Below are 113241 nucleotides of genomic sequence, written 5' to 3' on the forward strand. Positions count from 1 at the left end.
CCAGAAGCGAACCATCGAGGAAACTTGGCGTCACATCGGCCACCTCGTCGAAACCATCGAGGCAGCCGAATGCAAGAACTACTTCGAAAACGCCGGATACGCTTCCGTCAAAACATGAAACGCTCTAGGCGGTTGGCGATTCGCTGATATTGGCTTTGTCTGTCGGCGGAGGAACTCACGTTCCCGCCGGCGGCTCGCTCAGCCGTTTGCGACGGGAGCCACCTTGGTGCGCTTTTTTCGCCGCCAGTTGCTGATCTCCCACCTTTTGTGGAACCACATCCACTGGCCGGGGTCCTCGCGGACCCAGCGCTCGACGACGTCGTTCAGCATCTGGGTGGTGGCGTGGACGTCGACGCTGCCGTCGGCGGTGCGCGGCAAGACCAGCTTGTCCTCGATCTCGAGCCGGAAGCGGTTGCCCGGCAACCTGACGCAGCGCGCCGGGTAGACATCGCAGTCATAGTGACGGGCAAGGGTGCCGAGCACGCGGTTGCTCTGGCAGGGACGGCCGAAGAAGGTCGTGTCCAGGCCGTTGGAGAATTTCTGGTCGACGAGAACGCCGATATTGCCGCCATTCTCCAACACCCCGGCCAGCGCGAACGAGGCTCCGGCCATCGACGGCAGCAAGCCGCCCATGGTCGAGCGCCTTGTCGAAAGGATGTAGTCGGCGAGGTAGGGGTTGTTGGGCGGGCGAAACAGCGCCGTGATGTTCATGCCGAAGGTCGCGGCCGCCACCGGCAGCAGCTCGAAATTGCCGAGATGGCCGGTGAAGACGATGTGCGGCTGCTTCTCGGCCGCGATCTCGACGAAATGCTCCGTTCCCTTGACCTCGACGCGGCCGGGCTTGCCGGCGGCGGGATCATAGTCGAACAGGGCGTCGAGGAAGATGTATTCGGCGGCAAGGCGGGCCATGTTGCCCCACATGTCGGAGGCGATGGCCTGGATTTCGCCATCACTCTTTTCCGGATAGGCCTTGCGCAGATTGTCGAGGGCGACCTGGTGGCGTCCGACCCTCGGACCGATGAGGCGAGCGACGCGGTCGGCAAAATTCAGCGCGCTGTCCACCGGCAGCAGGCGCAGCAGCGACATCATGATCATCGCGGCCCGCGCGACAAGCCAGTAATTCACCTGGCGCAGTTGCCTGCCATAGCGAAATTTCAGATCCCGGCGAAGCTTCTTGAGCACGGAAATCGAGGCTCTAGGCGACGCGCAGGATGATCTTGCCGAAGACGTCGCGGCCTTCCATGCGCTTCAGCGCGGCATCGATATCGTCGAAGCCGACCTCGGTGTCGATGACCGGCGCGACCTGTCCCGCCGCCATCTTCTGCATGGCGTTGGCCATGTTCTCCATGCGGCAACCGAAGGATCCGAGCAGTTTCAACTGCTGCTGGAAAAGCTGCATCAGGTTGATCTGCGTCGACACGCCCGAGGTCGAGCCGCAGGTCACCAGGCGGCCGCCGCGTTTCAGGCACAGCATCGAGCCGGCAAAGGTGTCGGCGCCGACATGTTCGAACACGACATCGACGCCTTTCTTCCTGGTCAGCTTGCGCACGACGCCCTCGAAGCGGTCGTCGCGGTAGTTGATGACATGGTCGGCGCCGAGCGCCTTGGCCCTGTCGATCTTGTCATTCGAACCGACCGTGGTGATGATCGTGCAGCCCATCCGCTTGGCCAACTGGATCGCCGCCGAGCCGATGCCGGATCCGCCGGCATGGACAAGGATCGTCTCGCCGGGCTGCAGCCTGGCGTTGTCGAACAGCATGTGCTCGACCGTACCAAAGGTGACGGGCGCTACCGCCGCGCCAATGTCGGTCACGCCGGGCGGGGCGGGGACCAGCAGGCGCGCCGGCAGGTTGATCTTCTCCTGCGCGAAGCCGTCGAGATGGAAGCCGTGAACGCCCGAAACATGCTCGCAAAGATTGTCGCGGCCTTCGCGGCAGGCCCGGCACAGGCCGCAGGTGCGTGCGCCGTAGATCGATACCAATTGCCCGGGCAGCAGGCTGGAAACGCCGGGGCCGACCGCCTCGACCTCGCCGGAAGCCTCGGCGCCGACGACCAGCGGCAGCTTGCGCTTGGCGAAGGCCATGCCGCGCCAGCCCCAGACGTCGATGTGGTTCAGCGCCACTGCCCTGATGCGCAGCGTCACTTCGCCGAGCGCGGGTGGCGGTGGTGGCGGCAGGTCCACCGTTTCAAGGCGGCGGTCCTCGATAAGTTGCAGTGCGCGCATGGAGCCTGTCGGTTCTGTTAAGCGGAAAGGGCTCGCTTAGACCGGTTCCCGCGCCATGACAAGGCAAGTGTTCTGGCCGCCGAAGCCGAAGGAGTTCGACAGAACGGTGCGAACCTGCGCATCGCGCTTCTTGTTCGGCACGACGTCGAGCGCGATCGCAGGGTCGGGATTGTCATAGTTGATGGTCGGCGGGATGACGCTTTCGCGCATCGTCATCAGCGAAAACGCCGCTTCGACCGCGCCCGCAGCCGACAGCGTGTGACCGATCATCGACTTGTTCGACGAGACCGGCATCGAGCCAATCCGCTCTCCGAACACGGTCGACAGCGCCAGATGCTCCATCTTGTCGTTCTCGGGGGTCGACGTGCCGTGAGCGTTGACATAGTCGATCTCGTCTTCACTCAGGCCCGCATCGGCGAGGGCGGCGCGAACCGCGGCAATGGCCGGCGAAGCGTCCGGCTTCGAGCGGGTGCGGTGAAAGTCGTCGGCCTTCTCGCCGCAACCGCCCAGGACTCCGAGAATAGTCGCGCCGCGAGCCAATGCCGCTTCAAGCGATTCCAACACCAGCGCCCCGGATCCCTCGGCCAACACGAAGCCGTCGCGATCCCTGGAGAAGGGCTTCGATGCCTTTTCGGGAATGTCGTTGTGCGTGGAGAGCGCCGAGAGCAATGAGAAACGGATCAAAGCCTCGGCGGTGGCAGAACCGTCAGCGCCGATCGATAGCGCACGGTCGCATTCGCCGCGCCGGATCGCCTCGACACCGAGCTGGATCGCGGTCGCTCCCGAAGCGCAAGCCGTCGACAGGGTGATCGGCAGACCGCGTGTGCCAAGGCGGTCGGCAAGGCGGTCGGCGATCGAGCCGAACTGGGTGGTCTCGAAAATATCCAGCTCTTTCAAGCTACGCGCCACCCGAAGCAGTCTTTCGGCGGCGGTGTCGTCCTTGTCCTTGTCGGAATTGTAGAGCGAGAAGCGCTCGGCCCAGTCGAGTTCGACCGGCGGCGATGCGAGGAAGAGCGGTCCGCCGAAATCGCTGGAATTAAGACCGGCTTCAGTCACCGCTTCGAGGCCGGCAAGCTCGGCTAGCTCATAGGTGAGCGGGCTGGCACCTTTCGAACTCGACGGCAGGAAATCGACCATGCCGGAGATGCGGGTGTTCAGTTGATCGATGGGAAAGCGGGTGATCGGGTGAATACCCGACTTGCCTGATGTCAACGCCGCCCAATTGTCTGATTTGCCGACACCAAGCGAGGTGACCACGCCGATGCCGGTGACGGCGACAATTGGCCTGCCCATGTGATCGTTCAGATTGGCCATCTGGAGCCCTCGAGCGTTTATCGTTGCAGCATGGATCGCGCAGCGCCGCGTTACGCGGCGTTGACCAGCGCCATGCCCTCGAATTGGTGATAGCCGATCGCCGTTGCAAGGACGGTCGCGGGAACGCCTTCGAACGGCTTCTCGGCTGCGGCATCGAAAACAGGGTAGGCGGCCTTGCGGTCGACGGCGAGTGCCGCCAGCGCCACGGCGAACGGAAACTGCGCTTCCTTCATATGCCCGGTCAGCGTCGAGAAGCCGCGCGTGGCAATCGCAGGATTGGCATCGAGCGCCGTTTTCTCGGCGGTGGTTGCGGCATGCGCGCCCGAGGCACCCGACAGGGCAAGCAGCTTGCCGTCCGGCAGCGCAGCCTGGCTGAGTAGTGCTGCGATCTCGGCGCCGAGCTCACCGCGTGAGCGCCTGGCGCGGCCGGAAACCACCGGTCCGAGCTCCGCATAGATCTTGCGCCCGCGGCTCACGGCGTGTTCGCGCTGCTCCAGCACCAGGAAGGCACCGCCGGATCCAGTGACGATGCCGCCGCCCTCGGCACCCTGTCTTTGCCACACAGGTTTCCAGGGGCCGCGATGCAAATAGCCGGCAAGCTCGTAACCTAGCAGCATGTCGGAATGTTCGGTCTGGAAGGCGCCGCCGACCAGGATGTGCGTCGACTGGCCGGAGCGGATTCGCGCGGCGGCCGTTTCGACGGCGGCGACGCCGGCGCCTTCCTCGCCCATGAAGGTGCGCGACGAGCCGGTCACCTTGTGGACAATGGAGATGTTGCCGGCGAGCAGGTTGGAGAGCTGGGCCAGAAACAAGGTCGGCCGCAACTCGGTGGTCAGCTTCTCGTTGAGAAGCACGTCGCGGTCGTTGCGGCTTTCCGAAGCGGCGAGGATGGCGGCATCGACCGCCTCGTCGCGCTCGCCGCCGCCGGCAGCCACAACCATGTCCATGGTCGTGCAGAGCTCGTCATTGCCCTTGATGCCGGCATCGTCCAACGCCAGGCCTGCGGCATAGGTGCCGAGCCGCTGCCATGTTTCCATCTGCCGCTGATCGCCGCGCTTGGCGATCTGCAGGTTCCAGTCGATCTCCGGCAGCGGATGGACGGTATAGGGCGCGAACCGCGCGGCTTCGAGCACCGGCTGCAAGCCCGGCTGCGCGAGCTTCTGCCAGTGTGCGTCAGGGCCTTCTCCCAAGGAGGAGACAATGCCGATACCAGTGATGACGACGTCGTAGGGGCTGCTCATGAGCGGCTTTGTGGGTCAGGCGGCGCGGCCCGTCAAGGCCACGCGCCGGCCGATGTCAGGCAGTCTTGGCGGCAACCAGCGCGTCGATCTTGGCGCACAGGTTCTTCATGACGAAGTAGTCATCGGTCGAGGCCTTGCCGTCATTGACTTCCTGGGTCCACTTTTCCAGCGGCACCTTGATGCCGAATTCCTTGTCGATGGCGAAGACGATATCGAGGAAGTCGAGGCTGTCGATGCCGAGATCGTCGATCGTGTGGCTCTCGGGCGTGATGGTGTCGATATCGATCTCGCTGGTGTCGGCAATGATCTTGGCGACTTTGTCGAACGTGGTGGAGTTCGTGGTGGACAAGGGCTTTTCCTTCTTTGCGGGCGGAATCTGTCCGCAGCTTGTTTGGGCGCTGTCTAATCGGTTTTTCCCGGCAGGAAAAGGCCTGATAAGCCGGGCGCAGATGGGGAGGGCGCGTTGAAAAGGCAAGACGGGCCGCCGGTCAACCCGGCGGCCCTTCCCATTGACGTAAGGTCAATGCTTGGTTCGATGCATGTCGTCATCCCAAAACCGGAACCACTTGGGGACATGCATCAGCTCTCGCGAAGCTTGACCAGGTCGTTCAACAGCCCGCCCGTCCCGTTGTGGACGGTCAGCCGCTCGACCTTGCCGGCGATGGCTTCCAGGGCCTCGAGCTCCTTCAGCCGCAGCATCACTGGGTTCTCTGCCATCACCTTGGCCGTGTTGAGCAGGGAACGCGTGGCGTTCGTCTCCTCACGGCGGCGGATGACGTTGGCCTCGGCCTGCTTTTCGGCCGAAACCACCTGGTTGAGGATTTCGCGCATCTCGCCCGGCAGGATGACATCCTTGAGCGCGATATCGCTGACCTCGACCCCGATCTCGGCCATGTCGGCCCGGACCTTGGCCGCGGCTTCCTCATCGACCGTCACCTTCTTTTCAAGGATCTGGTCAAGCGTCAGTGCGCCCAGCGTCTTGCGGAAGGCGTACTGCAGGGCTCGGTAGAGGGCCTCGGAGAAGTCCTTCACCGCGCTCACCGCCTTGACCGGATCGACGACCCGGTATTCGGCCGCGATGTTGACGCGGATCGTCACGCGATCCCTGGTCAGCACTTCCTGCCCGGCGACGTCGAGCGACTGGCGCTTGAGGTCGACGACCTTGATCTGCACCATCCGTCCGACGTTCCAGAAGCCGTGCACGCCGGCGGCAAGCGTCCGAATGAGGACACCGTCGACGAACAGCAGCCCGGCCTGACCATCCAGAACCGGATGGACGGACATCAATTCCGCCTTCCGAGCCTGGGCGAGCCGGTGCATGACCGCCGAATCGATGGCAAGATCGGCCGAGGTGTCGACCATCGTCACCTTCCACGGTCCGGCATCGGTCCACAGCACCAGCTTGCGGTCCGGCGCCAGCACGCTGTGCAAATTGCCGTCGCGCTCGATGACGGCGACCTCCGTGCGCCCGGTGCGGACGACGGTGAAATGACGCGCGGCCACGTCCGGGAGCTTGTCGAACAACGCCTTCTCGTACGCCGAAACGAATTCCGGGTTCCTCAGATCGTGCAGCGAGACTTCAAGGCTGCCGCGCCGGTTGGCGAGCCAGTGCTCACCCGGCAGCAGGACGGCCTTGATCTCTCCCTTGTAGAGAGTGAGGGCACGCTCATTTTCCTTTACGAGGACGCGCTCGCGCCCAAGAACCTGATCGAGAATAGTCATTGTCTTACTCCTGTCGGGCATGGCCCCATGCGAGGCGTCACGTCATGCGTCGATCTTCCCTTCGTTTCTCGTTTCACTTCCAATTCCGGCACGAATGATCCGGGGACCGGTGGCATCAATCCGTGGCGGGCCCTCGGGAGCGGATCGCGAGGCAGCGAAGCGGGCGCCGGAGGCCTTGGCCTCCTTTGCCGGCGACGCTGCGCCTTGACCATCACCGCGAGCCTGGCCGCGAGCCGATGGCATCGGACCTTTCGATCCGGCCTTGGCCCGAAGGCTTCGGCCGTCCGTCAAGTCTTCAGCATTCCAGTCCCCGGACCGTTTTTCAGATAACACCGTGGCAGGGTGCTGGCTTATCAGGCCAATGGAGAAGGATTCGAACCTTCGACAATCAGAACCTAAATCTGATGCTCTACCAAACTGAGCTATCCGTGGTGCAGACAGCAGGATTCGAACCTGCGACCTCCGGACCCAAATCCGGTGCTCTACCTCTGAGCTACATCCGCGATCCCAATCCCCAAAGCGGCGCCGTATACAGGGCGGCAAAGCCGCCTGCACGGGCGGAGACGAAAGCTCCAACCGCTGTGCTCACTTCGGTTCTCGTGACCGGGAACGCGCCTATAGCCCCTGCGACGGGTTGTCGCAAGCGACATTGTGGCGGCGGATTTGCGGCTTATTCCGGCAGTGACATTTCAGCAACTTCAGCCTGTCGGCAGTTGCTTGTACCAATGTACCGTGGTACAACATAGATTATGGATATAGAACGCGTGCAGACCGGGGTTCGTCTGGAAAAACGATTGGTGAAGGTGCTCAAGGCATTGGCCGAGCATCGCGACATGAGCCTTGGCGATCTCATTGAAGGCATCGTCCTGCACGCTTTCGAAGGGCAGACGCCGTTTTCGCCCGAGACGCTCGACACAATCAGCCAGCTGAAGCGCATCTACGGGCTGGAACTTGGCGCGGCGGACAGCCACGGTCTGGCTGAAGCGCCATCCTCTGATTGAATGGAAAGGGAAAGCGAATGACGAGCCATCTTGTACGCAGTCATAGCATCGTGCTCTCCGGTCCGGTCGACCGCGTCTTCCCGCTGTTCTCGCCGATCGGCGAGAGCTTGTGGGTAGCGGGCTGGGATCCGGAGTTTCTGCACCCGCAAAGCGGAGAAACGCGGCAAGGCATGGTCTTCCGGACTACTCACGGCGACGAGACAACGCTTTGGGCCTGTACGCATTGGGATCCACGGATCCATCAGGTTCGCTATGTGAGGGTTACGCCGGATTCGCGGTTCGGATTTGTTGACGTGGCCTGCCGCCAGGTAACCAGCGGAGACACCGAGGCATTGATTTCCTATACTTTGACGGCGTTAAGCGAGGCCGGCAGGTCGTATCTGTCCGAACTGAGGATGCGTTCACAGGCATGATCGAGACGTGGAAAGTTCGCATCGATGCATCGCTGCTCTCGGATGTATCAGCCGGGTCGGGCCACGATTAGAAAGTGACGCGGCCGAGCACGCGCAGGCCGTCGCCCTGCGGTTCGACCACCACGGCTTCGCCTTCGCGCGGCGAGATGCCGGTCAGCGCCACGATGTCTTCCAGATGGGTGACCATGATCAGATTGTCGGAGCCGGAATAAGCGCGGATTTCCTTCATGATGGCGGCGATCTGCGCTGCTTTCTGTGCATCGTCGCCCTTCAGGAGGTCGAGCGGTGCGAACAGTTCCGGCTCGGCCTCGAAGGCGGTGCGCGCCGTGTCGAGGCAGCGACAGTAGCGGCTGGACAGAATGCGCTCGATGGGAGCCGCGCGGGCGGCAAACAGGGCGCCGATCTTGCTTGCCTGCTGCTTGCCGCGCGCCGACAGATTGACCTGGGTGGCGCAATTGCCGATGTCGAAATTGGCCGGGTCGGTGGTGCCGGTGACCATGGCGTGGCGCAGCAGCACGACATGGCCGCCATCGCTCAGCAGCGCCCAGCCGGCGTCGGTCGCGTGCGCGGCGGCGGGGACGACAAGCAGGAACAACGCCAAGGCTAACCGGATCATCGCCACCCTTCCATGAGTCCGTATCGGGCTCCAACCATTCGCATATAGGGATTGGAAAGCGGGCACAAAGACAAGCCGGGCGCCGGTCGCGTCTCAAGCCTCACTTTTTGGCGAGCTGCTGCTTCACCAGATCGATCTTCTGGTCGGTCAGCGGGATCGGGATCGTGTAGCCGGCTTCGGTAAAGCCCTGTTTGGCGTTCTCGAAGAACGCGATCGCCTTGAGATATTCCGGCTTGCCGCCGCCATAGCTGGCGCGGTTCCAATGGATGTCGCCAAGGTTGTTCTGTTCGAAGGCCCACTGCATGGGCTGACTTTCCCTGGTGAACACTTTCAGCGTCGCCGTGAAGGCCGCCTCGGCCTCGTCGAGATATTTGCCGGTCCGTTCGATGTTGCCGAGATTGAGCAGGCTCATGCCTATGCCGTTCTGCGCGTTCGCCCAGTCGACCGGCGCGGTCTCGATGGTCAGCACTTCGAGCGCCGCACGGCGCGCGGCGATCGAATCCCGCAAGGTTGCGGGGCCGGCATTGCTCATGCTCAACCAGTGCAGCGTCGAGCCGAGGCCGGCCTGGGTCAGCGCCCATTGCCGTGGGTTGGTCTCGCGCTTGTATTCGCGCAAGGCGTTGCGGTAGGCGTCGACCGCCTCGCCATAGTGTTCGGGCTTGTCCGTCACGCCGCCGAGAAGCTGCAGCGTGTTGCCGAGATTGTAGTAGCTCATCGCCCAATCAAGCGGGAATTTCCGCCTGACATAGACCTGGCGGGCCGCCTGGAATGCCGCAACCGACTGCTCCAGCCTGGCTGCGTCGCGGGTGCGTTGGCCAATCGTCTGGTAGATCGAGCCGAGATTGTTCTGCGCCGACGCCCAGTCCATCGGGAAGCGCTGTCGGGTAAACACCGTCAGCGCATCGTCATAGGCTGCCGCCGCCTCTTCGAGCGTGCCGGTGCCCATGTCGAAACGGGCGACACCACTCAGCGCATTGCCGAGGTTGAGCCGGCTGGTGGCCCAGGAGACCGGGAATGTGTCGCGGGTTCGCACTTCGAGCGCGGCGCGAAAGGCGTCGGCGGCCCCGTTGATCCTGGCCTTGTCGTTGAGCTGGATGCCGAGGGTCACAAGCGTGTTGCCGAGATTGTTCTGGACCATCGCCCATTCGACCGGCGTTTTCTGGCGCGTATATTCCTCGAGCGCCAGCCGGTAGGCCGCTTCCGCCTGGGCCAGATGCTCGCCGCCGGGTTCGCGTTCCGAGAGCGCATAGAGCGCGAGGCCAAGATTGTTCTGCGAGGACGCCCAGTCGAGCGGAACCTTGTCGCGCGGGCGCTTGTCCAGCGTGGCGCGCATCGCCGCCACCGCCTCGTTCAAGCGTTTCGGGTCGCTTTCGCGTTCGCCGATCTTCAGCAGCACATTGCCGAGATTGTTCTGGGCGGCGGCCCAGTTGAGATCGTCCTTCACATGTTCGAACACGGCAAGCGAATCGCGAAAGATCTGCGCGGCCTCTTCGAGATGCGCGGTCTCGGTCTCGCGCTCGCCGATGTTCTGCAGCACCACCGCCATGTTGTTGCGGGTGATGGCCCAGTCGCGATTCTGTTCGCCATTGGGAATGAAGTTCAAGATGGCGCGATAAGCTTCGATCGCGTGCCGCAGCGCATCCAGGTCGCCGGTGGCGTAGCCATAGGAATTAAGTGCCTCCGCCTCCTGGTTCTTGTAGTTCCAGCGCAGCTTGTCGTCCCATTTCTCGGCCAGCGAGAACGCCTTGGCATAGTCGTTGGCGGCCGACTTGTAGTCGAAGACCAGCGCCGAGGCGTCGGCCCGTTTGGCGTAGATCGCGGCATCGGCGATGCGCTTCTGCTTGATCAATTCCTCAGCCTTGTCGACCGTGTCGTTGGTCGCTTCGACCCGCCCCACGGCATCATCGAGGAATTTTCGCGCCGTGGCGATCGCGCCCTGGCCGATGGCCTTGTCGGCGGAAGCGACCAGGCGTTTGATCTCCGGATCGTCGGTGCGCAACGCTGCGCGCTCGGACATCATCTTCCTCAGACGCTCAGCCTGGGCGTCGAGCACTTTCCGCAGGTCGGCCGGATCTTCCGGGATTTTCTCCGTGCCGAGCGCCCTCAGCACGCCGTAAAGCGCGTCGAGCGGGACGCCTTCCTGTAGCGACGCCAGCTCCACCTGTGCCCGCTTGGGGTCGGGCAGGTCGGAAATGGTCAGCAGCAACTGCCGCCGCTCGCCGGTGATCAGCCCGTCGTCGCCGGTCGGCTCCGGCGGTGCAACACCGAAATAGAGCAGCCGGCGCAGGCTTTCGTTGACCCAGGGGCGCTGCTTCGCCTTGGTGTCGAGATAGACCTCTTCCGTTACCATGCGCATGACCGAGCCGAACTCGGTGCCTTTCATCGCCGCGAGGTGGCGCAGCAGGGCCGCCGCATAAGGGCTGTTTTCGCCAGCGGCGCCATCGAGCGCCGGACGGCCGGGTTCCGCGGCGAAGCCGATCACCGTGCCGAGGCTCGCGTCGGCCGCCGGCGCGTTGCCGAGGGCCTTTGCGCCGCGCACCGGCTCCAGTCCCCCGGCGCCGATAGGCTCGGCGGAGGCGGTGGGTGCGCGCCGCACCACGGCGTCCGATGGAAACGGATTGGTGCGGCAGGCGTCGAGCAGCATGATCGTCACCGGCACGGTCTTCTTCAGTTCGTCCATGACGGCGGAAATCGGCACCAGTTCCTGATCGGCATCCTTGAGTGACGAGACGTCGGCGTCGACCGGAACCAGATAATTCTCGCCACCGGCCTCGATGCCGTGACCGGAATAATAGATGAGGGCGACGTCGGCACCCTCGGCATCTTCCGTGAAACGCTCGAGGTCGCGCTTGAGCTTGGCGGCATCGCGATCGCTGACGTTGCGGGCGTCGAAGCCGAGGTCGGTCAGCATCTTGGCCATGTCGCGGGCGTCGTTGGCTGGATTGGGGAGGGCGGCGATGTGCTCGTATTGCGACTGGCCGATGATCAGCGCCACGCCCTTGAGGTCTTTTGCCTCGGCAGCCTGAAGCATCGACGCGGCAACGGAGACAAGCATGACGACAAACAACGTCACCCGCGCACGCCGGAAAAGACGCAGTTTCGAGGTGTCGACAAATGTCATTTGTCGTTCCGCCCTGATGATCCAAACCCTCTATAACCCTGCCAGCCAACGATGATCAAATTCGGGCGCGATTGCGCCGCGGCCGTGGCTCGCCTATCCCTGAAAAATGTCTCCACTCACCGAAACCGTCCTGTTCGTCTTCAGTCTTGTCGCGCTCGGCTATCTCGCTGGGTTCACAGGCTATTTGAGACCGGCGAGCGGCGAGGGGATATCCGACTTCGCGGTCTCGGTGGCCATGCCGCTGCTCCTGTTCCAGACCATGGTCAACGCTGATTTCCATGGCGTCGCGCCATGGCCGCTATGGGGCGCCTATTTCACCGCCGCGGCGATCACCTGGGCGGCGGGCCATCTCGTCACCACGCGGATATTCGGACGCGACGCGCGCGCCGGGGTCGTCGGCGGCGTATCGTCCGCCTACTCCAATGTCGTGCTGCTCGGTGCTCCCTTCATCCTTGGCATATTCGGTCCGAGCGGCTTCGAAGTTCTGTCGCTGCTGGTCTCGGTGCATCTGCCGATCATGATGATGGCCTCGATCGTGCTGTTCGAGATGTTCGGCCGAGGCAGCGGCGAACATGTGCATCCGCTACGGGTCCTGCGCAGCTTCCTGAGACGGCTGTTCATCAATCCGCTGATCATCGGCATTCTGCTGGGGCTGGCATGGCGCATCAGCGGCGTGCCGCTGCCGGCCCTCGTCATGCGACTGGTCGATGCGCTGGCCAACACGGCCGGGCCGGTGGCGCTGTTTGCCATGGGGCTCAGCCTGCGCCGCTTCGGCATATCAGGCAATGTCCGGCCAGCGCTGGTACTTTCGGTGCTGAAGCTGTTCCTGATGCCGGCGCTGGTTCTTGCCTTCGTCTGGCTGCTCGGCCTGCCGCCGTTGACGGCCAAGGTGGCGGTCGTGGTGGCGGCGCTGCCGTCGGGCATCAATTCCTATCTCATCGCCGTCCAGTTCAACACCGGCCAGGCGCTAGCATCGAACCAGATGACCATCGCCACTGCTTGCGCGGTCATCACTACTGCTTTCTGGCTGACGGTTGTCCTGCATGTTTTCGGGTGAGGTTGGCGACAGCTGCGCCAACCCGCTCTCGTCTTGCGCTGGTCCAACCCCTATATGCCATCTTGCGATTGCTTGCGGGGCTTTCCCTAGGTTAAGAGCAATGGCTCCAGCGTGCGGCCCTGCCTGCGCTTTACCGAAGACATCCAGATAGCGGCCCGTGAGCGCCGAACGGAGGCTAGACCATGCTTCAGAAAACCAGCCATTTCATGCGCCAGGCCAATCTCATCAACGGCGAATGGGTCCAGGCCGACAGCGGCCAGACGGTCGATGTGAACAATCCAGCTACCGGCCTCAAGATCGGCACCGTGCCGAAGTCGGGCAAGGCCGAGACACGCCGTGCCATCGAGGCTGCCGACGCCGCCTTCAAGTCATGGCGCAAGACCACCGCGCTCGAGCGCTCCAAGCTGCTGCGCAAGCTGCATGACGCGATGATGGACAATCAGGAAGTGCTGGCCGAACTGCTCACCATTGAGCAGGGCAAGTCGCTGTTCGAATCCAAGGGCGAGATCGGTTCGGCCGCCGCCTATATCCTGTGGTTCGCCGAAGAAGGCCGGCGCACCTATGGCGACGTCGTACCCTCGCCATGGGCGGACCGCCGCATCCTGGTGACCAAGGAACCGGTCGGCGTCATTGCCGCCATCACGCCGTGGAATTTCCCGTCCTCGATGCTGGCCCGCAAACTTGGTCCCGCACTTGCCGCCGGCTGCACCGCCGTCGTCAAGCCGGCCTCGCAGACGCCGTATTCCGGCCTTGCCTGGGGTGCGCTGGCCGAGGAAGTCGGCTTCCCCAAGGGCGTCGTCAACATCCTGACCGGTTCGGCGAGCGAGATCGGCGACGAGATCTGCGCCAATCCGCTGGTGTCGAAAATCACCTTCACCGGCTCGACGGAGGTCGGCAAGCTTCTCATCCAGAAGTCGTCGGTTACGGTCAAGAAGGTGTCGATGGAACTCGGCGGCAACGCGCCGTTCATCGTCTTCGACGACGCCGATATCGAGCGTGCCGTTGCCGGCGCGATCACCGCCAAATATCGCAATTCAGGCCAGACCTGCGTCTGCACCAACCGCTTCCTCGTCCAGGCTGGTGTGTACGACAAGTTCGTCGAAAAGCTCGCCGCGGCCAGCAACGGACTGAAGGTCGGTTCCGGCCTCGAAGAGGGCGTCCAGCAGGGGCCGCTGATCGACGAGAAGGCGGTCGAGAAGGTCGAGGAACTGATCGCCGATGCCACCTCAAAGGGCGGCAAGGTCGTCGCCGGCGGTCATCGCCATGCACTGGGCGGTTCGTTCTTCCAGCCGACGGTCATCGCCAATGCGACGCCGAAAATGCGCTTCATGAAGGAAGAGATCTTTGGCCCGGTCGCACCGGTGTTCAAGTTCGAAACCGAGGAAGAAGCCATCGCGCTCGCCAACGACACCGAATTCGGCCTTGCCTGCTATTTCTACACCGGCGATCTCGGCCGCACCTTCCGGGTCATGGAAGGCCTGAAATACGGCATGGTCGGCGTCAATGAAGGGCTGATCACCACACCTGAAGCACCGTTTGGCGGCGTCAAGGAATCGGGCCTCGGCAAAGAAGGCGGACATCAGGGCATCGAGGATTACCTCGATACCAAATATGTGTGCATCGGCGGCCTCGGGCTCTGATAGGCTAGTGCGTGGGGCAGGCTGGTAAACCTGCCCCAGGCTGAACAACCAGCCGAAGTCCTTTGGATCCACTGGCATTTGCGGGCATGACGATGAAGGACGGCGAGGTTTTCGGCACGACACAGGCAGGCGAACCGATCCGCCGCTTTACGATCAGGGGCGGCGGCCTCACCGCCAACATCATCGGGCTTGGCGCCATCGTCCAGGACCTGCGCCTGACTGGGCACGACGCGCCGCTGGTCCTCGGCTACAACAATCTGGAGGCCTATGAGACCGACACTGGCTTCTTCGGGGCCGTGGTCGGGCGCTACGCCAACCGCATCGGCGAAGGCCGCTTCACAATTGGCGGCAACCGCTACCAGACCGAGCGCAACTTCCTCGACAAGCATACGCTGCATGGCGGCTCGCAAGGCTACTCCCACCGACCATGGACGGTTTCGCTGCACGGCAGGGATTTCGTCACTCTGACGCTGCATGATCCCGACGGTGCGATGGGCTTTCCCGGCGCGCTCGACGTTACTTGCACCTACCGGCTGAAAATTCCCGGCACGCTGAGCGTCGAACTGACGGCGACCTGCGAGGAGCCGACGCCGTGCAATCTCACCCAGCATTCCTATTTCAACCTCGATGATGGCGGCACTGGCGACATTCTCGACCACAGGATGATGCTGAACGCCGGTGCCTATCTGCCTGTCGACGGCGACATGATCCCGACCGGCGTGGTGAAGCCGGTCGACGGCACGCCTTTCGATTTTCGCCAGGCGCGGCCATTGCGCATGGAGACCGAGGGCGAACAACTGCCCTACGACCAGAATTTCTGCCTGGCCGCGGCGCGCGGGCCGCTCAAGCAGGCCGCGTGGGTGCAAGGGGCGAATTCCGGCGTCGAGATGGAAGTCTGGACAACGGAGCCCGGTGTCCAGCTCTACACCGGGCAATATGTGACGCCACGCACCGGCCTGGAAGGGCGGAATTACAAGGCCTTCAGCGGCTTCTGCCTGGAGCCGCAAATATGGCCTGACGCGCCGAACCGGCCCTATTTCCCGCAGGCGACGCTATGGCCTGGCGCGATCTATCACCACGTGACCGAATACCGGTTCCGGCAAGGTTAGCTTTTTCAGGGCTTGCCGAACGCCGCCCTCAGCGTCTCGAACGGTGCCAGCGCGCCGCGCACCTGCACGACGGCAGCGGCAACGCGATGGGCTCTGCGGGCGGCCTCCTGCGGGTTGTGGCCGGCAAGACGGGCGGCGAGATAGCCGCCATTGAAGGAATCGCCGGCGCCGGTGGTGTCGGCGGGGGCCGCGACATGGATTGCAGGCACGTCCTGCAATGATCCGTTTTCGGCAATCAGTGCCGGCTGCTCGCCATTCTTGACGACAACTTCGCCAACCCATTGCCTGAGCCGCTCGGCGGTCGCCCGCGGGGTGTCATCGCCGAACAGCATCTGCTCGTCAGGGAAGGTCGGCAGCGCGATGTCGGTGACGGCAAGCGCTTCGACGATCGCTGCCTGCGCTTGGTCGCGGCCGCGCCACAGTCGTGGCCGGTAGTTGGGATCGAAGGCGATCGTCGAGCCCGCCGCGCGCGCCTTGCCCACGGCCGCCAGCAGCGTCTTGCGCGAGGCATCGTCGAGAATTGCCAAAGTGATTCCGGAAAAGTACACAAGCGATTGATTTTGCATGCTTTTCGATAGTGCCGCCGGATCCGAAGCTAGCTGCCGCGCGGCGGCGTCGCCACGCCAGTAGGTGAAGGAGCGCTCGGCACCGGTCAGCGTGATCGCATAGAGGCCGGGGCGCGCGCCCGGTATGACCGGACTGGAGCCGATGCCGATGCCGTTTTCAGCGAAGAAAGCGATCTGGCCTTGGGAGAAGGGGTCGTCGCCGAAGGCCGAGACATAGGTTGCCGGCAGGTCAGCGCTCAGCGCATGCAACGCCCACAGCGTGTTGAACGTGTCGCCGGCAAAACCCATGCGCCAGTTCGGGCCCGTCTGGCCCGACAGTTCCAGCATGCATTCGCCAATCGAGGCGACGCCGTTTCCCACCATCTGCGATCCTCCAGTGATTTGCGTGCTGTAGCTTTTTGCCGGACGCAGCGCCATGCTTGGCAAGCAGGCTTTTTTCCGCCACAGCGTTTTCCCACAGGCTGGCGGGATGCGATCCGTCCGGCAGAACGTTATCCGCAGAAGAGGAACCGGTTTGGCATCGTTATGGCGTTATCTCCTGGCAGGTCTTGGTCTGGCTGCTTTGCTGGTCGGCGTTCTCGCGGTCGTCTATCTGACCGCGCCGCATTCGGCACAGCCTGTCGGTCCGGATGTCTCGAGGACGAAGAAAACCGACAACGGATTGTACGTAGCGAGTTTCGTGCCGGAACGCGGCGTGGTGCGGCAGGGCGAGCTGGAATCCTGGGTGCTGACGCTGAAGACAAAGACAGGGGCTTCGGTGGAGCGAGCCGCGATCGCCATCTCCGGCGGGATGCCGCAGCACAATCACGGTCTGCCGACCAGTCCGCAGGCGACCGACTATCTCGGCGAGGGCCGCTACCGCATCGAGGGGCTCAAATTCACCATGAGCGGCTGGTGGCAGCTGCGTTTCGCCATATCGTCCGGCGCGGGCTCCGACACTGTGCTGTTCAACGTGGTGCTGTGAGCGGTCGATGAGGCGCCTTTTCTGCTTTTTGGCGCTGACGGTGGCCGTGCTCCTTGGCGGTTGCGGCAAGCCGGATTTTTCCGATGCCGAGAAGAAGACGATCGCTTCGCTCGCGCTGAATACGCTGCCGGCGCTGAAGCCTGACACCACCAACCGCTTCGCCGATGTGCCGGCCGCCGCGGCGCTCGGCTCGACGCTGTTCTTCGATGTTGGGATGAGCCGTGACGGAACGGTGTCCTGCTCGACCTGCCACAAGATCGACCGCCAATTCCAGGACGACCTGCCGCAGGCGGTGGGTGTCGGCCGCACCAACCGGCGCACCATGCCGCTGGCCGGTGTGGCGCGTGACCCCTGGTTCTTCTGGGACGGACGTCGCGATAGCCTGTGGGCACAGGCGCTGACGCCGCTCGAAAACCCGTTGGAACAGGCGGGAAACCGCACCGCTTACGCGCATTACATGAAGGCGCGCTTCGGCGAACGCTATGAGCGCATCTTCGGGCCATTGCCCGATTTTTCTGGCGTTCCGTTGAATGCCAGCCCGCTTGGAAGCGATACCGAAAAAGCTGCCTGGAACGCGATGAGCGATGCGCAGCGTGACGCCATCAACAGCGTCTATGCCAATATAGGCAAGGCGCTTGCCGCCTTCGAACGCTCGATCGAGCCGGCGCCGACGCGATTCGACCGCTTTGCGCTGGACCTTGCCACAGGCGCCGAGCCGAAAGGCGATGCGGCCTTTTCGCGGGAAGAAGTCCTTGGGCTGAAACTGTTCATCGGCAAGGCCAATTGCGTGACCTGCCACAATGGCCCGCGTTTCACCGACAACGGTTTTCACAATACGGGTGTGCCGCCTGTTGCCGGCTTGCCGGCGGATCGCGGGCGCGTCGACGCGGTAGCGCAGGTCGAGGCCGACCCCTTCAACTGCTTCGGCGCTTATCGCGATGGCGAGGCCAATGCCTGCGGCGAGCTGCGCTTCATGGTCAAGGATGCGCCGGAACTGGTGCGCGCCTACAAGACGCCGTCGCTGCGCGGTGCTGCGACACGGCCGCCCTACATGCATGCCGGGCAGTTTTCATCGCTCGACGAGGTGGTGGCTCACTATGCCAAGGCTGCGCCGAGCGTCGAAGGGGTATCCGAAGTCCACCCGCTGGAGTTGTCGGACCGCGAGCGCGCCGCACTGGTGGCGTTCCTGAAGACGCTGTCGGAATAGCCCTTCTGTTTGACCATGACCTTGTCCGAAAACCAGCTTCCACTTTTCGGGATCATGGTCATCGGTCCTTCACCGTCTCCATCGCCACGAAGGTCGAGGTCTGGGCGACGTGGGGCAGGGCCGAGATGCGCTCGCCGAGTACGCGCCGGTAGGCGGCGATATCCCTGGTGCGGACCTTCAGGAGATAATCGAAGCTCGATGCCATCATGTGGCACTGCTCGATCTCCGGCACGGCCTGTACGGACCGGTTGAAGGCATCGAGCGCCGCGGAACGGGTGTCCGACAATTTCACCTGGACGAAGGCGACATGGCCTTCACCCATGCGCTCGCGGTCGATGATCGCCTGGTAGCCCCTGATGTAGCCATCCTTCTCCAGCCGCTTCACCCGCGCCTGCACCGGTGTCTTCGACAGGCCGACCTTGGCCGCCAGTTCCGACATGGAAAGCCGGCCATTGCCTGCCAGCGCCGACAGGATGTTCCTGTCGATGCGGTCCAATTGGTCTTCTATCATGGAAAATGCGGTCAATCTGTTGAATTTGTGCCGTAATGATAGATCAAATGACCTGCGGTGTCGATTTCTTTGGACCGACTGAAATCCGCACCCTGTGCTAGCTTGCGCCATTCGGTCCGGTGACCGCCGGCCCGTTCCCTTATGCTTGCTCATAGGACCGCCATGCCGCTCGACGCCATCCGCCAGCAGATCCGCGCCAATTATTTGCCCGACGAAGACGAGGCGGTAAGGCGGTTGGCCGAGGCGACCGGATTTTCGGCCGGCGACCGCAAGTCAATCTCGGCCCGCGCGGCCGACCTAGTGCGGGCGGTGCGGGGCTCCACCGATCCCCGGCTGATGGAAGTCTTTCTCTCCGCCTACGGTCTGTCCACCAAGGAAGGCGTGGCGCTGATGTGTCTGGCCGAGGCGCTGCTGCGCGTGCCCGACACCGAGACGATGGACGACCTCATCGCCGACAAGATCGCGCCGCACGACTGGTCGGCGCATTCGGGCGGTTCGAGTTCCATCTTCGTCAACGCCTCGACCTGGGCGCTGATGCTGACCGGCCGCGTGCTCGACGAAGGCGAGGGCGGCATCGAAGGCACGCTGCGTTCGATGGTGCGCAGGCTGGGCGAGCCGGTCATCCGCAAGGCGGTGGCCGCCGCCATGCGCGAGATGGGCGAACAGTTCGTGCTGGGTCGCACCATCGCCGAGGCCGTCAAGCGCGGCCGGCCGATGACGCAGAAGGGTTATCTCTATTCCTTCGACATGCTGGGCGAGGCGGCCCGCACCGAGGCGGATGCGCTGCGCTATCACAAGGCCTATGCCGACGCCATTTCCTCGCTCGATGCCGGCTCCAACGGCCCTGATATCCGCTTCAACCATGGAATCTCGGTCAAGCTCTCAGCGTTGCATCCGCGCTACGAGGTGGCGCAGAAGGAGGAAATGCTGCCTGTGATGGCCGAGCGGCTGCTGTCGCTGGCACTCGCGGCCAGGCATTCGCGCATGGGCCTCAACATCGATGCCGAGGAGGCCGATCGTCTCGACCTGTCGCTTGACGTCATCGAACGGGTGCTGGCCGAGCCGGAACTCGCCGGCTGGAACGGGTTCGGCGTCGTCGTGCAGGCCTACGGTCCGCGCGCGGCTTTCACCATCGACTGGCTCTATGCACTGGCGAAAAAGTACAATCGCAACATCATGGTGCGGCTGGTCAAGGGCGCCTATTGGGACACCGAGATCAAGCGGGCGCAGACGCTCGGCCTTTCCGGCTATCCCGTGTTCACGCGCAAGGCCAACACCGACGTTTCCTACATTGCGTGCGCGAGAAAACTGCTTGGCATGACCGACCGGATCTATCCGCAATTCGCCACCCACAATGCCCACACCGTCGCCGCCATCCTGTCGATGGCTGACAACCGCGATACCTTCGAATTCCAGCGCCTGCATGGCATGGGCGAGGCCTTGCACGAAACCGTGCGCCGGTCAGAGGGCACGCGTTGCCGCATTTACGCTCCCGTCGGCGCGCACTCGGACCTGCTTGCCTATCTGGTCCGTCGCCTGCTGGAGAACGGCGCCAATTCCTCCTTCGTGCACCAATTGACCGACGAGGACGTCGAGCCGGAGGACATCGCGCGTGATCCGCTGGAAACGGTCGAAAGCCAGGGGCCGGCCGCCAATCCGGCGATCGCCAAGCCATCCCAGATCTTTGGGATCGGGCGCCGCAACTCGAAAGGATTCGACATTACGGACACGGTGACGCTGGCTGATATCGACAAGGCCAAAGCGGCCTTTGCCGGGTCGGATCGCTGGCACGCCAAGCCGATCACGCGCGCCGCCGGCTACGGCAAGCAGCGCCCGATCGTCAATCCGGCAAAGCCTTCCGAGGTCGTCGGCACGGTTCACGAGGCCGCAGCCAAGCAGGTCGCGACCGCGGTGCGCATCGCTGTCGAGGCGCAGCCGTCCTGGGCAAAACGGCCGGTTGCCGAGCGTGCCGCGATCCTCAACCTCGCGGCCGACCTTTACGAGGCCAATGCGGTCGAGTTCTTCGCTCTCGCCACGCGCGAGGCCGGCAAATCGCTGGCCGACGGCGTCGCCGAGGTGCGCGAGGCCGTCGACTTTCTTCGCTACTACGCCGCCGAGGCGGCGAACGCCGAGGCGGGCACGCAAGCGCGCGGCGCCATTGTCTGCATCTCGCCATGGAATTTCCCGCTCGCCATCTTCACCGGCCAGATCGCGGCAGCACTCGTCACCGGCAATTCCGTGATTGCCAAGCCGGCCGAGCAGACGCCGCTGATCGCATTCCGCGCCGTCGAGATGCTGCGCGCCGCTGGCGTGCCGGAAGACGTCATCCAGCTCCTGCCCGGTGACGGCCCATCGGTGGGCGGCCCGCTGACGGCGGATCCGCGCATTGCCGGCGTCTGCTTCACCGGCTCGACCGAGGTCGCCAAGCTGATCGAAAAACAGCTGGCCGAGACCGCCGCGCCGGACGCGATGCTGATCGCCGAGACCGGTGGTCTCAACGCCATGATCGTCGATTCCACAGCGCTGCCCGAACAGGCGGTGCGCGATATCCTGGCGTCGGCCTTCCAGAGTGCCGGCCAGCGCTGCTCGGCGCTGCGCGTGCTCTATGTGCAGAAGGACGTCGAGAAGAAGATGCTGGAGATGCTGAAGGGCGCCATGGAGGCGCTCAATATTGGCGATCCCTGGCTGATCTCGACCGATGTCGGCCCGGTCATCGATGACGAGGCGCAGGCCTCGATCCGCGACTATTGCACGAAGAAGGGTCTTGAGGGCCGGCTGATCGCCAAGCTCGAGGCCCCCAAGGATGGGCGTTTCGTCGCGCCGCATGTCTTGCGGGTCAAGGGTATCGAGGACATGGAGCGCGAGGTGTTCGGGCCTGTGCTGCATGTTGCCAGTTTCGACGCCGACCAGATCGACAGCGTCATCGCCGCCATCAACCGCAAGGGCTATGGCCTAACCTTCGGCCTGCACACCCGCATCGAGGGCCGCGTCCAGCATTTCGTCGACGGCATTCATGCCGGCAACATCTATGTCAACCGCAACCAGATCGGCGCCGTGGTCGGTTCGCAACCGTTCGGCGGCGAGGGCCTCTCCGGCACCGGGCCGAAGGCCGGCGGCCCGCATTATCTCAGGCGCTTCCGCAAGGGGCCGGAAGCTGGCACGCACCTGGCCGACGGGCACAAGGTCACCGCCACCGAACTGGCCGACAATCTGCCCGATCCGTCGCTGGGCGGCTGGTCGACGCGGCCGGACCGGATCGCCATCCTGAGGAAGCACCTGCGCGGCAAGGGCGCGGCCGCGATCGGCGCCGCCGCTGCAATCGATTTCGGTCAGGTCGATTTGCCCGGCCCGACCGGCGAGGCCAACACGCTGTCGCTGTCGCCGCGCGGCCGGGTGCTGTGCCTGGGGCCGGACGCCGACACGCTGCTGGCGCAGACCGTCCAGGCGCTCGCCGCCGGCAATGCGGTGCTGGCCGTGGCGCCAGGTGCCCCGGCGGCACTGGCGGCGCTGACCGGCAAAGGCCTGCCGCTGGCGGCCATCGATGGCCGCCCCGATCCGGTCGAGGCGCGCTCGCTGCGCGTCGATGTCGTTGCTTTTTCAGGCACGCCCGAGGCGGCGCGCATCGTGCGCAAGGTCATCGCCGAGCGCAGCGGGCCGATCGTGCCGCTGGTCAGCGAGGTGCTCAATCCGGCGGCTTATGCGCATGAGCGGGCCGTCTGCGTCGACACCACGGCGGCCGGAGGCAATGCCAGCCTGTTGGCCGCCGCATAGATTAGTCGGTACTTACGCGCCTTCGACGACGGAAAAACCCTCGAATTGCGGGTGGCCGAAATAATGGACCTTTGTCGTGCCGACATTGCGGTGGGCGGCGCGAAAGTTCTCCGATTTGGTCCAGGCGACGAAGTCGGCGTGGCTCGCCCAGACCGTATGCGAGGCAAACAACGTGTAGCCTTCGGTCTCGTTGGCCGGGCCGCGCAACAGATGGAATTCGCGGAAGCCTTTCATCTCGGCAAGGCTGGAATCGCGGTTCTTCCACACGGCTTCGAAATCGGCCTCGGAGCCGGTCTGCACCTTGAAGCGGTTCATGGCGATATACATGGGGTCCCTTTCCTGCGGATGTTGATGGTTGGCGCCGCAACGTTTGTGCTGCTCACATCTTAAAACGGGCCGATCCCGACCTCGAATTCCAAACCCGGATTCGCGGCCTGTGGCGGAATTGGAGGGAAGGGAGCAGCCTTGCTCACGATGCCAAGCGCGGCCTCATCGAAAGTCTTCGATCCCGAGCTTTCCAGAATACGCAACTGATCTATGTTGCCCTTCTTGCCTATGGCGAATGCCACAACCGCATTGTTTCGCGCGGCCAGTTGCAGCGAAGGCGGGAGAGTTCGATTGACTCTGCCGAGCTTTCGAAAGACGTCGCCGCGGTAGCTGTCTTCCGCGGCGCTGCCGGCCTCTTTCTGCCTCTTGCCCATGCTGGCCGCTTGCGCCGGCCAATCCTGGCCGTCGGCCGTACCGCTCCGTTCATCCGCCGCTGCAGCTGTCGCAGGCGCGGCCGCCGGAGTCGGCCTTGCATAGGGGGTCGACGGGTGATCGGGAGCGGCGACAGGCATCTCGACGGTTTCGGCCTGGACGCTCGGCTGCGCCTGCGTTTCGTTCCTGGCGGCCACGCTCTGGTCGTCCGGGCGGGGTTTTGCCGTCACCAGTATGTCGGGTGTCACCATTGGCTGTTTGGCCGGTTCCTGCGAGGGCTCCGAAGCCTGCTTCGCGGCGTCCCGGGCGGGCTCGCGATCCTGTGTCACAGCTTCCGGCGCGGGCCGCGAAGGTTCCGTCGGCGGCGCCGGCCTGGCTGCCTTTGCCTGAGGGGGGTTGGCCGGCGGCTGGCTCGGCACCAACGTGACATTCATTGCCGTCGGGTCCTTGTCCAGCGCACTGCCGGCTACCTTGTCGCCTGTGTGATCGCCGCCTTCCGATTGCTCCGTCTCCCTAGAAACAAGCGTGCCGGCAGGTGAGACCAGAAAAGCCGCCGCTACCGCGGCATGGAGCAGGCCGGAGATGGCGATCGCCGTTGCCCACTTGCCGTTGCCGGCCGGCGGCCGTGTCTGGGCAAGCGGCTCGGCCGGCACGATGGCCAACTCGTCGCCGGCGTCGCGGAGGGGACTGATTTCCTGCATGTCGCGCGGCGGAAAATGCAGCGGCCCAGGCGTCATTGTCAAATCAAGATGGACTGGCTCAAACAGCGGAAGGCCGGCCAGGGGCCGGGCCACCATATGTCGTGCCAAGTCGAGTTCCAGTCCCACCGCCGCCCTCAGACTCCGAAAGCGATGCCGGTCCTGGTGTCCGTCTTCAGCTTGCGCATGCAGGCGGCCGGCTCGACGCCCGTGCCGGCGCATTCCGTGGCGCTGTTGATCAGCACGCGGCTGACCTTGGTGCAGTCAGTGCCGGCCAGGTCAAAGCGCGTCACCTTGGTCTTGCCGGCCGGCAGGTCCTTGAAGTCGAGCACGGTCAGCCGGTCGACGATACCGGCCTCGTTGAACAGGGCGATCTCGAACGCCGCCTTGATGAGGTCGGCGCCGAGATTGTTGCTGACCAGGAAGGTCAGGCGGCAGCCCTTGTCGGAAGGCTGCGCTGCATTGAGTTCGAGGGTCAGGACCGGCGCGGACTGCTCAGCCCACGCCGGAACCATCGCAAGCGACATCGCCAGCGCCGAGGTCAGCAGACGAAGCGATGTCGTCAAGCTCGTCATGATGGATCAGCCTCCAAATCGCATGGTTGCCGCCAGTTTCAGCGTGATGCCGGGTTCATAGACGGCGACCGTCGTGCCGCCATTCAGCGGGTTGGCGTATTTGACGTCGAACAGGTTGTCGGCACGGAAATCGACCTTCAGATCGTCGGTCGCCTGATAGCTGGCAAAGGCGTTGACCAGCGTATAGTCGGTGGCCACCGCATTGCCCTTGGGCTTGCCGTTGTACTGCACTTCGCCCCCGACGGTCAGCTTGTCCTCGAGGAAACGCAAACCGAGCTGAGCGGTGACCTGAGAGGAGGGAATGGTGGCGAGGTCGGCCTCCACGCCCTTGTAGGAAACTGTGTGGCCATTTGTGATCGAAGCCGAGAGGCCGGCATAGCCCCACGCCGCGTCGTAGACACCTTCCAGCTCGAAACCGTTGATCCTGGCCTTGGCGAAATTCTGATACTGGAAGCAGATCGGGATGCCGGGGCCGAAGGGGCAGCCGCTGCCTGGGGCGAACGGGGACAGCGTCACGCCGTCGATATAGTCGTCGACATCGTTGTTGAAATAGGCTGCCTTCAGGCGCAAGGCGTCGCCAGCCTCGAAGATGTCGTTCTGCTTGTAGTTGACGCCGAATTCGGTCGTCTTGCCGGTTTCAGGCCGCAGATTTGGATTGGGCAGGAACGGGAAGCTGACGCCTGCCGGATGGTTGCCGCTGATCAGAGTCTCCGTGATCGAGGGCGAGCGATAGCCTTCCGCATAGGTGCCGTAGAATTGCAGGCCGGCAAGGCCGGCGCTCTCGAAAGGCGAGACACCGACCGTGACGCGCGGCGATAGCCTGTCGCCGGAAATATCGTGCGTGTCGTTCTTCAGGATGTAGCTGTCGTAGCGCAGGCCGGCGATGACTTCGAGCCAGTCCCAGGTGAGCTTGTCCTGGACGTAGGCGCCCGACACGTTCCGCTTGCCCGAAGGGGTGTAGAAACTGTCGCCGCCGGCCGCGCCGCCCGTCTTGACATTGTCGCCGACCCAGTCGCCGCCATAGCTCAGTTCATGCGCGATGCCGCCCGTTTCGAACCGTGACGTGTTCCAGATATCGATACCGGCCGTGCCGACATCGAATGTCGATTGTGATCCTGCCGGCAGCACCACGGGAAGACCGGAGACCGGATCGAAGCGGTTCTGCGGGACAAGACTGGTCAGGCCGAGATTGGTCTTGTTGTAGGAGGTGTTGATGTGGAGATCGAGCCAGCTCTTGTCTTCGTCCGTGATGTTGTAGCGGGCCGTGAAGGTGTTCGACTTCAGGTCGATATCATTCACAGGCACGCCGCCGCTGGTCTCGTCCCAGCCGTCGCTCGATCCGACCCAGCCAAGCTTCAGCTCACTGTTCTCGGTCGGCCGGATGGTGGTCTTGAGCAGGCCGCTCAGCACGTCGAAACCAGTGCCGTTGACGGTGTCGCCGTCGCCGTCCTTGTAGTTGTCGTAGTCGCGGTAGACGATGTTGCCCAGCACCTCCCAGTTCTCACTGACGCGATAAGCGCCGGATGCGCTTGATGTCCAGCCCTTGCCGTTGCTCTCGTAGCGTCCGGTGACGGAACCGGCCCAGCTCTCGTCAGGCTTGAGGAAATCCTGGGCATCCTTGGTGTCGAAGAAGACGACACCGCCAATGGCGCCCGAGCCATAGGTGTTGGCGACCGGGCCACGGATCACGTCGACGGATTTGACGAGCTCGGGATCGATGTAGAAGGTCGACTGCGTGCCGTGGTCGGAACGCTGGAAATTCTGGCGCGCGCCATCGACGATGACAGCGACGCGGCCGAAATCCTGCAGGCCTCGGATGTTGATGCTGGTGCTGACGCGCCTGGCGTCCGCCTGTGCGGCGACGCCGGGCACACCGAAAAGCATCTCGTTTGGCGTCGTCGCCATGCGGCGGTCGAGCTGTTCCTGGTCGACATGGCTGGCCGAGGCCAGCGATTCGATCGCCGTTTCGCCGGTGCGGCTGAGCACCAGGATCTTGTCGAGCAGCGTCGCGCCCGCGGGAGTTGCTTTTTCCTGGTCAGTCTTCTTCGATTGATCCGGTTGCTTGCCCGCCGGCTGCGTTGCCTGCTGGGCGTGCGCCGATAGCGCGGACAAGGCGATCGCCGCCACGCCCGCGAGTAAAGCCGCCGCGCCGTTCGCCGTCGCCCGGCCGCGCCGTTCCCAATTCATCGACTCCATGCCCCAACTCCAAATCCCAGGTTCCATGCTGGCTGGCCTGGGGCTTGCTGGCATTTTTGATCGTATCCGGCATCTTAAATGTTGACTCATTTAGTCCGGTATTGCACTGACTAGTAAACATGATTATTCGAGTCAAGAAATGAATCGGCAATTTCGCAACGCCTAGCCAGATGCCCGGCACAGGAAAGGGATCGACCCAGATGAACACGCATAATCCCAACGATTTTCGCTATCGCGTCCGCCGTTCCGACGATGCCTCCGCCCGTTTCGATCGGATTCCGCTGGCGGTGCGAACGCTGTCCAGCAACACGCTGTTCCAGGGCGAGCACGAGATCGGCATCGAACATCATGGGGCGCTCTACCGGCTGAAGATCACCCGCCAGGGCAAGCTCATTCTCAACAAGTAAGGCAAGGCATCAGGGGTAAGGACATGGACCAGTGCGTAAAACCCGCTCCGCATGAAATCCGGCGGGCACGGACCGAGAATCCGAAAGCGCGCGAGCGTGATCTGGCCGGCCAGCTCGGCATTTCGGAGGCCGAGCTGGTGGCCGCGCATTGCGGTGATGGCGTCATTCGCATCGAGCCGCGCGTCAATGACCTTCTGACCGGTCTAGAGGCCGTTGGCGAGGTGATGGCGCTGACCCGCAACGAAAGCGCCGTGCACGAAAAGATCGGCGTTTACGACAAGGTCGTCACCGGCAATCACAATGCGATGGTGCTTGGCGAGAACATCGACCTGCGCATCTTCCCGAAAATCTGGGCGCATGGCTTCGCCCTGGAAAAGCGGGACGGCGACGACATCCGCCGCAGCCTGCAATTCTTCGATGCTTCCGGCGAGGCGGTGCACAAGGTGCATCTGCGCCCCGCCTCCAGCCTCTATGCCTACCAGAAGCTGGTCGCCTCTCTGGAATCGCCGAACCAGGGGCCGACGATCGAGATTTCAGGAACCGTTCTCGACGAGGAAAACGAGGCTGGGACATCGACCGCGAGCCTGGACGATCTGCGTGACCGCTGGAGCCGGCTGACGGACGTGCACCAGTTCTTCGGCATGCTGAAGACGTTGAAGCTCAGCCGCCGCCAGGCGGTGCGCATGGTCGGCCAGGATTACGCCTGGCTGCTCGACAATGACGCGGTGCGCGCCATGTTCCATCACGCCGCCGAAAGCGAGATGCCGATCATGTGCTTCGTGGGCAACCGCGGCTGCATCCAGATCCATTCCGGCCCGGTCAAGTCGATCAAGCCGATGGGGCCGTGGATCAACGTGCTGGACGAGACCTTTCATCTGCATCTGCGAACCGACCACATCCATGAGGTATGGGCGGTGCGCAAGCCGACCAGGGACGGCCACGTCACCTCGCTCGAGGTCTATGCCGCCAATGGCGACATGATCATCCAGTTCTTCGGCAAGCGCCACGAAGGCGAAAGCGAGCGCGACGACTGGCGCTTCCTGGCCGAGCACCTGCCGCGCATTCCAAGCCCGACGGCAGCCTGAGGACAGTGTAATGAGTTTTGTGTCGAGACTGTCCGCCCTGCGCGGATCGATGATCGGTTCCGCGATCGGCCTTTCCCTGGCTTTCGCCGCAATGCAGCCGGCCGGCGCCGACGAAGGCGTTTCGGTCTTCGTCGATCCTTCGAGGATCGCCGCCATCGGCGGGTCCATCACCGAGATCGTCTATGCGCTTGGAGAGGAAAAGCGTCTGGTGGCTCGCGATTCCACCAGCAATTATCCAAAAGCCGCGCTCGACCTGCCTGATGTCGGTTACATGCGCCAGCTGTCGCCGGAAGGTGTCTTGTCGGTCAATCCGACAACCATACTGGCATTGTACGGCAGCGGCCCCAAGGAAGCCGTCGACGTGCTGAAGAAGACGGGCATTCCCTTCATCGAAGTGCCCGAGCTGTACAGCCGCGAAGGCATCCTCCAGAAGGTCCGCATCGTCGGCAAGGCGCTCGGGGTCGAGGCCAAGGCCGAGGTGCTGGCCAAGGCGCTCGATGCCAAACTCACGGCCGCCGAAAAGCAGACAGCCTCGATCAAGGAGCGCAAGCGCGTCCTGTTCGTTCTCTCGATACAGGGTGGCAAGATCCTGGCGGCCGGCAGTGAAACCGCGGCCGACGGCATGGTCAGGCTGGCGGGCGGGGTCAATGCGGTGGAAGGCTTTTCCGGCTACAGGCAGATGTCCGACGAAGCGATCATCACCGCCAGGCCGGACGTAATCTTGATGATGAGCAATGCCGGGCCGCCGGTCTCGGACGACGAATTGTTCGGCAATCCATCCATCGCCTCGACGCCGGCCGGAACGGCGCGCAAGCTGATCCGCATCGACGGCGCCTATCTTCTGGGCTTCGGACCGCGCACGGCCGACGCGATCCACGATCTCGCAGTGTCGCTCTATGGCGCACAGGTCACGGACTGAGCATCATGGCCGACCAGTCGATCGCCGGTCCGGTGAAGGCGATGGGTGCATCCGAAGGGGATCGTTCCGGCCGCGCCCGTGCCGTCATTCTTATGCTGTGCCTGGGCCTGGCGGGCGCCGTCTTGCTTTCGCTCACATCCGGGGCGTCGGATGCATCCGCCGTGAACGTCATCAGGGATTGGCTCTTTGGCACCATCCCCGGCGATGCGGCACTCAACGCCCGTGACAGCCTGATCGTCCATGACATCCGCCTGCCGCGCGTTATCCTCGGCATGCTGGTGGGTGCGGCTCTCGCTGTCTGTGGCGCCGTCATGCAGGGACTGTTCCGCAATCCGCTCGCCGATCCCGGACTGATCGGCGTTTCAGCTGGCTCCAGCCTCGGTGCTGTGGCCATCATCGTGCTGGGCGGGACCATGCTGGCACCGGTGACCGCATTGCTCGGAACGCTTGCGCTGCCGCTTGCGGCGTTTCTCGGCGGCCTCGCCACCACATTGGTGCTTTATCAGGTTGCGACGCGACGCGGGCAAACCTCTGTCGCCACCATGCTGCTCGCGGGCATCGCCCTGGCGGCACTTGCCATGGCGCTGACCGGAATCCTCATCTTCATGGCCGACGATCGCCAGCTGCGCGATCTGACCTTCTGGTCACTGGGATCGCTCGGTGGTGCGACATGGGCCAAGATCTCTTCCGTCGGACCCATCATCGTCCTGGCACTCGCGGCGATGCCGTTCCTGGCCCGGGGTCTCAACGCGCTGGCGCTAGGCGAGGCCACCGCCGGCCATCTCGGCGTCCCGGTGCAGCGGCTGAAATACACAGCCATCATTGGTGTCTCGGCGGCGGTCGGGGCGTCCGTCGCGGTCAGCGGCGGCATCGGTTTCGTCGGTATCGTCGTGCCGCATCTGCTGCGCCTGCTGATTGGCCCGGACAATCGCTATCTGCTGCCGGCCTCGGCGCTGCTCGGCGCCTCGCTGTTGCTGCTCGCCGATGCCGGCGCCCGCACCATCGTGGCGCCGGCAGAGTTGCCGATCGGCATCGTCACCGCCGTCGCTGGCGCGCCGTTCTTCCTTTGGATCCTGCTGCGCAAGCGTGGCGTGATCGATCTGTGAGATTTGAGACCCTGTAGGAGTGTTTCATGATCGAAGCCCGCGACGTTTCTGTGGTGATCGGCAAGAAGCGCATTGTCGCCAACGTCGATTTCGAAGTCAGGCCAGGTGAAATCTCGGCCATCGTCGGCCCCAACGGATCGGGCAAGACGACCTTTCTCAAGGCGATGTCGGGGGATCTCGTCCATACCGGACGGATCCTTATCAACGGTCGCGAGCTGTCGACGATGAAGCCGGTCGAGGCGGCGACAGTGCGAGCGGTGCTGCCTCAGGCAACGACCCTGTCCTTTCCCTTCACCGTGCGCGAGATCGTCAGGCTTGGCCTCGTCGGTGGACGCTCGGGCGTGCTGCCCGGCGAGGACGAACGCCTGCCGGAGCGGGCGCTGGCGCGGGTCGATCTCGACGGTTTTGCCGGTCGTTTCTACCAGGAGCTTTCCGGTGGTGAGCAGCAGCGTGTCCAGCTTGCCCGCGTGCTGTGCCAGGTCTGGGCGCCGGTGCTTGACGGCGGCCCGCGCTATCTCTTCCTCGACGAACCGGTTTCCAGCCTCGACATCAAGCATCAGCTGATCATCATGAACATCGCCCGCGACTTCGCCAGAAGAGGCGGCGGCGTGGTCGCGATCCTGCACGACCTCAATCTGACGGCGATGTTCGCCGACCGCATCTTCGTGATGCATCGCGGCCGGCTGGCCGCGGCCGGATCGCCGCGGGACGTGCTGAGTGACGATCTGATCGAGAATGTGTTCGACTGCCGGCTCAAGGTCGGCGTGCTGCCGGCCGGCAACATGCCATTCGTGCTGCCGCAATCGGCAGCCTAGATCTGCGGTCTTCGGCCCGGCCTGCGCAGGATCAAGCTGCCGGGGCGCGGCGCTCCATCAGCATGTCGATACCGAGCAGGTTGCGCACATTCGGCCGCGCCGCCACCAGATCGGCGATCGTGTAGCGGGCAAGCACGGCGAAGAAGGCGTTGAGCGCTTCGCGCAGCGCCGAGTTCAATGCGCAGCTGTCGACCAGCGGGCATTCGGCCGCGTCATTCTCGAAGCACTCCGCCATGGCAAAGCTTTCCTCGGTCACGCGCACAACATCGAACAGGCTTATCGCTTCGGCGGCGCGGCCCAGCCGTACCCCTCCGTTCCGGCCGCGGACAGTCTCGACCAAGCCGTTCTCGACCAAAGGCTGCAGGATCTTGAACAGGAACAGTTCCGACACCGAATAGGCGGTCGCGATTTCCGGGATGCGGCTCAACCGTTCATTGTTGGCGGCACAATACATCAGGATGCGCATGGCATAGTTGGTTTGGCGGGTAAGCCGCATTTCATCCTCACAAAGCGCTGGCGCGGTGCAACCATGCCAGAGTCTGGAACTTTGCCGGCGCGGCTTCACCCGGATTTTCGGAGTCGCCGCGCTGGCCTCGGTCGAATATGGCCTATACCTTGGAATAATTCCAGACTGGCTTCGCATTATAGCTGAATATTCTCGTCAACTTTATGTGCGTGGCCAGGCGAAACGCTGAGAAAATCGGCTGTCGCGGGCATTTTGACGACCGACGCACTAAATAGCCTGGGATCGACGAGGAGCGGCTCATATGTCTCAATCGGCCCAGTCGCTGGCGCCTGTCCGTTTCGACACCGACGCGGGCGCCAAGCTTTCGGCGCTGCGGCGGACAAAGTTCGTCGCCATGGCGGCGCTGGCACTCTGCGTGCTGGTCTTTGTCTTGGCCAAGTCCTTCCAGACCAGCTACCCGTGGCTCGGCTTCGTCGCCGCCTTCGCCGAGGCGGCAACCATCGGCGGCCTTGCCGACTGGTACGCGGTGGTGGCGCTGTTCAAACGGCCGCTCGGGCTACCCATCCCGCACACCGCCATCATCCCGGAAAACAAGGATCGGATAGCCGACAATCTTGGCCGTTTCATCGAGGTCAATTTCCTGGCGCCGGAGCCTGTGCGTGAAAAACTCGCCGAGGTCGATTTTTCGGCGCTCGTCGCCGATTGGCTCGCCGATGCCGAACGCGCGGCCGGCCTGTCGCGCTTCGTCGTGCGGCTGGTGCCGCGTACGCTTGCGGCCGTCGAACAATCGGGCCTGCGCGGTTTCGTCACCAGCCGCATGCTGGAGCAGATCGAAAAGGTGCCGCTGGCGCCGCTGGCCGCCGAACTCTTGTCGGCGCTCACCGACGATCGTCGCCACCAGAAATTGTTCGACGAGTTCATCAAGGTCATCGGCCGCTTCCTCAACGACGAACAGGCGCTGGCGACGATGCGCGACAAGATCCGCGAGGAACTGCCGTCGCTGTTCAACCTGTTTCGCGCCGATGCCTATCTCCTGAAGAAGATCGTCGCCTCGGCGGGCTCCCTGCTGGACGAAGTGCGTGCCGATCCCGACCACCCGATGCGCGCCGAATTCGACCGTTTCGCGCAAAGTTTCGTCGACCGGCTGCGCACGTCCAAGCAATATGCCAAGCGAGCGGAGAAAATGAAGCGCGATTTCCTCGCCAGACCCGAAGTCAGGGCGCTGGCCGGCGACATGTGGGGGAGCCTCAGCCTGTTCATCGAGCAGGATGCCAAGGCGCCGAATTCGCTGGTCCGGGAGCATCTCGCCAACATGTTCGTCGAAGTCGGCCGCCATCTTGCCGGCGATGCCCAGATCCGGGCCGACATGAATCAAGGATTCGTGGTGGCGCTGGCCTCCTTTGTCGAAAGCCAGAAGAGCGGTGTCTCGAAATTCATCGCCGACCAGGTCAAGCGCTGGGACCTGGCGCAACTGACGCGCCTGATCGAGATGAACATCGGCAGGGACCTGCAATATATCCGCTTCAACGGCATGATCATCGGCGGGCTGGCTGGCATCGTGCTTTATGTGGCCGAGCGGCTGTTCCTAGTCGGCTAATATCTGATCACCGCTTGGTCCGTAGGTGTGCTCAAAGATCCGGCCAGATGCTTGGGTCATCGGCCCACCCTAGGAGTATTTCTGCCCTTGCAGCAAGAAGAGGAATTAACGCAGGTCGATGCCGAAGATCGCTACCAACAGTGCAGTCTCCGACCTCTCTACCAAGCGACCATTCTGCTGCAGCCGTTCGCCATAGGGTTCCTATGTCTCTCAAGGCTCCGCGCGGTGTGCGATCGACTCCGCAAGGGACATAGTCAATGGGAAGATCACCGGAAATCACCCACCATCCGACCCAATTCGGACGAGCGACGCTCTCAATTGCCCAAATGGCTACATAGGGATGAACATGCCAGCCAGGCCATTCTCCAACCCGGCCATGCACCAGACCCTCTTCCAGCAAATAGTCGATTACTCGTTGGCGCTCGCTCAAGCACCATTGGTTTTCTTCAACTTCTTGATCCGGTTCTTCCATACGACTAGCTTCTCACGGACAGATTCTACGTGCAATGTTCCATGGCTCCTGGCGGTATTCAGAATTTCCTCGCTAGTTAGCGTATCCGAATGGACTCAACACGCGTGGGTGCTATCCTCCCGGTGAGGGCAGCCGCATCCGCGGCGACAGGGGAGCAGATGAGCATGGCAAAGCAAGCGGAATCCGATTCCTTTATGGAAATGTTCGGCAGATTCGGCCGTGACTTGAAGGTGCCCAACGTCGATGTCGAGGCGATCCTTGCCCATCATCGCAAGAACCTCGAGGCACTGGAGAAGGCGGCACGGACCAGTGCGGCCGGGGCAACCTCGCTGATGTCAAGGCAGCGCGAAATGCTGCAGGACACGTTGCGGGAGCTCGCCGACATGGCGCAGGGCTACCGCGCACCGGGCAATCCGCAGGAACTGATGGCCAAGCAGACGGAGTTTGCCAGAAAATCCTTCGAGGCCGCGCTCAAGAACGCTGGTGAAGTGGCTGAACTGGCCAGGAAATCAGGCACCGAATCGATCGACATCCTGCGCGCGCGCATCAAGGAGGCGATGGAGGAGGTCCGCGCCGGCTACGGGCAGAAGTGAATCCCATCGGCTGTCGTTTCGCCCTCTATCCGGCACGCCGGTTGGCGATTCCGCAATATCGCACATAGTTGCATTAGCGCCACGGCATAAGCTCCCGGCAAGCTGGAAGGTCAAAAAGTCCGGTTCGGGCCTGCCATTGCGTGGCAAGGCATGGCACGAGTGTGTTCGAATCCGGCGGAACGGATTTGCGCGGAACGAATTGACAGAGGCCGCCGGTTCGTGGTCCGGAAGCTCTGGAAGCGATCGGGAAAGCAGGAATGACGGAAGTACGGCCTAAAACGCCGCCAACCTACGAACAGCTGAGAACGATGTCCGGACAGGAACTCGGCGTCTCGGAATGGACCACGGTCGACCAGAACCGCATCAACCAGTTCGCCGAATGCACCGGCGACCATCAATGGATCCACGTCGATCCTGAACGGGCGCGGCGGCAAAGCCCATTCCGCACCACGATCGCGCATGGCTATCTGACGTTGTCGATCATCGGCGCGCTGGCCCTCGAAATGGGGATCGTGCCCGAGAATACGCAGGCCGCCTTCAACTATGGTTTCGACAAGGTGCGTTTCCTGGCGCCGGTCAGGGTCGGCGCGCGCATCCGCCTGCGTACGACGCTGCTTTCCATGGAAGACCGGGGTCCAGGCCAATATCTGATGAAGGCAGCCAACACGGTCGAGATCGAAGGCGAGGAAAAGCCGGCGCTGATGGCTGAAACGCTCGTCATGCTTTACGAGCGCCGCAAACGGGCTGGGGCCTGAACGGCGATCGCCAGGCCCCTCGCGTCATTTCATCGGCCGTAACAGTTCCGGCAAAGACGATGCCCATGGCCATCACCCACATGGGCAGGATGAAGGTCGTGAAGGAGGGGCGGCGAAGGCGAGCGGTCAAACGATTGCGGTTCAACGCCGGTTGGGTTCCGCTCGGCGGTCGGCGCGGGCGGAGAGCACAGCAAGGACCAGCGCGGCCAAGGCCAGGGCCGTGGCTGCCCGGAAGGTGATCTGCATGCCTTGGGCCGCCGCCGCGGAACTCAAGAGCTGCTGCCCGATCCCTTGCTGTGCGTCACTCGATGCGATCGCGAATATGGCACCCATCAGCGATGCGCCAGTAATGAGACCAAGATTGCGCGACAGGTTGAGCAGACCGGAAACGACGCCACGTTCGTTTGCGCTTACACCGCCCATGACGGCCGCGTTGTTGGCGGTCTGGAACAGGGCGTAGCCGAAGCAGGTGACGGTAATTGGAGCGACGTAGCTGGCAATGCCGAGCCTGGTCAGAGCGAGCGACAGGAGCAACGTTCCCGTGGCGAGGCAGAGCAGGCCGGCGACCATCATCCGATGGGCACCGAAGCGATCGGTCAGCCGGCCGGCCAGCAACGCCGACAGGGTCGAGACAAGCGGCCCGGTCGAAAGCGCCATTCCAACCATCGCGGCATTCAATCCCAGCCCGCGCGACAGGTAGAACGGAGCAACCACCAGGGTTGCCATCATCACCGTGGCGACGATGAGACTCATGGCGAGGCCGGCGCTCAGCCGCGGGTCGCGGAAGCGGGCGAGTTGGACGAGGGGCGCCTTCGCCTTCGCCTGCGCGATGGCGAACACGATGACGCCGATACCGGCCGCGACCAGCAGGCCCAGATTGAGCACGCCAAAATTGCCTCGGCCAAGCGTCAATGCCAGGGCATAGGCGCCCAAGGTAAGGGCCAGCAGGGCGGTGCCCGTGACGTCAAACGTGCCTTGACCGGTCTCCATTGTTCCGCCGCGCGCCGGCAAGGCACGCCAGGCGAGAGCGAAGGTCAGAAGGCCAAGCGGGACATTGACAAGAAAGATCGCCCGCCAGCCGAGGCCGGCGATCAACAAGCCGCCAAGCGAAGGCCCGAGGGTCGTGCCGATCGCGGACATGGCGCCGAGCAGGCCCATGGCGCTGCCGGTTCGCTCCTTGCTTACGGTTTCCGCGACGAAGGCCAGTGTCAGCGCCATCATCAGCGCGGCGCCAAGTCCCTGCATGGCGCGCGCCGCGATCAGCAGCCAGAGTGTTGGTGCCAGGCCGCAGAGCACCGATGCCAGCGTGAACAGCGCGATGCCGCCAAGCAGCAATGGCCGACGCCCGAACATGTCGGCCAGCCGCCCTGCGCTGACGATCAGCGTCGTGATGGCTAGCAGATAGGCGAGAACCACCCATTGCACGGCCTGGAACGATGCATTGAAAGCCTGCATCAGCGAAGGCAGCCCGACGCTGGCGATGCTGGTTCCCAATGACGATAGCAGCGTGGCGAGCGACAGGCTCGCCAGTGCCAAGCCAGCGGACTGGGCCTGTCGCGGCGCCGATATCAGTTCCCGATTTTGCTCAACGACTGCCAAGGCGATCTCCTTTCTGTCTGCTCCGGAACCGGAGCTGCCGGAGATCTAGTCTTGTGTCTGATGCGGCGGAAGGCGCAGCATTTGCATCTTATTCGTGCGTCGGACGCCGTATCATATGCTATGATCGATCCATGACATCGCCCGATCTCAATCTCCTCTTTGCCCTCGACGTCCTGCTGGCCGAAGGCAGCGTGGCGCGCGCGGCGCACCGCCTGCGGCTCAGCCCCTCGGCGATGAGCCGGACGCTGGCGCGGCTGCGCGAGGCAACGGGCGATCCTCTGCTGGTGCGCGCCGGGCGCGGCCTGGTGGCGACGCCGCGTGCGGAGGAATTGCGGCGACAGGTCGGCCGTGTCGTCCAAGACGCGGAGGTGCTCCTGCGCCCGACCGAGTTGCTTGATCCCCGGAGCCTGGACCGGATCTTCACATTGCGCACCAACGAAAGCTTTGTCGAGGAGTTCGGGCCTCGCCTCGTCGCCCGCACCGAGGCCGATGCGCCAGGGGTGCGGCTGCGTTTCGCACCGAAGTCCGACAAGGATGCGATGTCGCTGCGCGAAGCGGCGATCGACCTGGAAATCGGCGTTGCCGGCGAGACCGGACCCGAGGTGCGCATCCAGGCCCTGTTTCGCGACCGCTTTGTCGGTGCCGTGCGGGCCGGCCATCCCCTGGCCGAGGGCAAGGTGACGCCCGAGCGTTATGCGGCTGGCCGGCACATCAGCGTCTCGCGACGCGGCCGCGAGAAGGGACCGATCGACGAGGCCCTGGGCATGATTGGCTTGCAGCGGAGGGTCGTGTGCATGGTCTCAGGTTTTTCGGCGGCACTTGCCATGGCCCGGGCCTCGGATCTGATTGCCAGCGTGCCCGAGCGGCATACGGCAGGAGCGCGCGCCGGCATGCATAGTTTTGCGCTGCCGGTCGCTACCGTGGACGTCACTATCTCCATGCTCTGGCATCCGCGTCTCGATGCCGACCCGGCGCAACGCTGGCTGCGGGACTGCGTGCGGGAAGTCTGTGCGGGTCGCTGACCGATCAGCGCGCCATCGCCGTTTCGAGCACTTTGAAAATCCGCTCGTCCGCGCATTGGGCAACGTTGAAGCGCAGGAAGCGGCTGGCTGACTGCGACAGGCTGAACGCATTGCCGGGTGCCAGAACGATGTTGTCGGCGAGCGCGCGGCGGGCGACGTCGGCCGCGTCCACCCCGTCCGGCAGGCCGCACCACAGGAACAGCCCGGCCGGTTGGTCGATCCACGGCGTGATGCCGATCGCCTTCAGCCGGGCGCTGGTCTCGCCCATGGCACGCGAGAGGCGCGCGCGCAGCAAATCCATGTGCTTGCGGTAGCTGCCGTCCTTCAGCAACGTCAGCACAAGTTCGGCCGCCAGCCGTCCGCCGCCGAAAGTCGTGGCGATCTTGAGGTCGGCCAGGCCCTCGATCCAGTCGCGGGGGGCGGCGATGAAGCCGCAGCGGACCGACGCCGACAGCGTCTTGGAGAAACTGCCGATCAGGACAACGCGGCTAAGGCCGTCGAACGCCGCCAGCCTGGGGGCAGGGGCATGTTCGAAATCGGCGAAGATGTCGTCCTCGACGATGGTCAGGCCCGACTGGTCGGCCAGTTTGAGCAGACGATGGGCCGTCACCGGAGACAGGATCGCCCCCGTCGGATTGTGAATGGCGGAGTTGGTGATGTAGAGGCGCGGCCGGTGTTCGGCGAGCGCCTGGGCGAACAGCTCGATATCAGGCCCCGATTGCGTGTAGGGGACGCTGACGACCTTGGCGCGATGGGCACGCAGCAAAGCGTGGAAATTGAAATAGCAGGGATCGTCGACCAGCACGGTGTCGCCGGGCTCGATCAGGAACCGGCAGAGCAGGTCGATGGCCTGGGTGCCCGATTCCGTCAGCATGATCTGTTCGGGCGAAGCTTCGATGCCGTGCCCGGCCAGGCGCCGCGCCAGCAATTGCCGCAGCGGCGGCAGCCCGAGCGGCGTGCCGTAGTCGGCAAGCGCGACATCGTCGGCACGCGCGACCGTGCGCAATGCCCTGCGGAGCCCGGCCTGTGGCATCCATGAAGCCGGCAGCCAGCCGCAGCCGGGTTTCAGGACTTCCTCGCCAGCCTCCAGCGACTGGCGCGAAACCCAGAGCGGATCGACGGCACGATCGAGCCGGGGGCCGATCTCGGCCAAAGACAGCGGCGCCAGCGAGCCGGCGGCATAAAAACCGGAACCCGGCCGGGAGCGGATCGCGCCTTCGGCGGCGAGCCGCTCATAGGCTTCGACGACGGTGGATTTGGATACCTGCATGGACTTCGCGAAGGCACGGATAGACGGTAACCGGGTTCCCGGTGTCAGGCTGCGCGCGGCGATCCGCTGACGGATGGTCGCCATCACACTCTCCACAAGGGTGCGTGCGCCGTCGGGTTCCAAAGCAAGGTCTGTCATCCGTACTGCTCAATTCGTCATTACAGTTTCGTCGAATTGTACCCCATTGTCTCTGGCCGCGCCACGGTTGTTCGCACCATAGAGGGCGAAAGCAATGGAGCCTGCAATGGACAAGACGGCGAGCGGCTGGGTGAACGGATTTATCGGCGTGCTGATCTTCAGCGGCTCGTTGCCAGCGACGCGCGTGGCGGTGATGGATCTCGATCCGATATTCCTGACATCGGCCCGCGCGGTCATAGCCGGCCTGCTTGGTCTCGCCCTTCTGCTTGTGTTCCGCGAGAAGCGCCCCGGGCGTCATGACTTGCTGTCGCTCATCATCGTTGCGCTTGGCGTGGTCGTCGGCTTCCCCTTGCTGACGGCGCTGGCGCTGAAGCATGTCACTTCGGCCCATTCCATCATCTTCGTCGGCCTGCTGCCGCTGGCGACCGCGATCTTCGGCGTGTTGCGTGGCGGTGAACGGCCAAGGCCGGCCTTCTGGCTGTTCTCATGCCTGGGCAGTGCGCTGGTGGCGGGCTTCGCGCTTGCGCAAGGCGTGACGGCTTCGCCAGTCGGCGATGGGCTGATGCTTGCGGCCATCATCGCGTGCGGCCTTGGCTACGCCGAGGGGGCAGCATTGTCGCGCAAGCTCGGTGGCTGGCAAGTGATCTGCTGGGCGCTGGTGCTGTCCCTGCCGGTCATGCTGGTGCTGACTTCTGCGACCCTGCCGTCGTCCTTCGCCAGCGTTGGCTCCAATGCCTGGATCGGTCTTGGCTATGTCTCGCTGTTCAGCATGCTGATCGGCTTCGTCTTCTGGTATCGCGGCCTGGCGCAAGGCGGCATTGCAGCAGTGGGGCAGTTGCAGCTGCTGCAGCCGTTTTTCGGGCTCGCATTAGCGGCGATGCTGCTGCGTGAACAGGTCAGTCCGATGATGATCGTCGTCACGCTCGGCGTGGTGACATGTGTGTTCGGCGCGAAGAAATTCGCCAAGCAGGATTTGCCGCGGCGTGCGGCTGCATAGTGATGATGCCGACCCTCGCTAGAACTTCGTCACCACGCCAATGCCGATGCCCTCGAAACCGCCCATCGCCATCAAGGCCGCGGGCGCCTCGTCGAGGCTGATCTTCTTGCCGACCAGCAGTTCGGGCTTCAGCTTGCCGTGGCGGATCATCTCCATCATCGCGGGGTAGCGATAGGCCTGCATGCCGTGGCTGCCGAGGATTTCGAGCTCGAAGGCGATCACCTTGTCCATCGGCACCTGGGGGCGGGCGTGCTCGCCCAGCATCAGGCCGACCTGCACGTGACGTCCACGCCGGCGCAGGTTGGCTATCGAGTTGAAGGACGTCGTGGGGTGACCGAGCGCGTCCATCGACATGTGGGCGCCGCCATTGGTGATCTGCTTGACGGCCTTGACGACGTTCGGCGTCGTGGACGCGTTGATGGTGGCCACGGCGCCGATCTTTTTGGCGAAGTCCAGTTTCTCGTCGGTGAGGTCGATGGCGATGACATTGGCGCCCATCGAGCTGGCGATCATGATCGCCGACAGGCCGACGCCGCCGCAGCCATGCACCGCCACCCACTCGCCCGGCGTCACCCGGCCCTGGTCGACGATGGCGCGAAAAGAGGTGACGAAGCGGCAGCCGAGGCTGGCGGCGGTGGCGAATTCCATTTCGTCGGGAAGGCGCACCAGATTGGTGTCGGCGTGCTCGATAGCGACATATTCGGCGAACGAGCCCCAGCCGGTGAAGCCAGGCTGTGTCTGATGCTCGCAGACCTGGTGATTGCCGGAATTGCATTCGAAGCAGCGGCCGCAGCCGACGGCGAACGGCACGGTGACGCGCTCGCCCGCCTTCCAGCGGGTGACCTGTTTGCCGGCCGCCACAACCACGCCGGCCAGTTCATGTCCCGGCACGTGCGGTAGCGTGATGCCGTCATCATGGCCCATCCAGCCATGCCAGTCGCTGCGGCACAGCCCGGTCGCCTCGACCTTGATGACGACGCCATCGGCAGCCGGCTTCGGATCGGGCACGGTCTGGATCGTCGGCGCTTCGCCGAATTTTTCGAAGACGACGGCTTTCATCGGTCACTCCACCCTTGAGACGGCATGCGTCACCGGAAAGATAGCCGATTCCTTGTCCGGTCAAGCGGAAATCGATTCCACCAGGATGGCCGCTCCGCCGAACCAAGGAACGACGTTTACCTGTTTTCCTGGTTGCGGAAATCGGCAAGCCTGGTGTCGCCGGGGGCTAGCAGACGACCGTCTTCGGCATGCACTTCAAGGCGCTTTATCGGCCTGCCGCTCTCGGTATCCACCATGAATGTGTAGGGCTCGCCGGGGCCGGAGAAATAGGTCTCGCCCCATTGGCGCAAGGCGACCAGCACGTAGAACAGGCCGCGTCCTTTTTGCGTCAGCACATATTCATGGTGCGCGCTGCCGTCGGGCGCAGGAACTATTTCCAGGATGCCGTGTGTGACCAGATTGCGCAGCCGCGCCGACAGGATGTTCTTGGCGACGCCGAGGCTCTTCTGAAACTCGCCGAAGCGCCGCAATCCGTCGAACGCGTCGCGCACGATGAGCAGCGACCACCAGTCGCCAATCGCGTCGAGCGGTCGTGCGATCAGGCAGTCCGCACTCTGGTGGCTCGTTCGTTTCACCATGGCAATGGTCCAGATCGGTCATTTTGGTTGCAACATAAAACTGTTCTGTCTATCCAGCAAGCGGTTTCAATTTGAAACCTTTTGCGGAGAGCGACATGAATATAGAGGTGATGAACGGCGCCGCGACGAAGGCGGAGCGAACCGAGGAGCGCAAGCAGGTGACGCCGGCGTCATCGCCGGGATTGTCCGGGATGACCACGCTGATTTTCGCCGTTGCCTGCGGCCTGAGCGTCGCTAATGTCTATTTCGCCCATCCGCTGCTCGACGCCATGGCCCATGATTTCGCCATTGCGCCGGCCTCGATCGGCATCGTGGTGATGGTCACCCAGATCGGCTATGCGCTCGGCCTGTTGTTCATCGTGCCGCTTGGCGACCTGTTCGATCGCCGCAAGCTGATTGCGGGGCAGGCGGTGCTTTCGGCGGTGGCGCTGATAGCCGTCGGGGTCGCGCCGAACGCGGCGATGCTGCTGGCGAGTCTCGCCGTTGTCGGACTGCTTGCCGTGGTGGTGCAGGTGCTGGTGGCCTACGCGGCCGATCTCGCCGCGCCATCGCAACGGGGGCGGGCGGTCGGCACCGTCACCAGCGGCGTCATAACAGGGATCCTGCTTGCCCGCTTCGTCGCCGGCGTCGTCGCCGATTTCGCCGGCTGGCGCTGGGTCTATGTCGTCTCGGCCGCGCTCACCCTATTCATGGCGGTGCTTCTCTACCTCATCCTGCCGCGCCATGAGGCGGAGAGGCCAAGCACATCCTATCCGCGCCTGCTGGCCTCGGTGGTGCTCTTGTTCGTGAAGGAGCCACTGCTGCGTGTGCGCGCGGTTCTCGCCCTGCTGATTTTCGCCAGCTTCAACGTGCTGTGGGCGCCGCTGGTGCTGCCGCTCAGCGCGCCACCGTTCTCGCTGTCGCACACCGCAATCGGACTTTTCGGGCTCGCCGGCGTCGCCGGCGCGCTGGGGGCGCGATGGACCGGTGGCCTGGTGGATCGGGGACGCGGGCAACTGGTCACCGGGCTCAGCCTGCTGCTGATGACAGCGGCTTGGTTGCCGATCGCCTTCATGGGCATGTCGCTGTGGCTACTGGTCGCCGGCATCGTCATGCTGGATCTGGCGATCCAGGCCACACACGTCACCAACCAGAGCCTGATCTTCGCGCGTCGACCGGATGCCCGCAGCCGGCTGGTCGGTGGCTACATGATCTTCTATTCGCTCGGCAGCGCGCTGGGCTCGATCGTCTCGACCATGGCCTATGGCGTGGCCGGCTGGAGCGGTGTCTCGCTGCTCGGCGTTGGCATCGGCTTGCTAGCGCTGCTGTTCTGGGCGCTGACGCTGCGCGTCGGCCGGTGAATTTACTCGGCGTCGATCTGATTCTGGGGCGCGGCTTTCTGGAAGGCGGGTAGCGCCATGCAGGCGGCGTTGATGCGCGAAATCGTCGGGTAGGGCGTCATATCGACGCCAAAACGGGCGTTGCTGGTGACCTGGGCGACAAGGCAGATGTCTGCCAGCCCCGGCGTGTCGCCATGACAGAATGTGCCGGTTTCGGGCGAAGCCGTCAGCAATGTCTCGAGTGGGCCAAAACCTTCATTGACCCAATGCCGGAACCAGTTGGCGACATCCTGGTCGCCGGCGCCGAACAGGGTGCGCAGCGAAGTCAGCACGCGCAGATTGTTCACCGGATGGATGTCGCAGGCGATCATCTGCGCCAGCATCCTGACCCGCGCCCGGCCAAGCGGGTCTTTTGGCAGCAGCGGTGGTTCCGGCGTGGTCTCGTCGAGGAATTCGATGATCGCCAGCGACTGCGTCAGCAGCGTGCCGTCGTTGCAGATCAGCGCGGGGACCAACCCTTGAGGGTTGACCGCGAGATAGGCCGCTTCCAGATGCTCGCCATGGCGCAGGTGATGCGGCACATAGTCATAGCTCAGCCCCTTCATCTCCAGCGCGATCCGCACCCGATAGGAGGTGGAAGAGCGATAGTAGTTGTGCAGGACCATATTGCTCATGACTTTTCACTCATGACCGCGGCTGGCCGATGGTCACGTCGATCGTGCCGATGCCCTCGACCCCGCCTGATATCGTCTCGCCCGGCTTGACCGCGCCGACCCCGGCGGGCGTACCGGTGAAGATAAGGTCGCCCGCCTGCAATTCCACGCCTTCGCTGCAGATCGAAACGATGTCCGATATCGGCCAGATCAGTTCGGCAAGGTCGGCATCCTGTTTCACCGCGCCGTCGACGGCGAGCCAGATACGCCCCTTCGCCGGGTGCCCGGCTTTTTGTACCGGGACCAGCGGGCCGCAAGGCGCGGAACGGTCGAATGCCTTCGACCAGTCCCAGGGCCGCGCAGCCTTCTTGGCGACGTCCTGGAGATCGCGGCGGGTGAGGTCGATGCCGACGGCATAACCCCAGACATGATTCAGTGCCTTGTCGCGGGATATGCGAAAGCCTGATGTACCGATCGCCACCACCAGTTCGATCTCGAAGTGGAGGTTTTGCGTCAGCGGCGGGTAGGGGATTTCAGTGCCGGAATCGACCACCGCGTCGGCCGGTTTGGTGAAGAAGAAGGGCGGATCACGCTCGTCATTGCCGAATTCGCGCGCATGCGCCGCGTAATTGCGGCCAACGCAGAAAATACGCCGCACGGCAAAGCGTTCGCTGGAGCCGGCAATGGCGACGGAAGGCGTTGGCGGCACGGCAAGGACAAAGGCGGTCATGGCGATCTCTGAGTTTGATGACGGCACATTCGGCCGATTTCGGGGGTCGGGCAAGGCGTCGCTTTTCATAAAGCACGGGCTTTGCCGCGGCTGGATAAAGAATTCAGGCTTCCCATCATTTTTTGCAGCGATGAATCCCGTCAACAGGCGATAGACTATTTGCCAATAATCCGGCCACAGTCAGGAGACTATGGTGTGCCCGGTAAACCGGAACGAGCCCTATGACAGCCCCTACCGATCGTGCCCGGTTCCTCATCATCGACGACCATCCGCTGTTTCGCGAGGCGCTGCACAGTGCCGTGCAGATGGCTTATCCCGAGGTCGATACGGTCGAGGCACGGTCGATTGCCGAGGCGCTGGATCTGTTGGCCGACGCCAAGCCTTTCGACCTTGCGCTTCTCGACCTCAGCATGCCCGACGTGCACGGCTTCGAGGGGCTCCTGCAGCTCAGGACCCGCTATCCGCGCCTGCCTGTGGTGATCGTATCGGGTCATGAGGAGCCGAGGATCATTTCAGAGGCCTTGTCCTATGGTGCCGCCGGCTTCATCCCGAAATCGGCGCGCAAGAGCGATCTCGCCGCCGCCATCCGCTCGGTGATGGACGGCGCCGTCTATGTACCGGAGAATTACGAAGGCCAGCCGCCGGATCCCGACAGCACCGACCGCGCCGACATGGTGCAGCGGCTTTCCAAGCTGACGCCGCAGCAATTGCGCGTGCTGCAGATGCTGCGCCAGGGCCTGCTCAACAAGCAGATCGCCTACGAGCTGCAGGTCGGCGAGACGACGGTGAAGGCGCATGTGTCGGAGATATTGCGCAAGCTCAACGTCTATAGCCGCACGCAAGCGGTGATCGAGGTGTCGAAGCTGGACAATGCGGAGCTGTTTCGGGATCAGGCCGGATTTTGAGCCATTAACTGTCCCCTAAGCCAGCAAATGCGCCAGCAGCGCGCGCAGTTGCGCGGGCTTCACTGGCTTGCGCATCAACTCGATGCCGCCGGCGCGGGCGGCCTTGGCGACGCCTTCGGAACTGTCGGCGGTGACGATCAACGCCGGCACGGCGCGGCTGAGATAGTCGCGGACCTCCGATATTGTCGCGGTGCCGAGATCGCCGCCGTCGAGATGCTGGTCGGCGATGACGATATCAGGCACCCAGTCGGTATCGCCAAGCAGGTCAAGCGCATCGTCGGTCGAGGTCGCGGCGCGTACCAGGCACTGCCAGCGCTCAAGCAGGAAGGTCATGGCTTCCAGCACCTCGGCATCGTTTTCGACCAGCAGCACCTTGGTGCCGAACAGGCCGTAGCCGCGCGGCCGCTCCAGGCTGGCGGCACTGGCGATGGCGTCGGCGGGGGCGCCGATGCCGACGGGGACATCGATGTGGAAGATGGTGCCGCGGCCGACCCTGGATGAAAACGTCACGGGGTGGCCGAGCGCGCCTGCCATGCGGCGCACGATGGCCAGCCCGAGGCCAAGACCGCCGCCGTCGAGTTCGGCACTGGCCGGCGAGGTGCCGCGATGGAATTCCTCGAACACCGCTTCGCGCTGATCCTCCGGAATGCCGCAGCCGGTGTCGGCGACATCGATGCGGATGGTGTCGCCGCGATGGCGTGTGCCGACAAGGACGCCGCCCGAGCGTGTATAACCCAGCGCGTTGGAGAGAATGTTCTGCAGGATACGGCGCAGCAGCGTCCTGTCCGAGCGAGCAACCGCATTGACCGGTCGGAATTTCAGCGACAGCCCCTTCAACTGCGCCACAGGCTCGAAATCCGAACGCAGCGACGAGAACAACGCCTCCAGGCTGACGTCGCCAATGTCGGGCTGGACCACGCCCGCGTCGAGCTTGGAAATGTCTAGCAAGGTGCGCAGCAGGTCTTCCATGGTTTCCAGCGAGCGCTCGACCTGCCGCACCAGCTTTTTTCCCTCCTCGCTGGTCTGCACCTCGGCAAGCGCCGAGACGGAGAGGTGGGCGGCGTTCAGCGGCTGCAGCACGTCGTGGCTGGCGGCGGCGAGAAATCTCGTCTTGGACAGGTTCGCCAGTTCGGCGTTTTCCTTGGCGGCGCTGAGGTCGATGTTCGACTGCTCCAGCCTGCGCAAGGTCGAATGCAGTTCCTCGGTGCGCGTACGCACCCGGTTTTCCAGCGAGATCGCGGTCTGGAACAGCGAAAAGGCGTTGCCTTGCTGGTCCATCGAGCGCTCGACGCGGCTGACCAGGGCGGCGTTGATCCTCTTCAGCCTGTCGAGATCGTTGATGTCCCTGAGCGGCATTTTGTTGCGCCGCCCTATTCAGCCGCTTGCCGGTCACCGAAAGCGATGCCGGTGAAAGTCTGGTTCAAGTGCATTGACCGGTACTGTTCGCCATAGGTGCCGAAGCCGACGACATTGTTGACCCGGTAGAGCTCCGAAATATCGCGAAAGACCTGCCGGTTGCGTGCGTCCAGCCGGCGCAGCACGCAGTCGAAGCCAAGGATCATATCGATACCGCCCAGCCTTTCCTCGACCTCGCGCAATGCCGCTCGTGTCGATTCCACCATGTCCTTGGGTTGGGCGATCGACAGCACCACACCGTCGTCGATGGCGCAGAAGAACGACAGCGAGCCATCCGCGTGCATCCTCTGGATCGAGCGGCAGTAATATTCGCCGCCCACCTTCACCACCACGGGATGCGAGGCGAAGCTCAGCGGTGTCAGGGTCTGCGGCAGGATGCCGACCGAAGCGGCATATTCCTCGGCCGCATTGGTGGCGTTGAACTCCCGCACGATGCGGTGATCCGGATCGGACGCGGTCACCACCAGCTTTTCGTCGGTGGGAACGAAGTTGTCGGTCTTGAAGACGTGGAACGGAATTTCCGTGGCGACCAGCACGATGATGGCGCTGTCCGAAGCGACCCTGCCGTTCGAGATCAGACGCGTCGTCTCGAATTTCAAATCGTCGCCGGCCGAGCCGCCGAGCAGCGGTATGTCGTCAAGACCCCAGTGGATGGCCGAACTCACCGCTTCCTCGGCATAGGACAGCCCGTCGATGAAGCAGAGCGCGAAGGTGTTCCTGGTCTGCTCGCCGCCGAGCCGGGCGCGCAGCGTGCGCCTCAGGGCCTCGACCTCTTCGGTGATCCTGTCCATGCCCGAAGTCGACAAATTGTCGACCATGGTGCTGACCGCCGTGAAGGATGCCGAGGGCAGCAGCATCGCCAGCATATGGCCTTCCTCGAGCCCCTGCGGCGTAATCTCGCCGGCGGTCGAACAACCGGCGTGGTGGAGCCCCGGCGCGTGGACCGAGAGTGCCCGCGACAGGGCCCCGGCCTCGACAAGGCTCTGGGAAAAGAACACGAGGGCGAAGCCGGCATCGATGGCGGCGGCCTCGGCGGCTACCGCGCGTGCGAAATCATCCGGGTCGGGCTCGTCCGTGGTCAGCGCCGACAAGCCGCATGCATAGCGCGTCCGTGAACCTGTCAGCGGCGTTCTCCCGCATTTCCTCCGACGCCTTCTTGTGCGCTGCTTTTCGAGTGCTTCTTGTGCGCGGCGTCGAAGGCATTGTTGCCGCCACGAGGCGTTTTGGCAATGGGGCCACAGGAATGCGCTTCGGTGCCCTGGCCATGATCGAAAGTACAATGATCCGCCTTTTCCGTCGTGCTGTTTTTTGTGCATTGTGCAGTGTACGAATAACGCATGGCCGAAGTGCCAACGGCTCGTCGGCAGCGTGATGACCAAGGTTGACACCCAGGGAGGGGCTATGTCGGACGTTTCGTTGATGGTGAACGGCAAGCGGGTTGGCGGTGTCGTCGAGGATCGAACGCTGCTCGTCCATTTCCTGCGGGAGAATCTCGGCCTGACCGGCACCCATGTCGGTTGCGACACCTCGCAGTGCGGATCCTGCGTCGTCCATGTCGACGGCAAGGCGGTCAAGTCCTGCACGATGCTCGCGGTCCAGGCGTCCGGGTCGACAGTGGTCACGATCGAAGGTCTCGCCAACGGCGCCGACCTGCATCCCGTCCAGGCCGCCTTCAAGGAATATCACGGCCTGCAATGCGGCTTTTGCACGCCAGGCATGATCATGGCTGCAACCGACATGATCAACCGCCATCCCGAAGGCCTCGACGAGGCGACGGTGCGGGCAGAACTCGAAGGCAACATCTGCCGCTGCACCGGCTACCACAACATCGTGAAGGCGATCCTGGCCGCATCGAAGACGATGTCGAAGAGCGCCGCGAAGGGCAAGGCGAAACAGGCAGCTTAGGCAATAGGCAATAGGCAATAGTGAGTAGGGCAAACATCGATATGACCACGAGCCCTTCCACTACTGCCTAACCCCTACTGCTTATCCCCTAAATTCGGGAGGAATTTCCATGGGCATCGAAGGTGTTGGCGCTCGGGTCGCGCGCAAGGAAGACAAAAGGTTCATCACCGGCGCCGGCCGCTATGTCGACGACATGGTGGTGCCCGGCATGAAGCATGCGGCCTTCGTGCGCAGCCCGCACGCCCATGCGCAGATCAAGAAGATCGATGTGAGAACGGCTCAGGGCATGCCGGGCGTCATCGGCGTCTTGACCGGCAAGGAACTCAAGGCCGACGGTATCGGCAACCTCATCTGCGGCTGGATGATCCATTCCAAGGACGGTTCGCCGATGAAGATGGGCGCTTGGTCGCCGCTGGCCGTCGACAAAGTCCGTTATGTCGGCGATGCCGTCGTCATCGTCGTGGCCGAGACCAAGGGCCAGGCACGCGATGCCGCCGAGGCGGTCGAAATCACCTACAAGGAACTTAAGGCGGTCGTCGATGCCACAAAGGCACTCGAAAAGGGCGCGCCCCAGGTTCATGCCGAAGCCGAGAACAACCTGATCTTCGACTGGGAGATCGGCGACGGCAAGGCGACCGATGCCGCCATCAAGGCGGCAGCGCACGTCACCCGCATGAAGATCGTCAACAACCGGCTGGTGCCCAACGCCATGGAGCCACGCGCCGCACTTGGCCATTACGACAAGGCCGAGGATCATTACACCTGCTGGACGACATCGCAGAACCCGCATGTCGCGCGACTGGTGATGAGTGCTTTCTACAATGTCGCGCCCGAAAACAAGCTGCGGGTGATCGCGCCGGACGTCGGCGGCGGCTTCGGCTCCAAGATCTATATCTACCCGGAAGAGATCGTCTGCCTGTGGGCCTCGAAGAAGACCGGCGTGCCAGTCAAATGGGTCGCCGATCGCACGGAGAGCTTCCTCACCGACGCCCATGGCCGCGACCACGTCTCGACGGTGGAGATGGCTTTCGACAAGAACAACAGGATCACCGGGCTGAAGGTCGATACGATCGCCAATCTCGGCGCCTACATGTCGCTGTTCTCGTCCTGCGTGCCGACCTATCTCTACGCCACGCTCTTGTCGGGCCAGTATGACATCCCGGCCATCCACGCCAATGTGCGCACCGTCTACACCAACACGGCACCCGTCGATGCCTATCGCGGGGCAGGGCGGCCGGAAGCCACCTATCTGCTGGAACGCACCATGGAGGCCTCGGCACGCGAACTCGGCGTGTCTCCCGCGGACCTCAGGCGCAAGAACTTCATCACGACGTTTCCGCACCAGACACCGGTGATCATGAACTACGACGCCGGCGACTATGCGACCTCGCTCGACGCGGCGATGAAGACCGCCGACTATGCCGGCTTTGCCGCGCGCAAGGCGGATGCGGCTGGGAAGGGCAAGCTGCGCGGCATTGGCATGAGCTGCTATATCGAGGCCTGCGGCATCGCGCCGTCGGCGGCGGTCGGCTCGCTTGGCGCCGGTGTCGGCCTGTGGGAATCGGCTGAAGTGCGTGTGAACGCCGTCGGCACGATCGAGGTGCTGACGGGCTCGCACAGTCATGGCCAGGGCCATGAGACGACATTCGCGCAACTGGTCAATCAGCGCTTTGGGGTGCCGATCGACTCGGTTTCGATCGTCCATGGCGACACCGACAAGGTGCAGATGGGCATGGGCACCTACGGTTCGCGTTCGGGCGCGGTCGGCATGTCGGCAATTGCCAAGGCGCTCGACAAGGTGGAGGCCAAGGCCAAGAAGATCGCGGCCCATCTGCTCGAAGCCGACGAGGGCGATATCGTCATCGAGAATGGCGAGGTCAAGGTGGCCGGGACCGACAAGAGCCTGCCGTGGTTCCAGGTGGCCTTGGCTGCCTATACCGCGCATAATCTGCCCGCCGGCATGGAGCCAGGACTGAAGGAAACGGCGTTCTACGATCCGGCGAACTTCACCTTCCCGGCGGGCTGCTACATCTGCGAGGTCGAGATCGATCCGGAAACCGGAACGACGGAGATCGTCCAGTTCGTGGCGGCGGACGATTTCGGCAACATCATCAATCCGATGATCGTCGAGGGCCAGGTGCATGGCGGTATCGCCCAGGGCGTGGGGCAGGCGCTGCTGGAGGGCGCTCACTACGACGCCAGCGGCCAGCTGCTGACGGCAAGTTATATGGATTACACCATGCCGCGTGCCGGCGACCTGCCGTCGTTCAAGGTCTCGACGTCGAACACGCCGTGTCCGAGCAACCCGCTCGGCATCAAGGGCTGCGGCGAGGCCGGTGCCATCGGCTCGCCGCCGGCGGTGATCAATGCCATCACCGATGCCATCGGCATCGCCGACATCGCCATGCCGGCCACGCCGTCGACCGTGTGGGCCGCGATCCGCGCCGCGAAATGAGTGAGTGGGGAGTAGTGAGTAGCGAATAGGGCACCGTATCCAGCTCCGGCGGCGACGTTCCCACTACTGACTACTCACTGCTACTACTGCCTGACCACTTAGGGGAGGATCCCATGTACGCAGTCAACTATCACCGTGCCGCCTCGGTCACTGAAGCCGCCAAGCTCGTGAAGAATGGGGACGCCAAGCTGCTGTCGGGCGGCATGACGTTGATCCCCGCCATGAAGACGCGGCTGGCGGCCCCTTCCGATCTGGTCGACCTGTCACGCATCAAGGAGCTGCAAGGCGTCAAGGTGTCAGGCAAGACGGTCACGATCGGCGCGGCCACGACCCACTACGATGTCGCCAATGACGAGAAGCTGCGCAAGGCCTGCCCGGCGCTTGCCCATTTGGCGTCGCTGATCGGCGACCCGGCGGTTCGCCACAAGGGCACGATCGGCGGCTCGATCGCCAACAATGACCCGGCGGCGGACTATCCGGCGGCGCTGCTTGCGCTGGGCGCCACCATCATCACCAACAAGCGCGAGATATCAGCCGACAAGTTCTTCAAGGGGTTGTTCGAAACCGCCTTGAAGGATGGCGAGATCGTCACGGCGGTCTCCTTCACCTCTCCGGCAAAGGCCGCGTACGAAAAATTCCGCAACCCGGCCTCGCGCTACGCGATCGTCGGCGTGTTCGTGGCCAAGGGCAAGGATGGCGTCCGGGTTGCCGTCACCGGCGCCGGCGACGACGGCGTCTTCCGCTCGAAGGAGATCGAGGCGGCACTCGCCAAGAGCTTCGATGCCGCTTCGCTCAATGGCGTGAAAGTGCCGGCGAAGACCTTGATGAGCGACATCCACGCTTCATCAGACTACCGCGCCAATCTGATCGCGGTCATGGCCAAGCGCGCCGTGGCGGCAGCCAACGCCTGACGCAAGATCGATTGCGGGACAAAAAGGGCCTGTAGCGGCCCCTCTTTCTTTCCTGGCACGTGTAGCTGCCTAGCCCCCGGCGCCGCGTCCCATCCTCTGCTTGAAGCAATTGCGGCCCATGCTTGCTTGGGAATCGCATTGGCGACAATCTCGCACTTGCACAAATTCATATTGCACTGCAGTATGGGTTGGGGCGGGAATGCGAGCCGGGTTCGGAATCCATACCGCCGTGCCCTTTCGCATGCCAATGCGAAGGGATCGGCATGTCCGAAATTTCCGCGACCCATTTGGTTCCGTCCCGAACGATCGCCGACCGATCGGCGGCCAGGACAAGACTGGCCTATCTCGATGGCTGGCGCGGCCTGTCGATCGCCCTGGTGCTGATCGGGCATTTTCTCCCCGTTCCCGGCATCAATCTGGGCGTGCTGGGTGTCGAATTCTTTTTCGTGCTCAGCGGCCGGCTGATGGCCGAAATCCTGTTCATCGAACGCTATCCACTGAAGAAATTCTTCAAACGCCGCTTCTCGCGCATCTATCCGGCGCTTCTGGTCTTTGTCGTCCTCGCCATGGTCGCGCTCTCCGGCACCTTCATCGCCTTCAAATGGAAGGCGGCCCTGACGGCGCTGACATTCAGCTACAACTATGCCGGAATTCTCCTGAACCGGGCCGGCGCACTCGACCACATCTGGTCGCTCTGCGTCGAGGAGCATGCCTACATTATCCTGGCGGCGATCAGCGCAATCGTTGCCAGCCGAAGCCGTGTCGTGCCGCTGCTGCTGGTCTTGGCTGCGCTGGCCATGGCCAATGGCGCGGCTTCCTACTGGTTCCTGCACATGGACTATGAAACCACATACTGGCGCACCGACGTGCACATCGCCTCGATCCTGCTGTCGGCCGCGATCTGCCTGCTCAAGGCCGACGGCAAGCTCCCGTCCTTGCTGAAGGGACCCTATGTCGCCGTTGCGGCGGCTGCCGGCGCGGTCTTCCTGTTCATGGACGCCGTGCCGACACCGATCCACTACCTGGTCGCGGTGCCGTTGCTGGCGATTGCCGTCAACGCGCTGGATTTCAGCACGAGGTTCTTGTCGGGATGGCTGTCATCCTTGCCGATGACGACACTGGGCCTGTGGTCGTATTCGCTCTATCTGTGGCAGCAGCCCTTCTACAAATTCGTCTACGATCAGGGCACCAACCCATGGCCGATGCTGGCCGGCGTCTTTGCCTGCGCGCTCTGCAGCTACTACCTCATCGAGCGCCCGGCGCGTGAATGGCTCAACCGCAATTGGTGAGTGAGCGCCGCCGATGGCGAGCGCCACCGGATCAGGCGGCGATCCGCCTGACGTAATAACGCACCGCTTTCTTGCCGCCGTGGATCACCGCGTCGCCGACTTCGGCGAAGCCGAGGGCGGCGTGGAAGGCGTCCGAAGCGGGGTTGGGCGGGTCGGAGTTGACCTCGCAGGTGACCAGCGTGTGGCCGGCGCTCTGCGCATGGTCGAACAGGTCCCGATAGAGCAGGCGAGCATGGCCGCGGCCTCTTGCATGCGCCGCCACGACGACGCGGTCGACATAGATGAAGTGTTCGTAGCGCTCGCGGAACCAGACGAAGTTCGGGCTGTCGTAGTTCGCATCCTGGTCGAAGGTCATGATGAAGGCTTCGAGATCACCGATGCGGCGCGCATAAAATGCCTCGCCGAGCAGGAAGGACAGCCGTTCGGCTTCGAGCCACGACAATTCGGCGGCGTGCTCGTTGTTGAGCGCCAGAATGGCGGACTCGTCGTCCTGCGCTATGCGATCTATCGGGGAGGTCATGCCTTGGCTGCCGTGATTGTCGCCGCCACCAGCGGTGTATCGGTCAGTGTGTTGCGATACTCGCGGTCGAGATCGGAGCCGCCCATGCCGACCTTGGGATTGCGGTAGCGCATGGCGCTCGGCACGTCCTTGAGGGCGGCGAAGTGCATTTCGGCCAGGCCGGTCTTTGCGCGCACCTCGGCGATGTTGCCGAGATCGAGCCCGCCACAGCCGAGGATGGTGATGCGCCCGCCGGCCTGACGCACCAACTCTTCCAGCAATAGCAAGCCCTCGATCGCGGTGTCGCGCTGGCCGCTGGTCAGCACACGGCCAACCTTGCAACGGATCAGCGTTTCCAGCGCCTCGGCCGGATCGCGCGTCATGTCGAAGGCGCGGTGGCAGGTGACGTTCAAGGCGCCGGCGGCCTCGGTCAATTCGCTCATGCGCTTCTCGTCGATGGTGCCATCGGCGTTCAGGCAGCCGAACACCACGCCGGGCACGCCGAGTTCGCTGAGTACGGCGACGTCGGCCAGCATCGAGCGGTATTCGGTCTCGCTGTAGAGAAAATCGCCGCCGCGCGGCCGGACCATGACGTGAAACGGCACGGTCGCCTGGTCGAGTGCGGCGCGCACCGTGCCGAAGCTGGGCGTGATGCCGCCCTCGACCAGGCTGGCGCAGAGTTCGACCCGGTCGGCGCCGGCGGCCTGCGCGGCGAGCAGGCCATCGATGCCTTCGACACAGATTTCGATCAGCGGCGGGCGAGTTTGCGTGGTCAAGGGGCGATCCAGTTCATCATGTTGTGGAGAGCCCTAGCACCACGACGGCTGACGCGAAAGCGTGAACCTACGCCGCCATTTGGACCAGATGGCAGATTCCATTCTTGACTGTTGCATAACCGCATGGTTATGAGTAATGTATAGCTGGCAGGTTATTGATTGCGCGTGCGTGGCGCGACGACAACAACGAGAGGAGCAAGGCATGACGGAAACCAAATCGATCGTCGTCGAAAGGCTGATCCCATATTCGGCGGAAAAGATATGGCGCGCACTGACCGTGCCAGCACTCGTCGGCGAATGGCTCATGCAGAATGACTTCGCGGCGCAAGAGGGGCATCGCTTCACATTCCGCGCGACGCCAGTTCCCGGATGGTCTGGCGTGACGAACTGCGTGGTGCTGAAAGTCGAGGTGCCGCGGCTGCTGGCCTACAGTTGGGGCGATGGGACGGAATCGGACAGTGGGTTGAAAACCGTGGTGACATGGTCACTGACGCCCGAGGGTGTGGCGACCCGGGTGCGAATGGAGCAGTCGGGATTCCGGCCGGCCGACGAGCGTGGCTATATCGGCATGGGAAGTGGCTGGCCGCGCATTCTCGAACGGCTCGAACAGGTTACCGCAAAACAGGCCTGATACGCGGCGGGCAGCCAACAGTTTTCATCAAGTTCGAAACCCTGGATGCGAGTCGTCCGGGCCGGGAAAACACGCCCGGAGAAACAATTCAAAAGGAGAACGACCATGCAAGCAAGGATCAAGAACCCGGTGATGCTCATCCCCGGTTCGGTGCAGGCGCTGCTGGCGCTGGACAAGTCGACCGAGGCGGCCGACGTGCCCTATGTGACGCGCAAGCTCATTCATCTGCGCGCCAGCCAGATCAACAACTGCAGCGTGTGCGTCGACATGCATGCGCGCGAACTGAAGAAGGCCGGAGAAAAGGACGAGCGCATCTTTGCGCTGGCGGCATGGCGCGAGACGCCGTATTTCACTGACGCCGAACGCGCGGCATTGGCGCTGGCCGAAGCCGGCACCAGACTGGCCGACCGGCCGGACGCGGTGCCGGACGATGTCTGGGACGAAGCGGCCCGCCATTATGATGAAAAGGCCCTTGCCGCGCTGGTCATCCAGATCGCGCTGATCAACGCCTTCAACAGGCTGAACGCAGCGACCCGGCAGCCGGTTGGCGCCTGGGGCTAAGCGCTGGGGCTGCCGCGAGGCGAGGGGCGGGCGGCGCATTGCCTTCCCGCCCTCGGGGCACCTGCAGCCTGGCGGCTACTGGCGCAATTCCGTATTCTTGGCGCCTTCCTCGACCTGATCGATCACCAGGAGCTTGACCGGCCCATCGCCAATGTTGGTGGCCTGGTGCCACTGCCCGATCATTTCGACGATGAAATCGCCGGTCTTGTAGGTGTTGCTGTTGCCGGTCTCGACATTGGTGACCTTCAGCGTTCCAGCCTGGACATAGGCGTAGCGCGGGAAGGGATGGCGATGGACCGGCAAGGTCGCGCCGGGCGCGATGTCATAGGTCGAGACCAGCACCTGCACGTTCTTCTGCGGCAGCGTGATCGGCTGCCCGGATGCCGTGGTGGTGCGTGATGCGAGCGGCGTCACCACGACCGGGGTTCCGCTGCTGTCCAGTGCATGAGCGCCGGTCGCGAACGATGCTGCCGTGAGCAGCAATGCTGTTGCCAGGATTTTCCGCATGATGTCCTCCCTTGACCGACGCATCTATCGCACGGCGGCGGCAGCGTGCAACGCCGCTCGTGACCAGAGGCAGAACCCGGCGCGAACTTGCACGGGCAGTTGATCCACCACCCGAGCCATATTCCTCACCCGCTTCCAACCCGAATGCTTTCACCGCAAAAGTCTGGCGCATGCCCGATCTTGAATGGCCGTGGTGCCGCTCCGAAAATTTTTTTGGGCGACCTCTTGAACAAAAAAACCGTGATTCCCAGATCGTTTTCCGTCGAGGCTTCGGCTCGACATACCGCGCCGCAGCAGCGCTGCGGCGACCCGTAAACCATGTTGCTTCACGGAGGATATGGCTATGAGAAGCTTTGATTATTCCCCTCTTTACCGCACCACCGTCGGCTTCGACCGGCTGTTCGACATGCTCGAAAACAGCGTCCGCTCCGACTGGCCTCCCTACAACATCGAGAAGAATGGCGACAACGACTATCGCATCACCATGGCCGTCGCCGGCTTCGGTCCTGACGAAGTGGACCTTGTGCAGAACGGCCCTGAATTGTCCGTAATCGGACAGAGGAAGTCTGATCAGCAAAATCTGGAAATCCTCCACCGCGGCCTGGCGATAGGCAACTTCAAGCAGGTGTTCAAACTTGCAGACCACGTCAAGGTCAAGGCGGCCAATATCCATAATGGCCTGCTGTCGGTGGACTTGGTCCGCGAAGTGCCCGAGGAACTCAAGCCTCGGCGCATCGAGATCCGCTCCGAAGCCAGAGCGGTTCCGCTTCAGGAGAGCGGCAGCAAGCAGTCCATGGATGCAGAGCTGCAACGCAAGGTCGCCTGATACTGGCAACCTCAGTCTGTGGTCCGCCTCCCGGCCTGGCCGGGAGGCACAGATCGCGGAGAATGGAGATGAGATACGAATCTGACTGTGTTCATGAATTCAGACTGACAGATCACGCAGAGGAATTCGCTGCCCTGCGTACGCCCGAGGACGTCCTGAACGAGGACATGACGGTCGGCGAGAAGAGGGCTTTGCTCGCCTTCTGGGCTTCAGACGCCAATGCGGTTCCTGACAATCCCACCCTACGCCAATTGGACAGCGGTGCCATTGCGCAAGTCAGCGAGATTCTTCTTGCGCTCCACACCCTGGACGAAATTGGCCGCAAGCCGCCGGCCAGGGCACCGTTTGACCGCAGTCCGTCTTCAGGCCGGCGTCGAAACAAAACGAGGCGTAGCTGGCTGCGATACCCCTGGCGGGATGACGATGACGATGATCCGCCGCCGGTTCCGGCCTATGCCGGTGTCCCGCCCAGATGTGGAGATGGCGGCATGTTCGCGGAGCCTGAGCATGCCGTTGCGTGAAAAGCTGAACCAGCAAACCAAATCGCTCAACCGAATGGAGGACCATATGGGCGACAGGACGTTCGATCGACCAGTGTTGGTTAGGAATGGTCAGTTCATTCAAGAAATAGGAAGTCTTGATCACGCATTCGATTTCCTGGACGAGTGGCCGCGGGAACGTCGGGGCCCGATTTTCGAGACGGCCTTCCGGGCTTGCCAGCGTGCTTACGACGGTCAGATACCCCTGTCGGTCGCGCGCGATGCCGTCGCTGGGTTCGCGAGATCCGTCAAGATCCTGCAGGAGCCGCTTGCTCCGCTCCCCTGGATGAGCGGCACCAAATCAGGCCGCGGTGGGGTAGCCGCCTAGCTGGGGCAACGGCAGCGGCCAGAAGTGTCGCTGTCACAGCCCGTCAAGGCGCTCCTCTTAGGCAATCGGCCTTTCCGGGGGTCCGACTGCAAGAAGATCAATCTCAGGCTCGTCTTCGCCGGCCAGACGTTGGCATCAAACAGGTCGAAGACCATATCTGGCTGGCGAGCTTCATGGACTACGATTTGGGATACTTCGATCATGAGACATGCAGGCTCGAACCACTCCAAAACCCCGTCGGGCCAAAAGTGTTACCCATGTCTCCGGTATAAACCGTAACCTATGTGTCCGGAACGGACCTTGGAAATGTTGGCTCCCCGGGCCGGATTCGAACCAGCGACCAACCGGTTAACAGCCGGTTGCTCTACCACTGAGCTACCGGGGAACGGAGGCTCTTTGAGCAAGTGGCGCAGCCTATAGCAAACCCGTTTCGGCTTTGCAAAGAAGCATTTCGCATTTTTCCGAGACTTTTTCGCGCAGCGGTTTCTCGCAATCGGCCTTGGCCGCCCTCATATTAGCCGTCTTGGCGACGGCACGGAACCGAAAGGGCGGTCGCGGCTTTTCGTAAAATGACATTATCGAGCCCCCAGACAGGCAGTTCTTCGCGATGACGGCAGCGGACGAAAACCGGATAGCAGCACGAAAGATCTCGGTTTTCGGCCGCGAATTCACCATGCCGCAGTCGCGCGGTCTCAGAATCACGATCGGTGTGCTTTTGACCATTGGCGGCATTCTCGGTTTCTTGCCGATCCTTGGGTTCTGGATGGTGCCGCTCGGACTGCTGGTGCTCTCCTACGAATTTGCCATGGTGCGCCGCCACCGGCGCCGCTTGGTCGTCTGGTGGGAGCGGCGACGCCGGCCGGATTGAGCGGCCGATACATCTGGCATGGCGGTGGTCTCCGAAGAGAATCAATTCTGGCGCTGTTTCTCCGTGCCAGGTTCCTCCAAATCCGGTTGCGTGCCTGCCTTCAAATCCTCGCTGATCTGCTTCAGGACCGCGGAAGCCGAGGCCAGACGCGCGCGGTCACGCGGTGAAAGCCTGCCTGTGCCTTCTATTCTCAGGCAGTCGATGGCGTAGCGCACCAAGTCCTCGCACCCCAGCAGCGGCACGTTTTCCGTTCCGTTCGTTTCGTCGTTCGGTTTGGCCAGGTCATGGCGCAGTCCTCCCGTTTCACAACGCAAGCCGGAGCGCGGAGATTCGCTCGATCATCCGCCATGCTTAACGGATTGCGAATGTGAGCGGGTGGCTATGACGGCGAACTGACAGGGCCGCAGCCGGCGCAGACGAAACCGTTCGGAATACGTCGTGGCCGCTTGACGGCTTTTTCGCCGCAACCTATTGGAACCGGGTGGAACGCCGGGAGCAACGAGGCCTCGTGGCGGAGTGGTTACGCAGAGGACTGCAAATCCTTGCACCCCGGTTCGATTCCGGGCGAGGCCTCCAATACCCGGACTCCCGCGCGTCAGCGCCGGAGCCTGAAGTTCCGGTCGACATGAACCGCGATTCTGACGCGGCAAGCAGATTGGTTGGGACATGAGCGCTGATTTCTCCGAACTTCGCGTCAAGATGGTCGATGGTCAGGTCCGCACCACCGACGTGACCAGCGCGCCGCTGCTCGACGCGTTGCTTTCCGTGCCCCGCGAGGTTTTCGTCGGCGATCGCCAGCGCGATCTCGCCTATATCGACGAGGACATCCGCATCGCAGACAGCGCCGATGGCTCGCGCTACCTGATGGAGGCTTCGCCGCTGGCCAAGCTGATGCAACTGGCCGAGATCAGCGTAACCGATTCGGCGCTCGATGTCGGCTGCGGCACCGGCTACGCTTCGGCGATCCTGTCGCGCCTGGCGAGGTCCGTCGTGGCGCTCGAAAGCGATTCGGCATTGGCGCAAACCGCCGCGTCGACCCTGTCCAGCCTGGGCTGCGGCAATGTGACCGTGGTCCAGGGCGCTCTGGCGCAAGGCCATGCGGCGAAGGCGCCGTACGATGTCATCTTCATCGGCGGCAGTGTCGCCAAAGTGCCGGCGTCGCTGCTCGACCGACTCGCCGAAGGCGGCCGCCTGGTTGCGGTCGAGGGTCAGGGCAATTCGGGCGTGGCGCGGCTTTTTTTCAAGGCGGGGGGGGTTGTAACCGGGAGAAGGGCATTTAATGCGGCAATTAAGCCACTACCCGGATTCGAACGTGAGCATGCTTTCGAATTCTGAATGATTTGGCCTTGCAGCAAAGGCTTTGTCATGGTCGCTTGCATTTGAACGATCGTTGCTGATCCCAGACTGGGGGCACTTTGGGCTGAGCAACAGGGAACATGAAACACGCCGTTCGGGCTGCTCAGGAAGAGAAGCTGGTGCGGCGCGGTTCCCATGGAAAACGAATGAGGGTTAAACCGTGCCGTCAGTACGCAAGTCACTTTTCACCGCCGTCCTTGTGTCGGCGACCGCGCTGTCCCCACTGGCTGCATCGGCCGAAACCATCACCGGTGCCCTTGCAAAAGCCTATCAGTACAATTCCACACTAAATTCATCGCGTGCCGGCGTGCGCGTGACCGACGAGAGCGTGGCCATAGCCAAGTCAGGCTGGCGCCCGACGATCACCGGCTCGGCCAACATCGACTATACGAACACGCGCCAGGCAAATGGCGGCGGCAATTCGAAGCTGACAAGCGGCAGCTACGGCATCCAGATCAACCAGTCGCTGTTCGACGGCTTTCAGACAAGGAACAATGTCGCGGCGGCCGAATCCCAGGTCAAGGCGTCCGTTGAAAGCCTGCGCAATACCGAGGAGAACACGCTGTTCAATGCGGCCATGGCCTATATGGACGTGATTCGCGACAGGCAGATCGCGGTGCTGACCGAACAGAACCTGCAGTTCCTGACCGAGCAGGCGCGCGCCGCGCGCTCGCGCTTCGAGGTCGGCGAAGGCACGCGCACCGACGTTGCGCAGGCCGATGCCTCGCGCGCTTCCGCGGTGGCAGCGCTGAGCGCTGCGCGCGCGCAGGCGCTGGCCAGCGCCGCGACCTATCACCAGGTGGTCGGTGACGAGCCCGGCAAGCTCAAGGCCGCTTCGCCATTGGGCAGGTTGTTGCCGTCGAGCCTCGACGCCGCGATCGCCATCGGATCGGCCGAACACCCGGCCATCCTTGCCACCCAGCATCTGGTCGATGCCGCTGCATTTTCGGTGAAATCGTCCGAGGGCGCGCTGTTGCCGCAGTTGTCGGCTTCGGCTGGCGTTTCGGAAAACTACCGCAACGCCATCCCCGACTTGTCAGGTTCCAACGGCAATTCGACGTCGGCCAATATCGGCGCGACGCTGACCATTCCGATCTATTCGGGCGGCCGAACCTCGGCGGTCGTGCGGCAGAACAAGGAATCGCTGGGGCAGGCGCGTATCCAGGTCGACGTCAGCCGCGACCAGGTGCGCCAGGCCGTCGCCACGGCATGGTCCCAATACACCGCCGCGCAACAAAGCGCGTCCGCCAACAAGCAGGTGATCGACGCCGCCCAACTGGCCCTGAACGGCGTCATCGAGGAGCGCAATGTCGGCCAGCGCACGACGCTCGACGTGCTCAATGCGCAAGCCGCCGTCATCACCGCCAAGATCAACCACGCTGGTTACGAACGCGATGTGGTGGTGGCAAGCTATGCCATCCTGTCGGCGATGGGCCGCCTGTCGGTCGACCGGCTTGGCTTGGCGGTGACGAAGTACAAGCCGGAGGAACACTACAACGCCGTCAAGGACAAGTGGATCGGCCTGCGCACGCCGGATGGCCGCTAGGCCCTTCGTTCGAACGGCGTTTCCGGGCTGAGTGGTTCGTACGGGAACACAGGATTGTCGTTGTCCTTCTGGTGGTTGCTAACGGGAACCGTCACACGGCTTTGGCGGAATCGCTCTAATCTGTTGAAATCCCACATGTCCCCAGATTGGGGATTCTCGTGCGGCGATCCGTCGGTTACGCTGTCGCCATGATTCGAATCCGGCTTTTGCCGGAGCGGAAACCTGCAACGGGTCACAAGGGCGGCGGATGTGACGATGGCAACGGCAAGCAGCGCACAGCGCGAACCCTCCATGGAAGAGATACTCGCTTCCATCAGGAGGATCATCGAAGACAGCGACAACGGCCGCAAGCAGCCCGGCGACGCCGATGAGTTGCAACAGGACCTGGAGCCCGCGCCGAGTGCTGTTCCAGCTGCGGATATCGATGCGTTCCGCGCCGAACTGCATGCCGTCCCAGAGGTCAGGAAGCCTGTCGCGATGGCGGAAATCCAGACGCCAGCCATACTGCCGGCGACAGCACGCACCGAAACGCCGCCACGTGCCGATCCGGCTGCGGGCAGGACGCCGACGACATTGGCTGAGGTCAGCGCCCGGGTTGCCGCCGAGCCGGCGCCTGCCGCCAGCCGCGACGCGCCGGCGGCTCCCGTCGAGGTTGCGACAAGTGAAGCCATCGTCGCCGATTGGCGTCGCGAGATCGCGGCGGTTGGCGAGCAAGCCAAGGCGATGCCGGAGCGGAGCATCCGCCCATCGCCCCAGCCGGATGTGTCGGCGAGCGAGTCGGCGGCGGAACCTGCGATCGAGCGGTCTTCGTCAAACGATGCTCCAACGGGCACGGCTCAGGCGCGCGCGGCGGTAAACGAAGCGCATGCGGTGCGTCCCGCAATTCTTTCCGAACACACTGGACGGCAGGTTGCAGCCGCCTTCGGCGAACTGTCCGACGCCTTTGCAAGCCGCAGCAAGAAGACATTCGACGAGATGGCCGAGGAAATGCTGCGGCCGATGCTGCAGGATTGGCTGGACAACAACCTGCCGACGCTGGTCGAAAGGCTGGTGCGCGAAGAGATCGAGCGCGTGGCACGCGGGGCGCAATAGCGTCTAGGCCTGAATTCCAGAAGAAACGCCGCCGTCGAGGCGGCGTTTTTCGTTGTGAAGAGGTCGGCCGTTGGTTGCCGAACTGGCGAAGGCGATCAAATTGCCATCGGGGTCGCTGACAATGAAGGCGCGGGAGCCCCGGGCTCGTTCGCAGCGATGCCTCGCGGCGAAGATGCGATCGCCGCGCGGCCTTCTGTTGAAATGAATAGGTCCGCGCCTATCTGCTTGTGACGATCCCAGGCTGCCCTCGCGGTTGACTTGGCCAAGACCTTCCGATTTACACCGAACCAGCAAAATTCCCGACAGCGCGGACCGTTTTCCCATGCTTGAAAAGACCTATGACGCCAAGACCGTCGAGCCGAAGATCGCCAAGATGTGGGAGGAAGCCGACGCGTTTCGCGCCGGCGCCGGAGCGGAAGAGGGGGCCGAGGCCTTCACCATCGTCATTCCGCCGCCCAACGTCACCGGGTCGCTGCATATGGGCCATGCGCTCAACAACACGCTGCAGGACATTCTGGTTCGTTTCGAGCGCATGCGCGGCAAGAACGTCCTGTGGCAGCCCGGCATGGACCATGCCGGCATCGCCACGCAGATGGTGGTCGAGCGGCGGCTGATGGAAAAGCAGATCCATCGCCGCGATCTGACGCGCGAAGAATTCATCGAGAAAGTGTGGGAGTGGAAGGCCGAATCGGGTGGGTTGATCTTCAACCAGCTGAAACGTCTCGGCGCCTCCGCCGACTGGTCGCGCGAACGCTTCACCATGGACGAGGGCCTGTCCAAGGCCGTGCTCGAAGTGTTCGTCACGCTCTACAAGGAAGGGCTGATCTACAAGGACAAGCGCCTTGTGAACTGGGACCCGAAACTGTTGACCGCGATCTCCGACCTCGAGGTCGAGCAGCAGGAGGTCAACGGCAATCTCTGGCATTTCCGCTATCCGGTCGACGGCGCGACCTTCGATCCGGAAAACCCACAGACCTTCATCACCGTGGCGACGACGCGCCCCGAGACCATGCTGGGCGACACGGCTGTCGCCGTGCATCCCGACGACGAGCGGTTCCAACATCTCATCGGCAAGAATGTCGTCCTGCCGATCGTTGGCCGCAAGATACCTGTGGTGGCGGACGAGTATTCCGATCCTGAAAAGGGGTCGGGCGCGGTCAAGATCACGCCGGCGCATGATTTCAACGACTTCGAGGTCGGCAAACGCCACCAATTGCCGGCGATCAACATCCTGACGGTCGAGGCGGCGGTCAAGTTGAAGGACAACGAGGACTTCCTGGCGGGCCTCGAGGCGACGCCGGAACGGCAAGCTGTCTGGGACGAGCTCGACGGTCTCGACCGTTTCGTCGCCCGCAAGAAGATCGTCGAACTGATGGAGGCCGGCGGCTTCCTCGACAAGGTCGAGCCGCATCGCCACGCCGTGCCGCATGGCGACCGCGGCGGTGTGCCGATCGAGCCGTACCTGACCGAGCAGTGGTACGCCAACGCGGCGGAACTGGCCAAGCCGGCGATCGCCTCGGTGCGCGAGGGGCGCACCAATTTCGTGCCTAAGAACTGGGAGAAGACCTATTTCGACTGGATGGAGAACATCCAGCCCTGGTGCATTTCGCGCCAGCTGTGGTGGGGGCATCAGATCCCGGCCTGGTACGGACCGGATGGGCGCGTCTTTGTCGAGAAGTCCGAGGAAGAGGCGCTGGGCGCGGCGATCGAATATTATCTGGCGCTCGAAGGCCCCTGGAAGGCCTGGGTCGAGGATAAGCTGGAGAACTTCAAGCCGGGCGAGATCCTGACGCGCGACGAAGACGTGCTCGACACCTGGTTCTCGTCGGCGCTGTGGCCTTTCTCGACGCTCGGCTGGCCGGACCAGACGCCGGAACTGAAGACCTACTACCAGACCGATGTGCTGGTGACCGGCTTCGACATCATCTTCTTCTGGGTCGCCCGCATGATGATGATGGGCCTGCACTTCATGGACGAGGAGCCGTTCCACACCGTTTATGTGCATGCGCTGGTGCGCGACAAGAACGGCGCCAAGATGTCGAAGTCGAAGGGCAACGTCATCGACCCGCTCGATCTGATCGACGAATATGGCGCCGACGCGCTGCGCTTCACCCTGACGGTGATGGCGGCGCAGGGACGCGACGTGAAACTCGACCCGGCGCGCATCGCCGGCTATCGCAATTTCGGCACCAAGCTGTGGAACGCGACGCGCTTTGCCGAGATGAACGAAGTCGCGCGCAATGACGATTTCTGGCTGAACGACGCCAAGCTGGCGGTCAACCGCTGGATCCTGACCGAGCTGACACGCGCCGCACGCCAGGTCACCGACGGCATCACCTCATACCGCTTCAACGAGGCGGCGGGAGCCGCGTACCGCTTCGTCTGGAACCTGTTCTGCGACTGGTATCTGGAACTGTTGAAGCCGGTATTCATGGGCACGGACGAGGCCGCCAAGGCCGAGAGCCGCGCCTGCGTCGCTTTCGTGCTCGACGAGATCTACAAGCTCCTGCATCCGATGATGCCGTTCATGACCGAAGAGCTGTGGGCGCAGACGGCGGGTGAGGGCAGGGAACGCGCCTCGCTGCTGTGCCATGCCGCATGGCCGTCGCCGGATTTCGAGGATGCTGAAGCGGCCGCCGACATCAACTGGCTGGTCGATCTCGTCTCCGGTATCCGCTCGGTGCGCTCGGAGATGAACGTGCCGCCGGCGGCAATAGCGCCGCTCGTGGTGGTCGGCGCCAACGACGTGACGCGCGAACGGCTGGTTCGCGAGGACTCAGCGATCAAGCGGCTGGCGCGTGTTGGTGACATCTCGCTCGCCGATGCGGCACCCAAGGGGTCGGCACAGATCGTGCTCAACGAGGCGACGATCTGCCTGCCGCTTGGCAGCCTGATCGACCTCACGGCGGAGGCCGCGCGGCTGCAGAAGGAACTGGTCAAGGTGACCGAGGAAATCGCGCGCCTGCACAAGAAGCTGTCGAATGAGAAATTCGTTGCCAGCGCGCCGGCCGAGATCGTGGAAGGCGAGCGGGAAAAGCTGGCCGAATATCGCGCCGCGCAGGACAAGCTTTCGGTAGCGCTGACCAGGGTTCGCGACGCCGGCTGAAGGGCAGATTCGTGCATGACCCCGGAGCGAATTCCATGCGTCACCGGCCTCAAAAATGGGCATTCCGTTGCGTAAATGTTGACGTAAACGGAAACTTTTAGCCCCATTGTTGCCATAATGTAACAATGGGGCCAAATCCCCTCAAAATTAGCTGTTTTCGAGCTTTTTGGGGCCATTTTCGTGCATCTTTTCGGCGTTTTGGATGTGCCCAGGGCCGTTTTTGGCCTTGTGACATTCCTTTGCATTTTGTCGAAAAAGCGTTTGGCGGACATGTACATGTACGCCCGGGAATTCGTTGTTGCGCCGTTAACTTGAATTGGTTCTAGCTTGATCCACTAGTTATTCGGGAGGACATCCATGAGCAATTTGCGTCTGAAAGCACTGCTGGGGGCAGGGTGCTTTTCGTTGGCCTTGATGGGCTCGCTTATCCACCCGGCGCATGCTGGCGGTCTGGAGCGCGGCGGCTACGATATCGACCTGCTGTTCGATCCGGCCCAGGTCGCGACGGAGGCCGAAGCAACCTATGTGATGCCGGATCGCAAATACGAGAATGCCAAGGGGCCGGGCGGATTCAATCTCGGCTTGGGCACCTCGGCTGATGGAGCGGAGGGCTATTGGGTGCCGCGCATCGGTGTTAAGGCGCAGGTCGTTCCGGGCGTCGATTGCATGGTCGACTATTCCCAACCTTGGGGAGCACATTCCGCGCCAGGCATGTGGAACGGCGCAGTTTCAAACATAGAGACCGACATCAAGAGCGATAACTACGCGGGCACCTGCTCGTACAAGATGGATGCGGGCAAAGGTCAGCTTCGCTTTATCGGCGGTGTGTTCTATCAAAAGGTCTACGGCTTTAAGGAAAGTCTTGTGGCTTTCAACCCATTTGGGCCGTCACCGACGGGCCGTGTCGATCTGTCGACCACTGGCTGGGGCTGGCGCGCTGGCCTCGCTTATGAAATCCCAGACATCGCACTGCGCGCGAGCCTCGTCTATAACTCGAAGGTTAAGCTCGATAACATCGAGGGTACGCTCGATTTGACCAGTGTTGGCCAGGGCATAATTCCGATCTACGGCTCCACGCAATATATGCCGGATGTTGTTGAATTCAAATTGCAATCTGGCATCGCTCCTGGGTGGTTGGCTTTTGGCTCCGTCAAGTGGGTCAATTGGAGTGTCCTGCAGAGCGTTCCAATTTGTGCGGTGGGTACTCCCGACGCGCTCTGTGTCACGGGCGACAAACTGCACTCTGCACAGTTAACCTCACTCGATCTGATGTATCGTGATGGCTGGACGATCTCAGGCGGCGTTGGCCACAAGTTTAACGATCAGTGGAGCGCTGCTGGTCAGCTTTCATGGGATCGTGGCACTTCGCACGGCTATGGAGCGCAGACCGATACGTGGACACTTGGCGGCGGTGTTGCCTACACGCCTAAGCCCAACATTGAATTTCGCGTAGCTGGCGCAATAGGCGTCTTGACCAGCGGTCACTCAGGTATAGTGGCCGGGGACAATGGCTATGTTGCAGGTGACGACGCGAGTTACGACTTCGGCAATGATCTGGTCACGGCAATATCCGGCGGCGTCAAGATCAAGTTCTAAGCGTTTGAAAGTTTTAGTGAAAGGCCGGGCATTGCCTGGCCTTTTCGTTTGTGCGGCGTCGTCGCTGGCCCCATCATACAAGCTGCGTTGCATATAAGCCGCACTTGGGCCGCCTCGTGCGATTGTGACGTTTTGGCAACACTTTCTGAACAACCCCTGCGCTAAAGGTCAGGCCGAGGAAATTGCCCATTTCCCGCCATAAACCCGGCGCACCTCGAACTGTCTCGGGACACGCGCCAAAAGGCTCGGCGATGGGGCAGGCCGCACCGCCCGCGGCAAGGAAGAGAATGGACGCCAAGGTCATTTCAAAGGCTAAGCTCCCTAGCCGCCATGTGACTGTCGGTCCGGCGCGTGCGCCGCACCGGTCCTATCTCTATGCCATGGGCCTGTCGGCGGCCGAAATCGCGCAGCCGCTGGTCGGCGTCGCCTCCTGCTGGAACGAGGCAGCACCCTGTAACATCTCGCTGATGCGCCAGGCGCAAGTGGTCAAGAAGGGCGTGGCAGCCGCCAACGGCACGCCCCGCGAATTCTGCACCATCACCGTCACCGACGGCATCGCCATGGGCCACCAGGGCATGAAGTCGTCGCTGGTGTCGCGCGAAGTCATCGCTGATTCGGTTGAACTCACCATGCGCGGCCATTGCTACGATGCGCTGGTCGGCCTGGCCGGCTGCGACAAGTCGCTGCCCGGCATGATGATGGCCATGGTGCGGCTCAACGTGCCGTCGATCTTCATTTATGGCGGCTCGATCCTGCCCGGCAGCTATCGCGGCCGCCAGATCACCGTGCAGGATGTGTTCGAGGCGGTCGGCCAGCACTCGGTCGGCACGATCGATGATGCCGAGCTGCTCGAAATCGAGCAGGCCGCCTGTCCTTCAGCCGGTTCCTGCGGCGCCCAGTTCACCGCCAACACCATGGCCACCGTCGCCGAGGCAATCGGTCTTGCGCTGCCCTATTCCTGCGGCGCGCCGGCGCCCTACGAAATGCGCGACCGCTTCAATTTCGCCTCGGGCGAAAAGGTCATGGAACTGATTGCCAAAAACATCCGCCCGCGCGACATCGTCACCCTTAAGGCACTGGAAAACGCGGCGACCGTTGTTTCGGCCACCGGCGGCTCGACCAATGCCGCGCTGCATCTGCCGGCGATCGCGCATGAGGCGGGGATCAAGTTCGACCTGTTCGACGTGGCGAAAATCTTCGAGAAGACGCCTTACATCGCCGATCTCAAGCCGGGCGGCAAATATGTCGCCAAGGACATGTTCGAGGCCGGCGGCATTCCGCTGCTGATGAAGACGCTGCTCGACCACGGCTATCTGCATGGCGATTGCCTGACGGTCACTGGCCGTACTTTGGCCGAAAATATGGAGCACGTTGCCTGGAATGAACATCAGGATGTGGTCCGCCCGGCCAACAGACCAATTACCCAAACCGGCGGTGTCGTGGGCTTGAAGGGAAATCTTGCCCCTGAAGGCGCGATCGTGAAGGTCGCGGGCATGGCGGAGTTGAAATTCTCCGGCCCGGCGCGCTGTTTCGATTCGGAAGAGGAATGTTTTGAGGCGGTGACGAACCGCGCCTACCGCGAAGGCGAGGTTCTGGTCATCCGCTATGAAGGACCGCGCGGCGGTCCTGGCATGCGCGAGATGCTGTCGACGACGGCGGCACTCTACGGCCAGGGCATGGGCGGCAAGGTGGCGCTGATCACCGACGGCCGTTTCTCGGGCGCGACGCGCGGTTTCTGCATCGGCCATGTCGGCCCGGAAGCGGCGGTTGGCGGCCCGATCGGCCTCGTCAGGGATGGCGACGTGATCTCGATCGACGCGGTGAACGGAACGATCGACGTAGCGCTGTCCGAGGCCGAACTGGCGGCACGAGCGAAGACATGGAAGGCGCGCACGACCGACTATCAGTCGGGCGCGATATGGAAATACGCACAGACGGTAGGGTCCGCCAGGGATGGCGCGGTCACCCATCCGGGCGGTGCGAAAGAAACACACTGCTATGCGGATATCTGAGTTGTTGAAGTCAACACCAGAGTTGTTGAGGTCATCTGTCCTTCCGGCACTGGTCGCGGTTGCGATCTTTGGCGCCGTGGGCCAGGCCATGGCCTTCGACGACAAGGTGTTCGACGACAAGACCGGCGTGAAGCCGCAGTCGAGCCCCTGGGCAGTGTTTCAGTTCGGGTTCTCCGCCTACAAGAGCGGCCACAAGGAGCAGGCCGCCGAGGCCTACAAATATGCCGCCGAAAACGGCCAGATCGGCGCCACCTGGAAGCTTGCCCGCATGTATGCCGAGGGCGACGGCGTGGCCCGCGACGACTATGAGGCTTTCAAGTTCTTCTCGGAGATCGTCGACCAGGACGTCGAGCCCGGCTCGCCGGAAGAAAGCTATGTCTCCGACGCGCTGGTGGCGCTCGGCGACTATCTGCGCACTGGCATTCCCGGCAGCCCGGTCACCGAGAACGAGGTGGCGGCGCAGGAATATTACATGCGCGCCGCCGCCAACTACCGCAATCCGAACGCTCAGTTCGAGATGGGCCAGATGTTCCTGAAGGGCGAGGGCGGTGTGAAGGCCAGCGTCAAGCAGGCCGGGCGCTGGTTCCAGCTCGCCGCCGAGAAGGGCCATGCCGGTGCGCAAGCGACGCTTGGCCACCTGTTGTTCCAGAGCGGCAAGATCGTGCGCGGCCTGGCGATGATGACCGCGGCCCTGGAGCGTGCGTCGCCGACCGATCAGCCCTGGATCCGCGGCATGCAGGAAGAGGCGTTCGCCGCGGCCGGCGAAGCCGACCGCCGCACCGCGATCTCGCTGGCGGACGACATCCTGACCAAGGGCAGCAACGCCGATCAGTAGGCTCTTTCCCCGTCACCATGCGGCGAGCCGAGGAGCGATCCGTGTAGCGGACGAAAAGCCAACTGCTTGGCTTCTCTAGCGAAGAACGTCGGCATGGTAATGACGGACAACGCCGGCCTATCGAGGCTCGTCTCGATCCGAGGACGAGGCAATCCAGGAGAAAATTAGTTTTCGGTCGGCTCCGTCGGGACCATGCTTGGCGCGGGTGTCGAGATCGGTGTGACGTGCAGGTGCGGCGCCATGGTGTTTGCCGGGCAGCCATCGCCAACCTTGGTCCACGATGTGTTGTTGAGCACCATGTCGCAGCGAGCCAAATGACTCTGGTCGGCAACCGTCAGGCAGGCGACCTGTCCGACCGGATAGGATTTTCCATTGGCGAGACATTCCGGGGCGGCGAAGGCCGGCACGATCGCGGTCATGGCGAATGCCAAGCCGATCGGATAATGAGCAAATCGAACGGTCATGGAAACCCGGCCACCATGATGATTTCCCATCATGCGCGCGATTGTGGCGACACGAGGTCCGGACTACTCGGCGGCAGAAGGGTCTGCGTCAGGCCGGCTGCAGCGCGAGGTCGATCGCCACCGGGACGTGATCGGATGGTTTTTCCCAGGCGCGCACATGTTTTTCGATCGACGCCGATGAGAACCGGTTCGCGGCTTCAGGCGACAGCAGCAGATGGTCGATGCGGATGCCATTGTTCTTCTGCCAGGCGCCGGCCTGATAGTCCCAGAAGGTGTAGGTGTCCGGGGCATCGGTGACCGCGCGCACCGCTTCGGTGAAACCGAGGTTGAGCAGCCGGCGGAAGGCCTGCCTTGTCTGTGGCTGGAACAGCGCGTCGCCCAGCCAGTTCTCCGGGAACCGCGCGTCGATCGGCTCGGGAATGACGTTGTAGTCGCCGGCCAGCACCAGCGCCTCTTCCAGCCTCAGGCGCTCCTGCGCCCAGCGCTCCAGCCGCGCCATCCAGGAGAGCTTATAGGGAAACTTCTTCTCGTCATCGATCGGGTTGCCGTTCGGCAGATAGAGCGAGGCGACGCGAAGCGCGCCCTTGTCGGTCGAGAACACGCCTTCGATGAAACGTGCCTGTTCGTCGGCATCGTCACCCGGCAGGCCTCTGGTGACTTCATCGAAGCGCAACTTCGACAACAGCGCGACACCGTTGAAGCCCTTCTGGCCATGGGTTTCGACATTGTAGCCAAGCGCCTCGATTTCGGCGCGCGGGAACTGCTCGTCGACCGTCTTGATCTCCTGCAGGCAGACGATGTCGGGCGCGCTCTCGGTCAGCCAATGGGTCAGGTTGCCGATGCGGGCGCGCACGCCGTTGATGTTCCAGGTGACGATTTTCATGACGGTCTCATTGTTCCTGCGGCGGAAGGCGTTCGACTAAACCGATCGTATTGCCTGCCGGATCCTTTAGAAAGGCCATCCATTCGCTTTCCCCCGCCGGACCAAACTGCCCTTCGGTGTCGCGATGGACCAGTGTCGGCGGCGCGGTGAAGGGGATGCCGGCTGCCTTTGCCTCGGCGTGGAAGGCTTCGAGGCCTGATATGTCGAGATAGATGGTGCCGGCCGGGATGCCGTCGGTGAACAACAGCCTGACATCGCCGGCCATGATGAAGGCAATGCCGGGCGGATCGAACCGCGCATGCACCCTCATGCCGAGGACATCGCGCCAAAAGGCCAATGTCGCGTCGAGGTCGCGACCGGCGGAGAGCGCAACCTGACGAACCGCGCCGGTTGCGGGCATCTCGGTCCTAGATGGAGAAGCTGGTGCCGCAGCCGCAGGAGGCGACCGCATTCGGGTTGCGGATCTGGAACGACTGCCCCATCAAATCGTCGACGAAGTCGATCACCGAGCCACCCATATAGACCAGGGACAGATCATCGATCAGCACCGTGGCGCCGTCCTTCTCGATGGCAACGTCGTCGTCATTGCGCGCACCGACCAGATCGAACTTGTAGGAAAAGCCGGAGCAGCCGCCGCCCTCGACGGAAACGCGCAGCGCCGTCTTGCCGGCCTCGCCAGAGACAATTTTGGCGATCCGCTTGGCGGCGGCCTCGGTCATCTCGACTTTCATGGCGGTCTTGGCATCCGCGCCCATAGGCGTCACCTTGCTTTCGGTTTCACATGATAGGTATGAAGCGCGACGGGGCAAGTCAACTGCGGCAGCATCAGCCATGACAAATGAGCTTGGCGACATCGGACTCGGCTATCGGCCGCGCGCGGCCTATGCCACGGATCCGGCGAGCTCGCGCGGCCGGCTGTTCGACGAGGTGGAAAGTCCGACCCGCACGCCTTTCCAGCGTGACCGCGACCGGATCATCCATTCGACGGCGTTTCGGCGGCTGAAGCACAAGACGCAGGTCTTCATCGCCCATGAAGGCGATCACTACCGCACAAGGCTCACCCATTCGATCGAAGTGGCACAGATCGCGCGTGCGCTGGCGCGGGCGTTGCGCGGCGACGAGGATCTCGCCGAAGCGGTGGCACTGGTGCATGATTTCGGCCACACGCCCTTTGGCCACACAGGTGAGGACGCGCTGAACGAGAAGATGGCGGCGTGGGGCGGCTTCGACCACAACGCACAATCCCTGCGCATCGTGACGAGGCTGGAGGCGCGCTACGCCGAGTTCGACGGGCTCAATCTGAGTTGGGAGACGCTTGAAGGCCTGGTCAAGCACAATGGTCCGCTCACCGACGGCAGCGGCAAGGGCCTGAAAGGGCCGGTCCCGCAGGCGATCCGCGACTACTCGCAATTGCAGGATCTCGAACTCGACCGGTTCGCCGGCATCGAAGCGCAGTGCGCGGCGATTGCCGACGATATCGCCTACAACACGCATGATATCGACGATGGGCTGCGGTCAGGGCTGCTGACGCTGGACATGCTGAAGGCCGTTTCGCTGCCTGGAACGATCCTGAAGAGCGTGCGCGAGCGCTATCCCAGGCTCGACGACGTGCGCACCGGCCACGAATTGATGCGGCGGCAGATCACGGCCATGGTCGAGGATGTGATCAAGTCAACGACCGCCAATCTGGAGCGGATCAGGCCGCTGAGCGTCGAGGCGGTGAGGGCGGCGGGCGAGACGATGGTGACATTTTCGGCCGAAATGGCGGAAGCCGAGAAGGAACTGAAGGCCTTCCTCTACAAGCACCTCTATCGGCACGAAGAGGTCATGCGGGTGCGTGCGGACGCCGAGCAGATCGTCAGGGACCTGTTCGACGTCTATTTCGCCGACCCGCGCGCCATGCCCGATGGCTGGCGCGAAGGGCTGGACCGCGCCGAGGATCGCATCAAGGCACGCAGCGTCGCCGATTTCCTGGCCGGCATGACCGACACCTACGCGCTCAAGGAACACAGGCGTTTGTTTGACCGCACCCCGGATTTGAGCTAGGGCGGGCTCGATTTGCCGGCCAAAGGGCCGGATTCGTCGTAAAGCCGCCAGAGCATACACCATGAACATCTTCGCCGATTTCACCGCGCGAGTCGTAAAGGCTGTCGAAGCGCTTGACCTGAAAGACAGCAATGGCGTTTCGCCTGATCTGTCGCGCATCGCCGTCGAGCCGCCCCGCGACGCCAGCCATGGCGATCTCGCGACCAATGCGGCAATGGTGCTGGCCAAGCCCACCGGCCAGAACCCGCGCGCACTGGCCGAGAAACTGGCGGAAGCGCTGCGGGCGGACAATGACGTCGCCGCTGCCGAGGTCGCCGGTCCAGGCTTCGTCAATCTGCGGCTCAAGGACGGTTTCTGGCAGGCGCATCTGTCGGCGCTTCTAGGCGAGGGGCGCAACTATGGCCGCTCGACGATCGGCGCCGGCCGCAAAACCAACGTCGAATATGTCTCGGCCAACCCGACCGGGCCGATGCATGTCGGCCATTGCCGGGGTGCCGTCGTCGGTGACGCACTCGCCAATCTGATGGCGTTCGCCGGTTACGACGTGACCAAGGAATATGTCATCAACGACGCCGGCTCCCAGATCGACGTGCTTGGGCGCTCGGCGATGCTGCGCTACCGCGAGGCGCTTGGAGAAGATATCGGCGAGATTCCGCCGGGGCTTTATCCCGGTGACTATCTTGTCTCCGTCGGCGAGGCCCTGGTCAGGGAGTTCGGCCGTTCCTTGCTGCAGATGCCGGACGACGAGGCGCTGGCCATCGTCAAGGACCGGACCATCGATGCGATGATGGCGATGATCCGCGAGGACCTTGCGCTGCTCAACGTGCACCACGACGTGTTCTTCTCCGAACGCACGCTGCATGCCGACAATGCCAGGAAGATCCGCTCGGCGATCAACGACCTGACGCTGAAGGGCCATATCTACAAGGGCAAGCTGCCGCCGCCCAAGGGCGAGAAGCCGGACGACTGGGAAGACCGCGAACAGACGCTGTTCCGCTCGACCGCCGTCGGCGACGACATGGACCGGGCGCTGGTCAAGTCCGACGGCTCGTTCACCTATTTCGCCGCCGATGTGGCGTATCTGAAGGACAAGGTCGATCGCGGCTTCGTCGACCTGATCTATGTTCTCGGCGCCGACCATGGCGGCTACGTCAAGCGCCTGGAAGCCTTGGCGCGGGCGATTGCCGGCGACGACGTCAAGCTCACCGTCCTCTTGTGCAATCTGGTCAAGCTGTTTCGCGATGGCGAGCCGGTGCGCATGTCGAAGCGGTCCGGCGATTTCGTGACGTTGCGCGAGGTGGTGGAAGAAGTCGGACGCGATCCGATCCGCTTCATGATGCTCTATCGCAAGAACGATGCGCCGCTCGATTTCGACTTCGCCAAGGTCACCGAGCAGTCGAAGGACAATCCGGTGTTCTACGTGCAGTACGCCTCGGCGCGCTGCCATTCGGTGTTCCGGCAGGCGAGCGAACAGTTGGGGGAGGCGAATTTCGATCGCAACAACCTGGCGGCCGCGGCAACGTCGCTGGCCGACGAAGGTGAAATCGGGCTGATCCGGAAGCTTGCCGAATATCCACGCCTGATCGAGTCCGCCGCTCTTGCGCTCGAGCCGCATCGGCTGGCATTTTATCTCTATGATCTGGCTTCCAGTTTCCACGGACACTGGAACCGGGGCACGGATAATCCGGACTTACGTTTTGTTAAGGTTAACGACCGACAATTGACGCATGCCAGACTAGGGCTGGTGCAGGCTGTTTCGGATGTTCTGACGTCCGGCCTGACGTTGATCGGAGCGGCTGCGCCCACCGAAATGCGTTAGGTTTGACTAAAAAACCTGTCACCTTTTGCCCACATTGCGCTGGTAAGGGCCAACCCTGCGCGACGTCCAAGGCGTCCGAATGAGTGCGAGTTCGGGAACAATAATGGCAGACAGAACCCAACTGAGAGCAGCCGACAACAACGACATCGCCGACGATGATCCGTTCGCGGAACTGACCAGGATCATGGGATTCGACCCGCGCCAGCCGGTCAAGCCGCAGGCGCCGGCTGAGCCGAAAGCCGCTGTGGCCGAACCGTCCGCGGGAGAGGGCGATTTCGACATCGACCTCGAAAAGGAGCTGATGGGCGAGTTCGACGCTGCCGACAGCGTTGCCGCTCCAGTTGTCGCAGCTCATGAGCCGGCAGTCGAGCCGGTGGCCGTCGATGTTGCGGACGACGATCTCGCATTGTCACTCGACGACGATTTCCACCTGGACATGTCGGATGCCGATGACCAGGCGGTCGCCGCCAGCCATGCGACCGCTGGCGCCGCGCAAGCCGTGCCGTCCGTTGAACCTGCCTTCGACGCCGATTTCGACAATGCCGTCGCCAGTTCGCTCGAAGACATCTCGCCCTTCGACGATGATCTGCCGATGGAGGATGAGCTTGCCGCCTCCCTAGACCAGGATTTCCATATCGAGGACGAGGCTGCCGAGGCCCGGCATGCCGTTGAATCGCCGGTGGCCGACGTGCCGGTGGCCGTCGAGCCGGCCTCCAATCATGAATTCGACGATGCGGTCGCGATCTCGCTCGAAGACGAGCTGATGCGCGACGACCATCCGGCGGATCAGCGCCAAGCGGCTGCTGTCGACTATCCAGAACCTGTACTGGCCGCCGCGGATGAAACCCAGGTGATCTCCGACGAGGATTTCGCGGCTCACTTCGACGATGCCATGCCCGATGTCGATGTGGATTTTGACGTTCAGGCGGACGAGCCGGAGGCTTTTGATGACGAGCCGGCGCACGAACTGCGCGCCGATGCCGTCGAGACGCAGGATGAAATTCCAGGCGCTGAAGCTGTTTCGGATGACGCCTTCGACCTGAATCTGGACGAGGCGTTTGCCGAGCCTGCCGAAGAGCCCGTCGCCGAAATCGCCGCGGCTTCCTCGCAATCGGCAGCTCCCGCGGCAGCCATTGTGCCGCCGGTGCAAGCGCCCATCGCGGACGAACGAAGCCTCGAAGACGAGTTGAACGCGCTTCTCGGTGCCATGACCGCGCGCACGCTGCCGTCGGCCAAGGAACCGGCCATGGTTCAGCCCGCCGTGACCCAGCCAGCCGCGACCCAGCCAACCGCAGCGCCCGTTCAGCCGCCTCTCGCCGCGACTACAAAGATCGCGGAGCAACCCGTCGATCTTGTTGGTGACCTCGACTGGGATCTCGATGAAACAGCGTCCGAGGATGCGCATCAATCCGGCTCCGCCCAGGCCGCCGACGCCAACCTCGACGACCTGTTGCTCGATGAACTTCAGGACCAGGATTTCGGCCCGGATGCCGCTGAACAGGGTGATGTCGATCTCGACAATGATGCCTTCGACGCCGCCCTGGCCAAAAGCATCGGTTCGCGTGACGAAACGGCGTCCCGGCCGGATCAGGCCGATTCGCTGGATTGGCTGGCGGAACGTTCCGGAGCGTCGGAGTCGGCCCGTTCCTGGAGCCGCGTGACACCAGTTCCCCAACAGCCGGCGTTTGCCGCGCAGCCTGCTCCCTCCATGGCGGCCAGGATGGCGGCCCCGGAAGTGGCCACCGTGCCGTCCTACCGTTCGGCCGAGCCGGTTGCGGCTGCTCCCTATATGGCTCCGGTATCGGCGCCGCAGGCAGGGCAGTCCTCGCACTATGAAGAGATGCCCGATGTCGAGACGGTCGATGTGCCGGAGCGCGTCGTCGCGCTGGCTGACGATCTCGACATTCCGGAGTTGCATTTCGAGGAAGATGAGCCGGCAGCGGCCGGTTATGATGATCTCGACGCCGAATTCGCCAGCCTTCTAACCGAGATGAATTCGGTCGAGGTCGCGCCTGCTACTGCCGGCAACGCCGCCTATGCCGACGAATCCTACAATACCGGGTTCAATAAAGGATATGGCGCGGCCAATCCCGGATATGGCGCTGCCAATCCGGGATATGGCGAGGCCAATCCAGGATATGACGGGGTCAATCCGGGATATGAAGAGCCGAGGCAAGCCTATCAGCCGGAAGCGCGGACCTATGCGGCACGGCCGGCGGAAATGCCCGCCCGCGCGTCGGCCTCAGGCTATGCCGATGCTGCCGAAGGCTTCGATCTCGACAATCTGCCCGGCAGCCAGCCGGTCTCTCAGGCGGACGATTTTGCCGTCGATGAACTCGACTACGATCCCGAGCTGGACGAAGCGATGTCGGTTCCGGGCCTCGGCGAGCGGGAAGCCGCCAGGCCGTCGGGCCGGCGCGGCCTGTTCATTGCCGCGATTGTCGGTGCCGTTGCGGTCGCGGGCGGCCTTGGCGCCTTCGCGCTGTCTTTGGGCGGCAAGGGCGGCAGCGAAGCTCCGGTGATCGTCAAGGCGGACAATTCGCCGATCAAGGTCAAGCCGGAAAATCCGGGCGGCACCGTGGTGCCGAACCAGGACAACAAGGTCTATGACGCGGTGGTCAAGGGCGCGAAGCCCGCCGAGCCGGTCCAGCAGAAGCTTGTCACCAACACTGAGGAACCAGTGGACGTGCAGGCGAAAGACCCGGCCCGCGCCGTCAATCTTTCTCCCGATCAGAACGCCGCCGCCGGCACGGATGGCGGTGGCGAGGTTTCGACCGCTGGCGCGGCCCCGGCCGACAATGCGGCGCCCGCGCCGAAGTCGGAGGATCGCATCGCGCAGGTCCTGCAGGACGCCGACAAGGGCACCAACAACGACGTCGTTGCCGTTGCGCCGCGCAAGGTCAGGACCATGGTGGTCAAGTCCGACGGCTCACTGGTGGCGCGCGAGGATCCGGCACCGGCGGCACCGCAGGTGGCCGCGGCCGAGCCGACGGATCCGGCGCCACAGCATGTGGCGCCTGCCGGAGCCGACCAGACTGGCGCCAACGAGACTGGCACCGACCAGACTGGCACCGTGGCGCCCGCCGCCGCGCAGGCTGACGATGAGCCGGCTCTGAAGCCTGCCGCCAAGCCTGCCAAGGCTGAAGCCAAGGCGCAGTCGGCCAACACGCCAGCCAAGGTTGCGATCGCGCCGCAACGTCCGTCCGACCAGCCGGTCGACGTGGTCGGCGAGGTCAAGCCCGATCAGGTCGCTTCCATCGATCCGGCCTCGACCGCGACTGGCAGCGGTGCGTGGTCGATACAAATCGCTTCGCAGCCGACGGTGGACAGCGCCCAGTCGACCTACCAGGATCTGCAGCGCCGTTATGGCAGCGTGCTTTCCGGCCGCACGGCCAACATCGTCAAGGCCGAGATTGCCGGCAAGGGAACGTTCTACCGCGTCCGCGTTCCGGCTCAGTCGCGCAACGATGCCATCAATCTGTGCACCAGCTACAAGGCCGCGGGCGGCAACTGCTTCGTATCGCGCTAGACGTCGATCCAATCCTTCAAAGCCGGTGCGGCCCTGGGTCGCGCCGGCTTTTTATATGGCGATATTCATATGCCTGACTTTTTCATGTGGAACATGTCCTGCAGCCCGCCGCATGCGGTCAGGGATGATTCCCTTTGACCGCGCGAAGCCCTAGACTCCTGAAATGACCGAATCAAAATCCATGATCCTCGGCTGTGCCGGGAAATCGCTCACCCGCGAAGAAATCAATTTCTATCGCAATGAATGCCCGTGGGCGTTCATCCTGTTTGCCCGCAACATCGGCGAGGCCGAGCAGATCCGCGACCTGGTCGCCGAAATGCGTGACTGTATCGGGCGCCCGGACGCGCTGGTGTTCATCGACCAGGAAGGTGGCAGGGTACAGCGCCTGCGGCCGCCACTGGCGCCGAATTATCCGGCCGGCGGCGCGCTTGGGGCGCTGTGGCGCGACGATCACGACGCCGGCGCACGCGCCGCCTGGCTGATGGCGCGGCTGCATGCCTTCGACCTGCTGCGCTACGGCATATCAGCGGATTGCCTGCCGGTGCTCGACGTGCCGATCGAAGGGGCCAGCGATGTCATCGGCGCGCGCGCCTATGGCAAGGATCCGCGTCCGGTCATCGAACTTGGTCGCGCCGCGGCCGAGGGCCTGATGTCGGGCGGTGTGCTGCCCGTGATGAAGCATATTCCGGGGCACGGCCGGGCCTTTGCCGATACGCATTTCGAACTGCCTGTCGTCGACGCCTCGCTCAGCGATCTGCAGCGGCACGATTTTGCTCCGTTCCGTGAGCTCAACCATCTGCCGATGGCGATGACCGCGCATGTCGTCTACAGCGCGATCGATCCCAAGAACCCGGCGACGACTTCCGGCAAGGTCATCGACGAGATCATTCGACGCGAGATCGGCTTCGATGGACTGCTGATGAGCGACGACACCTCGATGAAGGCACTTTCTGGGGATTTCCCGACAAAGGCGGCCTCGATCCTTGCGGCGGGCTGCGATCTGGTCCTTCACTGCAACGGTGTTTTTGAGGAGATGGCGGGTATCGCATCGCGCACCACGGGGCTTGAAGGCAAGTCACTGGAGCGTGCCAAGCGGGCGATGACCTATATAAGCAAACGCGACGCGGCCGAAGAAACCGAAATCCGTGCCGAATTCGCCACCTATTTCGACGCGGTGGCCTAGCAAAGAGGAAGTGACAGGCAGTGGCGGAAGCATTGGAAAGCAAGGCCGCGAAGGCTGCACCGATGGACCGCCTGTGGGCCGAGAACGATGAGTCACGGCTGACGGGCGACCCGTCGCTGGTCGTCGACGTGGCCGGCTTCGAAGGCCCGCTCGATCTTCTCTTGCACCTTGCCCGCACCCAGAAGGTCGATCTGGCGCGCATTTCCATCCTGGCGCTGGTCGAGCAATATTTGACCTTTGTCGAGACGGCGCGGGCGCTGCGGCTCGAACTTGCCGCCGACTATCTGGTGATGGCGGCGTGGCTGGCCTTCCTCAAATCGAAGCTCCTGATCCCCAAGCAGCCGGGCGAAGAGGGCGAAAGCGGCGAGGAACTGGCGGCGGTGCTGCAATTCCGGCTGAAGCGGCTCGAAGCCATGCGCGATGCGTCGGCGCGTCTGGTCAACCGCAACCGGCTCGGCCGCGACGTGTTCGCACGCGGCATGCCGGAAATGGTCATCATCGAGAAGCGCAACACCTATTCGGCGTCGCTTTACGATCTCCTGACCGCGTATGCGCAGCAGCGGCAGAAGCAGGCGATCACCAACGTGACGATCGCCAGGCGCGGCGTCTGGTCACTCAAGGACGCTCGCGACATCCTGACCCGGCTGATCGGCTCGCTGCGCGACTGGACGACGCTCGACAGCTTCCTCATCCGATATCTGACCGGCCCGCAAGAGCGGCGCACCGCGATCGCCAGTTCGTTCGCGGCCACACTGGAACTGGTGCGCGAGCGCAAGATGGATATGCGGCAGGACGAGGTGTTCGCACCGATCTATCTGCGCGACCACCGCGCACAGACAATCAAGGCAGTCGAGGTGGCATCATGAGCGAACGCGCCAACGCTTCGGTTATCCCATTCAAGATGGATGATGAGTCGGAAGACGGCGAGCTCGACCAGGCCTCGGCCGGGAATCCGGTACAGAACCCGGCCGAGCGGCTGTATCTGGCGGAAGCCGTGCGCATGGCCGAGGCGATCGTGTTCGCCAGCGCCGAACCCGTCAGCGAAAAGCAGCTTGCCGCACGCCTTCCCGATGGCATCAATCTTACCCTCGCCATGACAGAGCTGCAGCAGATCTACGCCCGGCGCGGCGTCAATCTGGTCCGGGTCGGCGACGCCTGGGCGTTCCGCACCGCTGGCGACCTCGCCTTTCTGATGAGCCGCGATACGGTGCAGCAGCGCAAGCTGTCGCGAGCGGCGCTCGAGGTGCTGGCGATCATTGCCTATCATCAGCCGGTGACGCGCGCCGAGATCGAGGACATCAGAGGCGTCGAGACCTCGAAGGGGACGCTGGATACGCTGCTCGAGACGGAATGGGTGCGCATGCGCGGCCGGCGCAAAACGCCCGGCCGTCCCGTCACCTATGGCACCACCGAAACCTTCCTCGATCATTTCGCGCTCGAAGAGATCCGCGATCTTCCGGGTATGGAGGAACTGAAGGGCGCCGGCCTGCTGTCAGGCCGCATGCCGTCGAACTTCTCCATCCCGCAGCCGCCGGCCGATCCCGACGCGCTGACCGAGGACGAGGATCCGCTGACCGACATCGATCTCGAGGAGCTCGGTCTGCTGACGCCGCGCGTCACGGAAGATTGACCACGAGCGCCTATCAAAAGCCGTCTTGCACCTTTACATGTGCCGTTTGGTAGCGGGCCGCATCGCTGAAAATGCGTGACATCCGACACCCTTTCATAAACTCTGTCGCGGTTGTGTTTGAATCCCAACGCGAAAACGCATAGATCATCGCCAGGGAAAACATTCGAGAGAGATTTGCTATGGGTTCATTTTCGATTTGGCACTGGATGATCGTGTTGGTCATCGTGCTTCTGGTGTTCGGTCGCGGCAAGATTCCCGAGCTGATGGGCGACATGGCCAAGGGCATCAAGAGCTTCAAGAAGGGCATGGCCGACGACGACGTTGCCGACGACAAGCGCACCGTCGAACACCGTGCCGATGAGACCGTTTCGGCCGCGAAGGAAAAGGCCAGCAAGAGCTGAGCCAAGAAGTTCTAGTCGGAACGGATTGCCATGTTTGAAGTCGGCTGGACCGAAATGCTGGTGATCGCGATCGTCATGATCGTGGTCGTCGGGCCGAAGGATTTGCCCAACATGCTGCGCACCTTCGGCCGCACGACGGCGAAGCTGCGCGCCATGGCCGCCGACTTCCAGAAACAGTTCAACGAGGCATTGAAGGAAGCCGAGCTCGACGACGTGAAGAAGTCGGTCGACGAGCTCAGGGGCCTGAGCCCGGTTGCCGAAATCCGAAAGCAGCTCAATCCGTTCGAGCAGGCGGCGGCCGATGTGCGCGCCGGTGTCGATGCCGCGATGAAGCCGAAGCCGGCCGCCGATCCGTCGGCCCCTGCCGCTTCGACGCCACAGGTGGCCGAGCCGTTGAAGAACGGCGCGACTGAAATGCCTGGCGTCAACGGGCCTGAAGCCACGACACCAGCCCCGATTTTCCCGGCGATGACCGATGAATCGGTTGTGGCGGCATCCACGGATCCTGCCGTTGCGCCGAAGGCAGCTGCGGCCAAGAAAACCGCCAAGGCGGCCCCGGCCGCGAAGGCGCCGTCCATGGCCTCGACATCTGCGAAGGCGGTGACGGCAAAAGCCGCACCCGCGGTGAAGGCGAAAGCGACACCTGCACCCAAGGCGACTGCTGCCAAAGCGTCAGCAAAAGCCGAACCGAAGCCTGCTCCGGCGAAGAAGCCGGGAGCCAAAAAGACGGCTGGAGCCGCCAAGTGAGCGTTTCGGACAAGGAAAAGGACGAGATCGAGAAATCGTCCGCGCCGCTGATCGAGCATCTCATCGAGTTACGCCGACGGCTGATCTGGTCGCTCGGCGGCTTCTTCGTCGCTTTCCTGGTCTGTTTCTTCTTCGCCAAGCGGCTGTTCAACCTTCTGGTCGTCCCGTTCAAATGGGCGACGAAATGGGCGGGGCTCGACCCGCACAAGGTCGAGCTGATCTACACCGCGCCGCAGGAATTCTTCTTCACGCAGGTCAAGCTCGCCATGTTCGGCGGCATGGTCATCGCCTTTCCGCTGATCGCCACGCAGATCTACAAATTCATCGCGCCTGGCCTCTACAAGAACGAGCGCAATGCCTTCCTGCCGTTCCTGATCGCATCGCCCATCCTGTTCCTGATGGGCGCCTCGCTGGTCTATTTCTTCTTCACGCCGATGGTGATGTGGTTCTTCCTCGCCATGCAGCAGGTAGGCACGGACGACCAGGTACAGATTTCCCTGCTGCCGAAAGTGTCGGAATATCTCAGCCTGATCATGACGCTGATCTTCTCCTTCGGCCTGGTGTTCCAGTTGCCGGTGGTGACCAGCCTGATGACGCGTGTCGGCATGCTGTCGTCCAAGGCGCTGGCGGAAAAACGCAAATGGGCGATCGTCATCGCCTTCATCGTGGCCGCGGTGCTGACACCTCCGGATCCGATGAGCCAGATCGGCCTGGCCATTCCGACCATCGTTCTCTACGAGGTCTCCATCTGGGCCGCGCGATGGATCGAGCGGGATCAGGAAAAACAGCGGCTGGCGCGCGAGAAGCAGGAAGCCGGCGAGACCGTGGCGGACAAGGCGCCGGACGAGCCTCCGGCGCCGGCTGCCTCGTAAGACGCCAGCCGCGGAAAACGACAACCGCCGCCCCGCCTCATCTTGCATCGATCGAGGATGCGGTTTACGCCCTCCTGCCTAGCTTGAGGACGGATAACCATGCTTGACATCAAATGGATTCGCGACAACCCGAAGGCTCTCGTCGAGGCGCTCACCAAGCGCTCGTGGCCGTCGGCTGAGGCGCAATCCACGGTCGACGGGCTGATCGCCAAGGACGAGGCGCGGCGCGAGCACGTCACCGAACTGCAGACCAAGCAGGAGCGCCGCAACGCCGCCTCGAAGGAGATCGGCAATGCCATGCGTTCGGGCGATGCTGCCCTTGCCGAAAAGCTCAAGGCCGAAGTCGGCGAGATCAAGACCTTTATCCAGAATGGCGAGGCGCGCGAGCGAGAGCTCGACAAGGCGCTGAACGACGCGCTGGCGGTGCTGCCCAATGTGCCGCTCGACGACGTTCCGGTCGGCAAGGACGAGCACGACAATGTCGTCAGGCATATTGTCGGCAAGGCGCCGACGCGGCCGAACTGGGTGAAGGAGCATTTCGAGATCGGCGAAGCGCTCGGCATGATGGATTTCGAACGCGCGGCAAAGCTGTCGGGCTCGCGCTTCACCGTGCTGAAGGGCGGCCTGGCGCGGATGGAACGCGCGATCGGCCAGTTCATGCTCGACCTGCACACGACCGAACACGGCTATGAGGAGATCATCCCGCCGTTGATGGTGAAGGACGACGTTCTGTTCGGCACCAACCAGTTGCCGAAGTTCGAGGAGGATCTGTTCTTCACGCCACACGGGGAGGGCAGGCTTGGCCTGATCCCAACCGCCGAAGTGCCACTCACCAATCTCGTGCGCGAGGAAATCACCGCGCATGAAAAGCTGCCGCTGCGCTACACCGCGCTGACGCCCTGCTTCCGTTCGGAGGCAGGCTCGGCGGGACGCGACACGCGCGGCATGCTGCGCCAGCACCAGTTCTACAAGGTCGAGCTGGTGTCGATCACCGACCAGGACTCCTCGCTCGCCGAGCACGAGCGGATGACGCAATGCGCCGAGGAGGTCCTGAAGCGGCTCGAGCTGCCGTTCCGTACCATGGTGCTGTGCACCGGCGACATGGGTTTTGGCGCCCGCAAGACCTATGACATCGAGGTCTGGCTGCCCGGCCAGAACGCCTATCGCGAAATCTCGTCCTGCTCGGTCTGCGGCGATTTCCAGGCGCGCCGCATGGACGCCCGCTACAAGGACAAGGATGGCAAGGGCAACCGTTTCGTCCATACGCTCAACGGTTCGGGCACCGCTGTCGGCCGCGCGCTTATTGCTGTCATCGAAAACTACCAGAATGAGGATGGCAGCGTAACCATTCCTGAAGTGCTGCGGCCTTACATGGGCGGTCTGGGAAAGATCGAATCGAAATAATGCGCATTCTTCTGACCAATGACGACGGCATTCATGCCGAGGGCCTGGCGTCGCTCGAGCGCGTCGCCCGCACACTGTCCGACGATGTCTGGGTGGTGGCGCCCGAACAGGACCAATCGGGCTACGCGCATTCGCTGTCGATTTCGGAGCCGCTGCGGTTGCGAAAAATCGGCGAGAAGCATTTTGCCGTGCGCGGCACCCCGACCGATTGCGTCATCATGGGCGTCAAGAAGATCCTGCCCGGTGCACCCGACCTGATCCTGTCCGGCATCAATTCGGGCGCCAACATCGCCGACGACGTGACCTATTCCGGCACCGTCGCCGGCGCCATGGAGGGCGCGCTGCTCGGCATCAGGTCGATCGCGCTCAGCCAGGGCTACAGCTATGTCGGCGAGGACCGCGTCGTCCCTTACGAGACCACCGAGGCGCTGGCGCCGGCGCTGCTGAAGAAGCTCGTGGCGACGCCATTGCCCGACGGCGTCCTGCTCAACGTCAATTTCCCCAACTGCCTTCCCGAGGAGGTGGCCGGCACAGTGGTCACCACGCAGGGCAAGCTGGTGCACAGCCTGTGGGTCGACGAGCGCCGAGACGGGCGCGGCCTGCCTTACTATTGGCTTCGCTTCGGCCGCGAGCCGGTCGAAGGCAAACAAGGCACCGACCTCTTTGCCTTGCGCAACCGGCTGGTGTCGGTAACGCCGTTGCAGCTTGACCTTACCGCGCATGAGATCCGTGACCAGCTGAGCAAGGCGCTTGCATGAACCAAGGCTTTCCAATCGATGATCGCGAAGGATTTGCCGCTTTCCTGCTGCGCCTGCGCGGCAGGGGAACGGTGCCGAAGGCACTGATCGCGGCTTTCGAAGCGACACCGCGGCGCGGTTTCCTGGCGGCGCAGTTCCACCAGATCGCCTGGTCGGATCGCATGCTGCCGATCGAATGCGGCGAAGCGATCGAAGGCGCCGACATGCAGGCGGCGGTGATCGCCGCACTCGCCATCGAAACGGGAAACCGTGTGCTCGAGATCGGCACCGGTTCCGGCTACACATCGGCTGTCATGTCGCGGCTGGCGGCGCGCATTGTGACCGTCGATCGCTACAAGACGCTGGTCGAGCAAGCCCGGCAGCGTTTCGAGGCGCTTGGCATCGGCAATGCCATCGTGCGCCAGGCCGATGGCTCCAACGGATTGCCCAATGAAGGGCCGTTCGACCGCATCGTGGCCTGGGCGGCGTTCGACAGCCTGCCGCGCTTCCTGCTCGACCAGTTGTCGAGCGGCGGCATCGTCATCGCGCCGATCGGGCCGGAAGAGGGCGAGCAGGTGCTGGCCAAGCTCACCAAGGTCGGCAGCCGTTTCGAACGCGAGGATATCGGCATGGTGCGGCTGCAACCAATCCTGCGCAGCATGGCAGCGGTTATCTAGTTTCGGACAGGCTGCGGATCTCATTTCGGCCCAGCTATCCGTATCGCTGACCATCCTCAAATGTTTTAAGAAAATTTTCGTCGGATTCTAATGGGTTAACCGCCCAGTAACATTAACGCGCTTTAATCCTGTCCAGTTGGTGCAGCGTTTTGTGCGGGTTAGTGCGATGCAACTCAGTGTTTTGAAGGCAAATAGTCGCAATCTGGCGCGGGGCTGCGCTGTTCTGATGATTGCGGGCGCGGCGGCCGGATGCAGTTCCCAGGCTTCGCGGTTCAACAGTGTCGATGACGTCTTTACCTCTTCGACGAACAACCAGCGCGCCATCATCAACAAACAGGATGCGGCGCAGCCCTATCCGGGCGATGTCTCGGCTGCACCGCTCGACGGCACCCACACGCAGTCGGTGAGCCGCTCCAGTCTCGAACCGGTTTCGAGCCGGCCATTGCCGCCGCCGGCTTCCGCGCAGGCGCAGTCGGCTCCAGCGCTCGCGCCTGCCGCCAATCCGGTGCGTGTCGCATCGGCGCCGGCCCTGGTTCGGCCCGCTCCTCACGTCGACAGGACGACGACCGGCACCGTCGCGCCGGCCGCGAAGCCTTTCAAGAATGCCCAGCCCGACGAGCCGAAGATGGCCCAGGCAGGCACGCCGCACGCCACCGAAATCGTCGTCAGGGACGGCGAGACCATTTCCGGCCTGGCGACGCATTACAAGGTGCCGGCCGATGTCATCATGAAGGTGAATGGCCTGAGCCCGACCAAGGGGCTGAAGTCCGGTCAGAAGATCGTCATCCCGGCCTATGCCTATTCAAGCAAAAGCGAGCCGAAGGTTGCCGACGCAAAGCCGGTGAAGGACGGCAAGCACGATCTCCCGGCTTCCGCGCCGGACAAGGTGGCCGTGCTGCCGCAGCAACCGAAGCTGAAGGAAGGCAAGTCCGCCGCTCAGGTCGATGCGTCGGCCGCCGCGAGCCTGCCCAAGGAGCCCAAGCCGGCGCAGGCGGCCAAGGCAACCGGCGCCGCCGGTAACTACACGGTTCAGTCGGGCGACACGATGTCCTCGATCGCCAGGAAGACCGGTGTCGGCGTCGTCGCGCTGAAGCAGGCCAATGGCTTGAAGGATGGCTTGTTGAAGATTGGCCAGACGCTGAAGGTGCCGGCCGGCGGAACGGCGACAGTCGCCAGCGCCAAGCCGGCCAAGATCGATCCGGTGACCACGGCCACCACGCAGCCCGCGGCAAAGGCCACGCCGTCGGAAACGCTGGCTTCCTACACGCCGCCGAAGAAGGACGCGAAGGTCATCCAGCAGGCTGAGGACGACGACGCGGTGGCACCGGGTGCCACGGGGATCGGCAAGATGCGCTGGCCGGTTCGCGGCCGGGTGATTTCCGGTTTCGGATCCGGCAAGGACGGCGTCGACATCGCCGTGCCGTCAGGCACGCCGGTCAAGGCGGCCGAGAACGGCGTCGTCATCTATGCCGGCGATGGGCTCAAGGAATTCGGCAACACGGTGCTGGTGCGCCACGAGAATGGTCTGGTCACCGTCTATGGCCACGCCAGCTCGATCGAGGTGCAGCGCGGCCAGAAGGTCAAGCGCGGCCAGGAAATTGCCCTGTCCGGCATGAGCGGCACGACGGACTCGCCGAAGCTGCACTTCGAAGTGCGCAAGAACTCGGCTCCGGTCGACCCGTCAGGTTATCTCGAATAGAATAAAAAAAGCGATTTGCGGGCCGCCTGACCTCCAGTCCAGCCCGCCGGCTCAGGCCCGCCCCGAAAGGAGCGGGCTTTTTCAGTTTTGTCGGATGCCTGTTGCTCAAGGCTCAAAGGTGATCGCGCAGGGTGTCGGCGATCATGGCCTCGAGGCTGCTGGCCTTGATGCCGAGAAGGACCTCCGCGTCGGAAGAATCCACCAATAAGGGGTTCTCAAAAAGATAACTCATCTCGATCAGCTCATGCATGCCCAATGCCTCCATCTCGGCGATGGAATAGGAACGCGTTTCTGAAATCTCTCGCCGAAGCATCGCAGCGGTTTTCTGGATGAGCTCCCTGGGTGAGGCGTATTGCGAGGGAACGTGAAACGCGCGCCCCCATTCGCCCGTGTAGCGGGAGGCCGCGACAAGCGTCCTGGCGACGTCCTTGGTGAAGGCCCAGGCATGCGTCGCATCGAGGTTTCCAATGAAAGCGGTGGGTTTCCCCTCGATGATGGAAGGCAGCGCAACAAGCGAGAAGTAGCTGATGGCGCCATGTCCGAGATAGTCGCTCGACCGCACTTCGATCGCCGGTACATCGGCCCGAACCGCCCGCTGCCACATGATCGTCCTGGCGGTTCCTTTCTTCGAAGTCGGGTCCAGGGAAAGGTCGGAGCGAAGCGGGCTGTCGGCATTTTCCCCATAGCCATACAGGTTTCCCAGTACGATGAGCTTGGCGCGCACCATTTCGGCCGCGCGCACGGTACCGTCGATGATGGGGAAGAAGTCGGTCGGCCACCTGTGATAGGTGGCCATGGCACACATGAAGATGGCATCGGCGCCTTGGCAGACACGCGCGAGGTCCGAGGCATCGGTGGCGTCGGCTTGTACGGCCCGCACATTCCGCAATCCGTTCGAACCGACGCTTCGGCTGGTGAGAACGACGTCATGTCCTTCCTCGCCAAGAAGGCGAGCGGTTTCGCGACCGACCGGGCCGGCTCCGACAACAACATAGAAACTCATGGCATAGCCTCTCTTCCAGGTTTGATGGAGAGGCGTGAGTACAGGTCCACGGCATTGAAAATCGCGCGGGAATTGCCAAATCTTGAACAGGTTTTGCCATGAATCGAGAGAGCATGCGTTCGCAATACGCTTCGGCCCAAGCCGCGTCCGACGTAACAATGGCCTCCCGGCATGTCGAAGCTGGCGTCCATCGTCTGTCCCGGGCGCCACACCATCGCATCATGGTGCATGCCAGCGCGGCGACGCGTTCCTACTGCAATCAGGTCGGACGGTATTTCGTCAGGCGCGCCGGTGATATCGACCTGGTGCCGGCCGGCCAGGAAGGCGGCTTCGAGGCCGAAACCCCGTTCGACACGATAGAGATTGCGTTGCAGCCGGCGCTGATGGAAAGGGTGGCGGCGGAACTTGGCGGCAAGGCACAAGCAGTGCGGTTCGACACGCGTCACCTGCTTCGTGACCAGCGCATCGAACATCTCGCCCGGGCGCTCGAGAGCGAATTGAAGTCGAACTCGCCGAGTGACCCTTTGTTTGCCGACAGCATTGGCGCCGCACTGGCGGTGAGGCTGCTTGGCCTCGGCGAACCTGATATCGGTCGAACGAACCGTTTGTCGGATACCCAGCTGAAACGCGTGCTGGAGTACATCGAGGCGGCTCTCCACGAACCGCTTTCGACGCATCGACTAAGCCGGGTTGCCGGGGCGAGCAGTTCGCATTTGCGGACATGGTTCAAGGTGGCGACGGGCGTCACACTGCACCGCTACGTGTTGCGACGTCGCGTCGAACGCGCACGCGTTCTGCTGTTGCGAGGCGATCTCAGCACAAGTGAAGTGGCGGAATTGACCGGCTTCGCGCACCAGTCACACCTGGCGCACTGGATGCGCCGCGAGATCGGCCAAACGCCGGGCGATCTGCGACGGGCTCAACCGCCCGGATGACGTTGGACCCGCGACGCGAGCAAACCCATCAATCCTTCAACGGTTTGCCAAGCCGGCCGGCCAGATCCTGCGTGAACTGCCAGGCGACGCGGCCGGAGCGGCTGCCGCGCGTCGTTGCCCATTCCAGCGCTTCGGCGCGCAGCTGCTCGGGATCGATGTCGAGGCCATGATGGCTGGCATAGCCGTTGACCATGTCGAGATATTCGTCCTGCGAACATTTGTGGAAGCCGAGCCAGAGGCCGAAACGGTCGGATAGCGAGACCTTTTCCTCGACCGCTTCGGACGGGTTGATGGCGGTCGAGCGCTCATTGTCGATCATGTCGCGCGGCAACAGGTGACGGCGGTTCGATGTGGCGTAGAAGATGACGTTGGCCGGGCGTCCCTCGACGCCACCTTCAAGCGCCGCCTTCAGCGACTTGTAGGACGTATCATCATGATCGAAGGACAGGTCGTCGCAAAACAGGATGACGCGGAAAGGGGCCGCCTTCAGCAAGCTCATCAGCTTCGGCAGCGTGTCGATGTCCTCGCGGTGGATTTCGATCAGCTTGAGCGGCAGGTCGGACTTGGGCTTTTGTGATTTGGCCTTGGCATTGATCTCGGCATGCACGGCCTTGACCAGCGACGATTTGCCCATGCCGCGCGCGCCCCACAACAGGACGTTATTGGCGGCGAAGCCGGCGGCGAAGCGCTCGGTGTTGTCGACGAGGATGTCGCGGACGCGGTCGACGCCGCGGATCAGGCCGATGTCGACGCGATTGACCTTGCGCACCGGCTCCAGATAGCCGGGATCGGCCTGCCAGACGAAGCAGTCGGCCACGTCGAGGTCGGTTTCAGGGACCGGCGGCGGAGCGAGGCGGCCGACCGCTTCGATCAGGCGGTCGAGTTTCTGGTTCAAGGCATCGATGCTGGTATCGGTCATATCAGGTCTTTTTGCTTTGGTTTTTGCAGTGGCAGGCGGACCCGGTTCGATTCCGGCGGTTTCGAAACCGGTTGCAACCATTTGTTCGAACGTGATCTTTTCCGAAAACCGGCTCGCGCTTTTCGCGATCCTGCTCTAACACGGCTAAACAGGCCGGAAAAGCGGCGGATTTGCCCGGTCGCGCAGTTGCATTGACAACTTTACCGACTATATTCCGGCCAAATTTCTAGGGGCCGCCAAATTCCACAAGACGGTTTGGCGGCTGTTTTCAAAATTCAGGAGTACCTCGATGTTCGTGACACCGGCATACGCCCAAGGCATCGGCGGCGCCTCTCCCGATATGTTCATCAGCATTTTGCCGTTTGTCCTGATTTTCGTGATCATGTATTTTCTGATCATCCGCCCGCAGCGCACGCAGCTGAAGAAGCGCGGCGAGATGCTGGCGGCGGTTCGCCGCGGCGACACGGTCGTCACCGGCGGCGGTTTCGTCGGCAAGGTGACGAAGGTGATCGACGACAACGAACTCGAGATCGACCTTGGTGGCGGCACCAAGGTGACGGCGCTGCGCTCGACGATTGCCGACGTGCGCGTCAAGGGCGAACCGGTCGCCAACCAGAACGCCAAGAAATAACCAAATTCCAGGCGGAGCGATCCGCGGACACGCTCTGACGGACGACGCCATATGCTTTATTTCTCGCGCTTCAAGATGATCCTGATCTGGCTGGCCGTGGCCGCCACAGTGGTCCTCGCCGCGCCGAATCTGTTCCCCGCCAGCACGCTGGCCCAGCTCCCCAGCTGGGTGCCGAAGCGGCAGATGACGCTCGGCCTCGATCTCCAAGGCGGCTCGCACATCCTGCTGGAGATGAACCAGAACGATCTGATCAAGGATCGGCTCGAGACGACGCGCGATGAAATCCGCACACTGCTGCGCGATGCCAAGATCGGCTATACGGGTCTTGCCGGTACCGGCAAGACCCTGCAGGTCCGCATCACCGATCCCGCTCAGCTCGATGCCGCCAAGAAGGCGTTGAAGAGCTTGACCGATCCTGTCGCAGCCGGCTTGTTCACAGGCGGCTCCATCCAGGAAATGTCGCTCGACGATTCCGAGCCGGGGCTGCTCAAGTTCACCGTCACCGACGCCGGTATCAAGTACCGCACATCGACCGCATTGGCGCAGTCGATCGAAGTGGTCGAGCGCCGCGTCAACGAACTCGGCACGACCGAGCCCATCGTGCAGCGGCAGGGCGACGACCGCATCCTTGTCCAGGTGCCCGGCCTGCAGGATCCGCAGCGGCTGAAGGAAATCCTCGGCCAGACCGCGAAGCTGACCTTCCAGATGGTCGACCAGTCGATGCCGGTGCAGGATGCGCTCAGGGGACGCCCGCCGGCCGGTTCTTCGGTGCTCTATTCGCAGGACGATCCGCCGGTTCCATACCTGATCGAGAACCGCGTCATCGTATCGGGTGAAAACCTCGTCGACGCACAGGCGACATACAATTCGCAGAACAACGAGCCGGTGGTTTCGTTCCGCTTCGATTCGAAGGGCGCTGCCCGCTTCGGCCAGGCCACCGCGCAGAATGTCGGCAAGCTGTTCGCCATCATCCTCGACAACCAGGTGATCTCGGCGCCGCAGATTCGCGAGCCGATCCTTGGCGGTACCGGCCAGATCTCCGGTAATTTCACTGCCCAGAGCGCCAACGACCTCGCCGTGCTGCTGCGCGCCGGCGCGCTGCCCGCGACATTGACCGTCATCGAGGAACGCACCGTCGGTCCGGGCCTGGGCCAGGATTCGATCCATGCCGGCAAGGTCGCCGGCATCATCGGTTCGATCCTCGTCGTGGCGTTCATGTTCGTCGCCTACGGCTTCCTTGGCTTCCTCGCCAATATCGCGCTGGCGGTGCACGTGGCGATGATCGTCGGGCTGCTGTCGCTGCTTGGCGCGACGCTGACTTTGCCCGGTATCGCCGGTATCGTGCTGACCATCGGCATGGCGGTCGATTCCAACGTGCTGATCTACGAGCGTATCCGCGAGGAGCGACGAGCCGGCCGCTCGGTGATCCAGGCGATCGACACCGGCTTCTCGAAGGCGCTGGCGACCATCGTCGATTCCAACGTCACGTCGCTGATTGCGACAGTGGTGCTGTTCTATCTCGGTACCGGACCGGTGAAGGGCTTTGCCATCACCTATGCCATCGGCATCCTGACCACGGTCTTCACCGCTTTCACCTTCACCCGCCTGCTGGTGTCGATCTGGCTGCGCCGCGCCCGTCCGAAGGAATTGCCGAAGGCACCGGTGACCTTCATTCCACCCGGCACGAAAATTCCGTTCATGGGTATCCGGCGGTGGACGTTCGCGCTGTCGAGCACCTTGTCGATCCTGTCCGTGGTGCTGTTTATGAGCGCCGGCATCAATTACGGCATCGATTTCAAGGGCGGTTCGCTGATCGAGGTACAATCCAAGTCGGGCAATGCCGATCTCGCCGACATCCGCGGCAGATTGACGGAACTGAACATCGGCGAAGTCCAGGTGCAGCAGTTCGGTGCACCCAACGACGTGTTGATCCGCGTCGGCACACAAGACGCGGGTGAAAATGCCGAGCAGACCGTGATCGACAAGGTGCGCGGCGAGCTGCAGGACCAGTATAATTTCCGCCGTGTCGAAGTGGTGGGCCCGACGGTTTCCGGCGAACTTGCCAAGCAAGGCACGATAGCCATGATCGTCGCGCTGGTCGGCATCCTGGTCTATGTCTGGTTCCGCTTCGAATGGCAGTTCGCGGTCGGCGCCATTGTCGCGACGGTGCACGATGTGGTCATGACGCTCGGCTTCTTCGTCATCACCGGGCTCGAATTCAACCAGTCGTCGTTGGCGGCGATCCTGACCATCATCGGCTATTCGCTGAACGACACGATCGTCGTCTATGACCGCGTCCGTGAGGATCTGCGAAAATACAAGCGAATGCCTCTACCGCAGCTGCTGAACAACGCCATCAACGAGACGTTGTCGAGAACGACGCTGACGTCGGTGACGACCAGCTTGGCGCTGCTGGCGCTGGTGTTGTTTGGCGGCGAAGTGATCCGCTCCTTTACCTTGGCGATGCTGTTCGGCGTCGTGTTCGGTACCTATTCGTCGATCTTCATCGCGGCGCCGTTGCTGATCCTGTTCAAGCTGCGGCCGCAGGCTTCGGCCGATGAGGAAAAGCCGGTGAACGGCGGCAAGGCCGTCGCGACCTGACGCGCGGCCCGAAGGGTGACAGAGTGGTGACCGGCAAAGGCATCGTCATCCGCGAGGCGCATTTCCCCGGCCGCGCGCCGATCGAGGCCTATGGCAATGGCGGGTTTCGCTTTGCCGACATGTCGCATCGCGGCTCGCTGCTCTGCTTGCCCACGGGCATCCATGGCTGGGAGCCGGCAAATCCCCTGGCGCTGACCGTCGCGGATTTCGACAAGCTTCTGGCGGAAGCCGACAAGGTCGAGATCCTGCTGGTCGGCATGGGCAGGGATTTGCGGCCCTTGCCGGCGGCGCTGCGGGCGGCGCTGAAAGAGGCCGGCATAACGTCCGACCCGATGTCGACCGGGGCCGCGGTCCGGACCTACAATGTCCTTCTGGCGGAAGACCGCGCCGTGGCCGCGGCGCTCATCGCCGTCGATTGATATGTTGCAGAACGCCAAAATCGTCATGGACGCGGTGCGCGCCGCCGACCATGACAGGTATCTCACCGCGCTCTACGCGCCTGCCGACAAGCGCGACGCACTGTTTTCGCTCTACGCCTTCAATGCCGAGATCGCCGGCATCCGTGACCGCATCCATGAGCCGTTACCCGGCGAGGTGCGGCTGCAATGGTGGCGCGATGTCATTGCCGCCGGCGGTGAGGCGGGCGCGGGCCATCCCGTTGCCGACGCCTTGAACCTCACCATTACAGCATTCAAGCTGCCAAAACTGGCCTTCGAGAACATGCTCGAGGCGCGCATCTTCGATCTCTACGACGACCCGATGCCATCGCGCACCGATCTGGAGGGCTATTGCGGCGAGACGGCGGCCGCCCTCATCCAACTCGCGGCGATGGTACTCGATCCCGCCGACGCGCCAGGGTTTGCCGAACTGGCGGGTAGGGCGGGTTGTGCGCAGGCGATTACGGGGCTTTTGCTTCTGTTGCCGCTGCACCGCAGGCGTGGACAGTGTTTTATCCCGGCCGACATCCTGGCGGCGGCGGGCTCGTCGCCGGAAGAATTTGTTGCCGGCGACGGCGGGCCTGGTGCCCGGCGCGCGGTGGCGGCGATGATCGCGCTGGCGCGCGAACACCTGTCGGCCTTCGAGCAAGGCGCTGCGGCGCTGCCGGGGTCGTTGCGTTCGGCATTCCTGCCGCTGGCGCTGTCACGCGCCTATCTCGCCAAGATGGAAGGCTCGCGCCACTCACCGCTCGGCGGCGTGGCACGGCTGTCGGCGTTGCGCCGGCATTGGTTGCTGCTGCGTCGTGCAGGCAAGGGTTGGCCAGCACTTTGACGTAAACGTCAATCGTGTTAAGGAGTCCGCCTGCCGAGAACTGTCGCCGAAGACGACGGGCCGGCCGGGAGGAAATCCATGAGCTTGTCCGTACTGGTTGCGATCGTCGTGCTCGGCATGGCGCTGTCGGGACCGCATGTTCGGCACCTTCGTCGAGGAGCTGGAAGAAGATCGGCCGCGCTATGGGATCGTCAAGAACCTGGGCACCTTCAACCCGCTGAAGGTGGCGTTCCACGAATGGATCGGCATGTTCAGGGACGCCTTCGCACCCGATCTGACGCCGCGCGAGCGCCTGAACTACCTGATCAAGCCGCCGGGATGGAGCCATGACGGTTCGCGCGACACGTCGGAGACGCTGAAGGCAGCGTATCTGCGGAGAAATCCGGGGGAGGCGGGCAAGCCCGGACTGCCGTCGGCAGGTGTCGAGGCCGCGGAATAATATCGCCTGAGGACTGATCGGGCTGTCCGCTACTCCGCCGCCTGAGCCGTCTCCGCCGGCAAACCCAGCCACTGTCGACAGTCACTCCGCGCTCGCGACGTGATCGCATGCCGTTTGGCCACGGTTTTGTCCTTGCCGCGCATGCGCTTGCCTTCGGTCTTCGGCGCTTCGACGGGCGGGAACAGGCCGAAATTGACGTTCATCGGCTGGAAGGATCTTTTCCCGGGCTCGTCGTCGGAAACGATGTGGCCGCCGGTGATGTGGTTGAGCAGCGCGCCGAAGGCGGTGGTGAGCGGCGGCAGGGACGGTGCGTGGCCAAGACGCTCGGCTGCGGCAAAGCGCCCGGCGAGCAGGCCGATGGCTGCACTTTCGACATAGCCTTCGCAGCCGGTGATCTGGCCGGCAAAACGCAGGCCGGGCCGCGACTTTAGCTGCAGCGAGGCGTCGAGCAAGGTCGGAGAATTGATGTAGGTGTTGCGGTGCAGGCCGCCGAGGCGGGCGAAGTCGGCGTTTTCCAGGCCCGGAATAGTGCGGAAAATACGCACCTGCTCGGCGTGCTTCAGCTTGGTCTGGAAGCCGACCATATTGTAGAGCGTGCCCAGCGCATTGTCCTGGCGTAACTGCACCACGGCATAGGCCTTCACGGTCGGATTGTGCGCGTTGGTCAAGCCCATCGGCTTCATCGGTCCGTAGCGCAGCGTTTCGACGCCGCGCTCGGCCATGATCTCGATCGGCAGGCAGCCGTCGAAATAGGGCGTGCCTTCCCACTGCTTGAATTCGGTCTTCTGGCCGTCGATCAGCGCCTGTACGAAGGCGAGATATTGGTCCTTGTCCATCGGACAGTTGATGTAGTCCTTGCCGGTGCCGCCAGGCCCGACCTTGTCGTAGCGCGACTGGAACCAGCAGGTATCCATATCGATCGTGTCGAAATGGATGATCGGCGCGATGGCGTCGAAGAAGGCCAGCGCATCGGCGCCGGTCGCCTCGGCGATTGATTGGGCAAGCGACGGTGCGGTCAGCGGCCCGGTGGCGATGATCGCCTGGTCCCACTCCGCCGGCGGCAGCCCTGGCACTTCCTCACGCTGTATCGTGATCAGCGGATGCGCCTCGAGCTTTTTGGTCACCGCCTCGGAGAAACCGTCGCGGTCGACGGCCAGCGCGCCCCCGGCCGGCACCTGGTTGGCGTCGCCGGCACTCATGATCAAGGAGCCCGCCAGCCGCATTTCGGCGTGCAGAAGGCCAACGGCGTTGTTTTCGGCATCGTCGGAGCGGAAGGAATTGGAACAGACCAGTTCGGCCAGGCCGCCTGTCTTGTGGGCGTCGGTGCCGCGAACCGGGCGCATTTCATGCAGCATGACGGGCACGCCGGCTTGCGCCACCTGCCATGCCGCTTCGGAACCGGCGAGGCCGCCGCCGATGATATGGATTGGATTTTTGCTCATGGCCGCCGGAATAATCGCTTGCAGCCGCGATTGCAATTGTCGCGCGGCGGTAACGCAAACGCTGGTCGGGAAAGCCTCTTCTGAAAACAACAACACCCGCCGAGGGAGGAGGTCCGGCGGGTGTCGTTTTGGGGGTCGACCCTCGGGAGGAGGTGAAGATCGACCGTATTCGTCATCGCCGGGGAGGAGGTCGGCTCAGACGAAATTCCTTTCGCATTTTTTAAAGAGGGCGAAACCTCTGGGGCAAAATTCGTTTGCCCCGGGGAAACAACGCCCGCCGCGGGAGGAGGTGCGGCGGGCGCCGTTTGGGTGGCCAACCCTCGGGAGGAGGTGAAGGTTGGGCCTATTCGTCATCGCCGGGGAGGAGGTCGGCTTTGACGAAATTCTTTTCGCAACTTTAAAGAGGGGCGAAGCCTCTGGGGCAAATTCGTTTTGCCCCGGGGAAACAACGCCCGCCGCGGGAGGAGGTGCGGCGGGCGCCGTTTTGGTGGTCAACCCTTGGGAGGAGGTAAGGGCTGACCGTATTCGCTTGAGGTCGGGGAGGAGGTCGACCTCAGCGAAATTCTGTTAGATCGCCCTGCGGGCGACGATCTTGATTTCGTCGCGGACGATACCGAGATCATGCAGCTGGCGGTTCGAAAGGCGACCCAGCTCGGTAACCGTCTCGCGATAAACGCGCCAGTTACGATAGTTGCGGATCAGGTTCATTGTCGTTCTCTTTTTCAAAACTGGTTCGGACCATTCGCGGTCCGAAGAATTAGACCGCCTTGCGAGCGACGTAAGGAATGTCGCTGCGGCTGATGCCGAGGTCGGTCAGTTCACGGTTGCTCAGGCGGCTCAGCTCGGAAACGGTGTCCCGGTAGCGGCGCCAGTTGCGGTAGTTGCGGATCAAGTTCATGGTAGTTCTCGTTTCGTCTTTCTTGCGGATCATTCCGTTTGTGTACGAACCATAAGTAGGGGGACCCATATCGATTTAAAAGCGCTATGGCTGCATGGCAGCAATGCAAATTGTGCAATGCAACATTAACGCGCCTTCACGGACCTGACACAAAGAAGCCAGAATCAGAAAGTGCCGTGACGTCAACGGTTTGGGTGCGTCGGTTAAAATGACGACCGGGTGGGGAGAGAGGACATGGCGGGGTACTCGACACGGATCAGGGCCGACATCGAGCGGTGGCGGCAGGCAGGACTGATCGACGCCTCGACGGCCGACGTGCTGAGGCGCGACGTCGAGGCCAACGCACGCCAGTCGCTCAGCTTCGGCTCGATCCTCGCAATGATGGCGGCCCTTCTCTTTGGAGCCGCCATCCTGATCTTCGTCGCCGCCAACTGGGATGCGATTCCGCGCCTGGCGCGAGTGGCGGCGCTCTTTGCCATTATCCTCGGCGGCTATGTCGGCGGCGCGGTGCTGAAGACGCGCGACCACGCGGCAATCGGCGAAGCGCTGTGGATCGTGGCGGCGGCCGCGTTCGGCGGCTCGATCGCGCTGATCGGCCAGATGTACCATTTGTCTGGCGACGAGGCTTCGGCTCTGGTCACCTGGGGCGCCGGCACGGCGTTGGCGGCGGTGGCGCTGCGCTCAAACCCGCTGACCGTGGCAGCAGTTGGCATCGCCGACGCCTGGCTGTTCCTGAAAGGGTTCGATTATTACAGCCGCAGCGGCTTTCCGCATGCCTTCGTCGTCATGGCGATCGTGCTGTTTGCCATCTCGTTCTGGACCCGCAGCCAGCCGGCGCGGCACCTGATCATCCTGTCGCTGCTCTTCTATCTCATATTGCTGGCGATGGATCATGCGACGCTGCCGGTAGCGATCCCGCAGGTCATCGTTTCGGCGCTGCTTTTCGCGGGTTCGGTCTTTGCGCCGGAACCTGTCGACAGGATCGTGCAGCTCGGCGGCCGCTTGCCGCTGCACGCATTGCTCGGCTTCCTCACCGGCCTGGCCATCATCCAGTTCGAACTGGCCGACGAAAGTACCTACAACAGCGGCTTCGCCATCGCTTCGGTCGTCGCGCTGGCCGGCATCGTCGCGGCTATCGTGCTCGCAGGGCGCGAGAGCCGGGGCCTGCGCTGGCTTGCCTATCTCGGTTTCGCCTTCGAACTCGCCATCATCTACGTCGTGACCTTGCAGTCGATGCTCGATACGGCCGGCTTCTTCCTTGCTGCCGCGGTACTGCTCGGCGTGCTTGCGATCGTCATCATCCGCGTCGAAAAACGCATGAAGGGTCCAGTCAGCGGGGGAGCCACGGCATGATGACCGGAAAGAGGCTTGTCATCTCGGCGCTGGTGCTGGCGCTCGTCCAGATCGGATTCCTGAGCTGGATCATCGCTGGACGGGCGGCGATCCTGCGCAATGGCAAGGAAGTGCTGCTGAAGATCGAGCCCGTCGACCCACGCGATCTGCTGCGCGGCGACTATATCATCCTCGGCTACGACATCTCGCGCATACCGGTGAAGATGATCGCCAACATTCCGGCCGACAAATTCTCCAGCGACGATACCTCGATCGTGGTCCGGCTGAAAAAGGGCGCCGATGGCTACTGGACACCGACCATCGCCTGGTTCGGCAAGGCGCCGACGCCGGCCGCCGCGGAGGAGGCCGACATTTCGGGCCATGTCGCCGCCGGTTGGGACCTGCGTGGCGAAGGCATGACAATCGCGCCGGATTACGGCATCGAACGCTTCTATCTGCCCGAAGGCGAGGGACTGGCGATCCAGACCGACATGCGGGTGCGGCCATTCGGGATCAAGCTGGCGCTCGCCGCCGATGGCACGGCGCAGATCAAGGCGCTGGTGGATGGCGACAAGACGCTGTTCGAGGAGCCGCTTTACTAGGTCGTGGGAGGCACGATAACGCCGGTCCTCGTTCGCCAAGGCTTCGGAGGACACTCCTTCGTCTAACGAGCTTCGTGTGGCCTGCCACCCAAAGTTCGAAGAGCGAAGGGTGGTGCGGGTAGAGGGACTCGAACCCCCACGATCTCTCGCCAGAACCTAAATCTGGTGCGTCTACCAGTTCCGCCATACCCGCGTGGCCCGGCAATCCCATGTAGCCATCATTCTGTCAATGTCGGAGACAACATGTCGGGTCAGGACCGAAATGTGGTTATTCGCCTAAACGCGAAGACTGTTGAAAATTAGGCTCGCCTGTGACAAAAGGCGTGTCAAATGTGACGGGACGCGACGATCCGCTTCTGCAGAATGTGATAAGAAGTAGGAAAAACAAGAACTTATTCACATTTTGGAACGCAGTTTGGGAGAGTTTGAGCCGCATTTCCGGTCAAATCGCCAGGTCCCGTACCAAAAGCCATTCCCGGCAAGAATTACCGGCAGGCTGTGAACGGCAGGGAGCCGTTTGGCAGTCTCATTGGTGAAAACAAAGGTTTTACGATGCAGGTCACCGAAACACTCAATTCCGGTCTCAAGCGCGAGATCAAGATCACCGTGCCGGCCGGTGATATGGAAGCCAAGCTGATGGCCCGGCTGTCGGATGCCCGCGACAAGGTCCGCATCAACGGCTTCCGTCCGGGCAAGGTGCCGGTGCAGCACCTGCGCAAGGTCTATGGCAAGTCGTTCATGGCCGAAGTGGTCAACGAGATCCTCAACGACTCGACCCGTTCCATCATCACCGGGCGCGGCGAAAAAGCCGCCATGCAGCCCGAGGTGATCATGACCGAGGACGAGAAGGAAGCCGAGAAGATCCTGGCCGGCGGCGCCGACTTCGAATTCCGCCTCAACTATGAGGTCATTCCGGCGATAGAGATCAAGGATTTCTCCGACATCAAGGTGACGCGGCAGGTGTTCGACGTTCCCGATTCGGAAATCGACGACCAGGTCAAGCGCGTCGCCGAATCGGCACGTAGCTACGAGCCGAAGGCCGGCAAGGCCGCCGAGGGCGACCGGGTCAGCATCGACTATGTCGGCAAGATCGACGGCGAGGCTTTCGCCGGCGGCGCCGGCAACGACCAGCCGCTGGTGCTGGGCTCCAAGGAGTTCATTCCGGGCTTCGAGGAACAGCTGATCGGCACCAAGGCCGGCGACGAGAAGCAGGTTACCGTAACCTTCCCGGAAAACTACCAGGCGGCGCATCTGGCCGGCAAGGAAGCGACCTTCGACGTCACCGTCAAGGAAGTATCGAAGCCCGGCGAACTGGAAATCAATGACGAGACCGCCAAGAATCTTGGCCTGGAGTCGCTCGAGCGCCTACGTGACATCGTGCGCGGCCAGATCGAGAACCAGTTCGGCTCGATGACGCGCCAGAAGGTCAAGCGCCAGCTACTCGATCAGCTTGATGCGGCCTATTCGTTCGAAGCACCGTCGAAGCTCGTCGAGGCGGAATTCAACAACATCTGGGCACAGGTCAACCGCGACCTGGAAGCCGCCGGCCGCACCTTCGCCGACGAAGAGACGACCGAGGAAGAGGCGCGCGCCGAGTACATGCGTCTTGCCGAGCGCCGCGTGCGCCTTGGCCTGGTGCTGGCCGAGATCGGCGAGAAGGCCGGCGTCACCGTGTCGGATGAGGAACTGCAGCGCGGCCTGTTCGAGCAGGTTCGTCGCTTCCCGGCCAACCAGCAGCAGGAAGCTTTCGAGTTCTATCGCAGCAACCCCGAGGCGCTCAACGCGCTCAAGGCGCCGATGTTCGAGGAGAAGGTTGTCGACCACCTGCTCGAACAGATCTCGGTCACCGACGTCAAGGTCAGCAAGGAAGAGCTGATGGCCGACGACGAGGAGGCCGAAACCGCGACCAAGGCGAAGCCGGCCAAGAAGGCCGCCGCGAAGAAGGCTGACGACAAGAAAGCCGACGACGCGGAAGAGCCGAAGAAGAAGGCCGCACCGAAGAAAAAGGCGGCCAAGGACGCCGAATAGACCGGACATTCCAACGAATTCCGAAAGGCCGCCTCCGGGCGGCCTTTTTCGTTGCGAAATTGCAACATCGGATTCGTTCCTGGTGGGCACCGGTGGCGGTGCGAAGCCTTGATCATTATCTGGTTGGTTGGAAGACCAGAGGTAGTTGGCAATGTCGTTGCGGGTGTTCGTGGAACTGAGGCGCGCTGCCGCCACCGTGTTTTTCCTGGCCTTGGCCTGCGGCGCTGCCGGGGCCGGCACGGACAATTGGCGTTTCGATACCGGCAATGACGGCCTCGTCACCGCCTCTCTCTATGCCACTAACAAGTTGATCACCGGGGGCGGCGCGCTGAGCTACAGCCCGGTGCTGACAATTGCGTGCCGGGCGGACGGCGAGCCCGCCTGGACCGAATGGCTGCAGTTGAACGACGCGGTTTCCGCCAGCCGGAAAATCACCATGTCGGTCACGATCGACAGGGACAGCAAATTCGACGAGAGCTGGTCGGTCGGCACACGCGCCAGGATGCTGATGCGCGATGGCGCCGACGGCATAAAGCGCCTCGTTCCGGCAAATCGCCTGCTGCTGTCGTGGCGTTTCGGACTGCTGTCCGGGCGCGGTCAGGCCGATTTCGACCTGGCCGGCTTCGGTGAGGCGGTCAGCCAGATTGCCGCGACTTGTCAGACGGAAGTGCCCTGAGCCACCGCAGACCGCCTAAAGCCCGTCGCGTCGCAACGGTTTGACGCGCTTTTGGCCTTTGCTTCCATGCATGTCGTTGTTCCCGAAACCGTAATCAATTTTGGGCGACATGCATCAAACCTTCGTACGGTCGACCTCTTCTACCTGCCAGCCAGATTCTGTGGTATATAGATGCCGCAATTCCATATGGGGAGAAGCGGATAATCTGTTCTCCCGTGCAAGGCGCATGGTACCGACATGCGCGCAGATCGTCTCAGGGACATTTGACGATCAGGAGGAAATGCCATGCGCTTGATCGCGTTTTTCGCCGTCGCCTCTCTTGCAACCTTCATCGCCAATCCATCGCAAGCTCAGGACGCTGCGGCTGGTGAGAAGGTCTTCACCAAATGCAAGGTTTGCCACATCGCGGACGAGGACAAGAACAAGATCGGTCCATCGCTGCATGGCGTCATCGGCCGCACCGCCGGTACGCATCCGGATTTCAAATATTCCGATGCCATGATCGCCGCCGGCAAATCCGGCGTCAAATGGGACGAACCGACATTGACGACCTACCTTCATGACCCCAAGGCCATGGTCAAGGGGACCAAGATGACGTTTCCCGGCCTCAAGACCGATGCGGACGTGGCCAACGTCATTGCCTATCTGAAACAATTCTCTCCGTAACCCTGTTCTTTCACCGGCTGAAATGTCGACCCAGGAAGGCCGCCTCAAGGATACCGGCATCCGCCTCTCGGAAGCGACAGCGGGCGACTTCTTCGCGCTCTTGAAGCCGCGAGTGATGGCGCTGGCCGTATTCACCGCTTTCGTCGGCCTGATGGTGGCGCCCGGCGCGATGAATCCGGTCATTGCCGTGATTGCAATCGGTGCGATTGCAGTCGGGGCAGGGGCGGCCGGGGCCCTCAACATGTGGTACGACGCCGACATCGACGCGCTGATGTCTCGCACATCAAAGCGGCCCGTTCCGTCGGGCCGCGTCACGCCAGGCGAAGCTCTCGGCTTCGGCCTGGTGCTTTCGGCGCTTTCGGTCATGACGCTCGGCGTGCTGGTGGGGTGGCTTGCCGCGCTGCTGCTGGCCTTCACCATCTTCTTCTACATCGTCATCTATACGATGTGGCTGAAGCGCTCGACGCCGCAGAACATCGTCATCGGCGGTGCGGCGGGTGCCCTTCCTCCGGTCATTGGCTGGGCGGCCGCGACTGGCGCCATCGGCATTGAGAGCTTGATCCTGTTTCTGATCATCTTCCTGTGGACGCCGCCGCATTTCTGGGCACTGGCGCTGTTCAAGGTCGGCGACTACGCGGCTGCCGGCATTCCGATGATGCCGAACGTGGCCGGCCAGGCCTCGACCAGAAAACAGATATTCGCCTATTCACTGTTGTTGGCGCCGATCGGCGTGCTGCCCTGGATGCTCGGATTCGCGAGCGCGTTTTATGGGATTGCGTCGGCTGCATTGGGCGCGGGTTTTATCTGGCACGCCTGGAAGGTTCTGGTCGTTGCAGACAAGGAGACGAAGCCTGCGAAAGCGTTGTTTGCCTTCTCGATTTTCTATCTTTTCGCGATCTTTGCCACACTGCTTGCCGACACCGTCGCAACACGGGCGTTCATGTCAGCCGGAGGTTGACGCCGTTGTTGCCACACCCGCCGGCTCGACACCGCCAGTCCGCAATTGTTGCGTTGAAGACCCTGCGAGCAGACCAGGATCGGCTCCGAGATCAAGATGGTATTGCCCAAAATCCCAGGATCAGCAAAGCGACTATGCCAAGGCCGAGTATGAGAAGCGTCCTTCCGTCCATGACCTTCACCCTTGACCCGGCGCATGGTCCTGAAAATCGAAAATCGATCTTCAGCAGGAACCATGCGTCAATCAACGTGGTACGGCGCCCTTCGCGTGTCTAAAAAGGGCACGCGGCGCTGTACCAGAATATCGAAAAAACCCCGCCGGAGCTAGCCAGACCGGCGGGTCTCCCTCTGACAAAGCGCGACAAGTCTCCGGCAAGAGAGTATGTTGTTTGCGGTGCAGGTCGCGGTTTTGCGTGGCCAGTCACACAGAACGGCAGCACCACGAAACCGCGACTTTACCGGACCAGGTCTGGAGGAACGGTCATGGCAAGCTTTCACGTGATTGCAGGTTCCAGCGAGACGCTGGAACATATCGGAATTCGAAAAATCGGTGTTTCCGACCTTTTCGACGCGCTCAAGCGGGGCGTCGACGATTTCATGGTCAAACCATCGCACATCGTTTTTCTCTGCCTGATCTATCCGCTGGTGGGAGTCGTGCTCGCCGCCTGGACTTCCGGCGCCAATGCTTTGCCGTTGTTGTTTCCACTGGTCTCGGGTTTCGCGCTGGTTGGCCCGTTCGCGGCGATAGGCCTCTATGAAATTAGCCGCAGACGGGAAGCCGGGCTCGACACTTCCTGGCGGCACGCATTCGAAGTCAGAAATTCTCCGGCGCTCCCCGCCATCGCGGCGGTCGGGATCATGCTTCTGGCAATCTTCATCACCTGGCTTTTGACGGCGAAACTCTTCTACGAATATCTCTTCGGTCCGGCTCCGCCGGAATCGATATCCAGCTTCATCAATGAGATATTCGCCACCGGACGCGGTTGGTCGCTGATTGTCCTGGGGCATGCCATAGGCTTCGTCTTCGCAGTGGTGGTTTTGTGCACAACGGTTGTCGCCTTCCCATTGCTGCTCGATCGCGACGTCGGCGCCTACGAAGCCATTCACACCTCGGTGCGTGCGGTGCTGGCGAACCCGATCACCATGGCTGTCTGGGGACTGATTGTCGCCGTCGCCCTGATCATCGGGTCGCTGCCGGTGTTCGTCGGGCTGGCCGTCGTGTTGCCGATCCTCGGTCACGCCACCTGGCATGTCTACCGCAAGGTCGTGGAGCCGCCAGCCGGGTCGGCGAGTTGAGGACGTTGCGCCTCCCTGCATCGGCGAAGTGCCGGTGCAGGGCTGATCGAAGCCGTCAGGAGGCCGGGTGACTGAAGCGGCCCTGGTATGCGCCCATGGTCAGATTGCGGAAATCCTTGCCGCTGACATGCACCAGCGTTCGATGGTCGCCGCCTTCGAAGTAGACGTCGGCGGCGTCGCCAAGGCTTTCATCGACGATCACTGGCACATCGTAGGCGGCGCCGATCGGCGGGATGGCGCCAGTGTCGCAATCATCGAAGAGCAAAATCACCTCGTCTTCGGAAGCAAGGCCAAGACGCTTGTCCATGACGTCTTGCAACCTGCCAAGTTCGATCCTGTGGGTGCTCGGAACCACGGCCAGCGTATAGCCAAGCTCGTGGTGAACGACCACGGATTTCGCCATGATGCTGCCGGGCACATGCGCGGCTAGTGCCGCCTGCCGGCTTGTCGACGTGCGATGGTGAGCGACGGTGTCGTAGGAAATTCCCTTGCCGTCGATGAAGTCCTTCAATTTGTTTGCGATCGTCATCCTGGCCTCCCTTGTTTGAGCATGTTCTTTTCCGAACCGAAGATCAGCACGGCAAACCCGGGTCCATTTTTAGGAAAACTGGACCAGCGGCCGATAGTTTCAAGGCGCCGGCAAGAGGGCTGCACGCATGCGAGATCCGTGGGTTCTGCCCGGAAATGCCAAGGGCAAATCCGGTGTGCGCGTCAGGGGCCGGCTCCGAAAAACGACAGCCGGGTGAAAAGCGTGTAGTCGGCCTCAAAGACCATCATGGTCACGAACACCAGCACCAGTATCGGCGGCAGAATGATCGCATAGGCCAGCGCCAGCCGTTCCCAGGCCATGTGCATGAAGACAGCGACGATCAGCCCTGCCTTGAGGATCATGAAGATCAGGATCAGCGACCATCTGAGATAGCCGTGAAGGCCGAAATAATCGACCAGGTAGGAGCAGGTGCTGAGGATGAACAGCCATGCCCAGACCACCAGATAGAGCTTGATCGGATGTTCCTGATGCAAGTCGGCATGTACGATGGCCGCCGGCGCTTCATGTGCATGGCCAGTGTGAAGTGCGTGTTGCCCCAGGCCGTTTGCGGTTGCTTCAGCCATATCTGCCTCTCACCAAAGATAGAAGAATGCGAAGATGAACACCCAGACCAGATCGACGAAGTGCCAGTACAGCCCCATGATCTCGACATTCTCGTAGCGGCCCGTGCGGCTGGTGAAGAATCCGCGCCGGCCGGTGTCGTAGTCTCCACGCCAGACCTTGCGGGCCACGATGATCAGGAAGATCACCCCGATCGTCACATGGGTGCCGTGGAAACCGGTGATCATGAAGAAGCATGAGCCGAATTGCGCGGCGCCCCAGGGATTGCCCCAGGGCCGCACCCCTTCGGTGATAAGCTTGGTCCATTCGAAGGCTTGCATGCCGACGAAGGTCGCGCCGAGTGCCGCGGTTACAAGCATGAGGATCGCCGTCTTGCGGCGGTCGCGGCGATAGCCGAAATTGACCGCCATGGCCATCGTTCCGCTGCTTGAGATCAGCACGAAGGTCATGATGGCAATAAGGATCAGCGGGATATCGGAGCCACCGATGCGAAGCGCAAAAACCTCACTCGGATTGGGCCACGGCACACGCGTCGAAATGCGCGCGGTCATGTAGGAGAGCAGGAAGCAGCCGAAGATGAAGGTGTCGCTGAGCAGGAAGATCCACATCATGGCCTTGCCCCAGGACACGTTCTTGAACGCACGCTGATCTGAGGACCAGTCGGCGGCAATGCCTTGCCAGCCCGTGGGCCGTGGTTCCGTCTGGCCGATATGTGTCAGTGTCTCTGCCATCCGCTTGATCCTCTCAGGTCAGCAATCGTTGGCAAATGTCGACGAATGTCGCGGCCCAGCCGGCCAGCAGCGCGAAGATGGCGAGCCAGACGAAGAGCAGGAAATGCCAGTACATGGCGCACAGTTCGACGCTGAGGCGAAGCCGCTCCGGCCGCGCTCCATTCCAGGCGCCGGCGGTGGTTCTGCCGAGGCCCACAAGCCCGCCCAATATGTGCAGGCCATGCATGCCGGTGATCAGGTAGAAAAAGCTGTTGGCCGGATTGGAGCTCAGGAGATAGCCGTCGTCGGTCAGTTGCCGCCATGCCATGAGCTGTCCGATCAGGAAGGCGAGCGCCGTGAGCCCGGCGGTGACAAGACCGAGCCTGACCATGTCGACTTGGCCCCTGCGCGCCGCCACCGAGGCGCATTGCAGGGCTACGCTGCTCAGGATCAGCACGCCGGTGTTGAACCAGAGCAGCCGCGGCAGCGGCAGCGGCTGCCAGTCCGACACCGTCATCCGCATGAAATAGGCGCTGGTGAAGAGCGCGAACAGGCAGCCGACAACGGCGAGGAAGACGCCGAGGCCGATCTTGGCGGTGGGCAGCGCCGACCTGTCGAAGGCGACAAAATCGCTGGCCAGGCCTTGCTCGAGCCATGGCTTGCCCATCAGCCTCTGGTGTGAAAGCCACCATCCGGCAAAACCGGCAATGACGAGCAGGAAGACCAGGATGACGCTCATGCCGGTTCCCTCGAGGGGCCGAAGGAGCCCGGCATGTTCTGCGGAATGAAGTCCTCCTTGGCGCCCGGCACGCTGTAGTCATAGGCCCAGCGGTAGACGATCGGCAGATCCTTGCCGAAATTGCCGTGGGCCGGCGGTGTATGCGGCGTCTGCCATTCGAGGGTCGTGGCCCGCCACGGATTGCCGCCGGCCTCGCGGCCATGGCGGATGCTCCAGATCAGATTGAACAGGAACACCATTTGGGCAAAGCCGACGATGAACGCCATGATGCTGATGAACGAGTTCAGGTGGTGGGCCGACTCCGTCATGATCGTCATGTCGGTCAGTTCGGCATAGCGCCGCGGCACGCCCATCAGGCCGAGATAGTGCATGGGAAAGAAGATCAGATAGGCGCCGAGGAAGGTGACCCAGAAATGGAACCGGCCCAGCATCTCGTTGAGCATCCGGCCGGTGACCTTCGGGTACCAATGGTAGATCGCGCCAAAAACCACGAGGATCGGGGCGACACCCATGACCATATGGAAGTGGGCAACGACGAACATGGTGTCGGACAGTGGGACATCGACGACGACATTGCCGAGAAACAGCCCGGTCAGCCCGCCGTTGACGAAGGTGACGATGAAGGCCAGGGCAAACAGCATCGGTATGGTGAGATGGATGTCACCGCGCCACAGTGTCAGCACCCAATTGTAGACCTTGATGGCCGTCGGAATGGCGATGATCAGTGTCGTGGTGGCGAAGAAGAACCCAAAATAGGGGTGCATGCCGCTGACATACATGTGGTGTGCCCAGACCACGAAGCTCAGCGCGCCGATGCCGACGATGGCCCAGACCATCATCCGGTAGCCGAAGATGTTCTTGCGGGCATGGGTGCTGATCAGGTCGGATACGATGCCGAAGGCCGGCAGCGCCACGATGTAGACCTCGGGATGGCCGAAGAACCAGAACAGATGCTGGAACAGGATCGGGCTGCCGCCATTGTGCGGCAATTGCTCGCCCATCTCGGAGATCGCCGGCATGAAGAAGCTTGTGCCGAGCGCGCGGTCGAGTAGCATCATCACGCTGGCGACGAACAGCGCCGGAAAGGCAAGCAGCGCCATGACGGTCGCGGTGAAGATGCCCCAGACGGTCAGCGGCAGGCGCATCATCGTCATTCCGCGCGTGCGGCCCTGCAGCACCGTCACCACATAGTTCAGGCCGCCCATCGTGAAGCCGATGATGAACAGGATCAGCGACGAGAGCATCAGGATGATGCCCCAGCCCTGGCCACCCGGTGTGCCGCTCAAAATGGCTTGTGGCGGGTACAGCGTCCAGCCGGCCCCCGTCGGTCCGCCGGGCGCAAAGAAGCCCGACACCAGAACCAGCACGGCGAGCAGGTAGATCCAGTAGCTCAGCATGTTGACATAGGGAAAGACCATGTCGCGGGCGCCGACCATCAACGGGATCAGGTAGTTGCCAAAGCCGCCGAGGAAGAGGGCGGTAAGCAGGTAGATCACCATGATCATGCCGTGCATGGTGATGAACTGGTAGTAGGCCTCCGGAGTGATGAAGTCGAACGTGCCGGGGAAGCCGAGCTGCAGCCGCATCAGCCAGGACAGCACCAGGGCGACCAGACCGATGCCCGTTGCTGTCGCCGAATACTGGATCGCGATGACCTTGGCGTCCTGCGAGAAAACGTATTTCGTCCACCAGCTGCGCGGATGATAGAGTTCCACTTCCGCGACTTCGGCGGGCGGGATGCCGTCCGCAGGGGTGATGTCGACCATAGGAACACCTCCGGTCCTTCTCAGCGAGCTCCGGCCGTTTCGAGCTTTGCTGCAATTTTCAAACCCGTCGTCTTGCCCGGCGCCTGCTCTACCGAACCGGTTTGCTGCGGCGCCGACAACTGCGCGAAAGTCTGCTGCTGGCCAAGCCAGGCCACGTAGTCCTGCTGCGTGTCGACCACGACCACGCCATGCATCAAGGGATGCCCTTGGCCGCAGAGTTCGGCGCACAAGACCTGAAAGGTCCCGGTCCTGGTCGGAGTGAACCAGAAATAGGTGACCGAGCCCGGGATCATGTCCATCTTGGCGCGGAATTCCGGGATATAGAAATCATGAAGCACGTCGATGGAGCGGAGCAGCATCTTGACCGGCTTGCCGACCGGCAGATGCAGATCGGCCGCTTCGACCACGACATCGTCCTGACCATTGGGATCGCCGCCGATCACGCCCAGTGGATTGTCGGCGGAGACGTCGCGGGTGTCGGATGTGCCAAGCTTGCCGTCCTTGCCGGGCAGACGGAAACTCCACTGCCACTGCTGGCCGACGACTTCGACGTCGGTTGCGTCGCTTGGGACGTTGACAAACCGGCTCCAGACGAACAGGCCGGGAACCAGCAACGCCGTGACCCCGACCGCGGTGACGATCGTCAGCCACGATTCGAGCCGCTTGTTTTCAGGTTCGTAGGCAGCCCGGTTGGCTTCCCGATGACGGAAACGGAAGACGCAATAGGCCATGAATAGAACCACTGCGGCAAACACGATGCCGGTGATCCAGAAGGTGATGATGATGGTATTGTCGATATAGGCCCAGTTCGAGGCAATCGGCGTCCACCACCATGGGCTCAGCAGGTGAAACAACACTGAGCCCACGACGATCAAAACGAGTACAAGCGCTACGGCCATGTCCCGTTCCTCCAGGCATTCCAAGAGGCGCGAAGCCGTCCAGGGAAATACCTGGCCCATTATAGCTTATTTTGGGGTCGCAATTCTAGAGCCGACTATGTTGATTGAAAAATCCCGGCTCTTGCCCTTGGCCTGGCGCCAGTCCCGCCGTCTAGATCAGCAGCAGGCCCTTCATGCTGGAATAGCCTTTTCGCCCGATGATGATGTGGTCGTGGACTGAGATGCCCAGCCGCTTGGCCGCTTCGATGATCTCTTTCGTCATCTCGATATCGGCGCGTGACGGCGTCGGATCGCCGGAAGGGTGGTTGTGGAACTTCCTGTCGCCGTAAGCTATCTTATTGAAATATATTGCAAAAATCCTTGTCTCCGAGCACGTTAGGAGCGGCTTTTGGGGGCGGTATTGGATGCTCCTCCGTCACTAATCACGCTCACTCACCGCCGTTCATGCTGAATCGCTTTGACGCCCGGCACGCGACTGTATTCTTTTGATCCCACGTCTCGAGTTCCTGAATTGGGTACAACACGGCTTTGCCAAGCTTGACGTACGCCGGTCCAATCCTCTTGGCTCGCCAATTTCGCAGCGTTCCAAGAGAGATGCTGCCGCGATAACGTTCCGACACTTCCTCAGCTGTCAAAAACTTCCTGTTGTCCATCAAGCTCTCCATATGTCCGACCTCGGGAACATGTGAGCAGGCTCAAGCACGCTCTCAAACCCTGGGTCATGCAGTGGCGCGGCCATGAGTGGGGATGTGCGTTGTAAATAAAAGCCGCTGAGCGAGGGCGTAGAAGCAGGGGATATGCCTGGATAGAAATGGGATCAACTGCCAATGCGATCTCCGGCATCATCGCCTCGACCCGCTCGTGCTTGGAGTTGACGTGGAGTCGACGAATTGGAATGAGGCGACGCCTGTCGGCGAGTTGAGCCAGCCAAGAAGGCTGAACTGGGCGAGCGCAGGGAACGCGAACCGGCACTGCCGCAGATTGACCGACCGACAATTGACGTGATCATCTATTGCCGCCCGCTAGAAAATAAGGCCGGCGCCCTCGCTGGGAGGTTGCCCGAATGACGCCGGCCAGACGGTCCTTTTCAGGTCCGCCGCTCTCCAGACATAGCTGAGTCTTTCCGTTACGTCAGGTGGTGGTGGCGAACTACGCTTTGGCTTTTCGCTTCGCAGGTGCCTTCTTGGCTGGTGCGACGGGTTCAGCTTTGCGGCCAAGCCCGATGGACTTCGCCAGTTGCGAGCGCTGAGCGGCGTAGTTCGGAGCTGTCATAGGGTAGTCGTGCGGCAAGTTCCATTTGGTGCGATAGGCGTCCGGTGTCAGGCCGAAATCCGTGCTAAGATGCCGCTTCAGGGATTTGAACTTCTTGCCGTCTTCGAGACAGATAATGAAGTCCGGTGTCACCGACCTCTTCGGATTGACCGCCGGAATTTGCGGCTCAACGACAGGCGGGGTCGGCGTGCCAAGTCCGGACAGCGAAGCATGAACCGATGCTATCATTTCCGGCAAGCCAGAGACCGGCAATGGATTGTTGCTGACATATGCGGAGACAATGTCGGCGGTTAACTCAGCCAGTTCGGCAGAGCGGGTATCGGATTCGTCGGTCATTGGTGGTCCCTTTGTCGGATTTGTCCCCTCTCTATTGTTTGATGATCAACGACGCAACCGCCCTCCTAAGCCTAGTCTGTCGAACTGCAGTGGAGCCGACGCGGCATTCGTAAGGTCTTCGGACAACCCTTTGATGTTTTTCAGAAGTAGTCGCTATCGTAGAACGAAAGACCCTCTTGGAGCGAAGTTGCCCGGCCATCATTCCGTTTGGCTGGGGTTCTTGGAAGCTTTTCGAACTTTCTGCCATGCTGCACCAGCCGAATTGCGCGTGCTCGCGAGCGAGGCCGGAACATGAATAGCTGCCACGACGGGATCTGATCACGCCTTCCATTGCGGGTTTCATTCGGAAGAGGGTGCGGCGTGGCGTGTTAAGGTTCCAGCTCATTTTAACCTCTGCAACATTCCTGCCAGACACATGCGCTTTGGTCCTCCCAAGCGA

Annotated in this window: 107 protein-coding genes, 5 tRNA genes and 3 pseudogenes; 65 read left to right on the top strand and 50 right to left on the bottom strand. The window is 62.7% G+C overall.

Annotation, left to right across the window (positions count from 1 at the left end):
• Window positions 1–118: pseudogene (locus EN804_RS22505) on the top strand (IS630 family transposase); the annotation flags it as partial.
• 80 nt (window positions 119–198) lie between these two features.
• Here the strand turns inward: EN804_RS22505 and EN804_RS22510 are convergent.
• From EN804_RS22510 to EN804_RS22545, 8 genes are all read right to left on the bottom strand, one after another.
• The gene (locus EN804_RS22510; protein ID WP_189524550.1) at window positions 199–1182 is read right to left on the bottom strand and encodes a lipid A biosynthesis lauroyl acyltransferase; all 984 of its coding nucleotides are present in this window, start codon (window positions 1180–1182) and stop codon (window positions 199–201) included.
• 13 nt (window positions 1183–1195) lie between these two features.
• Window positions 1196–2224 (bottom strand): zinc-binding dehydrogenase, encoded by a 1029-nt coding sequence (locus EN804_RS22515; RefSeq protein ID WP_127279730.1) that lies wholly within the window; start codon window positions 2222–2224, stop codon window positions 1196–1198.
• Window positions 2225–2260: 36 nt separating this feature from the next.
• Window positions 2261–3538, bottom strand: a complete 1278-nt coding sequence (locus EN804_RS22520) for a beta-ketoacyl-ACP synthase (protein ID WP_127279729.1) — start codon at window positions 3536–3538, stop codon at window positions 2261–2263.
• A 50-nt stretch (window positions 3539–3588) separates the two neighbouring features.
• Entirely contained in the window at window positions 3589–4779 is a 1191-nt protein-coding gene (locus EN804_RS22525; RefSeq protein ID WP_135921416.1) for a beta-ketoacyl-ACP synthase, read from the bottom strand.
• A gap of 55 nt (window positions 4780–4834) precedes the next feature.
• Entirely contained in the window at window positions 4835–5128 is a 294-nt protein-coding gene (locus tag EN804_RS22530) for an acyl carrier protein (protein WP_027029416.1), read from the bottom strand.
• A 230-nt stretch (window positions 5129–5358) separates the two neighbouring features.
• Complete coding sequence (locus EN804_RS22535; protein ID WP_189524551.1) at window positions 5359–6501, bottom strand: slipin family protein; 1143 nt, start codon at window positions 6499–6501, stop codon at window positions 5359–5361.
• Between the two features lie 358 nt (window positions 6502–6859).
• Window positions 6860–6928, bottom strand: a tRNA-Leu gene (locus EN804_RS22540).
• Between the two features lie 2 nt (window positions 6929–6930).
• A tRNA-OTHER gene (locus EN804_RS22545) sits at window positions 6931–7004 on the bottom strand.
• A 261-nt stretch (window positions 7005–7265) separates the two neighbouring features.
• On the opposite strand from EN804_RS22545, the gene EN804_RS22550 reads away from it, so the two are divergent.
• The gene (locus EN804_RS22550; protein WP_245464499.1) at window positions 7266–7502 is read left to right on the top strand and encodes a hypothetical protein; all 237 of its coding nucleotides are present in this window, start codon (window positions 7266–7268) and stop codon (window positions 7500–7502) included.
• Window positions 7503–7519: 17 nt separating this feature from the next.
• Window positions 7520–7915 carry an SRPBCC family protein gene (locus EN804_RS22555; protein WP_135921417.1) on the top strand — a complete coding sequence of 132 codons (396 nt, stop codon included), beginning with the start codon at window positions 7520–7522 and terminating at the stop codon, window positions 7913–7915.
• A 67-nt stretch (window positions 7916–7982) separates the two neighbouring features.
• On the opposite strand, the gene EN804_RS22560 is transcribed toward EN804_RS22555, so the two are convergent.
• Window positions 7983–8531 carry a histidine phosphatase family protein gene (locus tag EN804_RS22560; protein WP_135921418.1) on the bottom strand — a complete coding sequence of 183 codons (549 nt, stop codon included), beginning with the start codon at window positions 8529–8531 and terminating at the stop codon, window positions 7983–7985.
• Between the two features lie 100 nt (window positions 8532–8631).
• Entirely contained in the window at window positions 8632–11652 is a 3021-nt protein-coding gene (locus EN804_RS22565) for a caspase domain-containing protein (protein WP_135921419.1), read from the bottom strand.
• A 106-nt stretch (window positions 11653–11758) separates the two neighbouring features.
• Between EN804_RS22565 and EN804_RS22570 the strand changes: the two genes are divergently transcribed.
• The 3 genes from EN804_RS22570 to EN804_RS22580 all read left to right on the top strand — a co-directional run bounded on the left by EN804_RS22570 (window position 11759) and on the right by EN804_RS22580 (window position 15458).
• Entirely contained in the window at window positions 11759–12709 is a 951-nt protein-coding gene (locus EN804_RS22570) for an AEC family transporter (RefSeq protein ID WP_127280495.1), read from the top strand.
• A 182-nt stretch (window positions 12710–12891) separates the two neighbouring features.
• Window positions 12892–14349, top strand: coding sequence for an NAD-dependent succinate-semialdehyde dehydrogenase (locus EN804_RS22575; protein ID WP_135921420.1), 1458 nt, complete (start codon window positions 12892–12894; stop codon window positions 14347–14349).
• An 86-nt stretch (window positions 14350–14435) separates the two neighbouring features.
• Window positions 14436–15458 (top strand): aldose epimerase family protein, encoded by a 1023-nt coding sequence (locus tag EN804_RS22580; RefSeq protein WP_127872702.1) that lies wholly within the window; start codon window positions 14436–14438, stop codon window positions 15456–15458.
• Window positions 15459–15463: 5 nt separating this feature from the next.
• On the opposite strand, the gene EN804_RS22585 is transcribed toward EN804_RS22580, so the two are convergent.
• Entirely contained in the window at window positions 15464–16387 is a 924-nt protein-coding gene (locus tag EN804_RS22585; protein WP_135921421.1) for a sugar kinase, read from the bottom strand.
• 151 nt (window positions 16388–16538) lie between these two features.
• On the opposite strand from EN804_RS22585, the gene EN804_RS22590 reads away from it, so the two are divergent.
• Window positions 16539–16988, top strand: a complete 450-nt coding sequence (locus EN804_RS22590; protein ID WP_127280325.1) for a FixH family protein — start codon at window positions 16539–16541, stop codon at window positions 16986–16988.
• 7 nt (window positions 16989–16995) lie between these two features.
• Complete coding sequence (locus tag EN804_RS22595) at window positions 16996–18195, top strand: cytochrome c peroxidase (RefSeq protein ID WP_135915733.1); 1200 nt, start codon at window positions 16996–16998, stop codon at window positions 18193–18195.
• Window positions 18196–18253: 58 nt separating this feature from the next.
• On the opposite strand, the gene EN804_RS22600 is transcribed toward EN804_RS22595, so the two are convergent.
• A complete protein-coding gene (locus tag EN804_RS22600) occupies window positions 18254–18706 on the bottom strand; it encodes an Lrp/AsnC ligand binding domain-containing protein (protein ID WP_127872699.1) in 453 nt (150 codons plus the stop codon).
• Between the two features lie 162 nt (window positions 18707–18868).
• On the opposite strand from EN804_RS22600, the gene putA reads away from it, so the two are divergent.
• Window positions 18869–22477: a bifunctional proline dehydrogenase/L-glutamate gamma-semialdehyde dehydrogenase PutA gene (gene putA / locus EN804_RS22605; RefSeq protein WP_135921422.1), complete on the top strand. Its 3609-nt coding sequence runs from the start codon at window positions 18869–18871 to the stop codon at window positions 22475–22477.
• 12 nt (window positions 22478–22489) lie between these two features.
• On the opposite strand, the gene EN804_RS22610 is transcribed toward putA, so the two are convergent.
• The 4 genes from EN804_RS22610 to EN804_RS22625 all read right to left on the bottom strand — a co-directional run bounded on the left by EN804_RS22610 (window position 22490) and on the right by EN804_RS22625 (window position 26645).
• Window positions 22490–22804 (bottom strand): antibiotic biosynthesis monooxygenase, encoded by a 315-nt coding sequence (locus EN804_RS22610; protein WP_127281004.1) that lies wholly within the window; start codon window positions 22802–22804, stop codon window positions 22490–22492.
• A 59-nt stretch (window positions 22805–22863) separates the two neighbouring features.
• The gene (locus EN804_RS22615; protein ID WP_246693466.1) at window positions 22864–23913 is read right to left on the bottom strand and encodes an energy transducer TonB; all 1050 of its coding nucleotides are present in this window, start codon (window positions 23911–23913) and stop codon (window positions 22864–22866) included.
• Between the two features lie 98 nt (window positions 23914–24011).
• The gene (locus EN804_RS22620; RefSeq protein ID WP_127278773.1) at window positions 24012–24449 is read right to left on the bottom strand and encodes a hypothetical protein; all 438 of its coding nucleotides are present in this window, start codon (window positions 24447–24449) and stop codon (window positions 24012–24014) included.
• Between the two features lie 6 nt (window positions 24450–24455).
• Window positions 24456–26645 (bottom strand): TonB-dependent hemoglobin/transferrin/lactoferrin family receptor, encoded by a 2190-nt coding sequence (locus EN804_RS22625; protein ID WP_135921423.1) that lies wholly within the window; start codon window positions 26643–26645, stop codon window positions 24456–24458.
• A gap of 200 nt (window positions 26646–26845) precedes the next feature.
• Here EN804_RS22625 and hemP point away from each other — a divergent pair, with 200 nt between their 5' ends.
• From hemP to EN804_RS22650, 5 genes are read left to right on the top strand one after another with little or no spacing between them, the layout of a single operon-like run.
• On the top strand, window positions 26846–27052 hold the full coding sequence (gene hemP, locus EN804_RS22630; RefSeq protein WP_027051401.1) for a hemin uptake protein HemP: 207 nt from the start codon (window positions 26846–26848) through the stop codon (window positions 27050–27052).
• Window positions 27053–27075: 23 nt separating this feature from the next.
• Window positions 27076–28137 (top strand): hemin-degrading factor, encoded by a 1062-nt coding sequence (locus EN804_RS22635; protein ID WP_135921424.1) that lies wholly within the window; start codon window positions 27076–27078, stop codon window positions 28135–28137.
• A 10-nt stretch (window positions 28138–28147) separates the two neighbouring features.
• On the top strand, window positions 28148–29056 hold the full coding sequence (locus tag EN804_RS22640) for a hemin ABC transporter substrate-binding protein (protein ID WP_135921425.1): 909 nt from the start codon (window positions 28148–28150) through the stop codon (window positions 29054–29056).
• A gap of 5 nt (window positions 29057–29061) precedes the next feature.
• Window positions 29062–30162 carry an iron ABC transporter permease gene (locus EN804_RS22645; protein ID WP_135921426.1) on the top strand — a complete coding sequence of 367 codons (1101 nt, stop codon included), beginning with the start codon at window positions 29062–29064 and terminating at the stop codon, window positions 30160–30162.
• Between the two features lie 26 nt (window positions 30163–30188).
• Complete coding sequence (locus EN804_RS22650) at window positions 30189–30977, top strand: heme ABC transporter ATP-binding protein (protein WP_135880566.1); 789 nt, start codon at window positions 30189–30191, stop codon at window positions 30975–30977.
• Window positions 30978–31008: 31 nt separating this feature from the next.
• Here the strand turns inward: EN804_RS22650 and rirA are convergent, their stop codons facing one another.
• The gene (rirA, locus tag EN804_RS22655; protein WP_127278767.1) at window positions 31009–31473 is read right to left on the bottom strand and encodes an iron-responsive transcriptional regulator RirA; all 465 of its coding nucleotides are present in this window, start codon (window positions 31471–31473) and stop codon (window positions 31009–31011) included.
• Window positions 31474–31744: 271 nt separating this feature from the next.
• Between rirA and EN804_RS22660 the strand changes: the two genes are divergently transcribed.
• The 3 genes from EN804_RS22660 (at window position 31745) to EN804_RS22675 (ending at window position 34860) form a co-directional block, all read left to right on the top strand.
• Window positions 31745–33040, top strand: coding sequence for a DUF445 domain-containing protein (locus tag EN804_RS22660; protein WP_135921427.1), 1296 nt, complete (start codon window positions 31745–31747; stop codon window positions 33038–33040).
• A gap of 636 nt (window positions 33041–33676) precedes the next feature.
• The gene (locus EN804_RS22670) at window positions 33677–34105 is read left to right on the top strand and encodes a phasin family protein (RefSeq protein ID WP_135921429.1); all 429 of its coding nucleotides are present in this window, start codon (window positions 33677–33679) and stop codon (window positions 34103–34105) included.
• A 257-nt stretch (window positions 34106–34362) separates the two neighbouring features.
• Complete coding sequence (locus EN804_RS22675) at window positions 34363–34860, top strand: MaoC family dehydratase (RefSeq protein ID WP_127280148.1); 498 nt, start codon at window positions 34363–34365, stop codon at window positions 34858–34860.
• 141 nt (window positions 34861–35001) lie between these two features.
• Here EN804_RS22675 and EN804_RS22685 read toward each other — a convergent pair whose 3' ends face one another.
• Window positions 35002–36459, bottom strand: coding sequence for an MFS transporter (locus tag EN804_RS22685; RefSeq protein ID WP_135921431.1), 1458 nt, complete (start codon window positions 36457–36459; stop codon window positions 35002–35004).
• 131 nt (window positions 36460–36590) lie between these two features.
• Here EN804_RS22685 and EN804_RS22690 point away from each other — a divergent pair, with 131 nt between their 5' ends.
• Complete coding sequence (locus EN804_RS22690; RefSeq protein ID WP_135921432.1) at window positions 36591–37481, top strand: LysR family transcriptional regulator; 891 nt, start codon at window positions 36591–36593, stop codon at window positions 37479–37481.
• Window positions 37482–37485: 4 nt separating this feature from the next.
• Here EN804_RS22690 and EN804_RS22695 read toward each other — a convergent pair whose 3' ends face one another.
• Entirely contained in the window at window positions 37486–38889 is a 1404-nt protein-coding gene (locus EN804_RS22695) for a PLP-dependent aminotransferase family protein (RefSeq protein ID WP_135921433.1), read from the bottom strand.
• 106 nt (window positions 38890–38995) lie between these two features.
• Here EN804_RS22695 and EN804_RS22700 point away from each other — a divergent pair, with 106 nt between their 5' ends.
• The gene (locus EN804_RS22700; RefSeq protein ID WP_135880560.1) at window positions 38996–39886 is read left to right on the top strand and encodes a DMT family transporter; all 891 of its coding nucleotides are present in this window, start codon (window positions 38996–38998) and stop codon (window positions 39884–39886) included.
• Window positions 39887–39904: 18 nt separating this feature from the next.
• On the opposite strand, the gene EN804_RS22705 is transcribed toward EN804_RS22700, so the two are convergent.
• Both EN804_RS22705 and EN804_RS22710 read right to left on the bottom strand, forming a co-directional pair.
• Complete coding sequence (locus EN804_RS22705) at window positions 39905–40945, bottom strand: zinc-dependent alcohol dehydrogenase family protein (RefSeq protein ID WP_135866787.1); 1041 nt, start codon at window positions 40943–40945, stop codon at window positions 39905–39907.
• Window positions 40946–41061: 116 nt separating this feature from the next.
• Window positions 41062–41523, bottom strand: coding sequence for a helix-turn-helix domain-containing protein (locus tag EN804_RS22710; protein ID WP_135921434.1), 462 nt, complete (start codon window positions 41521–41523; stop codon window positions 41062–41064).
• Window positions 41524–41618: 95 nt separating this feature from the next.
• Here EN804_RS22710 and EN804_RS22715 point away from each other — a divergent pair, with 95 nt between their 5' ends.
• On the top strand, window positions 41619–42863 hold the full coding sequence (locus EN804_RS22715; RefSeq protein ID WP_135921435.1) for an MFS transporter: 1245 nt from the start codon (window positions 41619–41621) through the stop codon (window positions 42861–42863).
• A 2-nt stretch (window positions 42864–42865) separates the two neighbouring features.
• On the opposite strand, the gene maiA is transcribed toward EN804_RS22715, so the two are convergent.
• On the bottom strand, window positions 42866–43516 hold the full coding sequence (gene maiA, locus EN804_RS22720) for a maleylacetoacetate isomerase (RefSeq protein WP_135921436.1): 651 nt from the start codon (window positions 43514–43516) through the stop codon (window positions 42866–42868).
• A gap of 10 nt (window positions 43517–43526) precedes the next feature.
• Entirely contained in the window at window positions 43527–44225 is a 699-nt protein-coding gene (locus tag EN804_RS22725; protein WP_135921437.1) for a fumarylacetoacetate hydrolase family protein, read from the bottom strand.
• A gap of 221 nt (window positions 44226–44446) precedes the next feature.
• Between EN804_RS22725 and EN804_RS22730 the strand changes: the two genes are divergently transcribed.
• Entirely contained in the window at window positions 44447–45130 is a 684-nt protein-coding gene (locus tag EN804_RS22730; RefSeq protein ID WP_127872682.1) for a response regulator transcription factor, read from the top strand.
• 15 nt (window positions 45131–45145) lie between these two features.
• On the opposite strand, the gene EN804_RS22735 is transcribed toward EN804_RS22730, so the two are convergent.
• The 3 genes from EN804_RS22735 to EN804_RS22745 are packed head-to-tail and all read right to left on the bottom strand — an operon-like array spanning window position 45146 to window position 47885.
• Window positions 45146–46486: a hybrid sensor histidine kinase/response regulator gene (locus EN804_RS22735; RefSeq protein ID WP_135921438.1), complete on the bottom strand. Its 1341-nt coding sequence runs from the start codon at window positions 46484–46486 to the stop codon at window positions 45146–45148.
• A gap of 14 nt (window positions 46487–46500) precedes the next feature.
• Entirely contained in the window at window positions 46501–47637 is a 1137-nt protein-coding gene (locus tag EN804_RS22740) for an FIST signal transduction protein (protein ID WP_127872680.1), read from the bottom strand.
• 29 nt (window positions 47638–47666) lie between these two features.
• The gene (locus EN804_RS22745) at window positions 47667–47885 is read right to left on the bottom strand and encodes a hypothetical protein (protein WP_127872679.1); all 219 of its coding nucleotides are present in this window, start codon (window positions 47883–47885) and stop codon (window positions 47667–47669) included.
• Window positions 47886–47947: 62 nt separating this feature from the next.
• Here EN804_RS22745 and EN804_RS22750 point away from each other — a divergent pair, with 62 nt between their 5' ends.
• From EN804_RS22750 to EN804_RS22765, 4 genes are all read left to right on the top strand, one after another.
• Window positions 47948–48451 (top strand): (2Fe-2S)-binding protein, encoded by a 504-nt coding sequence (locus tag EN804_RS22750; protein ID WP_135866804.1) that lies wholly within the window; start codon window positions 47948–47950, stop codon window positions 48449–48451.
• Between the two features lie 109 nt (window positions 48452–48560).
• Window positions 48561–50906, top strand: coding sequence for a xanthine dehydrogenase family protein molybdopterin-binding subunit (locus EN804_RS22755; protein WP_135921439.1), 2346 nt, complete (start codon window positions 48561–48563; stop codon window positions 50904–50906).
• Window positions 50907–51019: 113 nt separating this feature from the next.
• Entirely contained in the window at window positions 51020–51817 is a 798-nt protein-coding gene (locus EN804_RS22760; RefSeq protein ID WP_135921440.1) for a xanthine dehydrogenase family protein subunit M, read from the top strand.
• A gap of 263 nt (window positions 51818–52080) precedes the next feature.
• The gene (locus EN804_RS22765) at window positions 52081–53106 is read left to right on the top strand and encodes an acyltransferase (RefSeq protein WP_127872675.1); all 1026 of its coding nucleotides are present in this window, start codon (window positions 52081–52083) and stop codon (window positions 53104–53106) included.
• Window positions 53107–53137: 31 nt separating this feature from the next.
• On the opposite strand, the gene EN804_RS22770 is transcribed toward EN804_RS22765, so the two are convergent.
• Together EN804_RS22770 and EN804_RS22775 are read right to left on the bottom strand one after the other, a co-directional pair.
• Window positions 53138–53626 carry a GNAT family N-acetyltransferase gene (locus EN804_RS22770; protein ID WP_135921441.1) on the bottom strand — a complete coding sequence of 163 codons (489 nt, stop codon included), beginning with the start codon at window positions 53624–53626 and terminating at the stop codon, window positions 53138–53140.
• Window positions 53623–54381, bottom strand: coding sequence for a copper homeostasis protein CutC (locus EN804_RS22775; RefSeq protein WP_246693467.1), 759 nt, complete (start codon window positions 54379–54381; stop codon window positions 53623–53625). Before EN804_RS22775 ends, EN804_RS22770 begins: the two co-directional genes overlap by 4 nt.
• 202 nt (window positions 54382–54583) lie before the next feature.
• Here EN804_RS22775 and EN804_RS22780 point away from each other — a divergent pair, with 202 nt between their 5' ends.
• A complete protein-coding gene (locus EN804_RS22780; protein WP_127279182.1) occupies window positions 54584–55012 on the top strand; it encodes an SRPBCC domain-containing protein in 429 nt (142 codons plus the stop codon).
• 105 nt (window positions 55013–55117) lie between these two features.
• On the top strand, window positions 55118–55573 hold the full coding sequence (locus tag EN804_RS22785) for a carboxymuconolactone decarboxylase family protein (RefSeq protein WP_127872673.1): 456 nt from the start codon (window positions 55118–55120) through the stop codon (window positions 55571–55573).
• Window positions 55574–55648: 75 nt separating this feature from the next.
• On the opposite strand, the gene EN804_RS22790 is transcribed toward EN804_RS22785, so the two are convergent.
• Window positions 55649–56080, bottom strand: a complete 432-nt coding sequence (locus EN804_RS22790; protein ID WP_135921443.1) for a cupin domain-containing protein — start codon at window positions 56078–56080, stop codon at window positions 55649–55651.
• A 343-nt stretch (window positions 56081–56423) separates the two neighbouring features.
• Between EN804_RS22790 and EN804_RS22795 the strand changes: the two genes are divergently transcribed.
• The 3 genes from EN804_RS22795 (at window position 56424) to EN804_RS22805 (ending at window position 57773) form a co-directional block, all read left to right on the top strand.
• A complete protein-coding gene (locus EN804_RS22795; RefSeq protein ID WP_135921444.1) occupies window positions 56424–56906 on the top strand; it encodes an Hsp20 family protein in 483 nt (160 codons plus the stop codon).
• A gap of 68 nt (window positions 56907–56974) precedes the next feature.
• Window positions 56975–57427 carry a hypothetical protein gene (locus EN804_RS22800; RefSeq protein WP_135915760.1) on the top strand — a complete coding sequence of 151 codons (453 nt, stop codon included), beginning with the start codon at window positions 56975–56977 and terminating at the stop codon, window positions 57425–57427.
• 46 nt (window positions 57428–57473) lie between these two features.
• On the top strand, window positions 57474–57773 hold the full coding sequence (locus EN804_RS22805; protein WP_127872729.1) for a DUF982 domain-containing protein: 300 nt from the start codon (window positions 57474–57476) through the stop codon (window positions 57771–57773).
• Between the two features lie 310 nt (window positions 57774–58083).
• Here the strand turns inward: EN804_RS22805 and EN804_RS22815 are convergent.
• Window positions 58084–58158 (bottom strand) — tRNA-Asn (locus EN804_RS22815).
• 222 nt (window positions 58159–58380) lie between these two features.
• Between EN804_RS22815 and EN804_RS22820 the strand changes: the two genes are divergently transcribed.
• Entirely contained in the window at window positions 58381–58641 is a 261-nt protein-coding gene (locus EN804_RS22820; RefSeq protein ID WP_127872671.1) for a hypothetical protein, read from the top strand.
• Between the two features lie 41 nt (window positions 58642–58682).
• On the opposite strand, the gene EN804_RS37295 is transcribed toward EN804_RS22820, so the two are convergent.
• Window positions 58683–58856 (bottom strand): hypothetical protein, encoded by a 174-nt coding sequence (locus tag EN804_RS37295; RefSeq protein ID WP_189524552.1) that lies wholly within the window; start codon window positions 58854–58856, stop codon window positions 58683–58685.
• A 287-nt stretch (window positions 58857–59143) separates the two neighbouring features.
• Here EN804_RS37295 and EN804_RS22825 point away from each other — a divergent pair.
• The 8 genes from EN804_RS22825 to EN804_RS22860 all read left to right on the top strand — a co-directional run bounded on the left by EN804_RS22825 (window position 59144) and on the right by EN804_RS22860 (window position 70184).
• A tRNA-Cys gene (locus EN804_RS22825) sits at window positions 59144–59217 on the top strand.
• 90 nt (window positions 59218–59307) lie between these two features.
• Entirely contained in the window at window positions 59308–59976 is a 669-nt protein-coding gene (locus tag EN804_RS22830; RefSeq protein ID WP_135921445.1) for a protein-L-isoaspartate O-methyltransferase, read from the top strand.
• Between the two features lie 181 nt (window positions 59977–60157).
• Window positions 60158–61543, top strand: a complete 1386-nt coding sequence (locus tag EN804_RS22835; protein ID WP_127278529.1) for a TolC family outer membrane protein — start codon at window positions 60158–60160, stop codon at window positions 61541–61543.
• 255 nt (window positions 61544–61798) lie between these two features.
• Entirely contained in the window at window positions 61799–62635 is an 837-nt protein-coding gene (locus tag EN804_RS22840) for a PopZ family protein (RefSeq protein WP_127872669.1), read from the top strand.
• A gap of 322 nt (window positions 62636–62957) precedes the next feature.
• On the top strand, window positions 62958–65741 hold the full coding sequence (locus EN804_RS22845; RefSeq protein WP_135921446.1) for a valine--tRNA ligase: 2784 nt from the start codon (window positions 62958–62960) through the stop codon (window positions 65739–65741).
• Window positions 65742–66098: 357 nt separating this feature from the next.
• Window positions 66099–67337: an OmpP1/FadL family transporter gene (locus EN804_RS22850; protein ID WP_127278526.1), complete on the top strand. Its 1239-nt coding sequence runs from the start codon at window positions 66099–66101 to the stop codon at window positions 67335–67337.
• 287 nt (window positions 67338–67624) lie between these two features.
• Entirely contained in the window at window positions 67625–69349 is a 1725-nt protein-coding gene (gene ilvD / locus EN804_RS22855) for a dihydroxy-acid dehydratase (RefSeq protein WP_135866824.1), read from the top strand.
• Window positions 69336–70184: a tetratricopeptide repeat protein gene (locus tag EN804_RS22860; protein WP_127279924.1), complete on the top strand. Its 849-nt coding sequence runs from the start codon at window positions 69336–69338 to the stop codon at window positions 70182–70184. Before ilvD ends, EN804_RS22860 begins: the two co-directional genes overlap by 14 nt.
• Before the next feature lie 164 nt (window positions 70185–70348).
• On the opposite strand, the gene EN804_RS22865 is transcribed toward EN804_RS22860, so the two are convergent.
• The 4 genes from EN804_RS22865 to erpA all read right to left on the bottom strand — a co-directional run bounded on the left by EN804_RS22865 (window position 70349) and on the right by erpA (window position 72286).
• Entirely contained in the window at window positions 70349–70648 is a 300-nt protein-coding gene (locus tag EN804_RS22865) for a hypothetical protein (protein ID WP_127279923.1), read from the bottom strand.
• A gap of 88 nt (window positions 70649–70736) precedes the next feature.
• Window positions 70737–71531, bottom strand: a complete 795-nt coding sequence (gene xth / locus EN804_RS22870) for an exodeoxyribonuclease III (RefSeq protein ID WP_127872665.1) — start codon at window positions 71529–71531, stop codon at window positions 70737–70739.
• 7 nt (window positions 71532–71538) lie between these two features.
• Window positions 71539–71931, bottom strand: coding sequence for a VOC family protein (locus EN804_RS22875; protein WP_127872664.1), 393 nt, complete (start codon window positions 71929–71931; stop codon window positions 71539–71541).
• 7 nt (window positions 71932–71938) lie between these two features.
• Entirely contained in the window at window positions 71939–72286 is a 348-nt protein-coding gene (gene erpA, locus EN804_RS22880) for an iron-sulfur cluster insertion protein ErpA (protein WP_127279920.1), read from the bottom strand.
• A 76-nt stretch (window positions 72287–72362) separates the two neighbouring features.
• On the opposite strand from erpA, the gene EN804_RS22885 reads away from it, so the two are divergent.
• The 13 genes from EN804_RS22885 (at window position 72363) to EN804_RS22945 (ending at window position 88275) form a co-directional block, all read left to right on the top strand.
• On the top strand, window positions 72363–73577 hold the full coding sequence (locus EN804_RS22885) for a deoxyguanosinetriphosphate triphosphohydrolase (protein ID WP_135921447.1): 1215 nt from the start codon (window positions 72363–72365) through the stop codon (window positions 73575–73577).
• A 61-nt stretch (window positions 73578–73638) separates the two neighbouring features.
• Window positions 73639–75396 carry an arginine--tRNA ligase gene (argS, locus tag EN804_RS22890; protein WP_135866828.1) on the top strand — a complete coding sequence of 586 codons (1758 nt, stop codon included), beginning with the start codon at window positions 73639–73641 and terminating at the stop codon, window positions 75394–75396.
• Window positions 75397–75499: 103 nt separating this feature from the next.
• Entirely contained in the window at window positions 75500–78925 is a 3426-nt protein-coding gene (locus EN804_RS22895; protein WP_135921448.1) for an SPOR domain-containing protein, read from the top strand.
• Between the two features lie 163 nt (window positions 78926–79088).
• Complete coding sequence (gene nagZ / locus EN804_RS22900) at window positions 79089–80108, top strand: beta-N-acetylhexosaminidase (RefSeq protein WP_027146796.1); 1020 nt, start codon at window positions 79089–79091, stop codon at window positions 80106–80108.
• Between the two features lie 62 nt (window positions 80109–80170).
• Entirely contained in the window at window positions 80171–80974 is an 804-nt protein-coding gene (locus tag EN804_RS22905) for a ScpA family protein (protein ID WP_135921449.1), read from the top strand.
• On the top strand, window positions 80971–81738 hold the full coding sequence (gene scpB / locus EN804_RS22910; RefSeq protein WP_135921450.1) for an SMC-Scp complex subunit ScpB: 768 nt from the start codon (window positions 80971–80973) through the stop codon (window positions 81736–81738). Before EN804_RS22905 ends, scpB begins: the two co-directional genes overlap by 4 nt.
• Before the next feature lie 179 nt (window positions 81739–81917).
• The gene (locus EN804_RS22915) at window positions 81918–82139 is read left to right on the top strand and encodes a twin-arginine translocase TatA/TatE family subunit (protein WP_015317533.1); all 222 of its coding nucleotides are present in this window, start codon (window positions 81918–81920) and stop codon (window positions 82137–82139) included.
• Window positions 82140–82169: 30 nt separating this feature from the next.
• Entirely contained in the window at window positions 82170–82886 is a 717-nt protein-coding gene (gene tatB, locus EN804_RS22920; protein ID WP_135921451.1) for a Sec-independent protein translocase protein TatB, read from the top strand.
• The gene (tatC, locus tag EN804_RS22925) at window positions 82883–83758 is read left to right on the top strand and encodes a twin-arginine translocase subunit TatC (protein WP_127872658.1); all 876 of its coding nucleotides are present in this window, start codon (window positions 82883–82885) and stop codon (window positions 83756–83758) included. Before tatB ends, tatC begins: the two co-directional genes overlap by 4 nt.
• 99 nt (window positions 83759–83857) lie before the next feature.
• The gene (serS, locus tag EN804_RS22930; RefSeq protein WP_135880534.1) at window positions 83858–85162 is read left to right on the top strand and encodes a serine--tRNA ligase; all 1305 of its coding nucleotides are present in this window, start codon (window positions 83858–83860) and stop codon (window positions 85160–85162) included.
• Window positions 85162–85920 (top strand): 5'/3'-nucleotidase SurE, encoded by a 759-nt coding sequence (gene surE, locus EN804_RS22935; RefSeq protein ID WP_127281111.1) that lies wholly within the window; start codon window positions 85162–85164, stop codon window positions 85918–85920. Before serS ends, surE begins: the two co-directional genes overlap by 1 nt.
• Window positions 85917–86576, top strand: a complete 660-nt coding sequence (locus EN804_RS22940; RefSeq protein WP_127872656.1) for a protein-L-isoaspartate(D-aspartate) O-methyltransferase — start codon at window positions 85917–85919, stop codon at window positions 86574–86576. Before surE ends, EN804_RS22940 begins: the two co-directional genes overlap by 4 nt.
• Window positions 86577–86742: 166 nt before the next feature.
• Window positions 86743–88275: a peptidoglycan DD-metalloendopeptidase family protein gene (locus EN804_RS22945; protein ID WP_135921452.1), complete on the top strand. Its 1533-nt coding sequence runs from the start codon at window positions 86743–86745 to the stop codon at window positions 88273–88275.
• Window positions 88276–88387: 112 nt separating this feature from the next.
• Here EN804_RS22945 and EN804_RS22950 read toward each other — a convergent pair whose 3' ends face one another.
• Entirely contained in the window at window positions 88388–89278 is an 891-nt protein-coding gene (locus EN804_RS22950) for an NAD-dependent epimerase/dehydratase family protein (RefSeq protein WP_135921515.1), read from the bottom strand.
• A gap of 113 nt (window positions 89279–89391) precedes the next feature.
• Between EN804_RS22950 and EN804_RS22955 the strand changes: the two genes are divergently transcribed.
• Window positions 89392–90213, top strand: coding sequence for an AraC family transcriptional regulator (locus EN804_RS22955; RefSeq protein WP_127280318.1), 822 nt, complete (start codon window positions 89392–89394; stop codon window positions 90211–90213).
• Between the two features lie 28 nt (window positions 90214–90241).
• Here the strand turns inward: EN804_RS22955 and EN804_RS22960 are convergent, their stop codons facing one another.
• Complete coding sequence (locus EN804_RS22960; protein ID WP_127872652.1) at window positions 90242–91132, bottom strand: ATP-binding protein; 891 nt, start codon at window positions 91130–91132, stop codon at window positions 90242–90244.
• A gap of 289 nt (window positions 91133–91421) precedes the next feature.
• Between EN804_RS22960 and yajC the strand changes: the two genes are divergently transcribed.
• The 5 genes and pseudogenes from yajC to EN804_RS22985 form a co-directional block, all read left to right on the top strand.
• Entirely contained in the window at window positions 91422–91763 is a 342-nt protein-coding gene (gene yajC / locus EN804_RS22965) for a preprotein translocase subunit YajC (protein ID WP_010909882.1), read from the top strand.
• 51 nt (window positions 91764–91814) lie between these two features.
• The gene (secDF, locus tag EN804_RS22970; RefSeq protein WP_127872651.1) at window positions 91815–94364 is read left to right on the top strand and encodes a protein translocase subunit SecDF; all 2550 of its coding nucleotides are present in this window, start codon (window positions 91815–91817) and stop codon (window positions 94362–94364) included.
• 26 nt (window positions 94365–94390) lie between these two features.
• On the top strand, window positions 94391–94783 hold the full coding sequence (locus tag EN804_RS22975) for an Mth938-like domain-containing protein (protein ID WP_127872650.1): 393 nt from the start codon (window positions 94391–94393) through the stop codon (window positions 94781–94783).
• A gap of 1 nt (window position 94784) precedes the next feature.
• Complete coding sequence (locus tag EN804_RS22980; RefSeq protein ID WP_189343749.1) at window positions 94785–95633, top strand: phytoene/squalene synthase family protein; 849 nt, start codon at window positions 94785–94787, stop codon at window positions 95631–95633.
• A 130-nt stretch (window positions 95634–95763) separates the two neighbouring features.
• Window positions 95764–96072: pseudogene (locus EN804_RS22985) on the top strand (sterol desaturase family protein); the annotation flags it as partial.
• Window positions 96073–96101: 29 nt separating this feature from the next.
• On the opposite strand, the gene trmFO reads toward EN804_RS22985, so the two are convergent.
• From trmFO to EN804_RS23000, 3 genes are all read right to left on the bottom strand, one after another.
• A complete protein-coding gene (trmFO, locus tag EN804_RS22990; protein WP_135866845.1) occupies window positions 96102–97514 on the bottom strand; it encodes a methylenetetrahydrofolate--tRNA-(uracil(54)-C(5))-methyltransferase (FADH(2)-oxidizing) TrmFO in 1413 nt (470 codons plus the stop codon).
• A 567-nt stretch (window positions 97515–98081) separates the two neighbouring features.
• A complete protein-coding gene (locus EN804_RS22995; protein ID WP_013895120.1) occupies window positions 98082–98222 on the bottom strand; it encodes a DUF1127 domain-containing protein in 141 nt (46 codons plus the stop codon).
• A 49-nt stretch (window positions 98223–98271) separates the two neighbouring features.
• Window positions 98272–98412: a DUF1127 domain-containing protein gene (locus tag EN804_RS23000; protein ID WP_013531315.1), complete on the bottom strand. Its 141-nt coding sequence runs from the start codon at window positions 98410–98412 to the stop codon at window positions 98272–98274.
• 234 nt (window positions 98413–98646) lie between these two features.
• On the opposite strand from EN804_RS23000, the gene EN804_RS23005 reads away from it, so the two are divergent.
• Window positions 98647–99765, top strand: a complete 1119-nt coding sequence (locus EN804_RS23005) for a DUF2157 domain-containing protein (protein ID WP_135866848.1) — start codon at window positions 98647–98649, stop codon at window positions 99763–99765.
• Window positions 99762–100346: a GDYXXLXY domain-containing protein gene (locus EN804_RS23010; RefSeq protein ID WP_127872648.1), complete on the top strand. Its 585-nt coding sequence runs from the start codon at window positions 99762–99764 to the stop codon at window positions 100344–100346. Before EN804_RS23005 ends, EN804_RS23010 begins: the two co-directional genes overlap by 4 nt.
• Window positions 100347–100456: 110 nt before the next feature.
• Here the strand turns inward: EN804_RS23010 and EN804_RS23015 are convergent.
• A tRNA-Leu gene (locus EN804_RS23015) sits at window positions 100457–100539 on the bottom strand.
• 359 nt (window positions 100540–100898) lie between these two features.
• Here EN804_RS23015 and tig point away from each other — a divergent pair.
• From tig to EN804_RS23040, 5 genes are all read left to right on the top strand, one after another.
• Window positions 100899–102374, top strand: coding sequence for a trigger factor (tig, locus tag EN804_RS23020; RefSeq protein WP_135921453.1), 1476 nt, complete (start codon window positions 100899–100901; stop codon window positions 102372–102374).
• Window positions 102375–102525: 151 nt separating this feature from the next.
• Window positions 102526–103050 (top strand): hypothetical protein, encoded by a 525-nt coding sequence (locus EN804_RS23025; RefSeq protein WP_167531454.1) that lies wholly within the window; start codon window positions 102526–102528, stop codon window positions 103048–103050.
• Window positions 103051–103335: 285 nt separating this feature from the next.
• Window positions 103336–103716 carry a cytochrome c family protein gene (locus EN804_RS23030; protein ID WP_127276663.1) on the top strand — a complete coding sequence of 127 codons (381 nt, stop codon included), beginning with the start codon at window positions 103336–103338 and terminating at the stop codon, window positions 103714–103716.
• 22 nt (window positions 103717–103738) lie between these two features.
• Entirely contained in the window at window positions 103739–104674 is a 936-nt protein-coding gene (locus EN804_RS23035; protein WP_135921454.1) for a heme o synthase, read from the top strand.
• A 482-nt stretch (window positions 104675–105156) separates the two neighbouring features.
• On the top strand, window positions 105157–105969 hold the full coding sequence (locus tag EN804_RS23040; RefSeq protein ID WP_127276667.1) for a DUF2189 domain-containing protein: 813 nt from the start codon (window positions 105157–105159) through the stop codon (window positions 105967–105969).
• A gap of 55 nt (window positions 105970–106024) precedes the next feature.
• Here EN804_RS23040 and EN804_RS23045 read toward each other — a convergent pair whose 3' ends face one another.
• The 9 genes and pseudogenes from EN804_RS23045 to EN804_RS23085 all read right to left on the bottom strand — a co-directional run bounded on the left by EN804_RS23045 (window position 106025) and on the right by EN804_RS23085 (window position 112802).
• Window positions 106025–106498 (bottom strand): aminoacyl-tRNA deacylase, encoded by a 474-nt coding sequence (locus EN804_RS23045; RefSeq protein WP_127276669.1) that lies wholly within the window; start codon window positions 106496–106498, stop codon window positions 106025–106027.
• 182 nt (window positions 106499–106680) lie between these two features.
• Complete coding sequence (locus EN804_RS23050; protein ID WP_127276671.1) at window positions 106681–107082, bottom strand: cytochrome C oxidase subunit IV family protein; 402 nt, start codon at window positions 107080–107082, stop codon at window positions 106681–106683.
• Window positions 107083–107091: 9 nt separating this feature from the next.
• Complete coding sequence (locus tag EN804_RS23055) at window positions 107092–107811, bottom strand: heme-copper oxidase subunit III family protein (RefSeq protein WP_127872646.1); 720 nt, start codon at window positions 107809–107811, stop codon at window positions 107092–107094.
• Between the two features lie 13 nt (window positions 107812–107824).
• Window positions 107825–108529, bottom strand: a complete 705-nt coding sequence (locus EN804_RS23060; RefSeq protein WP_127872645.1) for a cytochrome c oxidase subunit 3 — start codon at window positions 108527–108529, stop codon at window positions 107825–107827.
• Window positions 108526–110295, bottom strand: a complete 1770-nt coding sequence (gene ctaD, locus EN804_RS23065) for a cytochrome c oxidase subunit I (RefSeq protein ID WP_127872644.1) — start codon at window positions 110293–110295, stop codon at window positions 108526–108528. Before ctaD ends, EN804_RS23060 begins: the two co-directional genes overlap by 4 nt.
• A 20-nt stretch (window positions 110296–110315) precedes the next feature.
• Window positions 110316–111194, bottom strand: a complete 879-nt coding sequence (locus EN804_RS23070) for a cytochrome c oxidase subunit II (protein ID WP_127872643.1) — start codon at window positions 111192–111194, stop codon at window positions 110316–110318.
• A gap of 151 nt (window positions 111195–111345) precedes the next feature.
• Window positions 111346–111504 (bottom strand): annotated as a pseudogene (locus EN804_RS23075) (JAB domain-containing protein); the annotation flags it as partial.
• A gap of 118 nt (window positions 111505–111622) precedes the next feature.
• A complete protein-coding gene (locus EN804_RS23080; protein ID WP_135921456.1) occupies window positions 111623–111847 on the bottom strand; it encodes a helix-turn-helix domain-containing protein in 225 nt (74 codons plus the stop codon).
• Window positions 111848–112343: 496 nt separating this feature from the next.
• Window positions 112344–112802 carry a MucR family transcriptional regulator gene (locus EN804_RS23085; protein ID WP_135921457.1) on the bottom strand — a complete coding sequence of 153 codons (459 nt, stop codon included), beginning with the start codon at window positions 112800–112802 and terminating at the stop codon, window positions 112344–112346.
• Between the last annotated feature and the right edge of the window lie 439 nt (window positions 112803–113241).

It is taken from the genome of Mesorhizobium sp. M8A.F.Ca.ET.161.01.1.1, assembly GCF_004792105.1.
Lineage (GTDB): Bacteria > Pseudomonadota > Alphaproteobacteria > Rhizobiales > Rhizobiaceae > Mesorhizobium.

What these genes read in the sequence shown, in the direction of transcription:
- EN804_RS22515 (WP_127279730.1), bottom strand. Translation starts at nt 2,224, where the DNA reads ATGCGCGCACTGCAACTTATCGAGGACCGCCGCCTTGAAACGGTGGAC.
- EN804_RS22520 (WP_127279729.1), bottom strand. Translation starts at nt 3,538, where the DNA reads ATGGCCAATCTGAACGATCACATGGGCAGGCCAATTGTCGCCGTCACC.
- EN804_RS22525 (WP_135921416.1), bottom strand. Translation starts at nt 4,779, where the DNA reads ATGAGCAGCCCCTACGACGTCGTCATCACTGGTATCGGCATTGTCTCC.
- EN804_RS22535 (WP_189524551.1), bottom strand. Translation starts at nt 6,501, where the DNA reads ATGACTATTCTCGATCAGGTTCTTGGGCGCGAGCGCGTCCTCGTAAAG.
- EN804_RS22555 (WP_135921417.1), top strand. Translation starts at nt 7,520, where the DNA reads ATGACGAGCCATCTTGTACGCAGTCATAGCATCGTGCTCTCCGGTCCG.
- EN804_RS22560 (WP_135921418.1), bottom strand. Translation starts at nt 8,531, where the DNA reads ATGATCCGGTTAGCCTTGGCGTTGTTCCTGCTTGTCGTCCCCGCCGCC.
- EN804_RS22565 (WP_135921419.1), bottom strand. Translation starts at nt 11,652, where the DNA reads ATGACATTTGTCGACACCTCGAAACTGCGTCTTTTCCGGCGTGCGCGG.
- EN804_RS22570 (WP_127280495.1), top strand. Translation starts at nt 11,759, where the DNA reads ATGTCTCCACTCACCGAAACCGTCCTGTTCGTCTTCAGTCTTGTCGCG.
- EN804_RS22575 (WP_135921420.1), top strand. Translation starts at nt 12,892, where the DNA reads ATGCTTCAGAAAACCAGCCATTTCATGCGCCAGGCCAATCTCATCAAC.
- EN804_RS22580 (WP_127872702.1), top strand. Translation starts at nt 14,436, where the DNA reads ATGACGATGAAGGACGGCGAGGTTTTCGGCACGACACAGGCAGGCGAA.
- EN804_RS22585 (WP_135921421.1), bottom strand. Translation starts at nt 16,387, where the DNA reads ATGGTGGGAAACGGCGTCGCCTCGATTGGCGAATGCATGCTGGAACTG.
- EN804_RS22595 (WP_135915733.1), top strand. Translation starts at nt 16,996, where the DNA reads ATGAGGCGCCTTTTCTGCTTTTTGGCGCTGACGGTGGCCGTGCTCCTT.
- EN804_RS22600 (WP_127872699.1), bottom strand. Translation starts at nt 18,706, where the DNA reads ATGATAGAAGACCAATTGGACCGCATCGACAGGAACATCCTGTCGGCG.
- putA (WP_135921422.1), top strand. Translation starts at nt 18,869, where the DNA reads ATGCCGCTCGACGCCATCCGCCAGCAGATCCGCGCCAATTATTTGCCC.
- EN804_RS22610 (WP_127281004.1), bottom strand. Translation starts at nt 22,804, where the DNA reads ATGTATATCGCCATGAACCGCTTCAAGGTGCAGACCGGCTCCGAGGCC.
- EN804_RS22615 (WP_246693466.1), bottom strand. Translation starts at nt 23,913, where the DNA reads ATGACGCCTGGGCCGCTGCATTTTCCGCCGCGCGACATGCAGGAAATC.
- EN804_RS22620 (WP_127278773.1), bottom strand. Translation starts at nt 24,449, where the DNA reads ATGACGAGCTTGACGACATCGCTTCGTCTGCTGACCTCGGCGCTGGCG.
- EN804_RS22625 (WP_135921423.1), bottom strand. Translation starts at nt 26,645, where the DNA reads ATGGAGTCGATGAATTGGGAACGGCGCGGCCGGGCGACGGCGAACGGC.
- hemP (WP_027051401.1), top strand. Translation starts at nt 26,846, where the DNA reads ATGAACACGCATAATCCCAACGATTTTCGCTATCGCGTCCGCCGTTCC.
- EN804_RS22635 (WP_135921424.1), top strand. Translation starts at nt 27,076, where the DNA reads ATGGACCAGTGCGTAAAACCCGCTCCGCATGAAATCCGGCGGGCACGG.
- EN804_RS22640 (WP_135921425.1), top strand. Translation starts at nt 28,148, where the DNA reads ATGAGTTTTGTGTCGAGACTGTCCGCCCTGCGCGGATCGATGATCGGT.
- EN804_RS22645 (WP_135921426.1), top strand. Translation starts at nt 29,062, where the DNA reads ATGGCCGACCAGTCGATCGCCGGTCCGGTGAAGGCGATGGGTGCATCC.
- EN804_RS22650 (WP_135880566.1), top strand. Translation starts at nt 30,189, where the DNA reads ATGATCGAAGCCCGCGACGTTTCTGTGGTGATCGGCAAGAAGCGCATT.
- rirA (WP_127278767.1), bottom strand. Translation starts at nt 31,473, where the DNA reads ATGCGGCTTACCCGCCAAACCAACTATGCCATGCGCATCCTGATGTAT.
- EN804_RS22660 (WP_135921427.1), top strand. Translation starts at nt 31,745, where the DNA reads ATGTCTCAATCGGCCCAGTCGCTGGCGCCTGTCCGTTTCGACACCGAC.
- EN804_RS22670 (WP_135921429.1), top strand. Translation starts at nt 33,677, where the DNA reads ATGGCAAAGCAAGCGGAATCCGATTCCTTTATGGAAATGTTCGGCAGA.
- EN804_RS22675 (WP_127280148.1), top strand. Translation starts at nt 34,363, where the DNA reads ATGACGGAAGTACGGCCTAAAACGCCGCCAACCTACGAACAGCTGAGA.
- EN804_RS22690 (WP_135921432.1), top strand. Translation starts at nt 36,591, where the DNA reads ATGACATCGCCCGATCTCAATCTCCTCTTTGCCCTCGACGTCCTGCTG.
- EN804_RS22695 (WP_135921433.1), bottom strand. Translation starts at nt 38,889, where the DNA reads ATGACAGACCTTGCTTTGGAACCCGACGGCGCACGCACCCTTGTGGAG.
- EN804_RS22700 (WP_135880560.1), top strand. Translation starts at nt 38,996, where the DNA reads ATGGACAAGACGGCGAGCGGCTGGGTGAACGGATTTATCGGCGTGCTG.
- EN804_RS22705 (WP_135866787.1), bottom strand. Translation starts at nt 40,945, where the DNA reads ATGAAAGCCGTCGTCTTCGAAAAATTCGGCGAAGCGCCGACGATCCAG.
- EN804_RS22710 (WP_135921434.1), bottom strand. Translation starts at nt 41,523, where the DNA reads ATGGTGAAACGAACGAGCCACCAGAGTGCGGACTGCCTGATCGCACGA.
- EN804_RS22715 (WP_135921435.1), top strand. Translation starts at nt 41,619, where the DNA reads ATGAATATAGAGGTGATGAACGGCGCCGCGACGAAGGCGGAGCGAACC.
- maiA (WP_135921436.1), bottom strand. Translation starts at nt 43,516, where the DNA reads ATGAGCAATATGGTCCTGCACAACTACTATCGCTCTTCCACCTCCTAT.
- EN804_RS22725 (WP_135921437.1), bottom strand. Translation starts at nt 44,225, where the DNA reads ATGACCGCCTTTGTCCTTGCCGTGCCGCCAACGCCTTCCGTCGCCATT.
- EN804_RS22730 (WP_127872682.1), top strand. Translation starts at nt 44,447, where the DNA reads ATGACAGCCCCTACCGATCGTGCCCGGTTCCTCATCATCGACGACCAT.
- EN804_RS22735 (WP_135921438.1), bottom strand. Translation starts at nt 46,486, where the DNA reads ATGCCGCTCAGGGACATCAACGATCTCGACAGGCTGAAGAGGATCAAC.
- EN804_RS22745 (WP_127872679.1), bottom strand. Translation starts at nt 47,885, where the DNA reads ATGCGTTATTCGTACACTGCACAATGCACAAAAAACAGCACGACGGAA.
- EN804_RS22750 (WP_135866804.1), top strand. Translation starts at nt 47,948, where the DNA reads ATGTCGGACGTTTCGTTGATGGTGAACGGCAAGCGGGTTGGCGGTGTC.
- EN804_RS22755 (WP_135921439.1), top strand. Translation starts at nt 48,561, where the DNA reads ATGGGCATCGAAGGTGTTGGCGCTCGGGTCGCGCGCAAGGAAGACAAA.
- EN804_RS22760 (WP_135921440.1), top strand. Translation starts at nt 51,020, where the DNA reads ATGTACGCAGTCAACTATCACCGTGCCGCCTCGGTCACTGAAGCCGCC.
- EN804_RS22765 (WP_127872675.1), top strand. Translation starts at nt 52,081, where the DNA reads ATGTCCGAAATTTCCGCGACCCATTTGGTTCCGTCCCGAACGATCGCC.
- EN804_RS22770 (WP_135921441.1), bottom strand. Translation starts at nt 53,626, where the DNA reads ATGACCTCCCCGATAGATCGCATAGCGCAGGACGACGAGTCCGCCATT.
- EN804_RS22780 (WP_127279182.1), top strand. Translation starts at nt 54,584, where the DNA reads ATGACGGAAACCAAATCGATCGTCGTCGAAAGGCTGATCCCATATTCG.
- EN804_RS22785 (WP_127872673.1), top strand. Translation starts at nt 55,118, where the DNA reads ATGCAAGCAAGGATCAAGAACCCGGTGATGCTCATCCCCGGTTCGGTG.
- EN804_RS22790 (WP_135921443.1), bottom strand. Translation starts at nt 56,080, where the DNA reads ATGCGGAAAATCCTGGCAACAGCATTGCTGCTCACGGCAGCATCGTTC.
- EN804_RS22795 (WP_135921444.1), top strand. Translation starts at nt 56,424, where the DNA reads ATGAGAAGCTTTGATTATTCCCCTCTTTACCGCACCACCGTCGGCTTC.
- EN804_RS22800 (WP_135915760.1), top strand. Translation starts at nt 56,975, where the DNA reads ATGAGATACGAATCTGACTGTGTTCATGAATTCAGACTGACAGATCAC.
- EN804_RS22805 (WP_127872729.1), top strand. Translation starts at nt 57,474, where the DNA reads ATGGGCGACAGGACGTTCGATCGACCAGTGTTGGTTAGGAATGGTCAG.
- EN804_RS22820 (WP_127872671.1), top strand. Translation starts at nt 58,381, where the DNA reads ATGACGGCAGCGGACGAAAACCGGATAGCAGCACGAAAGATCTCGGTT.
- EN804_RS22830 (WP_135921445.1), top strand. Translation starts at nt 59,308, where the DNA reads ATGAGCGCTGATTTCTCCGAACTTCGCGTCAAGATGGTCGATGGTCAG.
- EN804_RS22840 (WP_127872669.1), top strand. Translation starts at nt 61,799, where the DNA reads ATGGCAACGGCAAGCAGCGCACAGCGCGAACCCTCCATGGAAGAGATA.
- EN804_RS22845 (WP_135921446.1), top strand. Translation starts at nt 62,958, where the DNA reads ATGCTTGAAAAGACCTATGACGCCAAGACCGTCGAGCCGAAGATCGCC.
- EN804_RS22850 (WP_127278526.1), top strand. Translation starts at nt 66,099, where the DNA reads ATGAGCAATTTGCGTCTGAAAGCACTGCTGGGGGCAGGGTGCTTTTCG.
- ilvD (WP_135866824.1), top strand. Translation starts at nt 67,625, where the DNA reads ATGGACGCCAAGGTCATTTCAAAGGCTAAGCTCCCTAGCCGCCATGTG.
- EN804_RS22860 (WP_127279924.1), top strand. Translation starts at nt 69,336, where the DNA reads ATGCGGATATCTGAGTTGTTGAAGTCAACACCAGAGTTGTTGAGGTCA.
- EN804_RS22865 (WP_127279923.1), bottom strand. Translation starts at nt 70,648, where the DNA reads ATGACCGTTCGATTTGCTCATTATCCGATCGGCTTGGCATTCGCCATG.
- xth (WP_127872665.1), bottom strand. Translation starts at nt 71,531, where the DNA reads ATGAAAATCGTCACCTGGAACATCAACGGCGTGCGCGCCCGCATCGGC.
- EN804_RS22875 (WP_127872664.1), bottom strand. Translation starts at nt 71,931, where the DNA reads ATGCCCGCAACCGGCGCGGTTCGTCAGGTTGCGCTCTCCGCCGGTCGC.
- erpA (WP_127279920.1), bottom strand. Translation starts at nt 72,286, where the DNA reads ATGGGCGCGGATGCCAAGACCGCCATGAAAGTCGAGATGACCGAGGCC.
- EN804_RS22885 (WP_135921447.1), top strand. Translation starts at nt 72,363, where the DNA reads ATGACAAATGAGCTTGGCGACATCGGACTCGGCTATCGGCCGCGCGCG.
- argS (WP_135866828.1), top strand. Translation starts at nt 73,639, where the DNA reads ATGAACATCTTCGCCGATTTCACCGCGCGAGTCGTAAAGGCTGTCGAA.
- EN804_RS22895 (WP_135921448.1), top strand. Translation starts at nt 75,500, where the DNA reads ATGGCAGACAGAACCCAACTGAGAGCAGCCGACAACAACGACATCGCC.
- nagZ (WP_027146796.1), top strand. Translation starts at nt 79,089, where the DNA reads ATGACCGAATCAAAATCCATGATCCTCGGCTGTGCCGGGAAATCGCTC.
- EN804_RS22905 (WP_135921449.1), top strand. Translation starts at nt 80,171, where the DNA reads ATGGACCGCCTGTGGGCCGAGAACGATGAGTCACGGCTGACGGGCGAC.
- scpB (WP_135921450.1), top strand. Translation starts at nt 80,971, where the DNA reads ATGAGCGAACGCGCCAACGCTTCGGTTATCCCATTCAAGATGGATGAT.
- EN804_RS22915 (WP_015317533.1), top strand. Translation starts at nt 81,918, where the DNA reads ATGGGTTCATTTTCGATTTGGCACTGGATGATCGTGTTGGTCATCGTG.
- tatB (WP_135921451.1), top strand. Translation starts at nt 82,170, where the DNA reads ATGTTTGAAGTCGGCTGGACCGAAATGCTGGTGATCGCGATCGTCATG.
- serS (WP_135880534.1), top strand. Translation starts at nt 83,858, where the DNA reads ATGCTTGACATCAAATGGATTCGCGACAACCCGAAGGCTCTCGTCGAG.
- surE (WP_127281111.1), top strand. Translation starts at nt 85,162, where the DNA reads ATGCGCATTCTTCTGACCAATGACGACGGCATTCATGCCGAGGGCCTG.
- EN804_RS22940 (WP_127872656.1), top strand. Translation starts at nt 85,917, where the DNA reads ATGAACCAAGGCTTTCCAATCGATGATCGCGAAGGATTTGCCGCTTTC.
- EN804_RS22945 (WP_135921452.1), top strand. Translation starts at nt 86,743, where the DNA reads ATGCAACTCAGTGTTTTGAAGGCAAATAGTCGCAATCTGGCGCGGGGC.
- EN804_RS22950 (WP_135921515.1), bottom strand. Translation starts at nt 89,278, where the DNA reads ATGAGTTTCTATGTTGTTGTCGGAGCCGGCCCGGTCGGTCGCGAAACC.
- EN804_RS22955 (WP_127280318.1), top strand. Translation starts at nt 89,392, where the DNA reads ATGCGTTCGCAATACGCTTCGGCCCAAGCCGCGTCCGACGTAACAATG.
- EN804_RS22960 (WP_127872652.1), bottom strand. Translation starts at nt 91,132, where the DNA reads ATGACCGATACCAGCATCGATGCCTTGAACCAGAAACTCGACCGCCTG.
- yajC (WP_010909882.1), top strand. Translation starts at nt 91,422, where the DNA reads ATGTTCGTGACACCGGCATACGCCCAAGGCATCGGCGGCGCCTCTCCC.
- secDF (WP_127872651.1), top strand. Translation starts at nt 91,815, where the DNA reads ATGCTTTATTTCTCGCGCTTCAAGATGATCCTGATCTGGCTGGCCGTG.
- EN804_RS22980 (WP_189343749.1), top strand. Translation starts at nt 94,785, where the DNA reads ATGTTGCAGAACGCCAAAATCGTCATGGACGCGGTGCGCGCCGCCGAC.
- trmFO (WP_135866845.1), bottom strand. Translation starts at nt 97,514, where the DNA reads ATGAGCAAAAATCCAATCCATATCATCGGCGGCGGCCTCGCCGGTTCC.
- EN804_RS22995 (WP_013895120.1), bottom strand. Translation starts at nt 98,222, where the DNA reads ATGAACCTGATCCGCAACTATCGTAACTGGCGCGTTTATCGCGAGACG.
- EN804_RS23000 (WP_013531315.1), bottom strand. Translation starts at nt 98,412, where the DNA reads ATGAACTTGATCCGCAACTACCGCAACTGGCGCCGCTACCGGGACACC.
- EN804_RS23005 (WP_135866848.1), top strand. Translation starts at nt 98,647, where the DNA reads ATGGCGGGGTACTCGACACGGATCAGGGCCGACATCGAGCGGTGGCGG.
- EN804_RS23010 (WP_127872648.1), top strand. Translation starts at nt 99,762, where the DNA reads ATGATGACCGGAAAGAGGCTTGTCATCTCGGCGCTGGTGCTGGCGCTC.
- tig (WP_135921453.1), top strand. Translation starts at nt 100,899, where the DNA reads ATGCAGGTCACCGAAACACTCAATTCCGGTCTCAAGCGCGAGATCAAG.
- EN804_RS23025 (WP_167531454.1), top strand. Translation starts at nt 102,526, where the DNA reads ATGTCGTTGCGGGTGTTCGTGGAACTGAGGCGCGCTGCCGCCACCGTG.
- EN804_RS23030 (WP_127276663.1), top strand. Translation starts at nt 103,336, where the DNA reads ATGCGCTTGATCGCGTTTTTCGCCGTCGCCTCTCTTGCAACCTTCATC.
- EN804_RS23035 (WP_135921454.1), top strand. Translation starts at nt 103,739, where the DNA reads ATGTCGACCCAGGAAGGCCGCCTCAAGGATACCGGCATCCGCCTCTCG.
- EN804_RS23040 (WP_127276667.1), top strand. Translation starts at nt 105,157, where the DNA reads ATGGCAAGCTTTCACGTGATTGCAGGTTCCAGCGAGACGCTGGAACAT.
- EN804_RS23045 (WP_127276669.1), bottom strand. Translation starts at nt 106,498, where the DNA reads ATGACGATCGCAAACAAATTGAAGGACTTCATCGACGGCAAGGGAATT.
- EN804_RS23050 (WP_127276671.1), bottom strand. Translation starts at nt 107,082, where the DNA reads ATGGCTGAAGCAACCGCAAACGGCCTGGGGCAACACGCACTTCACACT.
- EN804_RS23055 (WP_127872646.1), bottom strand. Translation starts at nt 107,811, where the DNA reads ATGGCAGAGACACTGACACATATCGGCCAGACGGAACCACGGCCCACG.
- EN804_RS23060 (WP_127872645.1), bottom strand. Translation starts at nt 108,529, where the DNA reads ATGAGCGTCATCCTGGTCTTCCTGCTCGTCATTGCCGGTTTTGCCGGA.
- ctaD (WP_127872644.1), bottom strand. Translation starts at nt 110,295, where the DNA reads ATGGTCGACATCACCCCTGCGGACGGCATCCCGCCCGCCGAAGTCGCG.
- EN804_RS23070 (WP_127872643.1), bottom strand. Translation starts at nt 111,194, where the DNA reads ATGGCCGTAGCGCTTGTACTCGTTTTGATCGTCGTGGGCTCAGTGTTG.
- EN804_RS23080 (WP_135921456.1), bottom strand. Translation starts at nt 111,847, where the DNA reads ATGGACAACAGGAAGTTTTTGACAGCTGAGGAAGTGTCGGAACGTTAT.
- EN804_RS23085 (WP_135921457.1), bottom strand. Translation starts at nt 112,802, where the DNA reads ATGACCGACGAATCCGATACCCGCTCTGCCGAACTGGCTGAGTTAACC.